Raw genomic sequence first — 114,639 nt, forward strand, 5'->3', positions numbered from 1 at the left:
GGTCTGCAGACAGGCGAACGCGTCCTGGCCCGGCGACCACAGCCGGCTCCTCGCGCTCGAAAGCACCGGTCATCTCCGACGGGTCGACCATTGCGAAGACTCGGAGGGTACGGTCGCCGTCTGGCAGATCACCCCGGCCGGACTGGTCCAGCTTCAGATGCTGACGTCGGGAGCTCACTGATGGCGTCCATCAAGATCCGTGCAACCGATGACGGGACCTTCGTGGTCTATCGGAATGGCGCGGTCGTGGCCTCTGGTCTGACCCGCTGGCAGGCCGAGCGCTGCGCCACAGTGCTCGGCTGGATCGCGCAGGGTCATTGAGGCCGCAGCCACAGCCCTTCGCCGCCCCCGCCTCTGCACGGATTCTGTCGGCCCGGGCGCCCTCCGCAATCGGCGAAATCTATTCCAAGCGAAATCGGCGCCTGATCCGGGCCTCCCCGCTGCAATGTCGTCGATGGCCTCGAACGCGCGCATCGCGTGCGGACGTTGACCGATCGGACATCTCCGTGCGGCCGTTCATCCGGGAGGCTCGGACGCCCATCGCTGGCCATGCTGCACGACGTCTTCAGACGAAACGATCGGCGCGCGACGGGCAAGATCGTCGGGAAGATCAGCGAATCGCGGAGTTCTTCGGGTAACGAATTTTTAATCCTCACGGCAGGATCATCCTGCCATGGCCCGGCACATGATCCAGGCCACGTCGATCGGGCGAGGCTCCGATGATCGTGTTGATTGCGGCGGCGATTGCCGGTGGACTCGCGACGGCGGCGATTCTCGCGCCGGTCAGCGGTCTGGCCGCGCTGATCCTCGTGCCCCTCGCGGCCAGTGCGTCGGCCATTTTCGCGGGCATCTCCATCGCGTGGCGCGGCGCTCACGAGGATACCGATCGTCACGGCGGCCGGGCACGGTCCGATGGGATGGCGGTCGCGCCGGTGCGTATCCATCGCTGACGGTCGACTTGATCGTCGCGCCGCTGCGGGGTCGCGCGCCGGGCCGCAGCCTGCCCGCGAGATCGGCACCATTGCCAGGATCGGGGACCAAAGCCCATTCTGCTCGGGATGAGGCCACCCGTCCCCCTCTCCGCGATCCGGATCTTTGAGGCCGCTGCCCGGCGACGCTCGTTCAAAGCCGCAGCCGGCGAATTGAACCTGTCCCCGAGCGCGGTCAGTCACGCCCTCCGCAAGATGGAAGAAGCCCTGGGCGTCGTTCTGTTCGAGCGCGTCGGGCAGGGCATCGTGCCGACGCCGGCCGGTGAGGCGTTGTGCGATCATGTCGGGCGCGCCTTCGCGGAGCTCAACCGCGGCTTCGACCTCGTGGCGAATCGCGGGCCGCAGCTGCTCAGGCTGCACTGCGCGCCGAGCTTCGCCGCGCAGTGGCTCGCCCCGCGCCTCGCCCGGTTCCTCAGCGCCCATCCGGGCTTCGAGGTCCGCCTCGCCGCCGGCATGGATTACGCCCGCTTCATCACCGACGAATTCGACGCCGACATCGTCTACGGACCGCCCCGCGGGGAAGGTCTGCTGCGCATGCCGCTGGGCCCGGAGACGGTGACGCCGCTCTGCGATCCCGCGCGGGCCGCCCGGATCCGCGAGCCGGCCGACCTCCTGGCTCAGACCCTGATCCAAAGCGACAACAAGCAGGTGCGCTGGACGCACTGGTTCGAGCGGAATCAGCTCGCCGCGCAGCCGAACGCGGGAATCCGCTTCGATCGGAGCTTCCTGGCCCTGGCTGCCGCCGCCGACGGGCTCGGTGTCGCCCTGGAATCCACCCGCCTCGCCGAGCGCGAGGTCGCGGCCGGCCGCCTCGTCGCGCCGCTGGCCGGACGGTCTCAGGACATCAGCTACGTCGGTCACCATTTCGTCTGCCCCGCCGATGTGCGCCGGCGCGCCCCGCTGCGGGTCTTCGCGCGGTGGCTGGCCGAGGAACTCGGGATCACGCTGAGTCCCGACCTCGCCTGACGCGGCGACAGGTGACTGGGATTCACCTGCGTGTGCAAATTCCGCGTTTGTCGCGGAGGCAGCGCGTCGGCACTCTCGTCGCAACAAAACAGGCGAGAGGAGACGACGCCGCAGGCCGCTCGATCCAAGGGCTCGGTCCCTGGAATCGCAGCCGCCGGCCGGACGCCCCTTCCGTCACGACGACAGGTCCGATCCCGCGCTGTCGCGGGTCGCCGGGAGGGATCCATGCTGTTGAACGACCGGGTGTGCATCATCACTGGGGCGGCCTCCGCCCGCGGCATCGGCAAAGCCACCGCGCGGCTCTTCGCAAGCCACGGCGCCCGCGTCGCCGTTCTCGACCTCGATGCGGGCCAGGCCGAGGCTGCCGCCCGCGACATCGGCCCGGGCCATATCGGCCTCGCCTGCAACGTCACCGACCGGGCGGCCTGCTCGACGGCAGCGGAGGAGATTATCGGCCGCCTCGGGCGCATCGACGTGCTGGTCAACAATGCCGGCATCACCCAGCCCCTGAAGATCATGGAGATCGGGCCGGAGAACTACGACGCGGTCACCGACGTGAACCTGCGCGGTACGCTCTACATGAGCCAGGCCGTGATCCCGGCGATGCGCGGCCAGGGCTCCGGCGCGATCGTGTGCATGTCGTCGGTCTCGGCCCAGCGGGGCGGCGGCATCTTCGGCGGCCCGCATTACAGCGCCGCCAAGGGCGGTGTGCTGGGCCTCGCCAAGGCCATGGCTCGGGAGCTGGGTCCGGACGGCGTGCGGGTGAACTCGGTAACCCCCGGCCTGATCAAGACCGACATCACCGGCGGCAAGCTCACGCCCGAGCTCAAGGTCGAGATCGCCAAGGGCATCCCGCTGGGGCGCCTCGGCGTGGCGGACGACGTCGCCAATGCCTGCCTGTTCCTCGCCTCCGACCTGTCCACGTACATCACCGGCGCGGTGATCGACGTGAACGGCGGCATGCTGATCCACTGAGGAGGTCGCCATGGCGATCGACGTCCCGACCGAGCGGCCGCGCGCCGGCTCCAACGTGCCGCTGAGCGAGCGCGCCTACCGCATCCGCCGCCACGCCCTGCGCATGGGCGAGGTCCAGGGCCAGGGCTACATCGCCCAGGCGCTCGGCATCGCCGACGTGCTGGCGGTGAGCTACTTCTACGCGCTGACCTACCGGCCCGAGGATCCCGAATGGGAAGGCCGCGACCGCTTCCTGCTGTCGATCGGCCACTACGCCATCGCCCTCTACGCCGCCCTGATCGAGGCGGAGATCCTCCCCGAGGACGAGCTGACGAGCTACGGCGGCGACGACAGCCGCCTGCCGATGTCCGGCATGGCCGCCTACACGCCCGGCATGGAGATCACCGGCGGGTCGCTGGGCCACGGGCTCGGCATCGCGGTCGGCATGGCGCTGGGGCTGAAGCGGAAGAACTCGAACAGCTTCATCTACAACCTGTTCTCCGACGGCGAACTCGACGAGGGCTCGACCTGGGAGGCGGCGATGTCGGCCGGCTCGTTCAAGCTCGACAACCTGATCGGCCTCGTCGACGTGAACGGCATGCAGGCGGACGGCGCCTCGCACGGGGTGCTCGATTTCGAGCCGCTGGCGCCGAAGTTCGAGGCCTTCAACTGGTTCGTGCAGCGGGTCGACGGCAACGACATCGACGCGCTGGTCCGGGCCTTCGACGCCGCGCGCCACCATCCGGGCCCGCAGCCCCGGATCATCATCTGCGACACCCGCATGGCGAAGGGCGTGCCGTTCCTCGAGGCGCGCGAGCGCAACCACTTCCTGCGGGTCGAGCCGGACGAGTGGCAGCGGGCCCTGGCGATCCTGGACGAAGGGAGGGTGCGGTGAGACGCTCCAAATACGAGAAGCCCGCCCCCCGCACCGGCGGCGGCGCCAAGACCTCGGCGATGATCGCCTCGCTCGCCGCCCCCGGACAGCGCACGAAGGCCGCGCCCTTCGGCCACGCCCTGGTCGAGCTCGCCAAGACCCGGCCCGACATCGTCGGCCTCTCGGCGGACCTGTCGAAATACACGGACCTGCACATCTTCGCGCAGGCCCATCCCGAGCGGTTCTACCAGATGGGGATGGCCGAGCAGCTCCTCATGAGCGCCGCCGCGGGCTTGGCTCGTGAGGGGTTCACGCCCTTCGCCACCACCTACGCGGTCTTCGCGGCGCGGCGCGCCTACGACTTCATCTGCCTCGCGATCGCGGAGGAGAATCTCGACGTCAAGATCGCCTGCGCCCTGCCCGGCCTGACCACCGGCTACGGCCCGAGCCACCAGGCGACGGAGGATCTCGCGATCTTCCGCGGGATGCCGAACCTCACGATCATCGACCCCTGCGACGCCCACGAGACCGAGCAGGTCGTCCCCGCCATGGCGGCCCATAAGGGGCCGGTCTACCTGCGGCTCCTGCGCGGGAACGTGCCCCTGGTGCTCGACGGGTACGGCTACCGGTTCGAGTTGGGGAAGGCCAAGACGATCCGCGACGGCCGCGACGTCCTGGTGATTGCGTCGGGCCTGATGACCATGCGCGCCCTGGAGGTCGCCGAGGCCCTGCGCGACGACCGGGTCGACGTTGCGGTGCTCCACGTGCCGACGATCAAGCCCCTCGACACGGCGACGATCCTGCACGAGGCCGGGCGCGGCGGCCGGCTCGTGGTGGTGGCCGAGAACCACAGCGTGATCGGCGGCCTCGGCGAGGCGGTGGCCGGTCTCCTGATGCGCAACGGCGTGATGCCGGGCCGCGGCTTCCGCCAGATCGGCCTGCCGGACGAATTCCTCGATGCCGGCGCCTTGCCGACGCTCCACGACCGCTACGGCATCTCGGCCGCCGCGATGGCGCGGAGCATCCGCGCATGGCTCTGACCCGCATCGCCCTCGTCGGCCTCGGCGCCATGGGCCTGCCGATGGCGACCAACCTGGTCGCGGCAGGTTTCGCGGTCCGCGGCTACGATCTGCGGCCCGAGAGCCGCGCGGCCTTCGCGGCGGCCGGCGGAGTTGCGGCCGAAAGGCCGGCCGCTGTCGCCCAGGGCAGCGACGCGCTCCTCCTCATGGTGGTGAACGCCGCGCAGGCCGAGGACGTGCTGTTCGCCCAGGGCGCCCTCGACGCAATGGAACCGGACGGCATCGTGGCCCTGATGGCCACCTGTCCGCCGAAAGCGGTGGAGCACCTCGCCGAGCGCGTGACGGCGACCGGCCGCCGCTTCGTCGACGCGCCGGTCTCGGGCGGCGTCGTCGGTGCGAAAGCCGGCACGCTCACGATCATGGCGGCGGCGCCCGCGGAGACGCTGGCCGTGCTGAGGCCGGTGCTGGAGGCCCTGGGCGACCGGATCTTCCATGTCGGCGAGCGGCCCGGACAGGGCGCCACCGTCAAGGCCGTCAATCAGCTCCTGTGCGGCGTGCATATCGCCGCCGCCGCCGAGGCGCTGGCCCTCGCCGGGCGCGTCGGCGTCGACCGCGACGTGGTCCTTGAGATCCTCACGGGCTCCTCCGCCGCGAGCTGGATGCTGCGGGACCGCGGCCCCCGGATGCTGGAGGACGAACCGCGGGTCACCAGCGCGGTCGACATCTTCGTGAAGGACCTCGGCATCGTGCTGGAGGCCGGCCGCGGCGCCGGGGCGGCGCTGCCGCTCGCGGCGCTCGCCCATCAGCTCTTCGTCTCGACCTCCGGGCGCGGCGACGGCGCCGCCGACGACAGCCAGGTGATCCGCGCCTACCGCCTGCTCAACGGCGACGGCGCCTGACGCGCCGCGCAGGGCGCGCGACGACGGCGCCGGGTCCGCACCCGCCGCCCCGGACAGCAATGCGGGTCGCACGCTCCACCGACGGTCAACGGCGGGGATCGGGCGGCCTGGACCACCCAGGGAGTGAAACCATGCGCGACACCCGTCTCAGTCGCCGCAGCCTGCTCGTGGGCGCGGCCGCATTACCGGCCTTCGGCATCCTCACCCGGCGCGGGCAGGCTGCCGAGTTCACCTACAAGCTCGCCAGCGGCCAGGACCCGACCCATCCGGTCAACATCCGGGCCCAGGAGGCCCTCGACCGGATCCGCGAGGCCACCAACGGCCGCCTGGAGATCAAGCTGTTCCCCGCCAACCAGCTCGGCTCGGACACCGACCTGCTGGCGCAGGTCCGCAACGGCAGCGTCGAGTTCTTCAACCTCGCGACCTCGATCCTCGCCACCTTCGTGCCCGCCGCGAGCCTGCCCAACACCGGCTTCGCGTTCAAGGATTACGACGCCGTCTGGTCGGCGATGGACGGAGGCCTCGGCACCTATGTCCGGTCCGAGATCGCCAAGACGCCGATCCTGACCGTGTCGAAGGTCTGGGATAACGGATTCCGGCAGATCACCTCCTCGACCCGCGAGATCCGGACGCCGGAGGATCTGAAGGGCTTCAAGATCCGCGTCCCGCCCGCGCCGATGCTCACCTCGCTGTTCAAGGCCTTCGACGCCGGCGCGGCGCCGATCAACTTCAACGAGCTGTACTCCTCGCTCCAGACCAGGGTGGTCGAGGGCCAAGAGAACCCGCTCGCCATCACGGCCACGACCCGGCTGTACGAGGTGCAGAAATCCTGCAGCCTGACCGGCCATGTCTGGGACGGCTACTGGATCCTCGGCAACAAGCGGGCGTGGCAGCGCCTGCCCGAGGATCTGCGCACCATCGTCTCGCGGGAACTCGACCGGTCGGCCGACGCCCAGCGGGCCGACGTCGCCAAGCTCAGCGTCTCCCTCCGGGAGAGCCTGGCCGCGAAGGGCATCACCTTCATCGACGTCGACCGCGCGCAATTCCGCGCGGCCCTGGGGCGGACGAGCTTCTACAAGGACTGGAAAACCAAGTACGGCGACGTGGCGTGGTCGCATCTTGAGGACGTGTCGGGCAAACTGACCTGACGCGCTTTCCGCCGGATCGGGTAACGGTATCGGAGAACGAAGGCGCGCCGAGACGCACCACAAGAAACACGCGAAGACGCACTCGGAGACGTTCCCGCCGGCAGCGGCATCGGGAGCGGTTCCGACGGGAGGGCGCCATGCAGATCGATATTGCGGCTGTCGAGACGACGGCAGGGGTAGAGTTGTCCGGTCCGCCCCTGCGCGCCGGAAGCTGGCTGCGTCGGCTCGATGCCGGGCTCGGCTATCTCGTGGAGATCCCCGCGGCGCTGCTCGTCCTGGCCGAGATCGCGGTGCTGCTCGGCGGCGTGGTGAGCCGCTATGTGTTCCGCGAACCCCTCGTCTGGTCGGACGAACTCGCCTCGATCCTGTTCCTGTGGCTCGCCATGCTGGGCGCCGTGGTCGCCTTCCGGCGCGCCGAGCACATGCGCATGACCGCCTTCGTGGCGATGAGCGGCCCGCGCCTGCGCGCCTTCCTGGAGACGGTGGCGCTGGTGGCCGGCCTGATCTTCGTGGCCCTGCTGCTGGAACCGGCCTTCGAGTTCGCCAGCGAGGAGACCTTCGTCCAGACGCCGGCGCTGGAGCTGAACAACGCTTGGCGCGCCGCCGCCCTGCCGATCGGCCTCGGCCTCATGCTCGTGGTCGCGGTGATCCGCCTCCTGGAATCCGCCGATTGGCGGCTGACCGCGGGGGCGCTCGTGCTGGGCGGCGGAGTCGCCGCCGGCCTCTTGGCGCTACAACCCTGGCTGAGGGACCTCGGCAATCTCAACCTGCTGCTGTTCTTCGTCCTCGGCGTCGGCGCCCTGGTCTTCTCGGGGGTGCCGATCGCCTTCGCGTTCGGCCTCTCGACCTTCGCCTACATCACGCTCACCACCGACGCGCCCTCCATGGTGGTGGTCGGCCGCATGGACGAGGGCATGAGCCACCTGATCCTGCTCGCGGTGCCGCTCTTCGTCTTCCTCGGCCTCCTGATCGAGATGACCGGCATGGCCCGCGCCATGGTGGGGTTCCTGGCCTCGCTGCTCGGCCACGTCCGCGGCGGCCTGCACTACGTGCTGGTCGGTGCGATGTACCTCGTCTCGGGCATCTCCGGTTCGAAGGCCGCCGACATGGCGGCGGTGGCGCCCGTGCTGTTCCCGGAGATGAAGGCCCGCGGCGCCAAGGAGGGTGACCTCGTGGCCCTTCTCGCCACCACGGGCGCACAGACCGAGACGATCCCGCCCTCGATCGTGCTGATCACCATCGGCTCGGTCACCGGCGTATCGATCACCGCCCTGTTCACCGGCGGCCTCCTGCCGGGCCTCGTCCTCGCCGTGACTTTGTGCGCGCTGGTCTGGTGGCGCTACCGCCGGGAGGACCTGAGCCACGTCGCCCGGCCGTCCGGGCGGATCATCGGTCGCGCCTTCCTGGTGGCGATCCCGGCCCTGGCGCTGCCCTTCGTGATCCGCTTCGCCGTGGTCGAGGGCATCGCCACCGCCACGGAGGTTTCGACCATCGGCATCGTCTACGCGGCGCTCGCGGGCCTGCTGATCTACCGCCAGTTCGACTGGCGGCGGCTCTACCCGATGCTGGTGACCACCGCGACCCTGTCGGGGGCGATCCTGCTGATCATCGGGGCGGCCACCGGCATGGCCTGGGCGCTGACGCAGTCGGGCTTCTCGCAAACGCTCGCCGAGGTGATGAAAAGTCTGCCCGGCGGAGCCCTCGGCTTCCTGTTCGTCTCGGCCGTCGCCTTCATCATCCTGGGCTCGGTGCTGGAGGGCATCCCGGCCATCGTCCTCTTCGGGCCGCTGCTGTTCCCGATCGCACGGGCGGTGGGCGTCCACGAGGTCCACTACGCCATGGTGGTGATCCTCGCGATGGGCATCGGCCTGTTCGCCCCGCCCTTCGGCGTCGGCTACTACGCGGCCTGCGCGATCAGCCGGATCCACCCCGACGCCGGGATGCGCCCGATCGTCGGCTACATCGTGGCCCTGCTGATCGGCCTCCTCGCCATCATCCTCGTCCCCTGGTTCTCGATCGGCTTCCTCTGAAGGCGCCTGCGCGAACCTGAAGGCTCTGCGCCCCGGCGGATGCCGGATCGGCGCGGGACGGCGGGTCAGAACACAGACCGAGATCCATCCCGGGCCGCCGCGGTGCCGCCCGGGCGGCCTTCGCGCGCCGAAAATTCGCACCGCCCGAGCCAGACCCATGCCCGACACGCCCGATGCCCTGCTCACGGCCCGGATGGCCGACGCGATCCGCTTCCTCGCCCTCGACGCCATCGAGCGGGTTGGGGACGGGCATCCCGGCGCGCCCCTCGGCTGCGCCGAGATCGCCGTGGCGCTGTTCACCCGCCATCTGCGCTGCAACCCCGCCGACCCGGTCTGGCCCGACCGCGACCGCTTCGTCCTCTCGAACGGCCACGGCTCCATGCTGCTCTACGCGGCCCTCCATCTCGCCGGCTATGAAGGCCTGCCGATGGAGCAGATCCGGCGGTTCCGCGAGCTCGGCGCCCACACCCACGGCCATCCGGAAATCGCCCCGGAACTCGGGATCGAGGCGACCACCGGCCCGCTCGGACAGGGCATCGCCAACGCCGTCGGCATGGCGGTGGCCGAGGCCAGGCTCGCGGCGACCTTCGGCTCCGATCTGGTGGATCACCGCACCTACGCCCTGGTTGGCGACGGCTGCCTGCAGGAAGGCATCGCCCACGAGGTGATCTCGCTGGCCGGCCATCTGCGCCTGGGAAAGCTCACCTTCCTGTGGGACGACAACCGCATCACCGACGACGGCGCCACCGACCTGTCCATCTCGGAGGACGTCCGCGCGCGCTTCCGCGCCGCCGACTGGCAGGTGATCGACGCCGACGGGCACGACGTCGTGGCGGTCTCGGCGGCGATCCGGCTCGCCCAGGGCGACCCGCGCCCGACCCTGATCGCCTGCCGCACCGTGATCGGGCGGGGCCTGCCGCGCCTCGAGGGCCAGCGCGGCGCCCATGGCGGGCGCGTGCTCGCCAGTGACTGCGCCGAGGCGCGGGCCGCCCGGGGGTGGGATCACCCGCCCTTCACCGTGCCCGACGATGTCGCCGCGGCGTGGCAGGCCGGCGTTTCCGGCCGCAACCGCGACGGCTACACCACCTGGACGAGGCGCCGGGACGCCCTGCCGGCCGAGGTGCGGGCGGAATTCGACCGAGTTTCCGACGCCCGCCTTCCTGAGGGCTGGCATGCGCCGCTCCGCGGGCTGCGCGACCGCTTCGCCGAGGCCGGGGCGGCGCGGCCCAGCATCGAGGTCTCCGCCGAGATCGTCGCCGCCGTGTCCGACGGCATGCCCGAACTGTTCTCGGGCGCCCCGGATCTGGAGGGGCCGACGAAGCACAAGGGCGCGCTCCACGCCTTCACGGCCCAGGACCGGTCGGGCCGCTACCTGCATTACGGCATCCGCGAGCACGCGATGGGCGCGATGATGAACGGCATCGCGGCCCATCGCGGGCTGGTGCCGGTGGGCGCGACCTATCTGGTCTTCTCCGACTATATGCGGCCGTCCCTGCGCATGGCGGCGCTGATGAACCTGCCGGTCATCACCGTCTACAGCCACGATTCGATCGCCATCGGCCGCAACGGACCGACCCATCAGCCGGTCGAGTACCTCGCGTCCCTGCGGGCCATCCCCAACATGCTGGTGCTGCGCCCGGCCGACGCGGTCGAGACCGCCGAATGCTGGGAGATGGCCCTGGCCAACCGGACCGGCCCGACATCGCTCGTCTGCTCGCGCCAGGCTCTGCCGGCACTCCGCGGGCCGGGCATCGAGGAGAACCGGAGCGCGCGGGGCGCCTACGTTCTGGCGGAGGCCTCGGGTCCCCGGCGGGTGACGCTGATCGGGACCGGCTCGGAGGTCGCGCTGGCGCTTACGGCCCGCGCGATGCTGCAGGCCGAGGGTGTGCCGACCGCCGTCGTCTCCATGCCCTCCTGGGAAGCCTTCGCCGCGCAGGATGCCGCGTATCGCGCGAGCGTCATTCCCCGCGATACCGTGCGGGTGGCAGTCGAAGCCGCTCTTCGCTTCGGCTGGGACCGCTGGATCGGCGAGGATGGCGGCTTCGTCGGCATGACCGGCTTCGGCGCCTCGGGAGCGCCGGAAGACCTGTTCCGCCATTTCGGCATCACCGCGGAGGCGGTGGCGGAGACTGCACGGGCGCGCCTGCGCTGAGACGCGCCTGAGGACTCAGATCATGCCGGCGCCGCCGGTGCGCACGATGCGGTCGCGCTGCTCGGCGTAGCGCCCGGCCGCGGCGCGGCGCATCGCGACGCCAAAGCGCCCGGCGATCTGCGCGAGGAGCGGCGCGCCGCTCTGGGTGCGGAAGCCGACGAGATTCGCGAGGGTGGTCATCGTACCCGATCCCGGTCATGCCCGGGCGGGGCGCCCGGCGTGTTGCGATGCAATATGAGCCGGTTTGCGAGCGCGTGTCAGAGGCTGCGCGTTCGGGCTGTCATGCAGCGAAAACATGCTTTCGGGATGGGACGTTAACAGACGCCGGAATCAGGACGGTGTGGCGATCTCGGCGACGTGTGCAGTGCGGTCTGCGCAGCCCGCTCAATGCGCAAGCTGCACTGTGGTGGGTCTGGACGTCTCCGCGGGCAGCGCAGCGATCCAGCGGTGCCACGGCCGCCGATCTCCCGCGACGCCGATCTGCGTCGCCGCGCGCGCGACGACGCCGTGAGAGCCGTCCGCCAGACGTCTACCGATCCGACGCCTGGGCCGGCTTTTCGAGGGGCAGATCACCGCGCGACTCGAGTTCCGCGCGGATCGCGCGCTTCGTTATCTTGCCGTAGCCGGATTTCGGAAGGGCTTCCCAGAAGAACACACGCCGGGGCAGCTTGTAGCGGGCGACCGCGGCGGACAGCCACGCGATCAATTCCCCCTCTTCCACCGACGCCCCGGGACGCGCGACGCAGACCGCAACACCGACTTCGCCCCAGGCGCGGTCGGGCACGCCCAGGATCGCGGCCTCGGAGATCGCCGGATGCGTCAGGAGCTTCTCCTCGATCTCGCGCGGATACACGTTCGAGCCGCCCGAGATGTACATGTCCGAGGCGCGGCCGGTGATGAACAGGAAGCCTTCCGCGTCGCAATGGCCGAGGTCCCCGGTCCGGAACCAGCCGTCGCGGAACGCCGCCGCGTTGGCCTCCGGGTTGTCGTAGTAGCCCGCGAAGACGGCCGGGCCGCAGACACAGATCTCGCCGGTCTCACCGGGCGGCAATTCGCGCCCCTCCGTGTCCTGGATCTGAACCTGCATGCCCGTGCGTTCGACGCCGCAGGTGCCGACTTTCACAGCGGGGCCGTCCTCGGCCGCGTGCAGGCGGGGCGGCAGCACGGTGATGTTGCCGGTCACCTCGCCGAGGCCGAAATATTGCACCAGCACCGGGCCGAGCACACGCAGCGCGTGCTGCTGATCCGCCCTGTACATCGGCGCGCCCGCGTAGATCACGTGCCGCAGGCTGGAATGATCGTGCGCCTCCACGGCCGGATGTTCGGTCAGCAGCTTCACGATGGTCGGCACGGTGAAGAGGTTCGCGATGCGCCAACGCTCAACGAGCGCCCAGACTTCTTCGGGATCCAGCCGCTCGCCGGCGGTGAGCACCGTCTTCGTACCGGCCGCGACCTGCGCGAGCTGGTGGATGCCGGCGCCGTGCGAGAGGGGGGCCACGACCAGGGACGCGTCGGCCTCGGTGGTGCCCGGCATCAGGTCGCAGAGGTGGTTGGTGACGACGAAGGCCATCTGGCCGTGTGTGAGCACCGCCGCCTTCGGCCGGCCGGTCGTGCCGGACGTGAAGAAGAACCAGCACGGATCGTCGTGCTCGACGCCGGAAACGGACGCGGCGCGGCCCAGATGTTCAGCGACCAGCGCGTCGTAATCCGCCCCGAAGGCCGTGCCGCCGATCTCGACGACGCGGTTCAGGTCCGGGCAGGCCGCGCGCACGGCGGCGGCATGGTCCGGAAAGCCGGCCCCGCAGATGAGCGCGGAGGCACCGCTGGCGCTCGCGAGATACGCGACCTCCGGCGGCGTCTGCCGGAAGTTGGTCGGCACCCAGACGGCGCCGAGCCGGAAGCAGACGAACATCGACTCGAAGAGCTGGTTGCTGTTGCGCGCCTGGACCAGGACGCGGTCGCCCTTGGTCACGCCGCGGGCGGCGAGCGCCGCCGCCATGGCGTCGACCCGGGCGTCGAGCTCGGCCCAGGTCCAACTGCGCGCGCCCCAGGCGAGCCCCACCGCATCCGGGAAGCGGCGCGCGGCCCGGCGCAGGAAGTGCGCGAGGTTCATCACCCGCCGGGAGCACGGCGCGACCCCGCCGCGCGGCGCCCCCGCGGCGCTCATCAGGTGAGCTTCCCGCAGGCCTTCTCCAGCAGCGACCAGCCCTCGTCGCCGTACCGCCCCTTCCACTCGGCGTAGAAGCCGGCCTTGCGCAGCTTGTCGCGGAAGGGCTCCGGATCGGGCTTGTTGAAGACCATGCCGTTCTTCGAGAGCTCCGCCTGCAGGTTGGCGTTGAGCTGGGCAACGTCGGCCCGCTCCTTCATCCCGGCGGCGTTGATGTGGCGGGCCACCGTCTCGCGCAGATCCGGCGGCAGCCGCTCCCAGGCGCGGCGGTTCGCCAGGAACCAGTACCCGTCCCACATGTGGTTGGTGAGCGAGCAGTACTTCTGCACCTCGTAGAACTTCGTCGTGGAGATGACCGCGAGCGGGTTCTCCTGGCCCTCAACGATCTTGGTCTGCAGGGCCGAGTAGGTCTCGTTGAGGTTGATCGAGGCGGGCGCGGCGTCGAAGGCTTTGAACATCGAGGTCCAGAGCGGCGAGACCGGGACGCGGATCCGGAAGCTCTTGAAATCGTCGGGCGTGGCGATCGGCCGGGTCGACGAAGTGGTCTGGCGGTAGCCGTTGTCCCAGATCTTCTCCATGGCGACGAGGCCGGACTTGGCGATCTGCTGGCGGACCCAGGCGCCGAGCTCGCCGTCCATGGCCGGCCAGACGGCGTCGTAGCTCGGGAAGGCGTAGCCGATGCCGTTGATCGACGCGTTCGGGACCAGGGTCGAGAGGATTAGCGGCGACATCGTGAAGAACTCGACGCTGCCCGAGCGCAGCTGGCTCAACGTGTCGGTGTCGGAGCCGAGCTGGCTCGTCGGGAAGATCTTGAGGTCGAACCGGCCGCCGGTCTCCGTGCGGAGCGCCTCCGCCATCTCGCGGGCGCGGATGTTCATCGGGTGCGTGTCGGGAAGGTTGTTGGCGTATTTGTAGGTGAACTCCGCCTTCTGCGCCCGCGCCACGTGCGGCGCCGCCACGGTGCCGGCGATGAGCGCCGTCGAGCCGGTGGCGAGGAATCGCCGGCGGGACAGGGGCGTGCGGGACAGGGACATGGCGGCCTTTCCGGTGCGGGCCCGCGGGCCCGGCGTTTCCTCGGGTCCGCGTTGGTGCGGACTCCATCGTTGCGGCCTCGATAGCCGCTGACCGGTGCCAGTCAACGGACTTTCGCGGCCCCACCCCCGGGATTGATTGCATCTGGGCGCCCCTGACACGCCGAGCGCCGCCAAAAGCGGTCCCGACCGCGCGAGACCGCCTGCGCGACGGAATCGCCGTCGTTTTGGCGCGCCACAGGCGCGGTCTGCGTCCGCCTTCAGTCCAGGCCGGGCAGATTTACCGGCCAGGGCTCGGCGAAGGTGTGTTCCTCGAGGTTCACGCCCGGGCCTCCGCGGTCGACCACGACGAAATCCTGTGGCTGACCGTAGGGCGTGAGCACCCCGTGCCACGTGTTGCGGGCGTAGCAGATTCCCTGGCGGGGCGCGGTGACGAAGGCCTGCGGCCGCCCGGGCCGGCCCTCTTCGTCCGGGCAGACCACGACCAGGAACGGCGCCGCGCTCAGCGGCAGGAACGCCTGCGCGCCGAGCGGATGCCGCTCCACCAGGCCGAGGCGCAGCGGCAGCGGATAGGGCTGCGCCTCCACCAAGCCGATCACCACGCGCGCGCCCTCCCCCACGACCTCGATCTCGGCGAGATCGTGGAAGCGGCGGGCCATCCCGGCATTCATCGGCCGCGGCGCCACGGCAGCCGCGTCGATGACCGTGCCGAACGGGGCGAAGGCCGCCGCGGTCAGAGGCTGGGCGACGATCCCGCGCGCGTCCGCGCTCAACGGCCGAGTCCGCGCGGCGCGAGCGCCGGATGGCGGTTGACGTCCTTGTAGAGGAGGTAGCGGAACGGGCCGGGCCCGCCCGCGTAGCAGGCCTGCGGGCAGAAGGCGCGCAGCCACATGAAGTCGCCCGCCGCGACCTCGACCCAGTCGCGGTTGAGTCGGTAGACCGCCTTGCCCTCCAGCACGAACAGCCCGTGCTCCATCACGTGGGTCTCCTCGAACGGAATCGAGGCGCCCGGCCGCAGGCTGACGATGTTCACGTGCATGTCGTGGCGCAGATCGTCGGAGCCCACGAAGCGGGTGGTCGCCCAGGCGCCGTCGGTGCCGACCATGCCGGTCGGCTCGACCGCCGATTCGTGCGTCACGAACGAGGGCGGCGCGTCCAGCCCCGCCGCCGGCTGGTAGGCCTTGCGGATCCAGTGGAAGCGCACGGGCCCGTCGCCGTCGTTGCGCAGGGACCACGCCGCGCCGGGGGAGAGATAGGCGTAGCTGCCCGGCCGCAGGGCGTGCCGGGCGCCGTCGAGGGTGAGGCTCGCCGTGCCCGCGACCACGAACAGCACGCCCTGCGCCTGAGCCTCCGGCTCGGGAGTCTCGCTGCCGCCGCCCGGGGCGACCTCCATGAGGTACTGGGCGAAGGTTTCGGCGAAGCCCGAGAGCGGCCGTGCCAGGATCCAGGCCCGGGTCCCCTCCCAGCCCGGCAGGAGGCTCGTGACGATGTCGCTCATCACCCCGTGGGGGATGACCGCGTAGGCCTCGGTGAACACGGCGCGGCCGGTCATCAGCGCCGTCTGGCCGGGCAGGCCGCCGCACGGGGGGTTGTAGGCTCCAGCGCTCATGGTCGGTCTCCGGGATTCGGCTTCAAGCTGTAATCGGCTGCCCCGGATCGGTCACGCGGTGTGCGGCTGCGCGACGGGGGCCTCGAGGATTGCCGCGGTGTCGGCCGTGTCCTCGCCGTTCAGGACCCGGTGAGCCTGGGCGCGATCGATATCGCCCTCCCAGGCTGCGATGACGACGGTCGCCACGCAATTGCCGATGAGGTTTCCGAGGGCACGGGCGATGCCGACGAACCAGTCGACCGACAGGACGAGGACCAGACCGATCACTGGGATCTCCGGGACCGCCGACAGCGTCGCGGCGAGGACCACGATCGCCGAGCCGGGCACGCCGTGGGCGCCCTTGGACGTCAGAAGGGCGATGCCGAGGATCAGCATCAGATGACCGAAGGACAGGTCGGTGTTGGTCGCCTGCGCGATGAACACCGTGGCCAGGGTCAGGTAGAGCGAGAAGGCATCCAGGTTGAAGGAGTAGCCGGTCGGGATCACGAGGCCGACGGTCGATTCCTTGATGCCGAGCCGCTCCATCTTGCGCATGACCTGCGGCAGCACGCAGTCGGAGGATGCGGTGCCGGCCACGACGGTCAGTTCCTCACGCAGATAGGCGAGCAGCTTGAAGATGCTGAAGCCCGCGAGCCGCATGATGCCGCCGAGCACGACGATCACGAAGGCCGCGACGCCCCCGTAGAACAGCACGACCAGCATGCTGAGCTGCTTCAGGGATCCGACGCCGTACTTGCCGACCGTGAACGCGACGGCGCCGAGCACGCCGAGCGGCGCGAGCCGCACGATGAAGCCGATGATCCGGAACAGGACTTCGGTGATGCGCTCCAGGCTGTCGGCCAGGGGCTTGCCGCGCTCGCCGAGGAGCGAGAGGCCGGACCCGAACAGGATCGCGAGAAGCAAAACCTGGAGGATGTCGCCCTTCGCGAAGGCGTCGACGAAGGTCGTCGGCACCAGCTTCATCAAGAAATCGACGGTTCCCGTGACCTGTCCGACCCGGTCGGTGTAGCTGGAGAGCGAATTGGCATCCAGCTTCGCCAGGTCGACGTTCATGCCCTGGCCGGGCGCGAAGACGTAGGCGAGGACCAGCCCGAGCGCGAGCGCGATGGTCGTCACCACCTCGAAGTAGATCAGGGATTTGAGGCCGACGCGCCCAACCTTCCGCAGATCGCCGGCGCCGACGATGCCATGCACCACGACACCGAACACCAGCGGCGCGACGACCATCTTGATGAGCTTGATGAAGACGTCGCCGAGGGGCTTCAGGCTGACTGCAAAGTCCGGCCACAGCCGCCCGACGAGGACGCCGAGGACCAGGGCCGCGACCACCTGCCCGAAAAGCGACCCGAACACGCGCTGCATCGCAATTCCCCTGGGCAGCCTCGGACTGGCGACCGAAGCCCGATGGCGGCGCGCGGGGCGATCGTGACGCGCAGCATCGTTTCGATTTGCCGAGCTGCAAAATCGTTCCGGCCGATCTAGACGTCAAATATCTTTTTCATTCCAATTGATAGGCGGGGCATATAGATGGCGGGATGGAACTCCGGCATCTCCGCTATTTCGTGGCTGTCGCCAAATATCTGAGCTTCACGGCCGCCGCAGAGAGCCTCGGCGTGGCGCAACCACCCCTCAGCCAGCAGATCCGCGACCTGGAGGATGAGGTCGGCACTGCCCTCTTCGAGCGGACCACGCGGCGGGTGACGCTGACCCGGGCCGGCCACGATTTCCACGTCCAGGCGCTCGCCATTCTGGAGCGGGCCGGCGAAGCGGTGGAACGGGCGCGTGCCATCGGCGCGGGCACCGCCGGCATCATCAACATCGGCCTGACCGGCTCGATGTTGGCCGGCCCGCTCGGCCCGGCGCTCTGGGACTTCGCCCGCACCTATCCGGCGGTCGATCTCCGCATCCACGAGATGTCGCCGGATCGGCAGATCGCGATGCTGAAGTCCGGTCAGACCGACCTGAGCTTCCTGCGGTGCCCCCCGGAGGATGCCGATCTAATCCGCGTCTGCGCGTGGACCGAGACCGTACGGGTCGTCCTGCCGAGGGGCCACCGCTTGGCGACGGGCGCGCTCCGCCTCTCCGACCTTCGCGACGAGCGATTCGTCTTCCTGCGGCTCTCGGATTCCCTGTTCGCCAACTACCTGTGGGATTGCTGCGCAGAGGCCGGGTTCGTCCCCTCCATCACCTATCAGGCCGTCGAGGCGGCCTCGTTGACGAGCTTGGTGGCATCGGGGCTCGGCATCGCCATCATCCCGGAATTCGTCGCCCGTCTGGCGCATGCGGATGTGGTCTACAGGCCCCTCGAAGGGCCGCCCATCCGCGCCGACGTCTTCGCGTTGTGGATGGCCCCGAAGGCTCCGCTGATCGCCAATTTCGTCGATCTGGTTCGCAGCGGCCCGGCGCCCGCCGATTAGGCAAATCGCCCGGGAATCCGCGACGGGTCGTGCGCCCGAGGCCCAAACGCGTGTCCATCGGGACGCGGCGAGCGGAAATGTGCCCGCGCTGAGCCGCAGCCGCGGCTTGTCGACAGGTCGATGCATTTTCGTGCAGGTAAGATCTTATATTCGCCTTCTTTTTTGCCGGACATATTCCCGAAACGAGTCTGATACGCTATTGCAACACTCGGTACGGAGCGCTCGCGGCCACAATGCCTTCCCAATTCATTCGCTCAGCGACCTGGGCGCCGACGATTGCTTTGTCGTGGTTCTGGGGGCTCGGATTTTTCTACGCGATCCACGTGACCCTCACGTATGGATGGCTCGGGTTTCTTGCCTTCGCTCTGCCGAATGCCACGGGCCTTGGCCTGTTCGGATGGCTACTCGGCGCTCCCCGGCGGCGCATCGACACGATTGTCGCGTCCGTGCAGGGTCCCTACGCCCTCCTGTTCCTCGGGGCCCAGTTCTTCGCCGTCGCCATCACGATCTTCGGCTTCGCCGCCTATGCGTGGCTTCCGCTGTTCGGCCGCGACTCCGTGGTCGGCCTGGTCGCCCTGATCCTCATCGCCTGCTCGATCGCGCATGCGGTTCCGCTGCGCGGCCTCCGGACGATCCACGGCGTCGCCCTGGTCCTCGGACTGTCGGCCTGCGCGCTGCTCTTGGTTGACCTGCCCCGGCATCCGGACGGCTGGACGGTCCCGGTCCACGCCTTCGACGAGCGCTTCTACGGTCTGGTCGTGCCCTCCCTGGTCGGCTTCCTGCTCGGCCCGTGGATGGACATCCAGCATTGGCAGCGCGCCCTCGAGATCCGGCGTTCGGGGGGATCCGTGCGGGTGGCCTATGTCACCGGCGCCGTCCTGTTCCTCGGACTGCTGACGCTCAATGCCCTACTCGCAGCGCGGGCGGGGCTCGGCGTGCCGGTCGTCTCGTCGGACGGGCTGCCGGGGGCCTATGCGGCCGTGGCGCAGGCGATCGGGCGGGAATCCGTGGCAGGTGCGACAGCCGCCTTCGTGGTCTGGACGGCGATCGCGGCCGCCACCACGATCGACAGCTTCTACAACGCCACGCGGTGGCTCGGGACCTCGGTCACGGCGCGCAGCAATTCGCCGCTTCTCGCCTTCGTGCCGGCGGGACTCGTGTCCTCACCGGTCTGGATCCTGGGCGCGGCGCTCGCCACGGCGGCGGCGGCGATCTGGGCGAATCTCTCGCTCCTCTACCTGATGATGCCGTTCGCCACGCTCCTCGTCGGCGCGGCGGCCTGTCTTGTCTGCGAGACGCTCGGCGCGACGCGGCGGTACGACTCGGTCCTCAACGCCATGATCGGGGCGACGGCGTGCCTGATCTTCGTCACCGGCTATCTGGCGCCGAGTTGGGCGCTCCTGGCCATCGCGCCGCTCATCGGGCTGATCGGTGCCCTGCCGATGATCGCACAGATCCTCGGATGGCGCGCAACGCAGCCGGCCGACCAGTTGATTCCGGCGGCGGAGCGGGCGCCGCGGGCGGCGCCGGTGCCCGTCGCGCTCGACCGGCCCGACACCGTCGCCTCCCACGGCTTCGACGGCCACTGGTTCGTCCTGCGCCTGATTCCGACCTATGACGATACGAATTCGGTCGGAAATGTCTATTTCGCCAATTACGTGCGCTGGGTCGGCAAGGCGCGCGAATTGTTCTTCAACGTCTGCATGCCGGATTTCGACCTGAAGTCGACGGACTTCTACATCCTGACGAAGTCCTTCCATCACGACTTCCGGCGGGAGGCCATGGAGTTCGAGCCGGTCACCGTCCGGATCTCCATCGCGAGCCACAACCGGAAATTCGTGACCTTGGCGCACGAGATCCACAGCGAGGTCAACGGCCTGCTCGGCCGCGGCGAGCAGTCGCTGATGTTCGTGGATACCGTCCACTACCGGCCCCTCGATATCCCGCGCACCATCGTCGAGGGCTTCCTGCCCTACTGGCCGAAGGTGTCGCCCCACGCGGTCACGGGCGAGCCCAGCCCGGCCGGCGTGGCGCCCCTCGGCGCCTGACGGCACCTCACGCCGCCTGGACGGCGGTCGGAAGCAACTTGCGGCTGCGCGCGAGAACCGCCGCCTGCTCGGCCGGCAGCGGCTTGCTGAAGAGATAGCCCTGGAATTCGTGGCATCCCTGGTCGAGGAGGCAGATCCGCTGCGCGTCCGTCTCGACCCCTTCCGCCGTGATCGTCATGTCGAGGCGCGTCGCCATGTCGATGATGGCCCGCACGATCGCGGCGGCGCTGCCCTCGTGCGGCAGGTCGCGGACGAAGCTCTGGTCGATCTTGATCTTGTCGAAGGCGATCCGGCGCAGATAGCTGAGACTCGAATAGCCGGTCCCGAAATCGTCCAGGGACAGGCGCACGCCCATCTCACGCAGCCTGGACAGGGTGGCGTTGATCGCCGGCGTCGCCTCCAGGAACACCGACTCGGTGACCTCCAGTTCCAGGCGGGCGGCGGCCAGTCCACTCGTCCGCAAGGCAGAGCGCACGAGGTGCGGCAGATCCGAATGCCGGAACTGGCGGGGGGAGAGGTTGACGGCGATCCGGACATCCTCCGGCCAGCCGGCGGCGATCCGGCAGGCCTCTCGGAGGATCCATTCCCCGAGGGGGATGATGACGCCGGTCTCCTCGGCGAGCGGAATGAAGTCGCCCGGCGAGACGAAGCCCCGTGCGGGATGCTTCCAACGCAGGAGCGCTTCGAAACCACCCACGCGGCACTCCTTGGCCGACACGATCGGCTGGAAGTAGAGGACGAACTCGTTCCGATCGAGCGCGCCCCGCAGATCGGACGTCAGGGCGCGCCGCGCCTCGATCCGCTCGTCCATCTCGGCTTCGTAGAACCGGTAACCGTTCCGCCCCTCGCTCTTCATGCGGTAGAGAGCGAGATCGGCCCGCCGCATGATCTCCTGGCATCCGTCCTGTGGCGCGATGGCGATCCCGATGCTGACACTGACGGTCAGCCGAATGCCGTCGACGGTGAATGGCGAGGCGAGCGCCTCGACGATGCCGCTCGCGAGGGACTCGATGGCGTGCAGGTCCCGGGCGCTCCGCCCGGCCGCGAGCACCGCGAACTCGTCACCCGCGAGGCGGGCGAGTTGCACGTCGGCGTTCTCGAAGCCCCGCAGCCGCTCGGCCACGGCTGTAAGGAGCTTGTCGCCGACGGCGTGGCCGAACGTGTCGTTGACGCTCTTGAACTCGTCGAGGTCGAGGGCGAGCACGGCGAACCGGTCGCCCTGCGCGAGTCGTGCCCGGGCCGTCTCCTGAAGCTGGTGGAACAGAACCCGGTTGGGGAGATCGGTCAGGGAATCGTGCAGGGCGAGATAGGACAGGCGCTCCTCGGAGCGCCGCTTCTCGGTCACATCGGAGCCGACGCCGCGATAGCCTGAGAACACGCCGGCCCGGTTGAACGTCGGCTTTCCGGAGAGGCACCAGGTCCGCCGCTCACCGGCGATGTCGAGTTGCAGGTGGAGATTCCGGAAAACGCGTCGCTCCGCGATGCAGCTCCAGAGAGCCGTGCTCGAATGGCTCTTGGGCGGCGCCAGCGGCGGGAGCAGAAGGCGTTCCAGCGGCAGGCCCATGAGCTGTCGCTCGGAGGAACCGGCGACCTCGATCAGGCGCGGCGAGACGTGCTGCAGCCGCAGGTCGGCATCCGTCTCCCAGAGCCAATCGCTGGCACTCTCCTCGAACTCGTTGAGCAGGAGATGGGTGAATTCCTGCTGCCGCTCCAGCTCGATCTGCGCGATGACGCGCATCGTGAGCAGGCGGCTGAGGTGCAGGATCGTGAAGCAGATGAAGCTCGCATAGAAGAACAGCAGAACGCCGACATAGATGTAGAAGGCCTCGCCCGTCGCCGCGAGGGCGATGAACGAACCGACGATGATCAGGCCGGCATATCCGATGGCGACTCGGGGCAGCACCGCCGCGCTCATCCCCGTCGCGATCAGGCCCGCCATGCTGGAGGCAATCAGGAGCCGCCCATTCGGATCGGCCCCGGCGAACAGCATGACCGGGATGGAGGCCAGGAGAAGGCCATAGATCTGCGCGGCGAGGACGAGCCGCTTGACGAAGGAGGATGGCACCTCGAGCGGCTTGGGCTGCGAGCGCCAGCGCCAGCACTGCCGGAGCGAGACGACCGCCAGCGGCAGGACGAGGGCCTCCAGGCCCGCGAGATAGGCGCGGTTCCCGGGTTGCCAGAACAGGTAGACGATGACCTGTACGACGCTCAGGCTCACGAGAATCGTGAAGGGCACCAGACGAAGGGCGACGTCGAGCTGCTCGATCCGCGCGCGTGCCCTGAGGTTCGCGTCGAGTGGATCAGCCTTGCGATCGGTATCGATCAGGAAAGAAATCAGCATCTCCCGCGACACAAATGCTCGTTGCAAAACCGTTACGATCAAGAACTCCGGATATCAGCGCTTAGATGCATACGAATTGGTTCGCCCGCACAAGTTCAACTTGCTCGATGGTGAACAATTCGTAAATTCCGGTCTGGAGTTCGGCAGCCGCCCCTCCGGTGATCACGGCGCCCAGGCGGCGGTGTCTGGGCCAGGCGACCGTCGTTGCGCCACTTGCCTGGGGCGGGACGGAGGGCCGTCCCTCGCATCGACCGGGCGACGGCGCTAAGAGGCCCCGATGCCTCGATCGCGGCCCATCCGGCGCCGTCCGCAGCTCCGAGCAGGATGAAGCAGACCATGCCCCAATCGCTGGGTCTCAACCGCATATTGGGCGGTGCCATCGGGATCATCGCGCTGGTCTCGGTCCTCAGCAGCGGTGCGGTCCTGGTTACGGGCGATCAATTGCGGGACGCGACCGACGCGCGAAGCCGGTCAAACCAGCTGGTCCGCGCCCTCGACAGCTTCCGCGCGGCCATGCTCAACCAGGAAACCGGGTTGCGCGGCTACCTGATCACGGGGCGCGACGGCAGCCTGGAACCGTACCGAACCGGCCGTCAGACGCTGGACGAGGCGATCGACCGGCTCAGGGGCCTCGTCGGTCAGGATGCGGAGCGGACACGCCTGCTCGCCGCCGCAGTGGCGGCGGCTCGCAGCTGGCAGACCGAGGTCGGCGAGGCGGCCCTCCGCATGGCGGCCGATCCGGCGAAACGGGCCGAGGCGGTCCGCATCGAAGCCGACGGTCAGGGCAAGCAGCTGTTCGACACCTTCCGCGAGAAGCTGTCGGCCATCGAAGGCCTCGAAGAGGTGGTACGGACGGCTCTGGCCGAGCGCGTGGCCCGGGGCGAGCGCAACGAGAGCATCGCCCTGTGGGGCGGAACGCTCATCACCCTCCTGATCTGCCTGGGGATCGGAATCGCCATCAACCGCCTCATCGTCCAGCCGCTGGTGCGCGTGATGGCCTTCGTCGGCCGCGTCGGCGAGGGCGACCTGTCCGGCCAGTTGGCTGTTCGCGCCGGTGGTGAAGTGGGCCGACTTTCAGCGACGCTGAACACGATGGTTGCGGGTCTGTCGGATCTGGCGCGGACCAACCGGGCGGCGACGGCGGACCTGAACGCGGCGGCGGCGGAGATCCGCGCCTCGGCGCAGGAGCAGGCGGCCTCGGTGGAGCAGCAATTCGCGGCGGTGCAGGAGACGGCGGCGACGGTCGACGAGATCACCCATTCGGGCGCGCAGATCAGCAAGCGGGCCACCGAGGTGATCGCCACCGCCCAGGCGACCGCGCAGACCTCCCGCCAGGGCCTGCGCGCCGTGTCCGACACCGCCAAGGCCATGGAGGCGATCCGCGAGCAGGCGGAGGCGGTGGCCGGCAACATCGTCAGCCTGTCGGAGAAGACCCAGACGATCGGCGACATCATCGAGACGGTCAACGACATCTCGGAGCGCACGCACCTGCTGGCGCTCAACGCCGCCATCGAGGCGGCGGCGGCCGGCGAGAGCGGGCGCAGCTTCGCGGTGGTCGCCTCCGAGATGAAGCTCCTGGCCGATCAGGCCAAGGCGGCCACCGGCCAGGTGCGGGGGATCCTGGGCGAGATCCAGCGGGGCATCAACACCTCGGTGATGCTCACCGAGGAGGCGGTCAAGCGCGCCGCCGCCGGCAAGACGCGCTCGGACACGACGCAGCGGACCATCGAGGAGATCACCGCCCGGGTGGAGGAGAACGTCCAGACCTTCCAGCAGATCGTCGCCTCGACCAACCAGCAGCAGCTCGGCATCGAGCAGGTGATGGGCGCGCTCCAGAACATCCGCCAGGCCAGCCAGCAGACCGCGGCCGGCACCCGGCAGGTCGAGGCCGCCTCCGCCAACCTCACCGAACTCGCCCAGGCCCTCATGGCCCTCGCCGAACGCTACCGGAACTGAGGCGGCGCGCCCCTTGGCCGGATCGTCCAGTCCCGGTTCTGCCGACCCGGCCCTTCGCTTCGTACGGACCGAGTGGGACCGAGTGTCAGGCCCGGGGCGGTTCAGCCGCGACGGGCGGAGCGATGGGCCGGACGGCGGGCGCCGGCATCCGCACGCCGGCGTGCGGCCCGGACGCGCTCGATGTCGGTTATCCCGACCGGACTGGGCGGCGCGTCGCGGGTGAACGGCATGCGACTGCGGACATCGCCGTAATAGTCCGACCCCCCCATTCCGAAACTGCCCGCAACCACGGCTCCGTCCAGGCGCGTATCGCCGGCTGCTGCGCCCGTGGCGATGAGGACGAGGACAGGGGCGGCGAGGAGGAGGCGCATGGAAGCATCTGGCCGCCAATCTGCGGCAGCTTTGCGACGGTTGCCGTCACGAGCGCGTCCCGGGCTGTCGGGCCGTCTTCGGTTCAGGCGTCCGGGTCGCCGTGGGGGGAGCGGGTCGGACGCGGGTGCGGCTTCTGCCAACCCGTCCGACCTTGCGCGAAGCCGACTTCAAGAAAGTGGATCAGCGGATTGACGCCTGCGGCGCGGACGTCGGCGTTGGCTTCGAGATAGCCGTCGGTGCTGAACTGTCCGCTCGGGTCTCGCCCCTCGCGCCATCCCAGATCGAGGTAGTGCCGCGCCAGCCCGTGGGGATACCGACACGTGTCGGCGTACCAGCTCCTGTAATATTCCTCATCGAAACCCGGGAGCGCGCTGTCCAGGTAGGGCTCGGATTTGAAGTGCGTCCGGACGTGGCTGGCGATGCGGGCGGCGACGGCCGTGTAATCCCGCAGGTAGGTGCCATCGACGAAGGCGTCATCCTCGGCCAAGCCGAAACGGGCGCCGCGCAATCCCGCAAACGGATCGAAGAACGAGACGCCGCGGCGCACGCAGACAGCGCGGAGGCAATCCGAATAGACTTCGACCGCGGCAGGGTCGCGTTCCGATGCCTTCGCGGCAGGGGTCGGGGGTAACGCCGCCACGAGCGTATCGAGGGTCCAGGCCTGGAGGCGATCGACGATCCGGTCTGTCTGCCCGAAGAAGTCGTCGGTCGCCGCCTTCGACAGCGCCGAGCGGGTACGGATGTCGTTCGTCCCGATGATCAGGACGGCGAGCAGAGCCGGCAGGGGCGCGCGCAACAGATCGAGGGCGCGGCCACAGGAGCGCGCCGTCGCTCCGGCGATGCCCGCGTTCAGGACCGGGCGCGGAACGATCGGTCGCGGCATGAGCGCCGCATGCGCGTCCCCGACCAGAACGATGCAGCCGCTCGGCGCAGCATCGAAGCCAGCCTGGAGGTGGCCGAGCCCGTGACGTCGGAGGGCGCCGGTGCGAAACGCCCTCAAGGCCCCCGAAAAGCGCATGCGAATCTTGAACACTGCCCCCGCGTCCCGCACCGTAGGAGGTTCAGTTTTCACAAGTCCAGTCTTTCTCCAGCCTGCCAGCGCCTTTTGACCTCGCCCCCCTTGTCATGGGAGGGAGATCCCCAGGACGTCCGGATGATGAATGATGGCTCGCGGCGGAACCGTCTTCGGCGGCGGGCTGTTGAGGAGCCCGCTCGGTCGTGCAATGGAGCGCGCGCCCATCGGCGCCGTCGACCGCCACAATCCTTTCGCGTGCTCAGGTCCTTGTCCGATCCTATGGTCCGCGGCTACTTATCGTTCACCCCATTCAAGTTGAGAGACCTTCATCCGGCACCGGTCGGGCGACGGCACGTTTTCTTCATTCACGGCTTCGACGCCCGCAGCGGGATCCGGTTTCCTGCGTTCTTCAAACGGGAACTCGGCCGGCATACGGCCCGGTTCGGAACCATGCCACGCGCGGTCTCGGAGATCCGGACCAGCGCCGACGGTCTCAGCCGGACCTGGACGGTCGGCCCGCCGGCCGATGGCGACGGCGCCGCCGTCTGTTGCGAGACCTTGATCTGGAGCGACATTGTCCACGCGGATCTCTCCCGGCCCGTGCTCCGCCAGCTGGCGCTGCTGGCAAGAAGCGTCGTTTCGGGGCTCGCACAGGGCTTGTTTTTCAAGACGGCGCGCTTCGGATGGCCCTACACCCTGCTCAGCGCTTTTCCGTTCTTCGTCGTCTTCGTCGTCCCGGCCCTGCTGATCTCGGCCGGCACGGCGCTCTTCGCCGTCCTGAAACCGTTATCGCCGATGGAAACGGTCGGGGCGGCGCTGATCTGCGCCGTGGCCGCGGGCGCGGGTCTCTACGCCATCCGCAAGGCGCTGGGCCGGCTGTTCTTCTGGCATATCCTGAGCATACGCATCTTCTTCTGGCAGCATGCCACGGGCCGGCGACCGGATTACGAGGCGCGAATCGCGCTCTTCAGCGAGCGAATCCTGACGGAACTGGCACAATGGCGTGCGCATCCGGCGGAGGCGCCCGATGAGGTCATGATCGTCGGTCATTCCCTCGGCGCTGCCATGGCCGTGGAGGTCGCTGCCCGGATCCTCGCGCGCCTCGGTACGGACGATCGGCCCCTACCCCGCCTGTCCCTGGTCACGCTGGGCTCGGGGCTTCCCTTCGTCGCGTTGCCGAAGGAAGCCGTGGGAATCCGCGATCGCATCGCGTCGCTCGTCTACAGCGACCGCATCGTCTGGTGCGACTATCAGGCGCCGCAGGATTGGCTCAACTGCTACGGGTTCAACCCCATTTTCGACATCGGTCTCGAGAGACCGGCCTTTCTCGCCCACAATCCATTGATACGATCGGCTGGGGTCAAGGACCGGATACCGGAATGTGACTACAAGCGCTTGCGTCTTCGGCCGTTCCACATGCACTTCCAGTTCCTGAAAGCCAATTTCAGGCCCGGAGAATACGATTTCTTCGAGATGATCCTGGGCCGGCAATCGCTCCTGGGTCGCGCCCTCCGTCCGAACTGCCGGCGCCCCGTCGCCCCTGCGCAGGATCCATAGGGTCGGCGTCGGTCGGATGCCGACCCACCCGCGATCCAGGCGTTCAGGCCGTCGGCTGCAGGGCCGCCTTATTCAGGTCGCCAGTCTCGGGACAGGTGCTCCGGCCGGCGTTGAAACGGACGGCGCGCATCGCGGGAGATCGTGAGAGTGAAGCCCGGTTCTGCCCTGCTCATCGGCGCCCTTTTCGGCCTGGTGCTGGCGTCGCTCGCCCTCCCGGCTCGGGTCGAGGCCGACTGGAAGGGACCGGACGCGCAGCCCCTCTTCGTCAACGAGGCGAATCCGGCCGGCTACAATTACGCGCCCAGCATCATCTCGGAGAACGGCGTCACCGATTTCTGGTGGTGCGGTCAGGGCCAGACCGATGTCATCTTCCATCGATCCTACGACCCGCAGACCGGCTTCTCGCCGGCCCGGATCGTGTTCAAGCCGACGCCCGGCTCCTGGAACCGCCAATACGTCTGTGATCCCAGCGTGATCCGGGGCCGCTTCGTCAACCCAGGGGACGGCCAGACCTACACCTATGCGATGTACTATTCGGGCGCGGACAACCAGCCTGGGAACAACAATCAGACCGGTCTCGCATTCTCGAACGACAAGGTGACGTGGGTCGACTATCCCGAACCGGTCATCAGGCCGCTCAACCCGGCGGTGGCGCAGGGCAATTACGGCACCGGTCAGCCGGCGTCGTTCACGGACGGCAAGTCCGGTCTCTTCGTCTTCACGACGGACCTCACCGGACCACAGGGCGTTGCCGGCTTCGGCGATCTCTACGTCCGTCACACCGCGGACGGCATCCATTTCGGGGCGCCGGTGCGGATCCCCAACGGGACGACCGATGGAGCGACCATCAATCCGAACTCCGATTTCGCGTACGATGCCAAGACGGGAGACGTCTACGTCATCACCGGGCTTCCGGGTCGCGTGTGCCATCAGGTCGCCTGCAAGGATCCGGCCCGCAACCCCGACCGCGAGACCTACCAGATGGGCCTGTTCAAGATGCCCTTGAAGGTCCTGTTGAGCGGGTCACCGGCACGTTGGACGCCGCTCGGCTATCTGAACTCCGACGTGACCGGCTTCTATCTCAATCACAGTCCGGGCTTCCGGCGGGACGGTACGGGGCGCCTCACGCCCTTCCTGCCGGACATCACCGTCTTCTTCTCGGGCGGCGACCCTTACCCGGGCACGTGGCGGATCGCCGAGGCGCGCGCGACCCGCGGTGCCGACCGTCTCCCCTTGCGGCGCGCCATTGGTCCCGCCGGACATTGGGTCACGACGGGCTATGTCGCGCCCGCCTACAGGGCCGAGGGCAGCGTCGGCAGCGTCTTGACGCTTTCGGCCCCCGGGACCGCAAGACTGATGAGTTGCGTGGCGGGACAGGATCACTTCCTCAGCCGGGACGTGCGCTGCGAGGGGCAGACCCCGCTCGGGCAGACCGGCTACGTCTACGAGGCCCCCAGGCCCGGCAGCCACCCCATCTACCGCTGCAATGCCGGCGGTCGCGATCACTTCGTATCGACCCTCGCGGGCTGTGAAGGGCATACGACCGAGGGCCTACTCGGCTACGCACTCGATTGACTTCCCTTCGCGCGGCTCGCCGTACCGGTCCGACCACTGAGATATCAGGCGGCATGAGCGACCGCGCGTGATCAAGTCTCCAATCGGCCGATACCGGCCTGTGCTGCAGCGGGCAGATGAGCCTAGCGCCGGCGCAGGGTTTCGGAAGGAGCGGCGGGGCGCTGAAAATACTCGCGCAGTTAATCCGTATTTAACCTTAAGCGGTATTCTTAAGCGATCCCCGAGAATCGGGTTGCTCCGGTTGGAAAGTTAGCGATCCATGTCTTCCATCACCCTGTCGGCCGCGACACGCCAGAACCTGCTCTCCCTGCAGGATACCGCCCAGCTGATGGCGACCACGCAGAACCGCCTCGCCACCGGCAAGACGGTCAACTCCGCCCTCGACAACCCAACCAACTTCTTCACCTCCCAGTCCCTCGACGCCCGGTCCTCGAACCTGAACACCCTGCTCGACGGCATCTCCAACGGCGTCCAGACGATCCAGGCCGCCAACCAGGGCATCACCTCGATCCAGAAGCTGGTCGATCAGGCCAAGTCCATCGCCAACCAGGCCCTCTCGACCCAGCTCTCCACCACCGGAACCGCCGCCAACGCCTACAGCGCCAGCACCGCCTCCCAGACGGTGCTCCTGACCATCAACGGCACCTCCGTGTCGGCCACCATCGCCGCCTCGTCGAGCATCAGCGCCACCGTCGCGGCCCTGAACGCCGCCGTCAGCTCGGCGTCGACCTCGTCCAGCGGCTCGTTCGGCGCGGGCGCGATCTTCTCGGCCGACAGCACCGGCACGAAGATCGTCCTGAACGCCCAGGCCGATGTGGAGTTTCAGAACTCCGGCAGCCAGACGGCGCTCGGCTTCACCGGATCGAGCACCACCGCCTCGACCTACGGCACCGCCGCCACCACCGTCGTCTCCAGCGACCTCTCGATCTCCGGCGTGTCGCAGCGCGCCTCTCTGGCGAGCCAGTACAACAACCTGCTCAACCAGATCACGCAGCTCGCCGGCGATGCCAGCTACAACGGCGTCAACCTCATTGCCGGCAAGGGCAATGACATGAACATCAAGTTCAACGACACCGGCAGCTCGAACCTGAACGTCGCCTCGGTGGATGCCACGTCCAGCGGCCTGGGCCTGTCGTCGATCACCAACTCGAACAGCACGTCCAGCCAGAACGGCCTCGGCAACTTCCTGTTGAACTCGGACGTCAACAAGACCCTGTCGACCCTGACGAGCGCCGGCAACACGCTGAACTCCGCGGCGAGCGCGCTCGGCTCGAACCTGTCGGTCGTGCAGAACCGCCAGGACTTTTCCAAACAGCTGATCAACGTGCTGCAGACCGGCTCGGCCAACCTGACCAACGCCGATCTGAACCAGGAAGCGGCCAACTCCCAGGCGCTGTCGACCCGGCAGTCGATGGGCATCTCCGCCCTGTCCCTGGCCAACTCCGCGCAGCAGGGCGTCCTCCAGCTCCTGCGCTAATCCTGCGCTAAGCCTTCGTCACATCATCGCCATGACGGCCGGAGCGACGCTCCGGCCGTTTGTATGAGGAGCGTCGGACAACGACGGATTCCCTTGAGCGCCGATGGCATCGCGGGCCGCAGCCGATACGGCGTGAGAGGCTGCGCCACGCCCCGAATACCGACGCGCTTCGGCAAGCGCGTCCTCGAAACCATTCGACAGCCCGCCAGCCTGGACCGGGGCGGATCCATGGGTGCGGTCCCCGAGGATGCGGGAACCGTGTCGATTACGCTTTCAGCGGCAGGGACCCGATCGTCTCCAAGATGCATTGCGGCTTAGAGATCGGACAACGCGACGGATTTCTCGTCTGTCGGCTCGCACGGCTTCGAACAAGCCCTGTGACTGGGGCGCAGAGAAGGGATTATCTTCCCTACGGCGGGCAGGCGAGGTCGCCGCCCGGCCACCTGATCTGCGCGGCCAAGTCCTGAAGACGCTGGCGCGTCAAAGCGATCTTGCATGCCCCGGAAAGCATCGGGGCGAGGCTGCCGTTGTTCCCGGGCGTCGTGGCGTCGGCTCACGGTTGGTCGGCGTCCGGGACCGCGCCGCGGGCGCGGAAGCCGTAATATCCGCGGTCGGCGTCGAACAGGACATCGAAACCGTTCAGGACGTGCAGCCCCGTATTGACGAAGGGTTGCGGGCGCGTGGTGTTCAGAACGATGCGCTCCGGTGCGAGTCCCGTGGCGTGGTCGCCGACGGTGACCGTGTAAGCGGCGGCGGCGCCGAAGCGAAAACGCAGTCGCGTTCCGGGAAGGAGCGCACTGTGACCGGTCGCGTCGGTCTGAAGGCTGGTGGCCACCTCCGAGGGCGGCAGGGTCAGGAACATGGCGGTGACGCCGGTGTCGAGCAGTGCCCGGCCGCAGGCGCCCGGCTCCTGACCGTCGACGGAAATGCACACGGGCACGCCCAGCCAGTCGCCCGGCACGCGCGGGTGGGGATCGAGCTTGACGAAGCGGTAGCGGCCTTGGGTGTTTGCGCGCGTCAGGCCGACATGGACGCCTCGGGCGGTGAGCACGTAGCCGCGCCGGATCGCACCGGGGCCGGACGGCTCCGCATTGAGCAGGGGATTGGTGTCGGGCGTGCTCTGGCTCTGGCTGTCGTCCTCGCGGCCGAATCCGATGCCCAGCATGGCCACGTGCTCCGGCGCCTCTTCCGGGGTGCAGTGGCGGGCCTGCGCGGTGCAGGCGATGCGGTCGACCGCGAGGACCGGGATCGGCCGCGTCGCCACGCTCTCGCCGTCGCGGCCCCACAGGTTTACCGGGACGCGTATCCAGCGACCGATCATGATGCGGCCGGAGCTCGTGTAGGTGATGCGCCCAGGCTGGCTGGGCAGCGTCGCGTTGTCGGGGATGCGGCTGGCCGAGACCACGATGCCGGTCGAGCCGGTATCCACCAACACGGGCCGGGCCGCGCCGCCGAAGGAGAGCCCGAGCCGCGGCGACTGCGCGATGGCGTCGCCGGGTTGCGGTGCATTCAGGAAAGGCAGGAACACGCCACGCCGGTCCTCCAAATAGCTCGGGCCGTCCTCGGCCTTCGCGAACTTAGCCTGTCCGAGAAGCCCGGCCACAGCGAAACCCGCACTCAGGACAGCCAAACCCGATCTTGCGCCGTGACCGCGCGCCTGAGCGTCGCCGCGGGGACGTTGCAAAGCCTGCCGCATGCCGGTCCTCCGCGGGACGATATCTGAGCGATCCCGCTCACATGCTCGGCCCTTCCGGGCAACGCTTCAATCCACGCGCCCTCGATGGGCGGCGAGCCCGCGCCGGCTGAACGGCAGCGCCGATCCGTGCATCCACGGTGTGACATTGTGTCCAGATCCCGCGGCGGATAATCCTGTCGTGCGCCCGAACTGGGTGCACCCCGTCTCGAGGATCATGAGCTCGGGCCGCGACCCGGGGCAGGAGGACGTTCTTGCCGAGAGCCGAACCGGGATCTGCCCGGACGTCCGCCGCTCGCACCGCGATCACTCCGTTCGGCTTGATCGGCCAGAATCGAAGACGACCAGCCCGGGCAGCACCCGATCCGGCGGCCTTGGCCGAGACCGCCCACGGCGCAGCCGTGATGATCGGCAAGAACAGCGTGAGGCAGACCACGACGGTCGGCGAAATCCTGACGCTGCCCGTCACGACCGGCGCGACGCCCCGTCACCGCCGCGGCCACGGGAACTCGCATGGGGCGCGACCGGTGCAGACGGGCATCGACCGGATCGCCCCCGCCCGCCGGCCGGACGATGCGCATTTCCGACCAATCCGCGCCCGCCCGAAGGAGGATGTCCGATGAACGCCCTCGAGACCAAATGGCCGGGCCGGTCCCGCCGGCGTCTGCGCGTGATCCTGATCCTGACGGTCGTCGCGTGGCTGCCGGCTTTGCCCTTCGCCGCCGGTGCCGCGCTGACCAGCCTCACCGGCTGCCAAGTCAACGAGGCAAACACGTATCCCTGCCCGGTCGCCGGTCACGATATCGGCGAGCTGCTGTACGGGCTGATGATGACGGGGTGGGTGTTGATCGCCTTCCTGCCGTTCATGGCCCTGACCCTGCTGCTCGCCGCCGTGCAGGGCTTGCTGATGCTGGTCGGAGCGTTGCGGCGGAGAGGAGAGACGCGTCACAAAACGCACGATCGGGCGCGCCATGATCTTCGTGGAGGATGAAGGCGTCAGCGCGATTGGTCGAGGCGTTGGCTTCGCGGAAGCCGCGGGTCTCCGACGTCGGCCCGGCCGCGCCGCCGCACATGGGGTTACGAGGTCGTCCGGCGGCCGAGCACGCGGGGCATCCGCCTCGGTGACGGCTCTCCCTGGGTTCCGGCCATCCGCAGGCTTCTCCCAATTCTAAACGCCCGGCTACGCCCAGGGTCCGTTGGCCTGAGGCCAGTCCAGGCCGTGCCACCGTCTCTCGGTCCAGACCGGACTGTGCGCGCGCGGGACCTCGGAGAGATCGGACGCGAGCAGGCCGCCTCCGAATCGCGCCCAGTCCTCTAGCGTACGCGTCCGGCCGGCCTGCGGACCGTGCCGCTCCCGCGTGATCTTCAGCGGGGATCCCACGCGCCCACAACGCCGATACCAGTTCCGCGCGCGCCGCACGGGCAGGCCCACCGCCAACTTCATGCCGTTCCCCCTGGCGCGACCATGCGGCGAGGCGCCCTCAGCCCCGTCGACCTAGGCTCCCAACCGCCAAGCTAAGCCAGGCCTTCAACGCAAGCATGTCGGGCCGACCCTGACACGCCTTCCGATCTCTCCGACTGCTGATCGGGCCAGCGGACCACAGATGGGACGGCGGGACAGTGGCGGGAGACTTCGATCTTCGTCCGCCGCCTTCGGGGCACGCCGCCGCATTCGACGGCGGCGAAGGCTCGGTTCCCCGTCCGACCGTGGCCGCACGGTCGTCCTTCCTCTTCCGTGGAGTTCAGCCCATGAAACGTCTTGCGATCACCCTGACGGCGCTCTCGAGCCTCGTTCTGTTTGCGCCGTCGAGCGAAGCGCGGCCCTACGGTCATGGCCCCGGCCTCAATCACGGGCACCACCATCTGGGCCATGGCGCCTGGAGAGGGCGACGCCACGGATTGCACCATCACCGACTCCACCGGCACCACATCCACCGGTTCCGTCCGCACCACAGGCGGTATCGCGGTTATCGGGGTGTGACCTTCCGCCCCTCCGCCTATGGCTACCGGCCGCACGCCTACGGCTACGGCGGTCCCCGTGGGTACCGCGGGCCGGGTTTCGCCACCGGCCTCGGCCTTGCGGCGGCGGGTGCCGGGCCGAACCTCTATCGGCCGGTCTACAGCCGTCCCTACGGCTACCGTTACGCGCCGGCCGGCTACGGCTGCGGCTTCTAGGAAGCCCCTCAGGATCCGGGAAGCCGACGTGCGGCAGCCTCCCGGATCCGTGGGCCATGAAGGCTGTCCGGGTGACCCCTGCGCAGGATCCGGCAAGGAACCGCGGACGTCCCGACAGGCGTCGACGCTCAACGACCGCATGATTTGCCGCTTGGGTGCCGCTTTCGCGCAATGGTCAACGGATGATCGTCTGCACAGCGTGTCGGGATAAACCCGACACGCGTCGGTGAGAGCAGCATCGCGACCTGAAACAGCTTGCTCGACCGTTCGAACTGCGCGCTTCTCACGGTGCGGGACATCATCCCGAGCAGCCGGAGAGATCAGCGCCCATGCTCATGGACATCGTCAAACAGGGGGCCCGCGCGCGTTCCGTCGGTCGGCCCCGCGATGCCTGTCCGTATCCCGGCGAGTCGCGCGAGCGCCGCGCGTGGTTCGAGGGCTATGACGGCTCCTCCTGGGCCGTTGCGACGCGGATGCCGCATCCGGCCCGGATGCTGCCCGGATCGGCGCTGTGCGACACCACCCTCGCTTCGGACGCGCTCCCGCCGGCTTGATCGCGGGGCGACTTTTCCGCGACAGAGCGCGTGGCACACGGGCCGGGACGGGGACTCGGGAGGCAGGTGGCGATGCGCTCGGGACGGCGAGACAGGAAGGCCGAGCCGCCTGAGCGATGGAGGTCTGATTCGCCTTGGCGCGCTGCGTGCCCGCGCCCGGGCCCATGAACATCCGACCCCGCGACGCCGCCATCCACGGGTCTCAGCCCCCGCTGAGCCGCGGCAGCCGCCGGACCTTCATCGCCCTCGCCCTCGCGGCGGCCATACCGGTCCTGTTGCTGAGCGGCTGGGTCGCCACGCTCATGGCGCAGCAGCAGCGCGACCTCGCCCGGAACGCTGCGGTCGCCAGCGCGACCCGTGTGGCCGAGCGGGTCGCCTCGGACATTGCAGCCCAGATCGCGGTTCTCGAAGCGGAGGCCGCCTCCGCCACCCTCGACCGACCGGATCTCGCGGCCTTCTACGCCGAGGCCGAGCGGCTGAGGCAGGCGCATCCGCTGTGGGAGACGGTGGAACTCGCCGGTCCGGACGGCGCTCAGATCGTCAACCTGCTCCGCTCCCTCGAAGAGGAACTGGGACCGACTTCGGACCGGCAGAGCTTCGACGCCGTGGTGCAGACGCGTCAGCCGGTGATCGGCGGCATCGGTCCGGCCGGCCTGATCTCCGGCAAGCGCCTCGTCGCCCTTCGCGTCCCGGTCATCCGCGACGGGATCCTGCGCTACGTGCTGTCGGTCCGGCTTGCCACCAACGCGGTGAGCTCGATCCTGCGGGATGCCGGTGCCCCCGAGGGCTGGGTCGGTACCATCGTGGATGCGGACGGGAACACCATCGCCCGGACCCGGGCCGAGGTCGAGGAACTCGGCCACCCTGCGAATCCCGCCTTGCAGGCGGCGATCCGGCACGCGCCCAACGGATTCTACACCGGCCCGACGCTGGAGGGCGCGAATGTCGAGGTGGTCTACCGGACGCTGAAGCACACCGGCGGCTGGTCGGTGCATTTCGGGATGCCGGTCGCCACACTCAATGCCCCGGTGTCACGGTCGTATGTCGTGCTGGGCGGCGGCAGCTTCGTCAGCATTGGCCTCGCCTTGGCGCTGGTCGGATTGGTGGGCCGCGACATGGCGCAGCGCCGTGCGGGCGAGCAGGCCCGGTTCTCCCTCGCCCTCCGGTCCAGCGAGGAGCAGGGCGCGGTCGCCGCCGAGGCCGCGGAACTCGGCACGTTGCGCTGGGACACCGTCGCGCGCCGGGTGACGGGTTCTGCGCGCGCGGCCGAGCTTCTGGGGTGGCGGGCGGCCGCGGAAGGGCGCGACAGCGCCGTGGACGCCGATACCGTCCTGCAGGCGGTCGAGCCGGAGGATCGCGGGCGCCTGAGCGAAGCCCTGCGCCGGAGCCTCGCGGAGGGTACGCCGCTCGACGTCGAGTTCCGCGTGAACCGGCTCGATCGGGAACCGCGCTGGGTCCGCGTGGCCGGTCGCGTGCCACAGCTTCACGAGGACACCCCGGATGGGCTGATCTACGGCGTGGTCTCGGATATCGAGCCGCGCAAGCGCGCCGAGGCCGAACGGTCCGCGCTGCTCCGCCGCCTCGGCGAGGCGCAGGAGAACGAGCAGCGCCGGATCGCGCGGGAACTCCACGATCAGGTCGGCCAGACGGTGACCGGCCTGTCGCTGGGCCTCAAGAGCATGGAGCGGCTCCTGGCCCGCGGTGCCACAGCCGAAGCCGGAAGGCAGATGGAGTGGCTGCAAGCGCTTGCCGGGGAGATCGGACGCGACATCCATCGGGCTGCCGTCGACCTGAGGCCGACCGCCCTCGACGATCTCGGCCTGCGCGAGGCGCTCGCGACCCTGCTGCGCGACTGGAGCCAGCGGCACGGGATCCGCGCCGATCTGGAATGCCTGAACGAGGCGACCCGTCTGCCGGCCGCCATCGAGACGGCCGTCTACCGGATCGTGCAGGAGGCCCTCACCAACGTACTCAAGCATGCCCGCGCCGCGAGCGTCAGCGTCTCGGTGGAGAAGCGCACCACCGAGATGCGGGTCGTCATCGAGGATGACGGCGTCGGCTTCAACGTCGAGGACCTCCGCGACCGTTCCGGCAGCGATGGACAGGCCAAGCTGCGGCTGGGACTGTCCGGGATCCGCGAGCGCCTGTCCCTTCTCGGCGGGACACTCACGCTGGAATCGTCCCCGGATGTCGGCACAACCCTGTTCGTGACCATTCCCGTACCGCACCATCCCGAACCCTGAGGAGAAGCGCCCGATGGATCGCATCCGCGTCGCCCTGGCCGACGACCACCCCATCGTCCTCGCCGGGATCCGGACGCTCCTGAACGCCGACCCCGAGATCGAGCTGGTGGGCGAGGCGACGAACGGCAGCGAGGCGCTGCCGATGATCCATGCGGCCGACCCCGACGTCGCCGTGGTCGATGTTTCGATGCCCGGTCTCAACGGGCTCGAGCTCACCGAGCGCGTGGCGGATGCGTGCCCGCGGACGCGCGTGCTGGTTCTGACGGTCCATGAGGATGCGGCCTACGTCCAGCCGCTGCTCAAGGCCGGCGCCCGGGGATACCTGCTCAAACGCTCGGCCGCGGAGGATCTGCTCCGCGCGGTCCGCGCCGTCGCCGCAGGCGGCGTCTATCTCGACCCTTCGGTGGCGAGCCATGCCCTGGCGCATCCTGCAGCAGACTCCCGGATCTCGGTGGCCGAGCCTGCCGCAGACGCGCTGAGCCCGCGCGAGACGGACGTCCTTCGCCTGATCGCCCAGGGCTTCAGCAACAAGGAGATCGCGCGCCGCTTCGATCTCAGCGTCAAGTCCGTGGAGACCTACAAGGCGCGGGCCGCCGAAAAGCTCGGCCTGCGCACGCGTGCGGAGATCATCCGTTACGCGGCCGCGCACGGATGGCTCGATGCCCTGGCCCTGCGCTAGGAGCCGCGATTCTTTGAGCGCGACGGATCAAATCGCGGCGCGGTTCGTCTGTCTGGCGGACCGAATACGGATGAGGGGAGACGTGTGAGCGTCGGATTGATTGCCCTGCTGGACGATGTCGCCTTCATGGTCAGGAGTGCGGCGGCGTCCCTCGACGACGTGGCAGGCCAGGCCGCGAAAGCCGGAACCAAAGCGGCCGGTGTCGTCATCGACGATGCGGCGGTCACGCCCCGCTACGTCGTCGGCTTCGCGGCAGAGCGCGAGCTGCCAATCGTTGGCAAGATCGCCGTCGGATCGCTCCGCAACAAGCTCCTGTTCCTGCTCCCGGGCGCCCTGGCGCTGAGCGCCTTCGCGCCTTGGGCGATCACGCCGCTCCTGATGCTGGGCGGTGCGTATCTCTGCTACGAAGGCACCGAGAAGGTCTACGAGGGCCTCTTTCCCCATCGCGCCCACGGCGACGCGGCGGACCACGCGGACGGCGCCGGTGGCGCTGCGGCCGGAGAAGAGCGCCGCGTGGCGAGCGCCATCAAGACCGACTTCATCCTCTCGGCCGAGATCATGGCCATCACCCTCGCGGCCTTGCCGGAGGGCAGCTTCTGGATGCGGGCGGCCGTCCTGGCCATCGTTGCTCTGGGCATCACCGTGGGCGTCTACGGCGTGGTCGCTGTGATCGTGAAGGCTGACGACGCGGGCTTGGCTCTGGCCCGCAGCACGGCCGGGCCGCCGCTCGGAAGCCTCGTCCGCGGGCTCGGCCGCGGCGTCGTCAAAGGCATGCCGATCCTGCTCGGTCTCCTGGCCGTCGTCGGTACGGCGGCCATGATCTGGGTCGGCGGCGGGATCCTGATGCACGGCCTGGAGACCTACGGCCTGGCATGGCCCGCGCACGCGGCCCACGACGCGGCGACGGCAGCGTCCGCGCGCCTGCCGTTCGCCAAGGGCTTCGTCGAATGGCTGGTCACCGCCCTCGCGTCGGGCCTGATCGGGCTGGTGGTCGGCGGCCTGCTGATTCCGCTCACGAGCTTCGTGCTTGCGCCGACGTGGCACGCCCTGTCGGCCCTGCGGAAGCAGACTGCCTGATCCGAGAAACGTCGAGGCCGAGCGGTACGGTGGTCCAGACGGTCACCGTATTGCTCGGCCTCCTCCGGAGCCCCGTGGCCCGGCGGCCGAGGATGCTTCTGCAGGACCCAGAAACGACAAAGGCCGCAGAGCTGCGGCCTTGTAAGTCGATCGTATGGTTGGGAAAACTGGAGCGGGCGAAGGGATTCGAACCCTCGACCCCAACCTTGGCAAGGTTGTGCTCTACCCCTGAGCTACACCCGCTCACTAGTGCCGCGCCGCCTGGACTTTCGTGCCGGCGGCCCCCGGCGCGGCTCTCTAAACACCATTCCGGCGGACGACGCAAGCGCCCTTTTCGCGAACCGTGACGATTTACCAATTCGGGTCCGGCGGGAGGCCTTCGTGGATCTCGCGGAGCCGGGCGCGGGTCCCCCGGGTGGTGCCCTCGGGCAATGCGTCCAGCGCGAAGAAGGCGCATTCGGCGACCTCCCGGTCCGGCGCCTTGGGACGCAGCACCGTGAAGGCCGGCAGGACGAACAATGCGACGTGATCGCGGGGGGCGGCCACCACATTCCGGTAGAGGGCATGCAGGCGCGGCTCCCCCTGGGGCACGATCTCGGCCTCCTCGCGGAATTCCCGCACCATCGCGTCGCGCACGGCCTCGCCGCGCTCCACACCGCCGCCGGGCAGGTGCCAGCCGCTGACATAGGTGTGGCGCACGAGGGCCACACGTCCCGCCCCGTCCAGGGCGACGCCGCGCACGCCGAGGGTCATGCCCCGGGACGCGAGAGCCCCGAGGTGGAACAGGCGCCGCAGGAGCGGCCGGTCGAGGAGCATGCGGGTGCGCGGCTCAGACGACGTCGAGGGTGATCTCGCCGAGCCCGGCGATCGCCGCGACCATGCGCTGACCGCGCTGGACCGGGCCGACGCCGGCGGGCGTGCCGGTGAAGATCAGGTCGCCCGGTTGCAGGGCGAAGTAACCCGACAGGTAGGCGATCTGCTCGGCGACGGACCAGATCATGTCGGCCAGGTCGCCCTTCTGACGAATCTCGCCGTCCACCGACAGCGTGATCGCGCCCCGCGCCGGATGGCCGAAAACGGAGACCGGATGCAGCGCGCCGATCGGGCCGGACCCGTCGGCCGCCTTGGCGGTGTCCCAGGGCCGCGACATCTTCTTGGCCTCGTCCTGGACGTCGCGCCGGGTCATGTCGAGGCCGACCGCGTAGCCGTAGACGTGGTCGAGGGCGGTCTCCGCCGGGATGTCGCTGCCGCCGCTGGCGAGGGCCGCCACCATCTCGACCTCGAAATGGTAGTTGCCGGTCTTCGGGGGGTAGGCGTGAGGCGTCGGCTCGGAACCGACGATCTGCAGGGCGTCCGCGGGCTTCATGAAGAAGAACGGCGGCTCCCGGTCGGGGTCCGCCCCCATCTCGCGGGCATGGGCGGCGTAGTTGCGGCCGACGCAGTAGACGCGGCGCACGGGAAACAGGTCGCTGCTGCCCACGATGGGGAGCGCGATGCGTTGCGGGTTCTGGATGACGGAGAGCATCTCTGCCTCTGCGGTGGATCGTCCGGACGGCCCGGCGCGACGACGCCCGGGCCCTACATCATCGTTGTAAGGTCCGCACCGGCGCGCGCCATACCGGAGCTTGCGTACCCCCGCCCCTGGCCTACAGAATCTTTGCGATGACCCCGACAGCCGCCCTCGACACCCTGCTGACCGCCCTGCGGGACGGGCTCGGCGCGCGGCACGTGCTGACCGATCCGGACGCCCTGGCGCCCTACCTGACCGAGAGCCGGCGACTGTTCACCGGATCGGCACTCGCCGTGCTGCGGCCCGGGAGCACCGAGGAGGTCGCCTTCGCGGTCCGCGCCTGCACGCAGGCCGACATCGCGGTCGTGCCGCTCGGCGGCAATACCGGCCTGACGGGCGCCGGGGTGCCGCAAGGAGGCGTGGTGCTGTCCCTGGAGCGCATGACCCGGCTGCGGGCGGTCGATCCGGTGGATGCCACCATCACGGTGGAGGCCGGGATGATCCTGCAGGACGTGCAGGACGCGGCCGAGGCGGCCGGCATGATGTTTCCGCTCTCCTATGCGTCCCGCGGTTCGGCCCGGATCGGCGGCGGCGTCAGCACCAATGCCGGCGGGATCGCGGTCCTCGCCTACGGCAACGCCCGCGACCTCGTCCTGGGGCTGGAGGTCGTGCTCGCGGACGGACGGGTCTGGAACGGGCTCAAGTCCCTGCGCAAGGACAATGCCGGCTACGACCTGAAGCAGCTCTTCATCGGCTCCGAAGGCACGCTGGGCATCGTCACCGCGGCCGTGCTGAAGCTGTTCCCGCGGCCGCGCTCCACGAGCGTCGCCTTCGTCGGGCTCGTTTCGGCCAGGGCCGCCCTCGACCTGTTCGTATTCCTGCGGGCGCGGATGGACCGCGACCTGACGGCCTTCGAATACCTCCCGCCCTTCGCCCTGGAGATCGTGCTGCGCCACATCCCGGGGACGGTGCAGCCGCTGCATGGCGCGCACGGCGCCTACGCGCTGATCGAGGTCGCGTCCGCGCGCCCGGATGCCGACACGCAGGCCGAGCTGGAATCCGCCCTCGGGCAGGCCCTGGCGGACGGGGTGATCGCGGATGCCACGATCGGCACCAGCGGCGCCCAGAACGCCGCGCTCTGGCGTCTGCGGGAGGGCGTTCCCGAGGCGCAGACCCGCGAAGGCGCGTCGATCAAGCACGACGTGTCGGTACCGCTGTCGCGGCTCCCCGCGTTCTTGGAGCAGGCAGGCGCGGCCTGCACGGCGGAGATGCCCGGCCTGCGACCCTGCGGATTCGGCCATTTCGGCGACGGCAACATCCATTTCAACCTGTCCCAGCCGTCCGGCATGGCGGCGGCGGAGTTCCTGGCCGAATGGGGCCGATTCAACCGGATCGTTCACGACATCGTGCACGACCTCGGCGGTTCCATCGCCGCCGAGCACGGGGTCGGCCTGATCAAGCGCGAGGAACTCGCCCGCTACGGCGATCCGGTCGGGCTCGACCTCATGCGGCGCCTGAAGGCCGCCCTCGACCCCGAGGACCTGCTCAACCCCGGCAAGGTCATCATCCGGGACGACCGCGACGCCTCGACGGCGCGCTGAGGAATTTTGTGCATCGCGCCATAATTCGGCGCGGAGCCGGGTGCAGGACAGCAACGCCGCGCCGTCATCCGCCGGGGTGGCCCGCTGCGTTAAGCCGCTGCTAACGCTTCGGACAGACCTTCACCGTAGACGACAAAGACGGGTCCTTCGGCGCCAGGCATGGCAATTGCTCAGAGGCCTTCCTATCTCGCAGATGCGAGATCGAGCGACGAACCGTCACCGACAGGCTGTTTTCATATCTCTTTGGAGACCGACGGAATGCCCACCTCTCAGGCCCGCGTGCAGACCAACGAGGCGAGCCGCTACCTGCAGCAGCTCTGCCGGCACTGGAGCCACAAGTTCAAGGTCGAGGCGACGCCCGTGCACGGCACCGTGCCGTTCGGCGAGGACCGCGTCTGCACCTTCGACGCCGAGCCCGACGCCCTGGTGATGCGCATCGACAGCTCCGACCCGGTGAACCTCACCCGGCTGGAGAACGTCGTGGCCGACCACCTCGCCCGCTTCGCCTTCCGCGAGAGCCTCGGCGACATCCGCTGGTCGCGCGCCGCCTGACGGCCCGCGCAGCGCAGTCACGTTCGACCCGTCCGGCCCCCGGCCCGGGCGGGGTCTCGCGATCCGGAACGGCCCGCAGCGGTGGCGCACCAGGTGGCGCACCACTTGCACGCGAGTCCGGCTTGCGGCCAGATCGGTCGCCGCCGAGACCGGGATCGATCCATGAAGCGACGCACCCTGCTGACAGGCGCCGGAGCGCTGGTGGCCGGGACGCTCGCCCGTCCGGCCCTGGTGCGGGCGGCCTCCGCGACGACGCTGCGCTTCGTGCCCTACGCGGATCTGGCGCTTCTCGACCCGATCATCACCACGAACTATGTCACGCGCACCCATGCGCTGATGGTGTTCGACACACTCTACAGCCTGGATGCCGCCTATCGGGCCCAGCCGCAGATGGTCGCGGGCCACGAAGTCACGGCCGACGGCCTCACCTGGCGCCTGACCCTGCGGGACGGCCTGCGCTTCCATGACGGCACGCCGGTCCTCGGCCGCGACGTTGTGGCGAGCCTCAAACGCTGGTCGCAGCGGGACGCCTACGGTGGGGCGCTGTTCGACACGGTGGACGACCTCTCGGCGCCCTCCGACACCATGGTGCAGTTCCGCCTGAAACGGCCCTTCCCGCTCCTGCCGGACGCCCTCGCCAAGCCGACCTCCTATGTCCCGGTGATCATGCCGGAGCGCCTGAGCGCGACGCCGGCGACGCAGGCGGTGCCGGAGATCGTCGGCAGCGGCCCGTATCGGTTCATTGCCGCCGAGCGGGTTCCGGGCTCGCTCAACGTCTACCGCCGGTTCGAGGAGTACCGACCCCGTCCGGACGGGACGGCGAGCTTCACCGCCGGACCGCGCATCGCGCATTTCGACCGCATCGAGTGGCGCACGATCCCCGACGGCGCGACCGCGGCCGGCGCCCTGCGCTCGGGCGAGATCGACTGGTGGGAGCAGCCCCTCGTCGATCTCGTGCCCGACCTGATGCGCCAGCCGGCCGTGCGGGTGGATCTGGTGGAGACCGCCGGGCTGATCGGACAGATCCGCCTCAACCACACCCTGCCGCCCTTCGACAATCCCGCGATCAGCCGCGCGCTGCTCTCGGCCGTCGACCAGACCGAGATGATGGACGCGGTCGCCGGCAGCGACCCGGCGATCCGCCGCGGGCCCGTCGGGATCTTCACCGCGGGTGGTCCGATGGCGTCATCGGCCGGCATGGCGGTGCTCACCGGCCCTCGCGACCTCGCCGCAGCGAAGCGGGCGCTCGCCGAGGCGGGCTACAAGGGCGAGCGGGTGGTGCTGCTGTCCGGGACCGACGTGCCGCGCATCAACGCGATCTGCGAGGTGATGGCCGATGCCTGCCGCAAGCTCGGGATGAACCTCGACGTCGTCGCCACCGATTGGGGGACCGTGAACCAGCGGATCCTGAACGCGAAGCCCCTGGACCAGGGCGGCTGGTCGATGTTCGGGATCTTCTCCGGCGGGCTGGACCATCTCTCGCCGGCCTACCATCTGGCCGCCCGCGGGAACGGCCGCGCGGGCGTCCCGAGCTGGCTCACGGACGCCCCCCTGGAGGAGATGCGCAGCGCGTGGTTCGCCGCGCCGGACCTCGCCGCCCAAAAGGCCCTCGCGGCGCGGATCCAGGCGCGCGCCCTGGAGGTCGGCGCCTATCTCCCCTGCGGCCAGTATTTCCAGCCGACCGCCTACCGGCGCGACCTCGAAGGCATGCTGACCGGGCTGCCGCTGTTCTGGAACCTGCGCCGGTCGGCCTGAGCGCGCAGCCGCCGGGTCACCCGACGCTCATCAGGCTGGCATTGCCGCCGGCCGCCGCGGTGTTGATCGCGGTGGAGATCTCTTCGACTAAGCCCGCCGGATCGTAGAGATCGCCGGCCGCCAGCGCCTCCGGCTCGCGGGCCTGGAGCGGCAGGATGGCTCCGTCGCGGGCCGCGATGGCGGCGTTGAGATCCCGCAGGGCCAGCGCATCGCCCGCGAACAGGACGCCCTGGACGTCGCCCGCGCGGTCGAGATCCGGAGCCCAGGCGATCCGGGCCGCGCACACCGCCGGCAGACCGTCCAGGGCCGCATCGCTGCCGCCGGCCGCGACGATGACCGCCGCGTTGCCGGTGCCGAGGATCGCCCCGAGCTGGAGCAGGAGCGCCGTCTCCGTCGCCGCGATGGCGGCGACGCGCCCGCGCGGACGCAGGGCGTACAGATTGCGCTCACCCACCGGTCCGGCCAGCGCGATCGGGGCGGATCCGGGATAGCGGACGGTCTCCAGCCTCTCCGCGAGGTCGTGGCGATGGCGCGACCGCAGCCACGCCACGTAGGGGCGCAGCGCCGCCTCGTCGGCGGGCAGCCCGTCGCGGGCGGCGGCGGGCGGTCTCCGCACCAGCCGGCCGAGGGCCAGCGGGCCCCCGGCCTTGGGGCCCGTCCCCGACAGGCCCGAGCCGCCGAAGGGCTGCACGCCCACCACCGCGCCGATGATGTTGTGGTTCACGTAACGGTTGCCGGCCCGCACGCGGCCGAGGACGTGGTCGATGGTCTCGTCGACGCGGCTGTGCAGCCCGAAGGTCAGCCCGTAGCCGGTGGCATCGATCGCCGCGAGGAGCCTGTCGAGGGTATCCCGACGGTAGCGCAGCACATGCAGCACCGGGCCGAACACCTCCTGCTCGACATCGGCGACCGCCCCGATCTCGATCAGCGTCGGCGGTACGAAGGTCCCGGCGCCGGCCTCGGGCGGCAGGGGCAACTGCTCCACGGGAAACCCCCGCGCGCGCAGGCTCGCCACATGATCGACGAGTCGGGCGGCGGCGTCGGCGGTGATGACCGGTCCGACATCGATGGCGAGGCGCCGCGGGTCGCCGACCTGCAGCTCCCGCAGGGCGCCCTTGAGCATGTGCAGCGTCCGGTCGGCGATCTCCTCCTGCAGGCACAGTATCCGCAGCGCCGAGCAGCGCTGGCCCGCGGAATCGAAGGCCGAGGCGATCACGTCGGCCACCACCTGCTCGGCAAGCGCGGAGGAATCGACCACGAGGGCGTTCTGGCCGCCGGTCTCGGCGACGAAGGGCACCGGCTCGCCGAAGCGGTTCAGCCGCCCCGCGAGTGCGCGCTGGATGGCCTTGGCCACCGCGGTCGAGCCGGTGAACATCACGCCCTGCACGCGCGGATCCGCCACCAGGGCGGCGCCGACACGGCCGTCCCCCGGCAGCAGGTTAAGGGCATCCGCCGGGATCCCGGCCGCGTGGAGCACGCGGATCGCCGCGGCGGCGATCAGGGGCGTCTCCTCCGCGGGCTTGGCCAGGACCGTGTTCCCCGCCGCGAGGGCGGCTGCGGCCTGTCCGACGAAGATCGCCAGGGGGAAATTCCACGGCGCGATGCAGGCGACCGGGCCGAGCGGCTCGTGCGCGTCGCCGAGGATTCGCTCAGCCTCGGCGGCGTCGTAGCGCAGGAAATCGACCGCCTCGCGGATCTCCGCCACGGCGTTCGCGTAGGTCTTGCCCGCCTCCCGCACGATGAGCCCGATCAGCGCCGGCATCTGCGCCTCGAAGGCGTCGGCGGCCCGCCGCAGGCAGGCGGCGCGCGCGGCCGCCGGCGTCGCCGCCCAGCCGGCGGCGGCCGCTTCCGCCCGGGCCAATGCGCCCGCGACAGCCGCAGCCGTCGCCGCCCGGCCGAAGCCGACGACGTCCCGGTGGTCGGCGGAATTGCGCACGGGCTCGTCGGCCGCCGCGTCGTCCTCGCCCGACGGCACCGCCCGCCAGACGGTGCGATCGCTCGTCAGCAACCCCTCCGAGAGATTGGCGAGGGCGGCCTCGTCGGCGAGGTCGAGACCGGCGGCGTTCGCGCGGTGCGAACCGTACAGGTCCCGGGGAGCCGCGATCCGCGGATGCGGCGCTCCGGGACTTGGCATGGCCTCCACGGCGGTGACGGGGTCGGCGATCAACGCCGCGATCGGCACGGCCGCGTCGGCGACTTGGTTGACGAAGGAGGTGTTCGCCCCGTTCTCCAGAAGCCGCCGGACGAGATAGGCGAGCAGGGTCTCGTGCGTGCCCACCGGCGCGTAGATCCGGCAGGGGCGGCGCAGGCGCTCTCCGGCGACCACGGCCTCGTAGAGCGGCTCGCCCATGCCGTGCAGGCACTGGAACTCGTACTGGCCGGGCCGAAAATCCGGGCCTCCCATCTCGACGATGCTCGCCAGGGTCTGGGCGTTGTGGGTGGCGAACTGCGGGAAGACCGCGTCCGGAGCCGCGAGGAGCCGACGCGCGCAGGCGAGATACGAGACGTCGGTGTGAAGCTTCCGGGTGAAGACCGGGAAGTCCGCCAGACCGTCCACCTGCGCCCGCTTGATCTCGCTGTCCCAATAGGCGCCCTTGACCAGACGCACCATCAGCCGCCGACGGCTTCGGCGGGCGAGATCGATCAGCACGTCGATGATGAAGGGACACCGCTTGCCGTAAGCCTGGACCACGAAGCCGAGCCCGTCCCAGCCAGCGAGGTCCGGATCGAGGGCGAGCCGCTCCAGGATATCGAGAGACAGGTCGAGGCGATCGGCCTCCTCGGCGTCGATGTTCAGGCCCATCCCGTAGCCCTTGGCGAGGCGGGCAAGGTCCCGCACACGAGGATAGAGTTCGGCCAGGACGCGGTCGCGCTGCGACCGCACGTAGCGGGGATGGAGCGCCGACAGCTTGATCGAGATGCCGGGTCCGAGGAGCACGCCGCGGCCGGCGGAGGCCGCCCCGATTGCCCGGATCGCCTCCGCGTAGGCGCGCCGGTAGCGTTCCGCATCCTCCGCGGTCACGGCAGCCTCGCCGAGCATGTCGTACGAGTAGGTGAAGCCCTTGGCCTCGCGCCGCCCGGCATGCCGCAGGGCCTCGGCGATCGTCCGCCCGGCCACGAATTGCTCGCCCATCATCCGCATGCAAAGATCGACGCCGGTGCGGATCACCGGCTCACCGCCGCGGGCGATCAGGCGGGTGAGCGCGGCGGACAGACCGGCCTCGTCCCGGGTCGCGGCGAGCTTGCCGGTGACGAGCAGGCCCCAGGTCGCCGCGTTCACGAAAGGCGACGGGCTGTGCCCGAGATGGGCTGCCCAGTCGCCGCCCGCGATCTTGTCGCGGATCAGCGCGTCCCGCGTCGCCGTGTCGGGGATTCGCAGCAGCGCCTCGGCGAGGCACATCAGCGCCACGCCCTCCTGGCTCGACAGCGCATATTCTTGGATCAGCCCCTCGACGCCGCCGCGGCGCCCCTGCCGACGCAGGGTTTCGACCAGGTGTCCCGCATGTTCGGCGACGCGCCGGGCGGCCTCGGGCGACAGGCGGGCCTGATCGAGGAGCGCCGCCACACACTCGCTCTCGGGCCGCCGACAGGCCGCGGTCACGGCCTGCCTCAGGGGCGACCGGTCCGGCAGGCCGGCGGCGAGCCGGCGGGAGGCAGCACTCGCCCCGACGGCCGCAGCTTCGACGACGCCGGTCCCGGACATGATCCGTCCCTCCGACACGGCACGATGCCGCGCCGTTGCGACCTCAGGCTACACAATCCGGGCGCCGCGTCGAAGCCGGGGTGCCGACGGAAAGGCTTGGACCGACCGGCCCGTCCCGGGCGGTCACGGTCACGCGGCCTCACCTTTCAGGAGCGAAGCCTGCGCCTGCGCGAGATCGGATCCCGTATGCAGGGATGCCCCGGCGATGAACTAGGTCAATCCATAGGCTTCCGCCCACATAAGGTCTTGTCGTATGTTTTGGCCGTCTATTGGTCCGCTAGCCGCGAGTTACATTAGACTATATTGAGATATATTAGGGCATTCAATCGTTTTGCACATTCGGATTGTCCGCCCTTGGTTGCGGACCGCTCAGGTCAGAGTCCCACGTCTCGATGAGGACGCCGCATGCCGCGTTTGGAGATCACCGGCACCGAACGACGCTACAACACGGTCGCAGCCATCGAAGACAACGGTGCGTGGCAGATGGTCATGCCCTTTCCGCGGGCTTCGATCCGCGCCGCCGCCCTTGTCGGCGATGAGAGGCTGATCTGCCTGTCCGAAGACGGGGAACTCTGCCTGATCGCGTGGCGCTCGCGCCGGGATGTCGTGCGGCGGCGCCTGCCGCGCGGGGATTCCTGTGCCCGTAGGCTGTTCGTCACGCGCGATGCCGAGCTGATCGCAGCCTATGTGAGCCATGTTCCGAGCGACGAGACCCAATACCTCCACCGCCTCGTCGTCCTGCGGGCGGCGGATCTCGAAATCCTGCTGGATGGGCGGGGGATCACCTGGCCGTCCGACGGTCCGATCGGACGTCTTTCCGCCGAGGAGGCTTATCCGCCGCGACCGGGTGGACCGGCCATCCTGACGATTCACGGCGATCTGTTCGAGGATCTGGAGGGAAGACTGGCCTTCATCGGCCTCCGATGTGGGCCGGGCGGGTCGTCCTACGGGCTTTGCCGCCTGGAGCGAACCGACGGGTCGGTGCGCTACGATCCGCTTCCAGAGGCGGTGAAGCCGTATTGGTTCAGCCCGAGCGGCCGCTACGCGGTCACGGTGCGCTCCGATCCTTCGCCCGGGCAACCCGGAGCGGCAGCGGATGCGGTGGGGGACGAGCCCCGACACCGCGCACAGGCCGTCGAACTCTGGACGACCGAACCCGTCGCCCACGTCGCGACCCTCGTCGCGCGCCCGGGCCCCGAGCCGCACCGCGTCATGACGGAGGTGGCCTGGGAACCGGACGAGCGGGCGCTCTGGGTCAAGTACGGGTTCTTCTGGGATCGGAACACGGAGTTCCAGCGCATCGGCCTGGACGGCGCCCGCTCGCCCGTTTTCGCGTTCGGCCGCTATGCGGGCGCCAAGGCCGTTTCCACATTCGGCGACGTGGCCGATGCCGAGAGGGTCGAGATCCGCTTCTACAGCGACGCAGTCTTCATTCCGCGACCCTGGTGCGCCGATTCGGGGCTCGCGCGGCTGATCGCGCAGGACGAGGACGGGTATCGCCCTCTGGCGTCGGCGGGGCCGAGCGCATCTGCGGTCGGGCGCTTCCTGGCGCGCTCGCTACCGGTGGTCACCGTGACGGATTTCTCGGCTGCGGCCATCGCCGAATCATTGGGCTGGCTCACAGGCCAGATCCGGGCGGATCTCGCCGCCCTTCTGCGGAGCGACGCCCTGGCGCTGACCTTCAGGGTCGGCGGGAAGGCACTGACGGAACCGGCCTTCTTCGCGCGGATCGCGCGCGAGCGCATCGCGGTGGCGCCCGTGCTGCGTGAGCTCCTGACAACCTATCTCGAAGTCCAGCCCGCACTCGTGGCCGCCAGGAACCTGTACCGGCAGATCTGGGGCCCCGAGGACGACCAGGGAGCGCTGGCGCCGGCAATGCAGGCGCTGCTCCATCTCGATCCGGCGGCCCACGACGTGTTTCGCGACTATCTCGCCCAGCGCGACGGGGAGCACGAGGACTACTCCACCACGGTGATGATGCAGACCTACATCGCCGCGACGGGCTGGCGGGACCGGGCCATGATCGGGTTCGGCGTCTATTTTGCGCTGATCCGGTACAGGGACGGCGTGATCAGCCTGGGCGGAGGCTTCCTCGAGGAACACGGTGTCCTCGATGCTGCCGAGGGGTTGCTGGATCCCGCCGACTTCGCCGTGCTCATCCGCGAAGAACTCGACGGGTTCGCCGCGCGGCCCGATCTCGATTGCCACCTCGGCCCGGACGCCCTGTCTCGCGAACTCCGAGCCAGCCTCGCGACCACCGCCTATGGCCGGCGGGTCCTGGCGGCGCTCGCGGACCGGCCGGCCGCACCGCCCGGCCCGACCTGAGGCCGCGGGACGCGAAACGGTCCGTCGCGCGATCCCGTCACTTCATGGCTTGGGCGTGGGCGGCCTCGATCGCCTCGGTGAGGAGGGGCTGGGCGCCCTTGCGGCGCAGGGTGGCGGTGGGGATCACCACCGGATCGGCGCAGGCCTGGACGACGTGCGCCAGGTCGAACTGCACCGCGAGGCCTCCGACCTTGGCGTCGAGCCACGCCATCATGGCCGGTGGCTGGCCGTCGTAGGTCTCGGTGACTGCCTCGCGGCATTCCTTGTCCGCATCGACGGACTTCGGATCGCCCGTCCTCGGCCGATAGCCCGCGAGGTAGAGTTCGTGCAGCGTCTTGGAGGCGAGCGTCACCATCTTGGTGCCGCCCGCGCCCTCGGCGAGGGCGAGCGTGCCGGTCAGGGATGCGGGCAGCAGGGTGGTCCAATCCACGGGGGCGCCGGTCGTGAGGTCGTAGACGATCGACATCGTGCTGGAGTTCGGATGCGCGCCTCCGCAATACATGCTGTCGGAGATCACGAAGCTCAGGAAACGCGGGCCGCGCATCGGGATCTCGACGGTCCGCTCCCAGGAGCCGTTCTTCCCATCCTGCGCCTTGCAGGCCCGCGCCGCCGCGAGGGCCTTCGTGTCGAGGCGCTTCACCGCCGCATTGATCCGCCGCTCGGCGTCGTCGGCCGGCGCAGCGATCTGCGGCATGGCCGCGAGGCCGGGAATCAGGTCGGCCGGCGCCTTCAGGTCCACGGGCCCGTCGGCGGCCCAGGCGGGTGTGGTCAAAGCCAGGAGGACCGCGGTCCAACCCGCAGCCCTGCCGCGAGCTCGCCATACGCTCGGCCGGACGGTTCGCTTGAACATGGTGCCGCTTCTCCCGATGGCGGCGGGTCCGACATCCGGGGCCGCCCGCCGTGTCGCGATTCGATGTGTCCGTCCCTACCATCGGCGAACGCCGTTCGGCGCGCGCTTTGACACCTGCGGAAGCGGTGGCAGAAGCCCCGCATGACCGCGATCCTGATCTACGGCGCCACCGGCTATACCGGCCAGCTCCTGGCCGCGCAGGCCGTCGGGCAGGGCCTGCATCCGATCCTGGCGGGGCGCGACGCGCACACGCTGCGGCCGCTTGCGTCCCGGCTCGGTCTGGAGATGCGGGTCGCACGCCTCGACGATGCCGACGGCCTGCGCGCCGCGCTCGCAGGTGTGGCGGCGGTGATCCACGCGGCCGGCCCGTTCTCGAAGACGGCGCGGCCGATGGTGGAGGCCTGCCTCGCCGCGGGCGCGCATTACGTCGACATCACCGGCGAGATCGCGGTGCTGGAGGCGCTCGCCGCGCAGGATGCGGCGGCGAAGGCGGCCGGCCTTGTCCTCCTGCCGGCCGCCGGCTTCGATGTGGTGCCGAGCGATTGCCTCGCCGCCCACGTGGCCGGGCGCCTGCCCGGCGCGACGCATCTGCGCATCTCCATCGGCGGGTTCGGCGGCTTCAGCCGCGGCACCGCCCGCACCATGGTGGAGGGCATCGCCTGGGGGACGCGGGTGCGCCGCGACGGACGCATCGTCGAGCTGCCGAGCCCGCCCCGCGGCACCGCCGATTTCGGCGCCGGCCCGCGCCGGACCGTGGGGCTCGGCTGGGGCGACGTGTCCAGCGCGTGGTACTCGACCGGGGTACCGAACATCGACGTCTACTTCGAGGCCTTCCCCGCCATGGCGGCGGTGGCCGGTCTGCCCGCCGGAATCCGGCGGATCATCGCAGGCGAAACCGCGCAGCGCCTGATCAACCGCGGCATCGACCGGCTGCCCGCCGGCCCGTCCGCCGCCGCGCGGGAAAAAGCCCGCAGCACCTTCCTGGCGGAAGCCTGGGACGGCGCCGGCCGCCGCGCGGCGAGCCGGATGGAGACCGCCGAGGGCTACACGCTGACGGTCTGGACCGCCCTGGAGATCGCCCGGCGCGTCGCCGCGGGACAGGTCGCGCCGGGCTTCCACACGCCCGTCACCGCCTTCGGCGCCGACTTCATCCTGGGCTTTCCGCATGTGACGCGGACGGATCTCTAACCGGCGCTTAGGACTGGCGCAGCGCTCGATCCGATGCGAGCGGCCCAGGGCTCACACGGTCGCGCCGATCTGCCAGGGGGCGAATTCCGAGGAGCCGAAATCGAACTGCTCGCTCTTCGTCCGCTCCCCGCTCGCGACCCGGAGGATCAGGTCGAAGATCCGGCGCCCGGCCTGCTCCACGCTCTCTTCGCCGTCGAGGATCGTGCCGCAATTGACGTCCATGTCCTCCTCGAGCCGCCGGTACATGGCCGAGTTCGTGGCGATCTTGATCGACGGCGACGGCTTGCAGCCGAATACGCTGCCGCGCCCGGTGGTGAAGCAGACGAGATTCGCCCCGCCCGCCACCTGCCCGGTGGCCGAGACCGGATCGTAGCCGGGCGTGTCCATGAACACGAAGCCCTTGGCGGTGACGGGATCGGCGTAGCGCAGCACGTCGACGAGGTTGGTGCTGCCGGCCTTCGCCATGGCGCCCAGCGACTTCTCCAGGATCGTGGTCAGGCCGCCGGCCTTGTTGCCCGGCGACGGGTTCGCGTCGATCTCCGATCCCTCCTTGCGGGTGTAGTCCTCCCACCAGTGCATCAGGTCGACGAGCTTCTGGCCCACCTCCGGGCTGACGGCACGGCGGGTGAACAGGTGCTCGGCCCCGTAGGTCTCGGTGGTCTCCGACAGGATCACCGTGCCGCCGTTCTGCACCACGAGGTCGCTGGCGATCCCCAGAGCCGGATTCGCCGAGACGCCGGAATACCCGTCCGAGCCGCCGCATTGCAGGGCGACGATCAGTTCGCTCGCCGGCACCGGCTCGCGGCGGACCACGTTCGCCTCGGCCAGGATCCCCTTCACGAAGTCGATGCCGGCCTCGACAGTCTTCCGCGTGCCCCCGAGGCTCTGGATGTTCATGCTGCGGATCCGGTCGCCGAGCCCCTGCTCCTCCAGGAACGCGCCGATCTGGTTCACCTCGCAGCCGAGCCCGATCATCACGATGTGCGAGAAGTTGACGTGCCGCGCGTAGCCCGCGAGCGTCCGCCGCAGGAGCCGCAGCGGCTCGCCCATCGCCATGCCGCAGCCGGTCTTGTGGGTCAGCGCCACGACGCCGTCGACGTTGGGATAGGGAGCGAGCGGGTCGAGGCCGAGGATCGGGTGGCGGCGGAACGCGTCGGCGATCAGGTCGGCCACGTGCGCGCTGCAATTCACCGAGGTGAGGATGCCGACGTAGTTGCGGGTGGCGACGCGCCCGTCGGGGCGGCGGATGCCCTGGAAGGTCGCCGCCGGCGTGACGAGCCGCGTCGGCTTGGCGTCGACGCCGAACGCGTAGTCCCGGGCGAACTCCCCCATCCCGAGATTGTGGACGTGGACGTGCCGGCCGGCCGCGATGTCCTCCTTCGCGAAGCCGATGATCTGGCCGTACTTGGTCACCGGCTCGCCGCTGCGGTGCTCCCTGACCGCGACCTTGTGGCCGGCCGGGATCCGCTCCGCGGCCGTCACGCCGTCGGCGACCGGGGTGCCCGGCTCGATGGCGCCGCGCGCCACGGCCACGCCGTCGGCCGGCCGGAGGGTGATCACGGGATAGGTGGACATCGGTCTCTCCTGGGATTCGGTGGGGCCGGTCGCCGTCACCGCGCCGCCTCGGGGCGCAGGGCCGGGACGCGGGAGTCGCGGACCGGAAGCGGCGCGATCTCGCCGACCACGAACAGGTAGATGAAGGCGCCCAGCAGGCAGAACCCGCCGGCGACGATGAGGGGGATCACGAACGAGCCCTGGGTGACGGTCAGCATGATGCCCGTGAAGGTCGTGGTCACGATCCCCGCGACGTTCGAGGCGAAGTTCTGGATGCCCCCGATCGAGGCCACGTGGGCCGGGGTCGGCGCCACGTCGCCGGGCAGCGCCCAGATCGACGCCGCCGTGAAGGCGAGGCTGCCATAGGCGACCGCGAAGCACAGCAGAGCCACGTAGACGTTCGGGGCGATGATCGACAGCGTGATCACCGACGACATCAGCATGCCGCCGACGAGGCAGGTCTTGCGGGCCGCAGTGAGGCTCCAGCCGCGGCGGTAGAGCGCGTCCGACGCGAAGCCACCGAGCCAGCCCGCGGGGATCGACGCCAGGGCCGGCAGGCTGCCCAGCGTGCCGAGTTCGGCCAGTGAGAAGCCGCGCGCCTTGACCAGATAGGTCGGAAACCACGTGATGAAGAAGTAGATCACGAAGTTCAGGCAGAAGAATCCTGCCATCATCCCCCAGACGGTGCGGTACCGGAACAGCGACAGCCACGGCACCTGATTCTGGGCGTCGGCGGCATCGACGGTCTTCGGCCGGTCCTGCGCGGCGCGGAGCCGGGCCAGTTCCTCCGGCGAGACCTTCGGGTGGTTCTCCGGCTCGCGGTAGAGCCACATCCAGAACACCGCCCAGACGAAGCCCAGCACGCCGGTGACGATGAAGGATTCCCGCCAGCCGAGCGTCGCGATCACCCAGGAGACCAGCGGGATCGCCAGCGCCGAGCCCACCCGGGAGCCGCTGTCGAAGATGCTGCTGGCGAAGCTGCGCTCGCCGCGGGGAAACCACGAGGCCGCGACCTTGGCGAAGGACGGATAGGCCCCGGCCTCGCCGATGCCGAGCAGCATGCGCAGGCCGAGCAGCGACAGGAAGCCCCGTCCGGCCGCGGTCAGCGCCGTGCAGGCCGACCACCAGACCACCGCGACCACCAGGGAGAGCCGCGCGCCGACCCGGTCGGCCACGTAGCCGAAGGGCAGCTGCATGATCGCGTAGGTCCAGAAGAAGCCCGACAGGATCAGGCCCATATCGGTGGCGTCGAGCCCCAGTTCCTTGGACATGGACGGCGCCGCGACCGCGAGATTGGCGCGGTCGATGTAATTGATGGCGTTGGCGGCCATGCAGAGGCCGATCATGAGCCAGCGCAAACGAGGCATCGCGTTCTCCTCCCGAATGCCGGGGATGGCGTCCCCGGGCCGTGCGGCGCCCCCGTTTTGGCCGGGGGTCGCCGCCGATCGTGGTGTGGCGCCGGGCCTTGTCCGGCTCAGTCGCGGTAGGCGTTCCCGTCGAGGCCGTGCGGCCGGCCGGCGGCCAGGAGGGTTTCCCAGACGGGCTCGGGCAGCGGCACGCCCTCGGCGAGGCGTTCGGCGCGCATCCGCCGCTCCGGCTCGCCCGGCAGCAGAACCTCGGCGCCGGGCATCGGCTTGGCGCTCTTGAAGAAATCGAGATAGGCCCGTGTCTCGGCGGCGAGCACATCCTCGGTGCCGAGGGCGGCGGGCGTGACGTAGATCGACAGCATGCCGTTGCAGATCCGCCGCTGCCCGGGGCCGGCGGTTCCGGAGCCGGTGAGCGCGCCGGCGAGCAGCTCGCACATCAGCGCGAGGCCGGATCCCTTGTGCTCGCCGAAGGCCCGGATCGCCCCGGCGCCGCGCTGGTTGTCGCGCTCGACGCCCTCCAGCGGTCCGAACAGCGTCGCCGGATCGGCGCTCAGGCGGCCGTCGGGCTCGATCAGCGCGCCCTCCGGCAGCGGCTTGCCGCCCCGGGACGCGACGAGCACCTTGCCCTCGGCCACCAGCGAGGTGGCGAAGTCGAGGATGATCGGCTCGGAATCCGGAACCGGGAAGCCGGCGGCGAACGGCGCTGTCGAGAACCGGCGCTCCACCGAGCCGAAAGGCGCCACGAGGAGGCTGCCCGCCACGTTGACGAAATGCACCGAGACGAGCCCCGCGGCCGCCGCCCGCTCGGCCCACTCGCCGATCCGGCCGATATGCCCGGCATGCCGCAGGGCAATGATCGCGACACCGTTCTCCCGCGCCTTGGCGATCCCGAGATCGACGGCGACGGGGCCGGCCGTCTGGCCGAATCCGTAATGGGCGTCCACGAGGGCGAAGTTCGGCGCGTCGGTGACGATCTCGGGCGTGCGGCCGGCCTCGACCTCGCCCGCGCGCAGCCATTCGACGTAGCGGGTCACCCGGACGACCCCGTGGCTGTCGTGGCCGGTGAGGTTGGCCGCCACCAGGAACCGGCCGATCCGTTCGGCCTCCGGCTCGGCGCAGCCCTCGCGCACGAAGATGTCCCGCACATAGGCGGACAGCCTGTCGGCCGAAATCCGCATTCCGTCCCTCCCTCGCCGCGCTTCACCGAGCGCGTGCGGGATGAACCTAGCGGTCTCGGACGTGCAGGGCGAGCACCCGGGGGTGACGGGAGACGCCACCTGTCGTCCCCGAGGGCTCGGTCAACGATCGGACGGGACCGGGCCGGGCGGATCGCCGTAGGGATAGAAGTGGGCCGCTTGCATCTGCGCGTAGGGGAGATGATCGAGCCGCACCGTCCCGAGGAACGGCTCCGGGGGCTCCACCAGCAGGATCGTGCGGGCGTAGCCGCTGTCGTCGAAGCCGCGCCGGAAATGCACCCGCGACTTGATCGCCACGACGTCGAAATCGGCCGGCTCCAGGCCGAGACGCCACAGCTCCTCCGGGTCGACGATCTGCGCGAGCTGCGGGCTCAGGACGAGCACGTTGCCGCCTCCGAAGGCGACGCAGATCCAGGTTCCGCCGCCACCGCCGCTGCCGGCGACACCGGGCTCCGGTGCCGCGACGACGCGCAGCACGGTTCCGGTGATCCGCACCGGATCGCCCGCGGACGGGTCGCCGCCGCCGCCGACCGGTGCGTCGAACGGGTCGCCCACCGCGATCTCCCGCGCCGCCGCCAGGACCGCGGGCGATGCGACGGTGGCGACCAGGGTGCGGGTGAGACCTTGCCGGAGGATCTCGCCCAGCAGCCAGGTCGCCCGGCCGGACCGGTCGCTGTGGTCGGCGAGGACGACCGGAACGGCGCCCTCCGCGACCGCCGCCCGGGCGAGGCGCACGCCGTCGGCGATCGTATGGATCCGCGTCGCCTCGAGCAGCGAACGCCGCTGCCGCCACGCGAAATCCGCGACGTCCCGCGCCGCGCGGTCGGCGAGGTCCGGATCGCCGTTGGTGATCGCCTGCACGGTCATCCCGCCATCCGGAGCATCGCCCCACGGGAAGCCGAAGAAGACGTTGACGAACACGTCCGGCTCGCGCGCCTCCCAGACGAGGGCGCGCTGCACGAGGTCGGCCCAGGGCGTGGCACCGGTCCATTGGACCACGGTGGGTGACAGGATCGGCACCTTGAGGGTCCGATGCGCCGGCCGGTAATCGCCGCGCACGGCGCGGACCAGCATCCGGGCGGCCCGCTGGCCCTGGAGGTGGCCGTCGTAATGCGGGAAATACTTCACCGCGAAGGCCAGGTCGGCATGGTCGAGGAAGGCCTGATCCTCGTTCCCGTGCAGATCGAAGGTCCCGACGAGAACCGCCGCGTCGCCCACCGCCGCGCGGACCTGCCGGGCGATGTCGGCCTCGGGCCGGGGAACGCCGCGCACCGCCATCGCGCCGTGCAGCGCGAGGTAGACGCCGTCGAACGGACCCGTCTCCCGCAACTCCGAGATCATCCGTCCGAGGAAATGCGCGTAGGCGTCCGCAGTGATCCAGCCGGAGGCGGTGCCGGTGCGCGGCCAGAGCGGCGAGGTGATGCCGACCAGCGCGACGCCGTCGTATTCCCGCGCCACCTGCACGAAGCCGCCCATGTAGCCCTTGGGATCGGTGGCGAGCAGCGCGTCTCCGGCCGCCGGCGAACCGGGATAAATGAAGTCGTCCCGGGTCGTGTCATTCGGCAGGAACGTCACGGTCTCGTGCGTGAACTGGAGGACGGCGAGGCGCATCGATGGTGGGTCCTCTGGGATCCGGGTGACGATCAGGCGATCTCGCGCACGAGCTTGGCGATGAGCGCGCGGCCGAAGGCCGCGAAGCTCTCGGCGGTCATCACGAAGGCGCCCTCGCCGCCGATGACGACGGCCCGGTAATACGCCGCCAGACCGCCCGACGGGTTGGTGTGTTCTTTTAGAAAGTCCGGCATCCCCTCGGGAGCGCTGAGGATCACGATGCCGTTCACCGTGATGCCGGATGCCACGGCGGCGTCCCGGGCCTCCGCGATGGAGCGCCCGGCATTGCCGGTGCCGTCGCCCGAGATGTCGATCACCCGCCGGTCGGCGCGGAACGGCGCCCGCGCCAGCAGATCGGTGGCGAAGGCGATCGCCGAGCCGATGGCGGTGCGGCCATAGAACGGGCGCGGTACGGTCAGCAGACGGGCGGCGAAGGCGGCCGCATCGCCGGCCGAGCCGATCACCATCCAGTCGACCGCCACCTGCTGCTCGCCGGGGCCGGCCCAGTCGAACAGGGCGACGCCGATGCGGCCGGTCGGGCCCTCGCCGATGGCGCGGAGCACGCGCGGATCCGCGAAGGCCTCCGCGTAGCCCCTGCGCTCGAGTTCGAACCGGGCCGCGCTGATGCTGAGCGACACGTCCGCCGCCAGGACGAGGAGGAGGTCCACCCCCGGATCGGCCGCATGGGCGCGGCGACCGGCCAGCGACAGGGCGGCAAGCATCCCGGACAGAAACGGGCGTCGCCGCATGGTCGACCCTCGATGGCAAGCGCCTGTGCGGAACGGCGGACGCTCACACCTCTGCAACGAGCCTGCCACCCCGCCGGTTCAGGCCGTCCGGCCGCACTGCGCAAATGGGGGCCGCGTCGCGGAAAAGTTCCGCCCCCGGCACGCGGATCTGCGCCGCTTTCCGCCGCATCACGCTCCCAACGCGCTGCCCTACCTGCCGCGGACCGAGGCGCTGATGGCGCCGCCTTTCCAGAGTCCGTCGACATGAAGCTTGTTCGCCGAATCGGTCGCGCCATCGAGAGCGGGATCGTCGGAGCCGTCACCGGTACCGTCGCGCTCGTCAGCCGGATGATCGACGGCGCGATCGGGCTGGTAGGCCGCCTGTCCGACCGGCTCGACGGCCGGCTCGCGGCGCTGGCGCGCGAGTCCCGGGCGCGCCACGAGCGCGAGGGCCGCCGACAGATCGACCCGATCTCGCTGAAATAGGCGTAGCCGGCACCCGGGCGCTACAGCCCGGGTCCCTTCGCGGCGCCGAAGATGCGGCCCGGCCTGCCATCGGCCGCGCCCTGCAGGAGGACGACCCAGCTGTCCGCGTCGGCGATGTGGGCCTGGGCATCGGGCACCTCGAAACTGATTGGCTGGCCCGTCCAGTGGCCGAGGCGCTGCATGCCCCGCACGACGTTCACGTAGGTCGCCGTCCGGCCGCCATTCTCCCCGGCCTGGATCGCGATGGCGCGGCTGCGCAGCACCGGCACGAGCCAGACATCGCCGCGGATCTCGGTCTTAGCCTCCGGGGCCGCCCCGACCTCCACCAGGATCCGGTCGCCCTTCATCTCCCCCCGCACCGGGACCGGCAACCCGCCGTGCTGGCAGGCCTCGCGGATCAGCCGGTCCAGGGCCGGCCGGTCGGAGCCCACGGCGAATCCGTTGCCGTCAACCACCACTTGCGGTGTGAAGACCTGCCGCGCCCCCCGGCCCCGGGCGTAGGCCCGCTGGCGTTCGGTCAACGGCCGCAGCGCCAGCGTGTCCTTCCAGCCGAGATAGTCCCAGTAGGTCACCGGCAGGGTCAGGGCGACGACGCCGGGCTTGCGGGCCAGATCGCGCAGAACCGGGTCCGCGGCCCGGCAGGCGCCGCATCCCTGGCTGGTGAACAATTCCACGACGGCGCGGACCGGCTCGGCCCGCGCCGGCATGGCGGCGAGCGCCGCGCAGGCCAACACGGCGGCGCGGAGCGCGCGGCGGTCGCGGATCGGGGCGCGGGGCCGGGGCGTCATCGATCCATCAGACCGTCTGGGAGGCCGAAGGTGAAATCACGTTGGCTTGAGAAGCCTATACCGTCGGTTGAGATAGTGCTGGGGTCACTCTTGCCCTCGGCAGCATGTCGGGCCGCCAGCGGCGATGCATCCACAGCCACTGCCCGGGATTTTCGCGCACCCAGCCCTCCACGACGGCTGTCATCGCCTGCATGGCGCCGGCCACGTCGATGGTCCCGTCGGCGGCCCGGGGCAGGTCGAGGGGCGGGGTCAGGTCGAGGCGGAAGCGGCCCTCCGGCAGGCGCACGACGCGCACGCCATGGACCGGGCAGTCGTAATGGCGGGCGAGCTTGGCGAGCAGCGGGTTGGCGAGGCAGGGCCGGCCGAGGAAATTCACCACGACGCCGCGGGTGAAATGCTGATCGATGAGCTGGCCCAGATGGCCGCCATTCTCGACCACGTCGCGCATGGCGAAGACGGCCCCCGGCGTAGATGCGGCCAAGCCGCCCATCGTCTTGCGCCGGACCTCCTGGACCAGGCGCGCCGCGGCCGGATTGTTGGGCGGGCGGAAGACCGCGGTGGCGTCCAGGCCGAACCGGGCCGCGCAGATCGCCGGCAGCTCCCAATTCGCCAGATGCGCCGAGAAGATGAGACCCGGCTCGCCGTCGTCGCGCAGGGCGTAGAAGTGCTCGATGCCCGACACCTCGGTCCGCATCGGCCCCGTCGCGGCGGGATCGTAATCGAACAGGGTGTCGAGATGGGCGTACTCGGCCCCCGTCCGCCCGAGATTGTCCCAGGCCTCCAGGGCGATCCGTCTCCGCTCCGCGTCCGGCATGTCGGGGAACGCCGCCCGCAGATTCGCCATCGCGGTGCGGTGCGCCGGCAGGAGCGGTCCGAGGGTGCGCAGCAGCAGCGCCGCGAACGCCGTGGACCGCACCGGCCCGAGGAGGCGCGCCAGAAGGACCAGGGCCCGGATCACCGGAACCATGGCGAAGCCCGCGAGGCGCGGGTACGATCGTTTCAGCAGGAGGGCGAGACGCAGCACAATCGATTCCAGGGATACGGTCCGGGCGGCCCCCCAGCGACCCGTACGGCGACGTTTACGCCAAGTCTCTCGCGGCGCGAAATGTTGATCGCGACACCCGGAGACATTGCAGCGCCCGACGGGCGCGCCGCCGTCGGCGCTACAGGCTGACGAGGATCTTGCCGAACACCCGGCGCGATTCGAGCCGCTCCAGACCCTGCGCGAAATCGGCGAGCGGGTACACCGTGTCGACGACCGGCCGGATGCCGGCTTCCATCTTCGCGAGCGACTGACCGATATTGGCGAGCGAGCAGCCGAAAGAGCCGGTGATGCGGTATTGCTGCTGAAACAGCTGCATCAGGTTCATGGTGGTCGAGACACCCGAGGTCGACCCGCAGGTCACGAGGCGGCCGCCGCGCTTCAGACAGAGCAGGGAGCCGTTCCAGGTGTCGGCGCCGACATGCTCGAACACCACGTCGACGCCCTTGCGCTTCGTCAGCCGGCGGACCTCGCCCTCGAAGCGCTCGGTGCGGTAGTTGATGACGTGGTCGGCGCCGAGTTCCGCGGCCTTGCGGCCTTTCTCGTCATCACCGACGGTCGTGTAGACGGTGCAGCCGATCGCCTTGGCCATGCGGATCGCCCCGGTGCCGATGCCCGAGCCGCCGGCATGGACCAGCACGCTCTCGCCGGGCTCCAGCCGGGCATTGTCGAACAGCATGTGCTGGACCGTGCCGAAGGCGATGCCCGCACAGGCGGCGTCGGTATCGCTGACCCCGTCCGGCACCTTCACGACGAGGCGGGCCGGCAGGGTGACCAACTCCCGGGCGAAGCCGTCGAGATGGAAGCCCATCACCCCGGACACGTCCTCGCAGAGGTTGTCACGCCCCTCGCGGCAGGCCCGGCATCGGCCGCAGGTCATGGCCCCGTAGGGCACGACCCGGTCCCCGGCCGCGAGGCCGGTGACCCCCGCTCCGACCGACTCGACGATCCCGGCCGCTTCCGCGCCGACGATCAGCGGCATCTTCCGCTTGGCGAAGGCCATGCCGCGGAAGCCCCAGACATCGATGAAATTGAGGCCGACGGCGCGGATGCGGATCCGGACCTCGTCGGCGCCCGGTGCGGGCGGCGGCTCGATCTCGGTCAGGCGCAGGTCGCGGTCGCCGAACAGCTGCAGGGCTTTCATCGTCTCTCTCATCACTCCGGCGCCAGATATCGCCGCCGCGCCCAGCCCAGGACCCGTCCGGCCTTCACCCGGCACCACGTGGTGCGGCTCGGCGTGTCGTTGGTGCAGCCGAAGACCAGGGCACGCGTGCGGATCTCGCCGATCTGCTCGGCGGACGGATCCGGCTCGGCGCGGATGCTGAGCGGCTCGCCCGGCGGCAGGCCGGAGATCCGGTAGACCTGCGGCTCCGCCCGGGCGTGGCCCGGGATCAGGACGGCCGCACAGCAGATGGCGGCGGATAGGGCGAAGCTGGCGCGCATCGTCAGGATGGTCCGGTTCGGCGGGGCCACCGGTCAGGACCGGTGGACACCCATCATGGCGGTCAGGCCGCCATCGACGGGCAGCACGGCCCCCGTGATGTAGGCGGCGCCCTCGCCCATCAGGAAGGCCGTCAGCGCCGCGACATCCTCGGGCCGCCCGAACCGGCCGGCGGGAATCTGGCGCTCCATCCCGTCCCGGTAGGCGGCGTAGCGCTCCATCATGGCGGTGTCGACGAAGCCCGGGGCGATCACGTTGACGGTCACACCGCGCTTGGCGGTTTCGATCGCCAGCGTGCGGCAATAGGCGATGAGCGCGCCCTTGGTGGCCGCGTAGGCCGCGTTGCCGGCATTCGCCCGCATGGCGGCGACGGACCCGATCGCCACGATGCGGCCCGACCGCGCCCGGGTCATCTCCCGGACGAGCGACTTGGCGAGCCGCGTCAACGAGAAGAAGTTGACCTGCATGGCCGCCTCGGCCCGCTCCTGATCGAGCATCGCCGCGAGGGCGTCACAGGACTGGCCGGCATTGTGGACGAGGCCGTAATAGCCCGCCGCTTCCGCGATCTCGCAGAACGCCTCCAGCGCCCCCCGATCGCCGAGATCGACGGAATGGGCCGCGAAGGCCCGGTCCGGATGCGCCGCACGCAGGTCGGCCAGCAAGGCCTGCGCGGCCTCGGCGGAGGCGCGATAGGTGAAGTCGACGCTCAGCCCGGCCTCGGCCAGGGCGCGGACGATCGCGGCGCCGATTCCGGACGCGCCGCCGGTCACGAGGACGCGGCTCTGGGCAGGTGCGGCGCTCACGCGGGCTCCGCGCCGAAGACCAGGCAGGTGTTCTGGCCGCCGAAGCCGAACGAGTTCGACAGCACCGTGCGCACCGGCAGGTCGCGGGCGGTCTCGACGATGTCGAGGGCGATGGTGGGGTCCGGCACCCGGTGGTTGATGGTCGGCGGGATACGGCCGTGGCGGATGGTCAGGAGCGAGACCGCGGCCTCGATGGCGCCCGCCGCCGTCAGGGTGTGGCCGATCATCGACTTGTTCGAGGTCACCGGCAGGCTGGCCGCGCGGGCGCCGAACACGGCCCCCAGGCCCAGGGCCTCCATCTTGTCGTTCTCCGGCGTCGAGGTGCCATGCGCGTTCACCGTGTCGATCGCCTCGGCCGCGACGCCGGCATCCTCAAGGCTGGCCCGGATCGCCGCGATGATCGGCGCGCCGTCGGGACTGGAGCGGGTGCGATGGAAGCCGTCGCCCTTCTCGCCGCAGCCAAGGACGTAGCCGAGGATCGCGGCGCCCCGGGCGATCGCGGCCTCGGCGTCCTCAAGAACCAGAGCGGCCGCGCCCTCGCCCATCACGAAGCCGTCCCGGTCCTTCGAGAACGGCTTCGAGGCCGCTTCCGGCGCATCGTTGCGGGTGGAGAGCGCCGAGAGCAGCGAGAAGCGGATCAGTGATTCCGGGTTCACCGACCCGTCGGTGCCGATGCAGAGCGCCGCCGCGGTCTCGCCGCGCCGGATCGCCTCGACGCCGAGCTGGATCGCCGTGGCCCCCGACGAGCAGGCGGTGGAGAGCGAGATCGGCGAGCCCTTGGTGCCGAAACGGTCGGCGATGCGGTCGGCGACCGTGCCGAAGATGAACAGGTCGTGCCAGGGATCGAAGCGGCGCGTCGCGGCAGCCCGCAGCAGGCCGGCATAGTCGACCGGACCGTCGCCGCCCGCGGCCTCGGCCAGCGCCTGCCGCTGGGGCCATTCCATCTCCACCGGCGGGACCGCGATGAACAGCGCGCCCGGGAAATCGCCGCTGGTGCCGATCCCGGCCTGCGCCACCGCTTCCTCGGCGGCGACGGCGGCGAACCGCTCCGACAGGAGCGGCGCGACGAGGGGATCGGTGTCGAGGAAGTCCACCGTCCCGGCGATGCGCGTGCGCAGACCGTCGGTGGGAAACCGCGCGATGGCATGGATGCCGGACCGGCCCTCGGTCATGGCCGTCCAGGTATCGGCCTGTCCCCGACCGAGGGAGGAAACGACGCCGATGCCGGTCACCGCGACGAGCGGCCGGCCCTTGGCGTCGCGGTAGGATCGCGCGCTCATGGAGCGGTCCTTACGGGATTTTCCGCCGCGGTACACCTCCGGACCGAGGGGCTTGCGGCCGCGCTGCCATCATTCCGAGGCGCCGGAGGCGAGCCCGGGACGATGGCAACGCGGTCTCGGATCGGCGACGTCCGAGGATCGGCGCGCCGCTTCTCCTGTGCGGCCGGAACCACCAGGCTGCAGGTTTCTAGGTGCGCGGGGCGTTGGCGAGACGGAGCACGGTCTGCAGCAGCACGTCGGCGCCGGCCGCGCAGTCGGCCTGTGTGGCGGATTCGGCCTCGTTGTGGCTGATCCCGTCCTTGCACGGCACGAAGATCATCGCGGCGGGCACCTTGGCGGCGAGGTTGCAGGCATCGTGGCCGGCGCCCGAAATGATCCGGCGCCGCGCATGCCCCAGGCTCTCGGCGGCCGCATCGATCGCCGCCACGATGGCGGGATCGAACGGCACCGGCTCCTTCCGCCAGATCCGCGTCAGCGCGATCTCCAGGCGACGGCGTCCGGCGATCTCGGCGGCCGCCTCGACCAGGGCCGCCTCCATGGCGTCGAGGGTCGCCGAGCGCGGGTCTCGCACATCCACCGTGAAGGCGACCCGGCCCGGCACGACGTTGCGGGACGGCGCCAGGATCGCAGCCTCGCCGATCGTGGCCACGGCAGAGGGCGCGTGCGCCAGGGCGATCCGCTCGGCCGCGAGGGCGAACTCGGAGAGGGCGAGCAGCGCGTCCCGGCGGCGCGGCATCGGCGTGGTGCCGGCATGGCTCTCGAAGCCGGTGATGACGCCGTCGAACCACATGATGCCCTGGCCGCCCTCGACCACGCCGATGGTCTTGCCCTCGGCTTCCAGGATCGGGCCCTGCTCGATATGCAATTCCACGAAAGCGCCGATCTCCCGCGTGCCGACGGCCTCGACCCCGCGATAGCCGATGGCGTCGAGGGCTTCCGCCACCGTCGTGTCGGCGGCGTCGCGCTTGGCCAGGATCTCGTCGGTGGTGAAGTCTCCCGCATAGGCCGCCGAGGCCATCATGGCGGGGGCGAAGCGCGAGCCTTCCTCATTGGTCCAGTTGACCACGAGGAGCGGCGCCTCGGTCTCGATCCCGGCATCGTTCAGGCTGCGCATCACCTCGAGGCCCGCCAGGACGCCGAGGACGCCGTCGAACTTGCCGCCGGTGGGCTGGGTGTCGAGGTGCGAGCCGAAGGCGATCGGCTTGCGGGCCATGTCCCGGCCCGGCCGCAGGGCGTATTGGGTGCCCAGCGCATCGACCGACACCGTCAGCCCGGCCGCCTCGCAGGCCTCCCGGAACCAGTCGCGGACCTGGCCGTCCTCGGCCGAGAGCGTCAGGCGGTTGATGCCGCCGGCCGGCGTGCCGCCGAACGCCGCGGTCTCCAGGATCGTCGCCCAGAGTCGCGCACCATCGGCGCGCAGGTTGTGGGTCTTGCTGAGGCTCATCTCGGCCATGCCGGTTCCTTTCACGGCGGGTCGCCGTGCGACGGGGTCTTTATAGGCGGGTGCGGCCGGCTGGGCAGCGCGTCCGCGCCGAGCAACCGCGATGCCAACCGGATCTGTCAGACCGGCGGGCGCCGGACCGGATTCGCGCGGAGCAGTCCGATCGCGTCGACCCGCAGGGCTACGGCGATCTCGCCGAGGGCGCTCGCCTCGATGTTGCTGATCCCGTCCTGATCGGCGACGTCCGCGGCGATCAGGAAGACGTTCTCGCGCTGGTTCGCGGGGCGCTCGGCGACCGCCGCCACATGGCGCAGATTCTCGGCCCGGCCGAGCCGGGTCCGCGCCCGGGCGATGCCCTCGTAGAGTTCGGTCTCCAGCATCAAAGCGTCGTAGCCCTTCATCAGGACCGGGTCGGCCTTCAGGCCGAGCAGAGCCGCGTCGAATTCCGGACCGGCGACCTCGCCGTCGGCGACGATGACGTTGGCCGCGGCCGAGACCGCCGCGAGCATCAGCGCCTTGTCACCGGCATAGGCCGTCACGGTACGGCCGACATGGCCGAAGAGATCGCGCAGAAGGCTCATTCGGGACTGTCGGCGGCAGGGTCGGACGTCGGGAGTGATCGGGAGGGATAGCAGACGGCGGCGCGGAGGAAACCCATCCCCGAAGGTCAGCCCATAAAAGGGGTCGGAACCCGAGACCAGACATCCTTCGGCAACATGGCCATGCGAGATTTTCGGTCGACCGCGTTCCAAAGCGCGGCCGGCGAAATGCGGCTTCAGCGATTCCCCCTCCGCGGAAGCCGTGCACGTCGTCACGCCGCCGGAACGAAGTTCGGGTGCCCCCCAGGCCCGCGCTTCGAGCCGGCGGCGGTCTCCCCCGGGCAATACTCCGCCGCTATCGACAGGGCCGCGGGCCGGCGGGCGCCGGATCTGTAACCCGCGCCGATAAACGCCCCGGGTCGGTCGGCGCTCCGTCCGTCAAAAAGCGCGTTCCGTGGCTCGGCGCGACGCGGATCGACCCGTTCGGCCTCCGGTACGGTTCGGGCGCTCGCCCCGTCGACGCGGGTTGCCGTTGCGGCGCCGGGCTCCCCCGACGGTCAGAGTTCTCGAAGATCCCGAAGCCGCGTCTCCGGATCAGACGTCCCCGGAGACGACGAGCCGCCGGGCGCGCAGGTCAGCATGGCCTGCGCGGCACCGCTCTCACGAGGGGCGCCGCGCAGACCCGGCTCCGGCCCACAGTGCGGCCCGGATCGCGTCAGCGCCAGAACGGCTTGACGTCGAGGAGGTCGGACCGGGCCTCCGCGGCGGCGTCGAGCAGCTTCTGAGCCCCGGGGTCGTCCGGTCCCGGCATCGGCGGGCCGGACAGGCTCTCGGTCATCGACCGGGCCGTCTCCAGATCGTTGAGTGCGCCGAGATGGTCCTGCAGGTCCGAGAGCGCGGCGCCGAACTTCTCCTGCCGGCGGACTGCTTTCTTCTTCCGGTAGAGATCGGCGAAGAACTCGGCGCCGTAGCGCAGCTTCTTGGCGGCGATCCGGGCCCGATGGCGGGTATGCGGGTCGAGGTGTCGGAGACCGCGCCCGCGCTTCTTCAGCCGCGACCGCGCCTTATCGAGCACCTGCGCCGCGAAGTGCCGCCCGTCGACGGCGGCGTCGGGCCCGTCGGCCCAGGACCCCGCCTCGACCCAGCCGGCCAGGTCGATGATGAGCGCGCGCCATCGCGGGCTTTCCAGGGTCGCCATCACGGCCTCGTAGGCGACGGCGCGCTCCGCTTCGGCCCGCTGGCGCAGCGCGTCGAGGCCGGGCTCGTCGGGCCGCTGCTTCGCGAGATCCGGAAGCGTGTCGCTGAGGAACACGTCGAGGTTGCGGGCGTGACCGAATGGCTCGGTGACCTGCTTGATCGAATCGTTGAAGCCCGCGCCCCGGGGATCGGCCTGCAGCATCGGACCGAACAGCGACAGCGCCGAGCGCAGGCGCCGCAGGGAGACGCGGATCTGGTGCAGGGCCTCGGGCGGGCGCCCCCCCTCCAGGAAGGCGGTCTCGTTGAGGCGCATGTGGCGCAGGCAGGCGCGCGCCACGTGACGGAAGACGTCCCCGGCACTCGCTCCCTCCGGCAGGTCCACCGGCTCGGCCTTCACCACCGCCGGGCCGCGCCCGTCGAGCAGGGCGTAGCCGACGGCGCTCTTCGCGCGCACGCCGAGGCGCAGCGGCACGGTCTCGGCGAGGGACTGGGCCAGGACGAACAGATCGGCCGGGTCGCCGTCCTGAAGTTCCAGCTCGACTTCGCAGAGCGGTGCATGGCCCCGCGCAGTCTCGACCTGGCCCTCGTCCAGCGTGACGAGAATCCGGGACGTGCCCTGCTCCACCGGGATCTCCCGGCGCATCACGACGGTGGAGAAGACCCGCTCCAGAGGGGCGTCGGCCTTGCGCAGGATCCGCTCCGCCGCCGTGTCGGCCCAGGCGGCCGGGTCCGGCGCTTCCCCGGCGATCTCGGTTTCCCACTCGGCCCGGTCGAACAGGCCGACGCCGCCGCTCCCGGCCTTCACGGTCTGGATGTGCCGGCCGCCCTTGGCGCGCACCCGGAGGGTCAAGCCGGCCTCGCGAAGCGCGCCGTCGGGGGTGTCGTAATAGGTGGTGACCAACCGTTCGGGCTCGGCTGTCGCCGCGTGCTTCAGCCGGGGGTGGGACGCGAGCGCCGTCAGGTCCGCACCGGCGCAGTCGAGCTTCAACTCGACCTCGCGGGGTTCCTCGGCGGCGTGGCTCTCGGTGTCGCTCATACGCTCCTCTTGATGACCTGCCTCGCCTAACGATGCACAGATGCCCCTGGGTTGCATCGGCCCCCGCGGCATCGGCATCGGGGCGTGACCGTCCGACGCACCCGATCCACCAAAGGCGGCGGGCCTCCCGGCGTCAAGCAGAGAGCGCGGCACTCCGGCACGGAAGCGCCATGCTGCACTGCGTTAAAAACGCGCTTTCCCGGAACGGCACGACGTGGCAAGACAAATTGTCCACAATCCATCTGCCGCGCACGCCCCCGCCCCGACCGTCCGGCGGCCAACGGCGCCGCAACGCGCCGGCGCGGCGGATTCTTCTTTCGCGCGAGCGGTGCGCCCCGGGTGGACGGCGGCACCGCGGAGATGGTCCGGTCGGTGACTGCATTGAAGACACTCCTCGTCGGCGTGATCGGGCACGTCGATCACGGCAAGACGGCCCTCGTCCGGGCGCTCACGGGCGTCGAGACCGACCGGCTGAAGGAGGAGCGCGCCCGCGGCGTATCCATCGTGCCGGGCTTCGCGCTGCTGGCGTCCGATCGCGGTGAGATCGACCTCGTGGATCTGCCGGGCCACGAGCGGTTCGTCCGCGCCATGATTTCCGGCGCCACCGGCATGCGGGCCGTCCTGCTGGCGGTGGACGCGCACGAGGGCATCAAGCCGCAGACGGTGGAGCATCTGGAGATCGCCCGCCTCATCGGCGTGCGCCGCGGCGTGCTGGCGCTGACCAAGGCGGACCTGGCGACGCCTGAGACCGTGGCGGCCCGCGCGGCCGAGATCGCCGCCGCCGCCGCCCGCGCGGGGATCGCGGCCGGTCCGGTCATCGCGACGTCGACCGTCACCGGCGCCGGCCTGCCGGAGCTGTCGGCCGCCCTGTCGGGGCTGCTGGACGAGACGGAGCCCGGCCGCGACGACGGCTTCCCGTATCTTCCGGTGGACCGGGTCTTCTCCCGGCCGGGATTCGGCACCGTCGTCACCGGGACGCTGCGGCGCGGACCGCTCGCCGTCGGCGACACGGTGGAGATCGCGCCCGGCGGCCGCACGGCGGTGGTGCGTGGCCTCCAGATTCACGGACGTGCGGTGGAGCGCGCCGAGCCCGGGCGCCGCACCGCGGTCGCCCTGCGCGGGATCGACCTCGACGAGGTCGCCCGCGGGCAGGCTTTGTCGCCGCCGGGCCTGCTCGCCCCGAGCGCGTGGCTCGATGTGACGATCACCGCGGCGGCCGGTGCGGACGCCCTGGCGGGGGGCTCGGCCTGTCGCCTTCTGTTCGGGACCACCGAGGTCGAGGCGCGGCTGCGCCTGCTCGACCGTGATGCCCTGGAGCCCGGCGCCAGCACCCAGGCCCAACTCCATCTCGGCGAACCGGTCGCCGTGCCGGCACGGGAGCCTTTCGTGCTGCGGCTCGACTCGCCCTCCGTCACGGTGGCGGGCGGGCGGATCCTCGATCCGGCGAGCCGCCGCCGTCGGCGCCACGACCCGCGGGTCATGGCGGACCTGGCCGCACTCGCGGCAGGCCATGCCGGAGAGGCGATCACGGTCCGCCTCGGTCAGCTGGGCGCGGCCGGGGCACCCCTCATCGAACTCGCCCGGATCGCCGGCATCGCGCCGGAGCGCGCCCGGCAGATTCTCTCCGAAGCGGGCGCCCGCGCGATCGGCGACCGCTACATCGGCGCCGCAGCCTTCGCGGCCCTGCGCAGCGGCACGCTGGCGGCCCTCGCCCACCATCACCGCGACAACCCGATGGATCACGGGATCGCCCTGGAGCGGCTCGCCCGTGCCCTGGCGCTGCCCGAGACGGTGACCGGTGCGGTGCTGCGCGACCTCGCGGCCGCGGGCGCTGTCGCCCAGGCGGGCGCCCTGTGGCGGCGAGCCGAGTTCGACCCGGCCCGCAACGAGAGCGAGGCCGCCCGCCGGCTGGAACAGGTCTTCCGCCGCGCGGGACTCAGCCCGCCCGACGAGGCGGAGGCCATCGGACGCGACGTGCGGCGGCGCGAAGCGCTCACCTACCTCGTGGGCGCCGGCACGGTGATCCGCGCCGTCGACCGGGTCCAGCGCCGCGCCGTCCTGTTCCACCGGGAGGCGGTCGCCACCGCCAAGACCCGCCTCGTGGAGGCCTTCCCCGAGGCCGGGACGCCCGACATGGGCTTCCTGGCCCGGGAAGCGGGCGCCACGCTGGGAATCTCGCGCAAGTTCTCGATCCCCCTGCTGGAGCACCTCGACGCGACGGGCTTCACCCGCCGGGCGGGGGATCGCCGGGTGATCGTGGCCCTCGAACCCGCGCGCGCCGCACCGGACGCGGGCTGACGGCCGCCGGGGCGCTCCAACGACGCCGCGGACCAGTAAGCGGACTAGTAGTCAGCGCCGAACCAGTCGCCGGCCCCCGGCTCGTAGCAGGTGTAGCCGATCAGGCAGTTCGGGTTGTCGCGGGTCGGACGGAAGGCGCGCTTGGCGATTTCGGTGGGCTCGCAGAACGACCGGTCGCGGACGAACCGGTCGTAGGTCATGCCGCCGGTCCCCAGGACCAGGGCGCCCCGGGCCTGAACGAGGCGGATCGTCTGCTGGCAGGTCATGGCCGTGCTGGACGGCCGCGTCTGCGCCGCCGCGGGTGACGCGGCCAGGACCAGGGCCGCCGCAATCCGGGTCATCATCGCCGACGCCTGTCCTCGTCCCATCGATCCTGCGGACAACACGCCGGGGACACGCACCCGTCCTGCGTCGCCTCGCCGCAAGGCCGCTCGTCGGGGACGGCGCTCCCGTCCCCCTGAGGTCCGAAGCCCCGCGGCCGGGCCGATCGAAGCCCGGCGTCAGACCTCGAAGGATTCGACGTACACGGTTCCCGGCGCCTGCCGGCGCGCGGTTTCCTCGATCCGGGCGAGCTGCGCCTCGGCGCGGCCGCAGGGAAACCCGTAGCGGGCGCGGACGCGCGCGCTGGCGATGCCCAGGGCAAGGCGGCTCAGGGCGACGAATTCCGCGACGGGATAGTCCTGCCCGACCGCGAGGTGCTCCTTGATCACCAACGAGGGCGCGTAGCAGGCCTCGCGGGTGCCGTCCGGCCAGCGGATATGGAAACGCATCTCAGGCATCGCGGGGGATCCGAAGGGTGTTCCAGGCCGCCGCCCCCGTCGCGGCCGGCAGCACCGGCGCGTCCCGGGGCGCCAGTTCCGCGTAGGTCGGCAGGTGGCGCGCGGCGCAGGCGTCCCAGACATGGGCCCGGGCGACCTCCCGGCCGGCATTGCGCAGGCGCCCCCGCCGGCCCGGTTCGAGACTCGCCTCCATGGCCGCCGCGATGGCGCCCGTGTCTTCCGGGTTCACCGACAGGGCCTCGCCGGGGGCGAGATACTCGGTGAAGGGCGGACGGGCGGAGACGATCACCGGCGTGCCGCAGGCCATGGCCTCCAGGACGCACAAGCCGTAGCCTTCCATGAGCGAGGGAAACACCAGGGTATCGGCGATCCGGTAGAGGCTCGGCATGTCTGCCTGGTCCACCGGGCCGGTGCGGATCACCGGACGGCCGGTGCCGACCGCGAGCCCCTCGCGCTCGAGGGCGGCGCAGCAGCGGGCCTCGTATCCCGCATGGTCGAGCAGCGAGGCGCCGCCGGCCACGACGAGCTGCGCGCCGGGATGGGCGCGACGCAGGGCCGCGAAGGCCTCGATCACCGCCAACGTGTTCTTGCGCGCCTCGAACCCGCCGACGCTGAGGAAGACCGGGCCGCCGCCGAGACCGAGGCTTCGACGGAGAGCCTCGTCCTCCGGTCCGGGATCGGGCGTGTAGGTCGCGCTATCCACGCCGGTGCCGACCACCTCGGCCCGGGCGCCGTATTCCACGGCCAGCGTCGCCGCCCAGGTCCGGCTGAGGCAGAGCAGGCGCCCGGCATCGAGGATCGCCCGCTCCTCCCACTGCGCAAGCTGCGCATCCGTAGACGCGTCGATGTGGTGGACGGTGCGCACGAAGCCCGGGATGAGGCGGCGGCGGGTCAACGTGGCGAGGGCGTTGCCGCTGATGCAGCATTGAGCGTGAAACACATCGAAGTCGCAGGCGGCGGGGGTGGAGAAATGGGCGAGGTAGTCGGCGATCCGGGCACCGACCAGCGCGGCAGCCGATCCGCCCACCGGCTTAGCCGCGACCGAGATCGCCGGACATCGCGCCGCGCGGAAGAAGCCGCGTCCGGTCGGATCGGGGGCGTGGACGACCGCCTCGTGGCCGAGCCGGCACAGGGCCTCTCCGAGAGCCAGAGCGTGGGCCACGCCGCCGCGCGGATGGGTCGAGTGCGTGAGGATCGCGATGCGCAAGCGGCCGACCGGGGGACGGTTCATGGAGGCCTCAAGCCGGTCGGGGATCGCGCCCGAAACCCTGACCACGCGCTCCGCCGCCCTCACGGAGATGCGCCCAGCACCGGTCGCATGGTTCATGCCGGATGCGGCAGCATCCTGCCGAAACGTCGCGTCGGCGCCGTTTCGGGGGCCGGCCGGTCGCCAGCCCCAAAAGCCGCCTAATTTTGCGTTACGAATTCAGTGTGTTTTCAAGGTCGGCACGGAACCGCTCTTTTCAGCACCGTGTGTCAGACTGTATCTAACGCTCACGTGAGCCGGAGCCGTCGGTCCCGTGTCCAAGTCGCTGAACACTGCCTTCCCCGCCCGCAAACTGCTGCGCCGTCTGGGCTTGCTCAGCGCCTTGCTGGTCCTGCCGACGGCGGTTCTGGCCTATGCGGACCTCCTGCCCGAATCGCTCGACATGCTGGGTCTCGACCTGCGTGAGAGTCCGGACCTGCCGCACGTCGCCCGTCAGATCGCCATCGGCGCACCGCTGAAGATCGTGGCCTTCGGCTCGTCCTCGACGCAGGGTATCGGCGCGTCGAGCCCGGCCAACGCCTACCCGGCCCGCCTCCAGATCGACCTCCGCAAGAAGCTGCACGGAATCGACGTCGCGGTCATCAATCGCGGGATCGGCGGCGAGCACGTCGACGACATGCTGGCGCGGCTCGACCGGGACGTCATCGCGGCCGAACCGCAGCTCGTGATCTGGCAGACGGGCAGCAACGATCCGCTGCGCGGGGTCTCGGTCGAACATTTCCGCGAGGCCACCGTGTCGGCCATCCGCCGGATCCGCGAGGCCGGGATCGACGTGGTGCTGATGGAACCGCAATGGTGCCCGAAGCTGGAAGCCACGCCGGGCGCCTCCCGCTTCCGTGACGCGGTCCGCAGCATCGGCGACGACCTCGACGTTCCGGTGATCCGCCGCGCCGATCTCATGCACGGCTGGGTGCGCGAGGGTAAGCTGACCACCAAGCAGCTCTTCGCCGCCGACGGGCTCCACATGGCCGATCGCGGCTACGCCCTCCTGGCCGAGGCCGCGGCGCAATCGATCCTGCAGGATGCGGGTCCTGTGCGGAGCTTCGAGCCTGTGGCCGAATAGAGGGCGCCCCACCGTCCCTTCCGGCTGGACTCGGCCGGCGAAGCTCCCCATCTCGGCGCGATCGAGAGCGGAGCCGAACCTTGAGCCAGGATGCATTCAGGTATGAAGACCGGGGCGCGGTGCCCCAGATGCACGCGACCACGATCCTGATGGTGCGCAAGGGCGGCCGTGTCGTCATCGGCGGCGACGGTCAGGTCAGCCTGGGCCAGACCATCGTGAAGGGGAATGCCCGCAAGGTCCGGCGCCTGGCCAAGGGCGCGGTGATCGGCGGCTTCGCCGGCGCCACGGCGGACGCCTTCACTCTGTTCGAACGCCTCGAAGCCAAGCTTGAGCAATATCCCGGTCAGCTGACGCGGGCCTGCGTCGAACTCACCAAGGATTGGCGGACGGATCGCTACCTCCGCCGCCTCGAGGCGATGATGCTGGTCGCCGACCGCGATGTCAGCCTGCTTCTGTCGGGCTCGGGCGACGTTCTGGAACCGGAAAGCGGCGTCATGGCTATCGGCTCGGGCGGCAATTACGCCCTGGCGGCCGCCCGCGCGCTGGAAGACGGAGACCTCGATGCAGAGGCGATCGTCCGGCGCGCCATGGGGATCGCCGCGGAGATCTGCGTCTACACGAACGGCAATCTGGTGATCGAGACCCTCGAAGCCTGACCTCCCGCGGCTGCGGCCTGAGCCGGCGTCGACACCGTACGATCGACGCCGCTTCTCGCACCGTGGCCGCCCGCATCCGGATCGTCGGGGCGCGCATGCGCCGCCGAGACGGGCTACGCGGCGCATCCTCATCGCGCACGCAGCGGACTTTGCGATGCGGGTCGTATTCGCGTGCAATGAGGAAAAGAAGCGGCTCCAGCCGACTTCAGGAGATCCTCTCAATCCTAAATTCTACAATGAAAATTCGACGATCAATCAATCGATTGATGTAAAAACGGTCAGATTAGCTAAATTTCGTGCGCTTCATCTACCGAGTACGAGAGCTTCCGGATCCATCACTGAAATTTGAGCGCCGGGCCCGCCATCTCGCGGCACAGCTCCAGCCGAGATTTACGACGACGACTGCATCGGTAAGGGAATTTTCACGCTGTAAAATGCATAGTCGGCCCATAATAAGCAAAATTCGTCGCGCAACATGCGCGCTGAGGGCTGAACTATGCGATCGATTAATGACGTCCGCATCGTGACGAAACTGACCGCCGCCTTCGGCAGCTTAGCGGCGGTAACGGTTGGGATCAGCGCGATCGGATACAGTCATCTAACGTCGATCGAGCGGGTCAATCATCTTACGGAGCATACCTACCAGGTCATCTCTGCGCTCGACGGCGTGACGCAGTCGATGCTGAACCAGGAAACGGGGCTCCGCGGCTATCTGCTCTCGGGCGACCCGAAATTTCTGGAGCCGTTCCGCAACGGCCAGAAGGCCTACAAGGCGGCGCTGGAGACCGCGCAGGCGCTCACGGTGGACAACGCAGCGCAGCAGGCGCGCCTGGCGGCCGTGAACAGCTTGGCCGCGACCTGGTCGAACGACATCGCCCGGAACGAGATCGCCCTCGTCGAGGCGGGCCAGCTCGACGCGGCGCGCCAGATCGAGGCGAGCGGGGCCGGGAAGGCGTCCATGGACGCCCTGCGCGCGAAGCTTGCCGACGCGGACCAGGCCGAGCGGGAGCTCCTCGGAGCCCGCAGCGACGAACAGGGGCGCTCGTTCAGCGCCGCCTATCTCGCCAGTCTTCTCGGCAGCGTGGCCAGCGTCGTCATCGCAGCGCTTCTGGCGTTCCTGGTCTTCGCGATGCTGACCCGCCCGCTTGGCCGGCTCGTCGCGGTGCTCCAGCGGATGGCCCGGGGTGAGATCGAGGCCGAGATCGCGGAGGCCCGACGCGGCGACGAGATCGGCGCGGTCGGGCGGGCCGTGGAGGGAATCAAGACCATGGTCGCCAGGAAGGCGGCCGAGGATGCCGAGATCAAGCGGATCGCCGACACGGCGGCGGCGGCCGAGCGGCGCCGGACCATGATCGAGCTGGCCGACAGCTTCGATCGCGCAGTGGGCGGGATCGTCGGGATGGTGTCGTCCTCGGCCACGGAACTGCAGGCGACCGCGCGGACCATGTCGGCGACCGCCTCCGAGACGTCGAGCCAGTCGACCACGGTGGCGGCGGCCGCCGAAGAGGCGGCCACCAATGTGAACACGGTGGCGGCGGCGGCCGAGCAGCTGGGCTCCTCGGTCCAGGAAATCGGCCGGCAGGTGGACGGTTCGGCCCATCTGGCGCAGCGCGCCGTCTCGGACGCCGACCAGACCGGCGCCCTGGTCCAGGAGCTGAGCAATTCCGTGTCGCGGATCGGCGACGTGGTCGGCCTGATCTCGAACATCGCCGGCCAGACCAACCTGCTTGCGCTGAACGCCACCATCGAGGCCGCCCGCGCCGGTGCCGCCGGCAAGGGCTTCGCCGTCGTCGCCGCCGAGGTGAAGGCGCTGGCCGAGCAGACCGCGAAGGCGACCCACGAGATTTCCGGCCAGATCGCGCAGATCCAGGCGGTGACCGGTCAGGCCGTGACGTCGATCGGCGGCATCACCGAGCGGATCCGGGAGATCAGTGGCGTCGCCACCTCGATCGCCGCCGCGGTCGAGCAACAGGGCGCGGCCACGCAGGAGATCGTCCGGAATGTCGCGCAGGCGGCGGTCGGCGCCGGCGAGGTGACGAGCAACATCTCGGGTGTCGCGGGCGCCGCCGAGGAGACCGGCATGGCGGCCGGCCAGGTGCTCGACGCGGCGTCCGAGCTTTCGCGGCAATCGGAGAAGCTGACCGCCGAGGTCGACCGGTTCCTCGTGAGCGTCCGCGCGGCGTGAGCGGTGCCGCGCAGCGGGCTTCCGGCGACGGAGGCCCGTTCGTCAAAACAAATAATGCCGACGGCGATTAGTTTACGCGGCTTTGACGAATAACCGGCATTTTAGCGCCAATCGAGCCTCTGCGGTTGGATCTCAATGAAAATCGGCGGAAAACTTCTGGGCTTCGTCGGCGCGTGCAGCCTGACGACGCTGATCGTGGCCGGGGTCAGCGTCACGACGCTGAGAAGCTTCGAGCACTCCCTCACGAGCGTCGAGAACGCCTCGATCCGGGCGCTCGACGCCGCCAACTTCAACCGCCTCGCCGCCGAAGTGACCATGGATTCGCGGGGCGTCTACGCCTCCGCCGACCGCACGGAGGCGGCCAAGTACACCGCCGGCATCCGCAAGGGTCTGGCCGAGATGGACGCGCTCCGGGCGGACTGGGCGCCGCGGGTGACCGAGGCCGAGCGCCCGCTCTTCGACGCCATGGTGCGCAATGCCGAGGCGTTCCGGACCCTGCGCAGCGCCCTCGCGGAGGCTGGCGACACGACCGGCCCCAAGGCGGCCGCCGAACTCGGCTTCAACGACGCCAATCGCGCCAACCGCAAGGTCTTCCAGGCGAGCATCGATGCCCTGGTGAAGCAGGGCCGGACCGAGATGGCGGCGATCAAGTCGGACACCCAGGCGCTGTTCCAGGCGCGGACGCTGCTCCTCCTCGGCCTCGCGCTGGCCGGAACCGCGATCTGCTGCGCCCTGGGCCTGCTCATCGGGCAGCGGCAGATCGCCCGGCCGCTGCGGGCGGTCTCGGAGGCGATCCAGCGCCTCTCGCGCGGCGACCTGACCCTGCCCGCGATCAAGCCGGGGCGCGACGAGATCGGGGCGATCTGGACCAGCATGCAGGTCTTCAGCGACACGATGCGCGAGGCCGAGACCCTCCGGCACGAGCACGAGCGGATGCGGGTCGATACGGCGGCGCGCAAGCGTTCCGAGATGGCCGGGCTCGCCGATCAGTTCCAAAGCAACCTCGGCGGGCTGGTCGATCACCTGGCCGGAGCGGCAGCCGGCTTGGAGCGCGCCGCCGCCACCATGGCGGGCAACGCCGATCACGCCGGCACGCAGTCCCAGGTCGTGACCCGCGCCGCCGAGACCACCGCCTACAACGTCGAGGCCGTCGCCGCCGCCACCGAGGAACTCGCCGCGACGGCGAGCGAGATCGGCGTTCAGGTCACGCAGACCTCCACCGCGGCCGAGGGGGCCGTCGAAGCGACGCGGCGGACCCGGACGAGCGTCCAGGCCCTCGCCCGCAGCGCCGAGGGCATCGGGCAGGTCGTCTCCCTCATCTCCACGATTGCCGGCCAGACCAACCTGCTGGCGCTCAACGCGACGATCGAGGCCGCCCGCGCCGGCGAGGCCGGACGCGGCTTCGCGGTCGTCGCCACAGAGGTCAAGGATCTGGCCACCCAGACCGCCAAGGCCACCGAAGAGATCGCCGGGCAGATCGCCGCCATGCGGGCGGCGACCCACGAGGCCGTCGCCGCGATCGAGGAGATCGGCGGCACGATCGAGCAGGTCCACGGCATCGCCCTCGGTGTGGCCGCGGCCGTCGAGGAGCAGCAATTGGCCACGCAGGAAATCGCCCGCAGCGTCTCGGAGGCCGCGAGCGGCACCCGCTCCGTCACCGAGACCATGGCGCTGGTCCTGGGTGCGGCCCGCGAGACCGGCGCGAGCGCCGCGGAGGTGCTGGCGGCCGCCGCCGACATCGCCCGCCGCTCCAACGGGCTGGGGAGCGAGGTGGCGGGCTTCGTGGCGCAGGTCCGGGCGGCCTGACGGTCCAGCCGCCGCGCGCGGATGTTGCATTGCAGCGCGCAGGCCCCTAGGGTCCGCGCATTCGCAAGGACCCGGTGAAAGCCCGGGTGGCTCTTCCGGCCGCCGATCCGCCGGACCACGCATTCGAGACGCGCCATGACCCGCCAGCGACGCGGGCACGCCGCTCGTGCGGAATCAAGCATGTCACTCAGCTCACCCGGACAGACTGGGTTTCTCCGGTCGTGGACATCCAACATCCGCGGCGACACCCTCTCGGGGATCGTCGTCGCCCTCGCGCTGATCCCCGAGGCCATCGGCTTTTCGGTCATCGCCGGCGTCGACCCGAAGGTCGGTCTCTACGCCTCCGTGGTCATCGCCTGCACCATCGCCTTCGCGGGCGGCCGCCCCGCCATGATCTCGGCCGCCACCGCCGCCACCGCCGTCGTGATGGTCGAGCTCGTGCGCGACCACGGGGTGCAGTACCTCTTCGCCGCCACCATCCTGATGGGCGTGATCCAGATCCTGGCCGGCCTCCTCCGGTTGGGCCGGCTGATGCGGTTCGTCTCGCAGTCGGTGATGACCGGCTTCGTCAACGCCCTGGCGATCCTGATCTTCCTGGCGCAGATGCCCGAACTGACCGGCGTCACGCCGGCGACCTACGGGCTCATCGCCCTGGGCTTGGCGATTATCTATGGCGTGCCGCGGATCACCCGCGCGATCCCCGCCCCGCTCATCGCCATCGCGGTGCTGACGGCGATCACCGCGATCTTCCACCTCGACGTCCGCACGGTCGCCCATCTCGGCGCCCTGCCCTCGGCGCTGCCGAGCTTCGCCCTGCCGGACGTGCCCCTCACCTTCGAGACCCTGCGGATCCTTCTGCCCTACGCGGCGACGTTGGCCGCGGTCGGCCTGCTGGAGAGCCTGCTCACCGCGCAGATCGTCGATGACCTGACCGACACGGGCAGCGACAAGAACCGTGAATGCATGGGCCAGGGCGTGGCCAACATGGCCTCCGCGGTGTTCGGCGGCATGGGCGGCTGCGCGATGATCGGCCAGTCGGTGATCAACGTCTCCTCGGGCGCCCGCGGCCGCCTCTCGACGCTGGTGGCCGGGGCCTTCCTGCTGCTGCTCCTCGTGGCGCTGCAGGATCTGCTCGCCGTGGTGCCCGTGGCGGCCCTGACCGCCGTGATGATCATGGTCTCGATCAACACCTTCTCCTGGCGTTCCCTGGCCCGCCTGCGGACCAACCCGCTGCCATCCTCCGCGGTGATGCTGGCCACCGTCCTGGTCGTCGTGGCCACGAAGGATCTCGCCATCGGCGTGCTGGTCGGCGTGCTGCTCTCGGGCGTGTTCTTCGCCGGCAAGGTCTCCCGTCTCAACCGGATCACCTCCAGCCTCTCGGCCGATGGCCGGACCCGCACCTACGCCATCACCGGGCAGGTGTTCTTCGCCTCCGCCGGCACGTTCTCCGAGGCGATCGACGTGCTGGAGCCGGTCGAGCGTCTCGTGATCGACGTCCACGCGGCGCATTTCTGGGACATCTCGGCGGTCGCAGCCCTCGACCGGGTGGTGCTGAAGGCCCGCGCCCGCGGGCGCCTCGTCGAGGTCGTCGGCCTCAACGCCGCCAGCTCGACCCTGGTCGAGCGGTTCGGCCAGCACGACAAGCCCGGCGTCGCAGCGGTGCCGGCAGCGCATTGAGGCGGCTATCGGCCCACGCGGCGCCCCCTTGCGCGGGGCCGCGTGGGACCCCATTCCCGGCGCGGGGCCGATTTCGGGCCGGGAACAGGGATGGCACAGCGGTGACGACGTTCTCTCCGCGCGAGATCGTGTCCGAACTCGATCGCTTCATCGTCGGGCAACACGACGCCAAGCGCGCCGTGGCGATCGCGCTGCGCAATCGCTGGCGACGCCAGCAGCTGATCGGTCCGCTCCGCGAGGAGGTCGCGCCCAAGAACATCCTGATGATCGGGCCGACCGGGTGCGGAAAGACCGAGATCGCCCGCCGCCTCGCCCGGCTCGCCAACGCCCCGTTCCTCAAGGTCGAGGCCACCAAGTTCACCGAGGTCGGCTATGTCGGCCGCGATGTCGAGCAGATCATCCGTGATCTCGTCGAAGTGGCGATCGGCCTGACCCGGCAGGTGAAGCGCGAGGGCGTGAAGGCCAAGGCCGAAGCCGCGGCCGAGAACCGCCTCCTCGACGCCCTCGTCGGGCCGACCGCCAGCCAGGCCACCCGTGACAGCTTCCGACGCAAGCTCCGCAACAGCGAGCTCGACGACAAGGAGGTGGAGCTGGAGCTGACCTCCGGCGCCCCCACGGGCATGCCGATGTTCGAGATTCCCGGTGTGCCGGGGGCCTCCATGGGCGCGATCAACATCGGCGACATGCTCGGCAAGGCACTCGGCGGCCAGCGCGGCAAGCCGCGCCGGATCCTGGTCCGGGACGCCTATGCGCCCCTGATGGCCGAGGAATCCGATAAGCTCGTCGACGACGAGGCGCTGGTCCGCGAGGCGATCGGCGAGGTCGAGAACAACGGCATCGTGTTCCTCGACGAGATCGACAAGATCTGTGCCCGCGAGGGCCGGTCCTCCGGCGACGTGTCCCGGGAGGGCGTACAGCGCGACCTTCTGCCGTTGATCGAAGGCACCACGATCGCCACCAAGCACGGCCCGGTGAAGACGGACCACGTCCTGTTCATCGCCTCGGGCGCCTTCCACGTCTCGAAGCCGTCCGACCTCCTGCCCGAGCTGCAGGGCCGCCTGCCGATCCGCGTGGAGTTGCAGCCGCTGACGGTGGACGACTTCAAGCAGATTCTCACCGCCACCGAGGCGAGCCTGATCAAGCAGACGGTCGCGCTGATGGAAACGGAGGGCGTGACCCTGTCCTTCACGGACGACGCGGTGGACGCGCTCGCCCGGGTCGCGGTCGAGGTGAATTCCTCGGTGGAGAACATTGGTGCCCGCCGGCTTCAGACGGTTCTCGAACGGGTGATCGACGAGATCTCCTTCACCGCCACAGACCGCTCCGGCGAGACGGTGCCGATCGACGCGGCCTATGTGCGCGAGCGGGTTCAGGACCTGGCGTCTAACGCCGATCTGAGTCGGTTCATCCTCTAGGACCTGGACGTCATCCGCGCTCCGGTTTGCGGCCAGGCCGTCATTCCGGAGCGCCGCGCCGGAGCGCCACGCCGGAGCGCCAGAGGCGAGCCCGGGCTTCGCGACGCGGTCCCGGAACCTCCAGTCATGATTGAGGGTGGCGTGAGCCATGCGGCCTGGCGCGGCCCTTGGCGGCCGCCGCGTCTGCTAGGCCCGCGCCGGGGCGCGGTGCTGGGGAATGTCGACGCGTGTCACGCATAAGATTCGGCCTCGGCGACACGATGCTCTCGGTCGCCGCGCTCGTGACCGGCATGGTCTCCCTCCAGAGCGGAGCGACCTTCGCCAAGAGCCTGTTTCCGGCGGTCGGTGCATCCGGGACGTCCGCCCTGCGGGTCGGCTTCTCGGCACTGATCCTCGTTGCCGTCTGGCGGCCGTGGCGGCGCAGCCTCCCGGCGCGCGAGGCCGGCTGGATCGCCCTCTACGGGACGGCCCTCGGGCTGATGAACCTCCTGTTCTATCTCGCCCTGGCACGGCTGCCCCTCGGACCGGCCGTGGCCATCGAGTTCGTCGGGCCGCTGGCCGTCGCTCTGATCGCGTCACGCCGCCGGTCGGATTTCCTGTGGATCGGCGTGGCGGTCACCGGACTCGCGCTGCTCCTGCCGATCTCCGGTCAGGACGGACTCGATCCGATCGGGATCCTACTCGATCTCGGCGCGGCCCTGTGCTGGGCGCTCTACATCCTTTTCGGACAGCGCGCGGGGCGGATCGACGGCGGCCAGGCCGTGTCCCTCGGCATGTTCACGGCGGCCATCGTGGTGGCGCCCTTCGGCCTGTCGGAGGCCGGACCGGCCCTGCTCACCCCCGGCATCCTGGCCGCAGGCCTTGGCGTGGCAGTGATGTCGAGTGCCCTGCCCTATTCCCTGGAGATGTTCGCCCTGCGCCGGCTCGACCGGAAGAGCTTCGGCGTCCTGATGAGCCTGGAACCCGCCGTGGCGGCCTGCGCCGGCCTCGTTCTCCTGGGGGAGCGAATCAGTCCCATCCAATGGCTGGCGATCGGATTGGTGATCGCGGCCTCCGTGGGAATCACCGTGAGCACGCGGCGGACGACCCCGACCGCGGCCGTACTGGAAGCCTGATCGTGAAGACTACTTCCCCGCCAGAACCCGCGAGGCGACGTTTATGTATTTGCGGCCCGCTTCCTGGGCGTGAAGCACGGCGTCGCCGAGCTTCTCCTCGTCGCGGACGCTGGCCAGCTTGATCAGCATCGGCAGGTTGATGCCCGCCACGACCTCCACCGAGCCGCCGTTCATGCAGGACAGGGCGAGGTTCGACGGCGTGCCGCCGAACATGTCGGTGAGCACGACCACGCCCTCACCGGTATTCACCCGACAGACCGCGGACATGATGTCCCGCCGTCGCAATTCCATATCGTCTTCCGGCCCGATCGTGATCGTCTCGATCTGATCCTGCGGGCCGACCACGTGCTCCAGAGCGGCCTTGAACTCGGTCGCCAGTAGCCCGTGAGTTACGAGCACCATGCCAATCATCGACACGTGTTCCAACGTCCTGTGAATGCCGCCATGTTGTGCATCGCACAGCCCCCCACAAGGCGAACGCGACTTTTTTGCCCGGACATTTCCGCGATCATGCCACGGCCGCAGCGGCTGCGCCATGGGGGTATACCAGTCTTAGGCGAATCGAACCGCCTGTGCGGCTGCGAAGTCACGGCCGATGCTTTCGCAGTGCCGCACGGATGAGCAGCGGCGCGAGGCCGGCGGCGCGCACGCCCCGGTCGAGCACGAGGCGCGGCAGGGTCAGGCCGAGGAGCGCCGCCGCCTCGGGGGGCTCCGGCAGGCGCGGTGCCGTCTCCACGAGATCGACGGCGAGATCCAGGACCACATCCGGGCGGAACGGGATGCCGAGCTCGGCCACGGGCAGGATCCCCTGCCCTCGGATCTCGACCTGTCCGGCGAGGCTCGGATGTGGACATGCCACGAGTCGCCCTTCGCGCACCGTACAGACGACGCGGTCGTCGGCCACGAAGGCCCCGTCGGCCGCGGCGGCGAGCAGGAGCGCGAGACTGGATTTGCCGGCGCCCGACGGGCCGCGAATCAGGATCCCGGTCTCGCACAGCGCGATACAGGCGCCGTGAAGGGTGACCATCAGGCGTGGAGTTGCCGCGGGGCCGCCGGCAGGCGGACCACGAAGCGGGCGCCGCGCACGGTGGGCTCGCCATCCTCATCCGGGGCGCCGGGCCGGTTCTCGGCGCGGATCGTGCCGCGATGGGCCTGGACGATCTGGCGGGAGATCGACAGGCCGAGCCCTGAATTCTGGCCGAAGCCCTGCTCGGGCCGGTCGGTGTAGAAGCGCTCGAAGATCCGCTCCAGGGCATGCTCCGGGATGCCCGGACCCTCGTCCTCGCAGATCATCTCCACCTCACCACGGACCCGGCGCAGCACCACCCGGACCTTCGCGTCGCTCGGCGAGAACGAACGGGCGTTGTCGAGGAGGTTGTTGACCACCTGGCCGAGCCGGCTGTCGTGGCCGATGATCGTGAACGGCGCATCCTGCTCCGATCCGATCGATTCGACGTCGAGCTGGATCAGGCAGTCCTTCGGGCGCCGCCGCTCGTTGGCCACGGAGACGACGGTGGTGAGAAGCCGCCGGAGATCCACGCGCCGGGCTTCGGCGCGCGCGAGTTCCGCATCGAGCCGCGAGGCGTCCGCGATGTCGCTGATCAGCCGGTCGAGGCGCTTCACGTCGTGCTGGATGATCGCCATCAGGCGGCCGCGGGATTCGTCGGTCTTGGCGAGCGGCAGGGTTTCCACCGCGCTGCGCAGCGACGTGAGCGGATTTTTCAGCTCGTGGCTGACATCGGCCGCGAAGCTCTCGATGGCGTCGATCCGCCGGTAGAGCGCCTGGGTCATGTCGCGCAGGGCGCCGGACAGATGGCCGATCTCGTCGGTCCGCTCGGTGAAATCGGGGATCTCCTCGCGGGTCTTGATGCCCATCCGGACCTTCTCGGCGGCCTCGGCCAGGCGGCGCACCGGCCCCGCGATGGCGCCGGCCAGCAGGAACGACAGCACCACCATCACCGCCGAGGCGACGAGGAAGACCTGGAGCAGGCCGAACCGCTCCGAGGCGATGACCCGGTCGATGGCGTCGCCCTGGGTCGAGATCAGCAGGGCGCCGCGGACCGAGCCGGCCCGGTGGATCGGCACCGCCACCGACACGGTGGTCTCGCCGAGCTTGTTGCGGCGCACGAGGCTGCCGCGGTTGCCGCCGAGCGCCGCCTGGACCTCCCGGAGGGAGTGGCCGTTCACCGGCCCGGTCTCCTCGGCGGTCTCGGTCCGGCTGCGGAACAGGCCGCCGAGCTTCGCCTGGATCGTCTCGAAGGCGGATTCGAGCATCCCGGGCTTGTGGGGCTTGGGCTCCAGCGGATCGGGCCGGCTGGCGTCGCCGCGCTTGAACAGGGTGCGGGTGTCGAACAGGAGGCCGCCCTCCTGATCGTAGACCCGGGCGCGGTTGCCCGTCGGCGTCACGAGGCGCGACAGGAGCGGCGCCACCTTCTCGGGGTTGAGCGAGAAGGCGAGCGGCTGTGATTCCTCCTCCGCCGCCTCGCCGGCCTGCTGCTGGAGCAGCTTGTCGGGATCGATGCGGATCGTGTCGGTGTCCACCGACGCCGAGGCAGCGATCGCCCCCGCGATGATCTCGCCCTGAATGGCGAGGCTCTGGATCCGGGCCTGGATCAGGCCCTGGCGGAACTGGTTCAGGTAGAGGAACCCGACGAGCAGCGCGATCAGCCCGACGAGGTTGAGGACGACGATGCGGCGCGTCAGGCTCGACGAGGCGCGCTGGCCGATCGCGTCCCACACGGCGCGGGGCAGGCCGAGCGGTCGGAACAGAATCTGGGCCAGGGAGGCGCGGGGCGGGGCATCCTCGGTCTGGGGCTGGGTGGTCCGGGCGGTCACGGGGCGGATCCTGGAGATCACGCCTCCTTGAAGCGGTAGCCGACGCCGTAGAGCGTCTCGATCATGTCGAAGCTCTGGTCGGTGACCTTGAACTTCTTGCGCAGCCGCTTGATGTGGCTGTCGATGGTCCGGTCATCAACATAGACCTGATCGTCGTAGGCCGCGTCCATCAGGGCGTTGCGGCTCTTCACCACGCCGGGGCGCTGCGCGAGCGCCTGCAGAATCAGGAACTCCGTGACCGTCAGGGTCACCGGCTCGCCCTTCCACGTGCAGGTGTGGCGCTCGGGATCCATCATCAGCGCGCCGCGCTCCAGCGACCGGGCCGCCACCTCGGCCTCGCCCCGGGGCGTGCTGCCGGGGGCCTCCTTGGCGAAGCGCCGGAGCACCGCCTTGACCCGCTCCACGAGGAGCCGCTGCGAGAACGGCTTATGGATGAAGTCGTCCGCGCCCATCTTGAGGCCGAACAGCTCGTCGATCTCCTCGTCCTTCGAGGTCAGGAAGATCACGGGAAGGTCGGATTTCTGCCGCAGGCGTCGGAGAAGCTCCATCCCGTCCATGCGCGGCATCTTGATGTCGAAGATCGCGAGATCGGGCGGCGAATGGCGCAGACCGTCCAGCGCGGAGGCGCCGTCCGTGTAGGTCTGGATGCGGTAACCTTCGGTCTCCAGCGCGATCGACACAGAGGTGAGGATGTTCCGGTCGTCGTCGACGAGGGCGATGGTCGGCATGCGCGGTCCCTGACTGAACGGGCTCAGGCGCGGTCCCGGCTCTACGCACAGGCCGCGCCGCATCCCGGCCCACGAGGGGCAGACGAAAACGCGAACCGGGCAGTTTCGGCGCAGCCCGGCACACGCAAAGGGACAGGTGCTTTAGTACGACCGATCGGAAAAAGCGAGCGGCGGTCATAGCTTGGCCGTAACAGCGGCACGCCGCGGCCCATCTGACGCGGTTCGGACGCCTCGCGCGCGCTGCAGCAGATCGCTAACATGGCGGCGGAATGCGGCGGCAATTCGGACCGGGGAGGAATCGCGGATGGGCGAGACGATGGACACGGGTCCGGGTCCCGGCGGACCGGCCCGTCCGCTGCCCGCCGAAGCGGCGCCGTTCGACGCGATCGGCCTGTCGCGGATGCTCCTGCGCAGCATCCGTTCGGGTGCCCTCGCGACCCTGGATCCGGACGGCACGCCCTTCGCGTCCCTCGTCACCATCGCCACCGACATGGACGGCACGCCGCTGATGCTGCTGTCGCGGCTGTCGGCCCATACCCGCAACCTGCTCGCCGAGCCGCGCTGCTCGCTGCTGTTCGCGCAGGGCGGCAAGGGCGATCCCCTCGCCCATCCCCGGCTGACGGTGGTCGGCCGCGCCGTCCAGACACCTGAGGCGCGGGCGCGCGAGCGGTTCCTGGCCCGCCACCCGAAGGCCAAGCTCTACGCCGATTTCCCCGATTTCGGCTTCTTCGCCCTCGCGCCGGACGCCGGCCATCTCAACGGCGGCTTCGCCAAGGCCGCGACGCTGACCCGGGACCAGCTCCTCCTCGATCTCTCGGACGTGCAGCCGATCGTGGCCGGCGAGCGCGGCGCCGTGGAGCATATGAACGCCGACCATGCGGACGCGTTGGCGCTCTACGCCGCGGGCGCGGGCGGCGAGGCCGGGCTGCCCTGGCGGCTCACCGGCCTCGACCCCGAGGGCATGGACCTGATGGCGGGCGATCGCACCGTCCGGGCCCCCTATCCGGAGCGCGTCACCGACATGGGTGCGCTGCGCAAAAGCCTCGTTGCCATGGCCGCGCGGGCGCGCGCGACCGGTGCGGACGCGTGAACGCGCAAGGACTTCACGATCAGGCATGGCGAAAAGTCGCTGCGTGCCCCATATCGGGGCGATGAGCGATACCCAGACTGATACCTACCCCTTCAGCCTCGATGTGGAGCCGGTCGGCGAGAGCGGCTCCCTGTTCCAGTGGAGCATCCGCAAGCACGGCAAGCTGCACCAGCGCTCGGACCGGAAACATCCGACCGAGGCCAAGGCGCGCTCCCATGGCGAGGCCGAGATCGAGCGCCTGATCCGCGACCGCGGTCGCTGATCGGACGGACGATCGTCGGCGACAGTCCCGTCGTTCACCCGGGGGCCGGCACGTTCCGGCCCCCGTCGTTTGTCCGTGGATCGGACGACCGGGTCCATGCCCTCCGTCATCCCGGGACCGCGACGCGCAGCCCGCGATCGGGACACGCGGCGGCATCCGAGGGCGCCAGCCGGTGCGGTTCCGGTATTCGGGCCCTTCTGCGCCCGCCCGGAATGACGGGACGGGACCCTCATCGCGACGGCGCCGGTCCTCAGGCGCTTAGGCCGCGCTTGGCGCCTTCCCGCGGCGCTGCTATCTCGCGCGGGAGCCGATCTTTTCGAATACGTCCCGACGTCAGAGGGTGCGCGCCGGCGTGCGCCCGAACGGAATGCCGATGACAGCCCCGATCGAATCCATCCGCAATTTCTCGATCGTCGCACATATCGACCACGGCAAATCGACCTTGGCCGACCGGCTGATCCAGGCCACCGGCACCGTCGCGCTCCGCGACATGAGCGAGCAGATGCTCGACTCGATGGATATCGAGAAGGAGCGCGGCATCACCATCAAGGCGCAGACCGTGCGCCTGGAATACAAGGCGCAGGACGGCAAGGATTACGTCCTGAACCTGATGGACACGCCCGGCCACGTGGACTTCGCCTACGAGGTGTCGCGCTCGCTCGCCGCCTGCGAGGGGTCCCTCCTCGTGGTCGACGCCTCGCAGGGCGTGGAGGCGCAGACCCTCGCCAACGTCTATCAGGCGCTCGACGCCAACCACGAGATTGTGCCCGTCCTCAACAAGGTCGACCTGCCGGCGGCCGAGCCGGAGCGGGTGAAGGAACAGATCGAGGAGGTGATCGGCCTCGATGCCTCCGACGCGGTGCCGATCTCGGCCAAGACCGGGCTGAACATCGAGGCGGTGCTGGAGGCGATCGTCACCCGCCTGCCGCCGCCGAAGGGCAGGAGCGACGCGCCGCTGAAGGCGCTCCTCGTGGACAGCTGGTACGACGCCTATCTCGGCGTCGTGGTGCTGGTGCGAATCATCGACGGCACACTCAAGAAGGGCATGACCATCCGCATGATGGGCGCCGACGCCGTGTACGGCGTCGACCGGATCGGCGTGTTCCGGCCGAAGATGGCCGATATCGACGCCCTCGGCCCGGGCGAGGTCGGCTTCTTCACCGGCTCGATCAAGGAAGTGGCCGACACCCGCGTCGGCGACACCATCACCGAGGACAAGCGCCAGACCACCGAGATGCTGCCGGGCTTCAAGGAAGTCCAGGCGGTGGTGTTCTGCGGCCTGTTCCCGGTGGACGCGGCCGAGTTCGAGAATCTCCGCTCGGCCATGGGCCGGCTGCGGCTCAACGACGCCTCCTTCTCCTACGAGATGGAGTCTTCGGCCGCCCTCGGCTTCGGCTTCCGCTGCGGCTTCCTCGGCCTCCTGCACCTGGAGATCATCCAGGAGCGGCTTGAGCGCGAGTTCAACCTCGACCTGATCTCGACCGCGCCCTCGGTGGTCTACCGCCTGAAGATGCGCGACGGGGAGGTGAAGGAACTCCACAACCCGGCCGACATGCCGGACATCATGAAGATCGAATCGATCGAGGAGCCCTGGATCCGCGCCACGATCCTGACGCCCGACGAGTATCTCGGCGGCGTTCTGAAGCTCTGCCAGGACCGCCGGGGCGTCCAGATCGACCTCAACTACGTCGGCAAGCGCGCCATGGTGGTCTATGACCTGCCGCTGAACGAGGTGGTGTTCGATTTCTACGACCGGCTGAAGTCGATTTCGAAGGGCTATGCCTCCTTCGATTACCACGTCTCGGATTACCGCGAGGGCGACCTCGTGAAGATGTCGATCCTGGTGAATGCCGAGCCGGTGGACGCCCTGTCGATGCTGGTCCACCGCACCCGCGCCGAATCGCGCGGCCGGGCCATGTGCGAGAAGCTCAAGGACCTGATTCCCCGCCACCTGTTCCAGATCCCCGTCCAGGCGGCGATCGGCGGCAAGATCATCGCCCGCGAGACGATCAAGGCTCTGTCCAAGGACGTCACCGCCAAGTGCTACGGCGGCGACATCTCGCGCAAGCGCAAGCTTCTGGACAAGCAGAAGGAAGGCAAGAAGAAGATGCGCCAGTTCGGGCGCGTCGAGATTCCGCAGGAAGCGTTCATCGCGGCGCTGAAGATGGACGATTGAGGCGCCGCGTTGGTGAGGCGCTTTCCGTCATCTGTCACGAGGAAGACGCGAGAGCCGATCTTGCTTTTGCGTTCGAACGTGATGGCCGGTTCTGAAATGGGAACCGGCCTTTTCCGTCGTTGCGAGCGCAGCGGCGCTGCGGGGCGCAAAAAGAGCGTCTACCCCGGCGGCAGCACGTCGATCTGGATCCCCGCATAATACGCCGCCAGATTGGCGATATCCGCGTCCGACAGCTCCTTCGCGACCACGTTCATGATCTCGTTCTGCCGCTTGCCGTCGCGGTACTCGGTGAGCGCCTTCACGAGGTAGGGCTCGACCTGACCCGCGAGGTTCGGCGCCTCCGGCAGCTTCGAGAGCCCGTCCATCCCGTGGCAGGTCTGGCAGGCGGTCGCGCGCTTCTTGCCCGCAGCGGCGTCGCCGGCCTCGGCCGAGAGCGGGACGAGCGTGGCGGCAAGGAGGAGAAGCAAGCGGATCATCGGGGCGGGCTCGAACTCTCGGACCGGTGGAAACTGGCACCCGCGCTTCCGGACGGGGCGCGGGTCCCCTCTCCCGTGCGGGAGAGGGACAGGGTGAGGGATCGGATCTTTCCGGAGACGGCGCACCCCTCACCCCGACCCTCTCCCGGACGGGAGAGGGGGTGCGTCGCGCCCGTTCGCGACGGGTCGCCCCTCTCGGTGAGGGGCGCCCCGTCACAAGACACTACTTCTCGTAGGAGATCCGATAGATCGCCCCGGCGGAATCGTCCGAGACCAGCAGCGAGCCGTCGAGCATCACCGCCACGTCCACCGGGCGGCCGAGATACTCGCCGTCGCCGGTGAGCCAGCCCTCGGCGAAGGGCTTCACCGATTCCACCTTCCCGTCGGCGCCGAGCTTGGCGAACATCACCCGGGCGCCCACCGGCTCGGTGCGGTTCCAGGACCCGTGCTCGGCGATGAAGATCCCGCCCTTGTAGGAGGCCGGGAACTGCTTGCCGTTGTAGAAGGTCATGCCGAGATCGGCCGCGTGCGGGGGCAGCTCGGCCTGCGGCGCGACGGCGTCAGCCGGCGGGGTCTGGTCCTTGTACTCCACCGTGCGGACCGCACCGCCGCCGAACCACGGGAACCCGAAATTCTCGCCGGCCTTGGTGGCGCGGTTCAGCTCGCCCGGCGGCTTGTCGTCGCCCATGCCGTCCACTTGGTTGTCGGTGAACCAGAGGGACTTGTCGGTGTTGAAGTCCATCCCCACCGAATTGCGGATGCCGGTGGCGTAGACCTCGCGGTTCTTGCCGTCGGCGTCGATGCGGATGATGCCGCCGATGCCGGTCTTCTTGTAGAGATCCATCTTCTCGGGCGGCGGCACGTTGTAGGGCTGGCCCAGCGCGATGTAGGTCTTGCCGTCCGGCCCGACCCGGCAGACCCGGGCGGTGTGGTTGAAGCTCTCCTCGGAGGCCGGGATCAGCGCGCCCTGCTTGACCAGCACGCCGGCGGCGACGTCCGGATTCTCGTAGAAGAACTCGGCGGCCGGGAAGGCAAGGACGCGGTTCTGCTCCACCACGGTGAGCACGCCGTCCTTCGAGAAGCAGACGCCGTTGGGGATCTTGAACGCGATGCCCGGCGCGAAGGGCCGGACCTCGTCGGCGACCCGGTCCTTGTCGCGGTCGGTGACCGTGAAGATCTTGCTCTTGCGCGTGCCGACGAACAGCACACCGGCATTCGGGCCGACCGCGATGGCGCGGGCATCCGGCACCACGGCATAGAGATCGATCTTGAAGCCGTCCGGCAGCTTGATCTTCGACAGGTTCTTGCGGATCGCGTCGGCGCGCCGGCCGGTCTGCGGGATTTCGGCGGCGGCCTGCGTGTCCGTGCTGTGGAAGCCCTCGAGCTTCTCCAGATCGTCGGTCTTGGCCTTGGTCTCGGCAGGGGCGGCGCCCTGCGCCAGGGCGGGCAGAACCGCCGCCGGCATGGCCACGCCCGCGACGAGCGCGGCGAGAAGCAGAGATCGCATCGAAACAAATCCTCCCGGCGGCCCTCGGTTCAGGGCATTACCGGAAGGGAACGATAGGGGCGCGGGAGAGACCGGCAAGCCGCTTCGGTGACGCGGGCCCGGTGCTGTTGCGCGTCAGGCGACCTTCCGCGGCACGAGACGCTCGCTGCCCAGCGCCGCCTCGGCCCCCGACACGCCAGCCTCGGTGTACTCGGCATCCTCGTTGACCCGCCAGACGTCGTGCCGGCGCCGGCCGCAGAGGATGTTCTCCACGGTCAGCATCGCGGTCATCATCGCATGGTCCTGGTTGTTGTACTTGTGCATGCCGTTGCGGCCGACGAGGTGCAGGGTCGGGAAATCCCGCTCCAGCTCCCGCCGCACGGTGACGACGTGGCCGGCATACTCCTCGTCGTAGACCGGGTAGGCCTTCGGCTGGCGGACCACGCAGGCATCGACCACGTCGGCCGGGTCGATCAGGCCGATCTGACCGATCTCGCGCTTGGCGAGCTCCACCAGCTCGGCATCGTCGGCGTTCCACAGGCCGTCGCCCTCGAAGCAGAAATATTCGAGGCCCAGGCAGGTATGATCCGCGTCCGGCACCATCTCGGGGGACCAGGAGCGGAAGTTCTGCACCCGGCCGACCTTCACCGACGGGTCGTGGATGTAGATCCAGTTGTCCGGGAAGTTCTTGTCGGACTTGGCGATCAGCGCCACCGTCAGGAAATCGCGGTACTTCAGCGCCCGGGCGTTGAAGGTGCTGAGCGGCCGCGGGCGGATCGCGTCGACCAGCTCACGGACCGGCGCGGACGAGATGACGTTGCGGGCCGTGAAGGTCTCGCGGCTGCCGTCGGCGCGGCGGGCCGCCACCGTCCAGATGCCGGTCCCGGCATCGTAGCTTAGGGAATCGACGCTGCGGTCGAGGCGCAGGTGGCCGCCCTGGGCCTCGATCTTGGCGGCGGCGGCCTCCCACATCATGCCGGGTCCCCGGCGCGGATAGCGGAACGACTCGATCAGCGTCTTGATGACGGGTCCGCCGGCCGGGGCCCGCTTGCGCAGGCCCAGGGAGCGCTTGATGCCGTCGCGGATCGCCGCGCCGAGGTCGAGCCCCTTGATGCGCTGCGCCGCCCAGTCGGCCGAGATCGCGTCGCAGGACATGCCCCACACCTTCTCGGTGTAGGTCTTGAAGAAGATCGCGAACAGGCGCTCGCCGAACTGGTTGCGCACCCAGGCGTGGAAGGTCTTCGGCTCCTCGATCGGCCGCAGGCGGGCATAGAGGTAGGAGGCGACGCAGGCCGCACTGGTGAAGACGCCGAGGTTGCGGAGCGCCTCGAAGGCCTTGAGCGGGTAGGCGTAGTACCGGCCGCGGTAGTAGATCCGGGACAGGCGCGGCCGCTCGATGAAGTCGTTGGGAAGGATCTCGTCCCAGAGATCGACCACGGCCTGCGACTTCGAGAAGAAGCGGTGGCCGCCGATATCGAACAGGTAGCCGTTGTGGGAAACGGTTCGCGAGATCCCGCCGACCTGCGCCGGATCCCGCTCCAGGACGGTGACGGAGCGCCCCTTCTTCGACAGCAGGTAGGCGGCGGTCAGACCCGCGGGCCCCGCGCCGATCACCAGCGTCTCGGTGTGGTGGCTCATCCCATGCTCCGGCGATTGGTGCGGCGCGCGACGCGCAGGACGCCGACCGGACGGCAGGATGCCGGGTCGTGGTTAAGGAATCGCTGGCGCGGCGGCGGGAACGCGCGGCCGATGTCCCTTGACCGCGCGTTAAGCCGAACCGCGCCAGCATGACGGCGAGGGCATCGACCGCCCGCCCGGGTGATCCAACCATGCCGGCTCCGGCGCCCCTGCCCTCCCGACCGCGCCGGCGGATCGAGACCCGCACGCTCCTGTGGGTGCTCGCTGCCCTCTGCATCGCGACGATGAACGCGCCCCACGCGGTGTGGGAGACGATCCGGCACCTGCGGGTTCCGGATACCGACGACGCCATGCGCCTCGTGGAAGTCCGCGACCTGCTGGCCGGACAGGGCTGGTTCGACAACGTCCAGTACCGGTTCCTGGCCCCGGCCGGCACGCCCAGCCACTGGTCGCGCCTCGTGGACGCACCCATCGCGGCGATGATCCTGGGACTCACGCCCCTGGCAGGTCGCGCGCTGGCGGAAGGCCTCACAGCCGCCTTCTGGCCCATGGTGCTGTTCGGGCTCTACGGCTGGGTTCTGTATCGCGGCGTCCGGCACAGCTTCGGGAGCCGGGCCGCGCTCCTGGCCCTGGTGGCGGCGACGCAGACCTTCGGTGTCACGATCCAGTTCCAGGCAGGCCGGGTCGATCATCACAATCTGCAGATCATCGCGATCCTCGGCCTCGCCTTCTGCATGATCGGCGGCGATCTGAAGCGGGGCGTGATCGGTGGGATTCTGGCCGCCGTCTCCCTGGCGATCGGGCTTGAGGGGCTGCCCTTCGTGGCGCTGGCCGCCCTGTATCTCACGGGTGACTGGTGCCTGCGCGGAGCGCCCGCCCGTGCCCCGCTGGCGGGCTTTGGCCTCGGGCTCGGGGCCGCCGCGCCCGCATTGTTCGCCGTGCAGACAGCGCCTTCCCTCTGGGGTGTCTCGCATTGCGACGCGCTCTCGCCACCGTGGCTCTGGCTGACCGTGGGCGGCCTCGTCTTCGCCACCGGAGTCGCCGTCGCGGGAGAGCGCCTCGCGACGATCCGCACCCGGCTCGCCCTCGCAGGCTTGGCCGGATGCGTCCTTCTGGTCGGGTTCGTCGCCGCCTTCCCGGCCTGTCTCGGCGGCCCCTTCCCGGACATGCCGCCTCTCGTGCGGATCCATTGGCTGCTGACCGTCAACGAGATGGCGCCACTGACGAAATTCGTGGCGCGCGGCCAGTGGGAGGCGCTGGTCTTCTATCCCGTCGTGATCCTCGCGACCTTCACCGCAACCGGGATGGCCTGGCGCATGCCGGAGCGTCGGGCTTGGTCGGTGATGGCGCTGTTCCTGTGGCCCGGGCTGATCCTCGGCATCATTCAGTTCCGCGGCCTCTACATCGCCTCCGGCTTCGTGCCGCTGGTGGCGGGCATCATCCTCGATCGGGCGCTGGCGCGCGCCGCAGGCCCGCCTGCCGATGGCCCACGCTGGCAGATCGCGCTCCTCGGCGCCGGAATGATCAGTTGCCTCTGGATGATCCCGGCGCTCCTGTTGGGAGCGTTGGCGCCGGACCTGCGCACCGCGCCGGATGCGGCCGAGGTCACAGCCTGCCTCAGCGATGCCGCCGTGCGCCCCCTCGCGGCCCTGCCGGAGGGCACCGTGCTGGCGCCGATCGTCCTGGGACCGTCGATCCTGTTGCGGACACCGCATAAGATCGTGGCCGCGCCGTATCACCGGGCGATTCCCGGACTCACGGCCGCAATCGAAGGGCTGGGCGGTACCGAGGCCGACCTCGACCGGGTGCTGACGAAGCTCGGCGTTCAATACCTCGTCGCCTGCCCGGCCCGGCCGGCCGACGATCTTCAGGCCGAGACGGCCTTCGCCACGCGACTCGCCCAGGGCAAGGTCCGGAGCGCCCGCCTGATGCCGCTGGACCTGCCCGGCCCTCTCAAGGCGTGGCGCGTGATGCCCTGAGCGTCAGAACAGGCGACGATCGAGACGGATGATCCGGCAAAGATCGCCGGCGGTCGCGGCCGGCGCGTGCGGCGCGCGGATCAGCAGGGCCTCAGAGCGTCCGAGAACGCCCAGCATGGAGGAATCCTGGCGCTGCTCGGCGGTCGCGATGGGCAGCTGGCCAGGTTCCACGGTGAGGCTCGCGCGCATGTAGTCGGCGCGGCCGTCATTCGCCGAAAGGTCGCGGCCGAGCCTCGCCGGCTCGCTGCGGTCGGCGCCCGCCTGCGGATCCCCCTGGAGCGCACGGATGGCCGGGACCACGAACAGCAGCCCGCAGACGATCGACGAGACCGGATTGCCCGGCAATCCGATCACCAGCATATCGCCGAGGCGGCCGTGCATCAGCGGCTTGCCCGGACGGAGGGCGACCCGCCAGAACCCGAGTTCCAGTCCCTCCTTGGCGAGCGCGCTCTGAACCAGGTCGTGGTCGCCGACGGAGGCGCCCCCGAGGGTCACGAGCAGGTCGGCCCGCGCCTCGCGGGCCCGACGGAACGCATCCGCCAGGGCGGCGTGGTCGTCGGCCGCGATGCCGAGATCGATGATGTCGGCACCCGCCTCCGCCGCGAGGGCCGCCAGCGCGAGGCTGTTCGAAGCGACGATCTGGTCCCAGCCGGGCGTCGCCCCGGGCTCCACCAACTCATCACCGGTGGCGAGGATCGCAACCCGCGGCCTCCGCCGCACGGAGAGGCGCGGATGGCCAGCCGCCGCGGCCAGCGCCAAGCGCCGGGCGTCGAGGCTCATGCCGGCCGGGATAAGGGTTTCGCCCGCGGTGAAATCGAGGCCCGCCCGACGGATGAACCGCATCGGCTCGACCGGCTCGAGGACGCGCACCGTCCCATCCTCCGCGGACGCATTCTCCTGGATCAGAATCGCATCCGCACCCTCCGGAACCGGCGCGCCGGTGAAGATCCGCACCGTCTCGCCTGCGCCAATGCGTCCCGAGAAGCCGTGTCCGGCCGCACTGGTGCCGATCATCCGCAGAGATGCCCCCACCTCTGAGGCGTCGGCGCTGCGCACGGCGTAGCCGTCCATGGCCGAGGCCGGGAACGGCGGCTGTGTGCGGGAGGCGCCGACATCCGCGGCGAGCGTCCGGCCGGCAGCCTGCGCCAGCGGCACGGTTTCGGGTTCGACCGGACCGGCGACGCTCGCGAGAACGCGCGCCAGCGCCTCGGCGACCGGGATCAGGTCGCTCATTCCTGCGGGGCCCGATACGCGCCCGAGCGACCGCCGTCCTTTGCGATGAGGCGTATGCCCTCGATGCGCATGCCGCGATCGACCGCTTTCACCATGTCGTAGACCGTCAGGCAGGCCACCGAGACCGCGGTCAGGGCCTCCATCTCGACACCCGTCGGACCCTGCACCCGGACTTCCGCGGCGATGCGCAGGCCCGGCAGCGCCGCGTCGGGCTCGCACTCGACCCGGACCTTCGACAGCAGCAGCGGGTGACAGAGGGGGATCAACTCGTGGGTGCGCTTGGCCGCCATGATGCCGGCGAGTCGCGCCGTGCCGATCACGTCCCCCTTCTTGGCGTCGCCCTCGCGGATCAGCGCCAGGGTCTCGGGCCTCATCACGATCTGGCCTTCCGCCCGGGCGGTCCGGTCGGTGGCGGGCTTGTCGGTGACGTCGACCATGTTGGCCGCGCCGCTGGTGTCGAGATGGGTCAGCGTCGAGCCCGGCTCCATCGCTTAAGCCTTCTTCCGCGGCTTGCCGCCCTTGGTCTCCGCATCGCCGAACAGCAGGGTACGGGCCGCCTTCGCGACGTCCGGCTGCCGCATCAGGCTCTCGCCGACCAGCACCACGCCGAGGCCGTTGTCCCGGAGACGCACCACGTCGGCATGGTCGCCGATCCCGCTCTCGGCCACGGCGATGCGATCGGCCGGTATGCCCGGCGCGAGCCCGATCGCGGTCTCGAACGACACCTCGAAGGTCTTGAGATTGCGGTTGTTGATGCCGATCAGGGCCGTACCGAGGGGGATCGCCCGGGTCAGCTCAGCCGCGTCATGCACCTCGACCAGGACATCCATGCCGAGGAGATTCGCCGTCTCAACCAGGGCCACGGCCTCGTCGTCGTCGAGGCAGGCCATGATGACCAGAATGCAGTCGGCGCCCCAGGCCCGCGCTTCGTAGACCTGATAGGGCTCGAACAGGAAGTCCTTGCGCAGCACCGGCAGCCCGCAGGCTTCGCGCGCCGCCGTCAGGTATTCGGGCCGGCCCTGGAACGAGGGCTCGTCGGTGAGCACCGACAGGCAGGTCGCGCCGCCGGCCTCGTAGGCGGCGGCCAGGGTGGCCGGATCGAAATCGGCGCGGATCAGGCCCTTGGAAGGCGAGGCCTTCTTCACCTCGGCGATGAGCGCCGGGCGGTCCTCGGCGAGGTGGGCGCGGATCGCCGCCGCGAAACCGCGCACCGGCTCCGCCTGCGCGACCCGGCGTTCCAGCTTGGCGAGCGGAACGCGCAGCTTCGCTTCGGCGATCTCGCGGCGCTTGTAGGCCTCGATCCGCGCGAGGACGTTCGGCCGCTCGGGCGGCGCCTCGGCGCCGGTCTGCTGGGTCGCGTCGTGCGTCAGCGAGCTCATCGGCCCTCCTCCCCGTTGGAGTGGTCGTTCGAAGCCCGGACAAGGCGGGCGAGCGTCGCCCGGGCCGCCCCGGAATCGACGGCATCCTGCGCCCGCGCGACGCCGTCCGCCAGGGCCTGCGCGGCACCCGCGACGACGAGGGCAGCCCCCGCATTGAGAACCGCGATATCCCGGTAGGCGTTCTGGGCGCCGGCCAGGACGGCCTCAAGCGCCCGGGCATTGTCGGCCGGATCGCCGCCGCGCAGTTCCTCGGGGGCGCGCAGCGCCAGCCCGAATTCCCGCGGGTCGATGGTGAAGCGAGACAGCCTGCCTTGATCGAGGGCCACCACCCGCGTCGGACCCGTGACGGTGATCTCGTCGAGCCCGTCGGACCCGTGGACGGTCCAGACCCGGCGGCTGCCGAGTTCCGAAAGGACGCGCGTCAGCGGTTCGGCCAGCGCCTCCTGGGCGACGCCGAAGAGCTGATAGCCGACGCCGGCCGGGTTGCTGAGCGGGCCCAGCAGATTGAAGATCGTCCGGACAGGCAGTTCGGAGCGAACCGCCGCCACGTGTCGCATCGCCGGGTGATGGGCCTGGGCGAACAGGAAGCAAAGGCCGGCCTCGTCGAGGCAGCGCACCTGCCCGGCCGGATCGAGGCCCAGACGGACGCCCAAAGCCGCGAGCACGTCGGCCGCGCCCGACCGGGAGGTCGCGGCGCGATTCCCGTGCTTGGCCACCGGCACGCCGCAAGCGGCCACCAGGATGGCGGCCAGCGTCGAGACGTTGACGCTGCCGGAATGGTCGCCGCCGGTGCCGACGACGTCGATGGCGTTCGCGGGCGCCGCGACGCGCGTCATGCGTTGCCGCATGGCCTCGGCGGCGCCGACGATCTCGTCGACGGTCTCGCCGCGCACCTTGAGGGCGGTGAGGAAGGCGCCGGCCTGGACCGGCGTCACCTCGCCCGACAACAGGTCGTCGAAGGCGGCACGGGCCTCGGCACGGTCGAGGGCGAGGCCCCCGGCGACCTTCGCGAGATGGGGTCTGAAACGATCCATGGCTTCTGACGGAGGGCCGCCCCGGCCTCCCGGCGTCAATGCACGTCGGCACGCGTCCTGTCACGCGCCGTATTCCAGGCCGTGGCAAGATCGAGGAAGTTCTTCACGATCTCCGTGCCGTGCTGCGACCGGATGCTCTCGGGATGGAACTGGACGCCATGGAGCGGTCGCTCGGCATGCTCGAGCCCCATGATCAGGCCGTCCGCCTCCGCGGTGACCCGCAACGCGGCCGGGCAGGTCGCACGATCAACCACGAGGGAGTGGTAGCGGGTCGCCTCGAAGCTGTCGTTCAGGCCGCGGAACAGGCCGCGGGCGCCGTGCCGGATCGTCGATACCTTGCCGTGGAGCGGCAGGGGCGCCCGCACGACATCGCCGCCGAACGCTTGTCCGATGGCCTGGAGACCCAGGCACACGCCGAAAATCGGGATCTCCTCGGACAGATCACGGACCACGTCGAGGCAGATACCCGCCTCCGTGGGCGTGCATGGCCCGGGCGACAGCACGATCGCGTCCGGCGCCCTGGCGCGGATGTCGGGGATCGTGAGCGCGTCGTTGCGCACGACATCGACGGTCCCGCAGAGCGGACCGATCAGGTGCACGAGATTCCAGGTGAAGGAATCGTAGTTGTCGATGACGAGGACGTTGGGCATCGCGGCGGCACGCTCGGGCATGCAGGCGATGTGACCGCTCGCATCGGCGCGGTCAACCATCCCCGTCGTTCGGCAATCGGGTCGGGCGCGGAACCGGTTTGCGGCCCCGCCTACTGCCCCCGTTTCGCCTGCGCGGCGAACCGCACCGCCTCCTCGGCGGCGCGGAACAGCGCCTTGGCCTTGTTGACGCATTCCTGCTGCTCGGAGGCAGGATCCGAATCGTACACGATCCCTGCCCCGGCCTGGACGTGCATCTGACCATCCTTCACCACCGCGGTGCGCAGGACGATGCAGGTGTCCATCTCGCCCCGGGCGCCGAAATAGCCGATGCAGCCCGCATACGGCCCGCGCTTCTCGCGCTCCAGCTCGTCGATGATTTCCATGGCCCGCACCTTCGGCGCCCCCGAGACCGTCCCGGCCGGGAAGCCCGCCGCCAGCGCGTCGAGGGGATCGTGGCGTGGATCGAGGTCGCCCTCGACATTCGACACGATGTGCATGACCTGGCTGTAGCGCTCGATGAAGAACGAGTCGGTTACCCGGACGCTGCCGATCCGCGAAACCCGGCCGGCATCGTTGCGGCCGAGATCGAGCAGCATGAGGTGCTCGGCCCGCTCCTTCGGATCGGCAAGGAGTTCCTCGGCGAGCGCGGCATCCTCGGCCGGGGTTGCGCCGCGGCGGCGGGTTCCGGCGATCGGGCGAACCGTGACGGTCCCCTCGCGCACCCGGACGAGGATCTCCGGCGACGAGCAGACGATCTGGAACGTCTCGAAATCGAGATAGCACAGGAACGGCGCCGGATTCGTGCGCCGGAGGGAGCGGTACAGGCTGAAGGCCGGCAGGGTGAACGGCGCCGAGAAGCGCTGGGACAGCACCACCTGGAACACGTCGCCCGCGACGATGTACTCCTTGGCGCGCGCCACCATGGCGGCGAACGCGTCCGGCGACGTGTTGGAGACCGGCTCGGGATGGGCGACCGCCGACAGGTCCACCCGCGCCTCGATCGGCAAGGGACCTTCCAGGGCGGCGGCGACCCGGTCGAGACGCTGAAGCGCCTCCTCATAGGCGGCCCGGGCCGTCGTCCCGGCCGTGGGCCTCACCGGCGACACGACGGTGATCAGGTCGCGGATGGAATCGAAAACCACCATGACCCGGGGGCGCATCAGGATGGCGTCCGGCACGCCGAGGGGATCCGGGTTCGGCTCCGGCAGCCGCTCCATGGCGCGGACCATGTCGTAGCCGAGATAGCCGAATAGACCGGCCGCCATCGGCGGCAGATCCTGGCCGTCGGCTTCTTCGCCGATGGCGCTCTCGGCGATCAGCGCCCGCAGGCTCGCCAGCGGTGCCCGGTCATCCGGCTCAAACCGGGTGAGGTCGGCACCGCGCGCGATCGCGGGCGCGCCATCCCGGCAGCGCCAGATCAGGTCCGGGTCGAGGCCGATCATGGAGTATCGGCCGCGCACGGCACCACCCTCGACCGATTCGAGGAGGAAGGCCGGACCGGAATGGCCGGCGCGCAGCTTGAGGAACGCCGCGACCGGCGTCTCCAGATCCGCGACGAGGCTGACCGCGACGAGGCTCGGCTGCCTGGCCTCGTAGCGCGCCGCGAAGGCCGCATAATCGGGCGCTTCGGCCATGCCTCAATACTCGCCGCCGATGGCGCGGCGCAGGGCCGCCGGATCGACCTTGACGCCCGCGTTCTTCTGAACCTCGCTGATGTACTGAGACAGGACGTCGTCGGCGAGGGCGGCCTGGAAGCTCTGCGTGATCTGCTTGTCGCTGGGGCTGTCGGCAACGAAGGCCGGAACCGTCGCCGCCGTGACCTTGAACACCGCGCGCGAATCTCCGGCCGCCGCCGTACCGGCCTTGCCGACCGGGGTCGCGAAGATCAGGTTCACGTCATCCGGCTTGAGCATGTCCTTGGCTTGATTGCGTGCGAGATCCTGGGCCTCCTGCAGGTTGACGCCGACCTCCTGCGCTGCGGCCTCCATGGTCTCGCCCTTGTTGATCTTCTCGACCAGCTCGCGGCCCTTGGCCTGAAGGCGCTTGGCGATCTCGGTCGCGGTCCAGCCGGCCTTCACGCCGTCCTTGACCTCGTCGAGGGGCTTGTCGTGGGCGGCATCGATTCCGGTGACGTCGTACCAGACATAGCCGCCGGTCTTAGTGCGCAGAGGCTCGTTGTCGCCGCCGATCTCGGCGCGGAACAGGGCCGGCACAGTGGTGTCCGGATCGGGGATGTCGGCGACCCGTTGCCCGTCCGGTCCCTTGCCGTTCAAGTCAACGGCCTTGACGCTGACGATCTTGAGGCCGCGCTCCGCCGCGATGTCGGCGAGGGGCTTTGCACCGGCCCGCTGATCCTCGATCGCGTCGCGGGTGGTCTCCATCGCGTCGCGGGCGCGGGCCAGGGCGAGGCCCTTGCGGATCTCACCCTCCACGGCCTCGAAGGGCTTCACCGTCCCGGGTTCGATCTTGGTGACACGCAGCAACACCGTGCCGAAGCGGCCCTGGACGGGCTGGCTCACACCGCCCTCCGGCAGCGCGAAGGCCGCGTCGGCCACCGCCTTGTCGAACAGCTCGCTCTTCGTCAGCGTTCCGAGGGTCAGGTCCTTGTCGTCGGTGCCGCGCTCCGTCGCCACCGCCTCGAACGTCTTGGCGCCGTCGGTGATCGCCTTGCGGGCCGCCTCGGCGGCGGCCGGATCGGGGAAGACGATCTGCTGGATGGTGCGTTTCTCGGGTGCGCCGTAACGATCCTTGTTGAGCGCGTAGGCGGCGCGGGCGTCGGCCTCGGTGATCGCGTCCGGCTTCGCCATCGCCTCGGGTTCGACCACAAGGAGGTTGACCGCGCGGAATTCCGGCGCCCGGAAACCGGACTTGTTGGCCTCGTACCAGGTCTTCAACTCGTCGTCGGTCGGCTCGGGGATCTGCCCGGCGACCGAGGGCGTCAGCATCAGGTAGGCGGCGGCACGGCGCTCGGTGGTGTAGCGGTGGACCGCCTCCCGCATGGCGACCGGCACATGCAGGTCCGACGACACCGCCTCGGCGAGTTGCAGACGGGCGATCACGGAGCGCTGCTCGCGCACGAACATGCCCTCGTTGAGACCCGCCCGCTGCAGGGTCTGGTAGAAGAGCTGCGGCTCGAACTGGCCCTGCGCGTTCTGGAAGCTCTTCTCCTCGTGGATCGCCTTGATCACCGCGGAATCCGGCACGACGAGGCCGAGATCGTGGGTCTTCTGATCGAGGGCGGCCTCGGTGATCAGCTGGGACATCACCTGCCGGTCGAGGCCGAGCATCCGCGCCTGATCGGGCGTGAGGGGACGCTTCAACTGCGTCTGATAGCGCTGCAGCTGGTTCTGATAGGCTTGGCGCACCTGCTCGGCGGTGATCGGCGTGCTGCCAACGGTCGCCACCTTGTTGCTCGCGCCGCCGCGGAAGAACTCCTCGACGCCGAAGATCCCGACGCCGGCGATCAGCAGCGTGAAGATGATCGTCAAGACGATCTTGCCGAGCCAGTGCTGGCTGGCGTTGCGGATGCCCTGAAGCATGGTCTGTGATCGAGTACCTTCGGCAGCCGTCCCGTCGCCGGGCCGGCGCTGTTCCTGAGAGCCGACCGCGATAGACCATTCGCGTCCACAGGCAAAGACTCAGGCGCTTCGGCGCGTTTGCGCGCTCAAGCTCGCTCTGGTAGGCCCCGGCAACTTCGGGAAACGCCGCGGCGGAGCGAGGGCAGGAATGACGCAATCGGGGCGCAGGCCGCTTGTCGCCGGCAACTGGAAGATGAACGGGACCCGGGCATCCATCCAGGTGGTCGAAGCGATTCGCGACGGGCTCTCGCCCGACCTCGCGGCCCGCATCGACGTGCTGATCTGCCCGCCCGCGACGCTGATCGGCTCCTGCGTGGCGGCCGCCGCCGGCTCGCCCATCGCCATCGGCGGCCAGAACCTCCATGCCCGCCCCAGCGGCGCCTTCACCGGCTCGATCTCGGCCGAGATGCTCGCCGATCTCGGCGCGCAATACGTGATCGTCGGTCATTCCGAGCGTCGGGCCTACCACCACGAGACCGATGACGGCGTCCACGCCAAGGCGCTGGGTGCCCGGCGTGCCGGCTTGTGCGGCATCATCTGCGTTGGCGAGACCATCGAGGAGCGCGAGCAGGGCCGCGCCCTCGACATCGTCCGGGCGCAGCTCGCCATTGGCCTGCCGAAGGGCGCCACGGCGGCCGACACGGTGATCGCCTACGAGCCGGTCTGGGCGATCGGCTCGGGCCGGACACCGACTCCGCGCGACATCGCTGAAGTCCACGCATCCCTGCGCGAGATGCTCGACAAGCTCGTGGGCGACGAGGCGCACAAGATCCGCATCCTCTATGGCGGCTCGGTGAAGCCAGGAAATGCCCGCGAACTTCTGTCGGTGGACAACGTCGACGGCGCCTTGGTGGGCGGCGCGAGTCTCGTGGCCGCGGATTTCCTGGGGATCTGCGCCGCCTACGCTTGAGCGCGCCTCTGACGGTTCGATGCGCTCGTGGCGCTTGCCGTCGTCACGCGTTGCAAAGAGCCTTCAGTCTTTGCAGGGCCTGAGTGCGGCGGCACCGGACTGCTCCGCCGGCGCGGGCGGAGCGGCGATCGCACGGAGGCGCTGTCAGATCTTGAAGGCCTGACGCGCGAGCAGCCGCCAGCGGCCGTGATCCCGGTGCCAGACCTGCATCACGCCGATATGCACCGGCGCCGTCTTGCCGCCCGAGACGACTTCGCCCGTGAAAACATGTCGGGCGACGGCGTCGTCGCCGACCACCGAGACGGAGCGGTCCGACAGGGTGATGCTCGGGAAGGCCGAGCGCTTGCTGGTGAGCGTTTCGACGAACGCCGTCTTGTCCTGCACCTGACCGCTGGAATGTCCGTAGCTCAGACCGTCGAGGACCAGGGCGTCGAGGGCAGGCCCGTCCGCGGCCAGCAAGGCTTGGGTCAGAGCGTCGACGGCCTGCTCCACGGCGGCGGCGTCGGGCCCGGCGGCCGTGCCGGGGACGGCGCGGATCAGAACGGGCGCGGCGATGGCGGCAACGAGCGCCACCCGGCGTGACACGGACATGGTTGGCCTCCCGGACGGGGCGGCGCGTTCGATCGGCCGCTCTCTCCCGTCCAGAAACCACGCGGCGCGGCCGAAGGCGAGGGGCGCCGCCGACAGCCGGCCGCGCGCGTCAGGTTGGCGGCGGGCGGCCGGTGGTGTATGCCGTCGCCCAATTCCGGCCGGTCAGCCCGCAAAGTCGCCCACGAGGCTTCCGCTGCACGCATGCGTGCCGGGGAGCACCGGAAGCGACGGCGGGCTCCGGCCCTCGTGCGTTCGTCTCCCGGTGCCCGCTGCCGGCGCGCGGCGCTGAAGAAGATCCCGGAACACCGATGCAGACCGTCCTGATCGTCGTCCACCTCATCATCGTCCTCGCGCTGATCGGCGTCGTGCTGCTTCAGCGCTCCGAGGGCGGCCTCGGGCTCGGCGGCGGAGGCGGCGGCGGCGTCGCGGGGTTCATGACCGGCCGTGGCCAGGCCAACGCCCTGACCCGGGCCACGGCGATCCTGGCGGCCCTGTTCTTCACCACCAGCCTGGCGCTCGCCATCCTGTCGCATCGCTCCGCGGCGCCGAAATCGATCCTCGATACCGGCGCGCCGCAGACGTCGGGCCAGCCCGCCAAGCAGCCGACCGGCGCCGACAACCTGCTCGACACGCTCCGCCAGCAACAGGACCGGGTGCCCGCCACGGCGCCGGCCCAGCCGGCCGCGCCCGCCCAGCCGGCGGTCCCGGACGCGCCGCAATCCCGCTGACGGGCTGCGCCCGGAACGGCGCAGCGTCTCATTCCATCTCCGACGGGCCGGCACTCAGCCGGTCCGTGCCATGCGTTCCATGATCCCCAGCCCATGCGCGGGCCGGGGCACGGGTCGTTTGGCAAACGGCAGCAGCTTCTTTATGGACCGAGGCCCATGACGCGGTACGTTTTCATCACCGGCGGCGTGGTCTCCTCCCTCGGCAAGGGGCTCGCCTCCGCAGCCCTGGCGGCGGTGCTGCAGGCCCGCGGCTACCGGGTCCGGATGCGCAAGCTCGACCCCTATCTGAACGTCGATCCGGGCACGATGAGCCCGACTCAGCACGGCGAGGTGTTCGTCACCGACGACGGCGCCGAGACCGATCTCGACCTCGGGCATTACGAGCGCTTCACCGGAGTCCCGGCGAGCCGGGCCGACAACATCACCACGGGCCGGATCTACCAGGACATCATCGCCAAGGAACGCCGCGGCGACTATCTCGGCGCCACGATCCAGGTGATTCCGCACGTCACCAACGCGATCAAGGACTTCGTCCTCGACGGCAACGACGCGTTCGATTTCGTGCTCGTCGAGATCGGCGGCACCGTGGGCGACATCGAAGGGCTGCCGTTCTTCGAGGCGATCCGCCAGCTCGGCCAGGAACTGCCCCGCGGCACCTGCTGCTACGTCCACCTGACGCTCTTGCCCTACATCCCGTCCGCGGGCGAACTGAAGACCAAGCCGACGCAGCATTCCGTGAAGGAGCTGCGCTCCATCGGCATCCAGCCCGACATCCTGCTCTGCCGCTGCGACCGGGACATCCCGGTCGATGAGCGCCGCAAGCTCGCGCTGTTCTGCAACGTCCGCGAGACCGCGGTGATCGAGGCGCGGGACGTGGCGTCGATCTACGAGGTGCCGCTCTCCTACCGGACAGCCGGCCTCGACCGCGAGGTGCTCGGCCATTTCGGCCTGGAGCACGGCGAGGAGCCGGATCTCGGCCGCTGGCGGACGATCTCCGAGCGCGTGCGCAACCCCGAGGGCGAGGTCTCCATCGCCATCGTTGGCAAGTACACGGGGCTCAAGGACGCCTACAAGTCGCTGACCGAGGCGCTGACCCACGGTGGCATCAGCCATCGGGTCAAGGTCAACCTCGAATGGATCGAGGCCGAGGTGTTCGAGCGCGAGGATCCCGCGCCGTTCCTGGAGGGCCTGAACGGGATCCTGGTGCCGGGCGGGTTCGGCCAGCGCGGCGCCGAGGGCAAGATCCGCGCGGCCCGCTACGCTCGCGAGAAGCGCATCCCCTATCTCGGGATCTGCTTCGGGATGCAGATGGCCGTCATCGAGGCCGCCCGCTCGCTCGCGGGAATGCCGGACGCCAATTCCACGGAGTTCGGCGAGACGTCCGAGCCGGTGGTCGGCCTGCTCACCGAGTGGCTGCGCGGTAACGAGCTGGAGCGGCGGGCTGCGGCCGGCGATCTCGGCGGCACGATGCGGCTCGGTGCCTATGAGGCGAAGCTCGATCCCACATCCAAGATCGCCCAGATCTACGGGTCCGAGCAGATCTCGGAGCGCCACCGCCACCGCTACGAGGTCAACATGGCCTATCGCGAGCGGCTGGAGGCCAAGGGCCTGCGCTTCTCCGGCGTCTCCCCCGACGGCCTCCTGCCCGAGACCGTGGAGCATGTCGGGCACCCGTGGTTCATCGGCGTGCAGTTCCACCCGGAGCTGAAGTCGCGCCCCTTCGAGCCGCACCCGCTGTTCAAGGGCTTCGTCGGCGCCGCGATCGAACAGAGCCGGCTGGTCTGAGCCGCGGCGGCGCGCCGCTGCTCGCGCGGCGGGCCGGAGCCCTATATCCTCGGCATCGTGACCGAGATCCTCTTCTACCATATGCAGCGGCAGCCCCTGGAACGGGTGCTGCCGAGCCTCGTCGAGCGCTCGCTGGACCGCGGCTGGCAGGCCGCGATCCAGGCCGCCAGCGAAGAGCGCCTGCAGGCGCTGGACGACCACCTCTGGACCTATTCCGACGAGAGCTTCCTGCCGCACGGGACCGATCGCGAGCCCGACGCGGCGAGCCAGCCGGTGGTGCTGACACTTCGGGACGTGAACCCGAACGCGGCTTCGATCCGCTTCCTCGTCGAGGGCGCCGACCTGCCGCCCGATGCCGGCACGTATGAGCGGATCTGTATCCTGTTCGACGGGACCGATCAGGACGCCCTCCTGAGGGCGCGTGAGCAGTGGAAGCAGGCCAAGGAGGCGGGCCACACGGTCGCCTACTGGCAGCAGGACGATTCCGGACGCTGGAACAAGAAGGCGTGATGGTGGCCCTTAACAGACGTCTCGCGCGCGCCGCGCTCGCCTTCGGCATGCTCATCGCCCTGCCCTCCGCCGGCTGGGCAGAGGAAGCGCCGCACGGACATCCGCCCGCGGAGAGCAAGCCGGCACCGCGCGGGCCGGACGGACGACGCCTGCCGCCGGATTCCGTCACGAAGCAGAGCGTCACGCTGCCTGACGGCAGGGTCCTCGACTTCACCGCCACGGCCGGCAGCCTGCCGCTCGTCGACGAGGCCGGCAAGCTGCAGGCCGAGATCGCCTTCGTGGCCTACACGGTGGCGTCCAAGGACGGCCAGGAGCGCCCGGTGACCTTCGCGGTCAATGGCGGCCCGGGCGCCGCGTCGGCCTACCTCAACATCGGGGCCATCGGCCCCTGGCGGCTGCCCGTCGGCGGCGACAGCATCAGCCCGTCGCAGCCGGTCACGCTCACGCCCAACGACGGGACGTGGCTCGGCTTCACCGATCTCGTCTTCATCGACCCCGTCGGTACCGGCTACAGCCGGGCCGCGGACGGCAACGGCAAGGCCTACTGGTCGATCGAGTCCGACGCCGCGACCCTCTCGGCAGCCATCGCCCGCTACCTGCGCAACAACGATCGTCTAGCGAGCCCGAAGTTCTTCGTCGGCGAGAGCTATGGCGGGTTCCGCGGCCCGCTGATCACGGAGAAACTCCAGGAAGAGATCGGCGTCGGCCTGTCGGGCATGGTGCTGCTCTCGCCGGTGCTCGACTTCGGGTGGCTGGAGACCCCGCGGGCCAATCCCTGGGGCTACGTGCTGAAGTTGCCGTCGCTGGCGGCCGGCGCGCTGGAGCGGGCCGGGACGGTACCCACGCCGGCCTTGCTGGGGGATGCCGAGGCTTACGCATCCGGTGCCTATCTGGCGGATCTCCTGAAGGGGCCGAGCGATTCCGCAGCAGTCGCGCGGATGACCGAGAAGGTCGCCCCGCTCGTCGGGCTCGATCCCGCCCTGGTTCGCGCGCAGGCGGCGCGCCTCTCGACCCGGAGCGTCCAGCGAGAGATCGATCGCGCCGAAGGTCGCGTGACGAGCGCCTACGACACCGGCATCACCGGCTGGGACCCGAATCCGGCCGCCGCGCAATCGAGCTTCGAGGATCCGCAGCTCACCGCGCTCCAGGCGCCGCTGACCAGCGCGATGCTCGATCTCTACGCGCGCACGCTGAAATGGCCCGTGGCCAACATGCGCTACGAGCTCCTGAACAATGCGGTCAATCGGGGCTGGAGCTGGGGCTCGGGACGACAGGCACCGGAAGTGCTGTCGAATCTTCAGGGAACCCTGGCCCTCGACGGGCACCTGCGTGTCCTCGTGGCGCACGGATTCACCGATCTCGTAACCCCGTATTTCGCCTCGAAGCTCCTGCTGGCGCAGGTCCCGGCCTACAGTGCCGGTCGCCTGAGCCTCGCAGTCTATCCCGGCGGCCACATGTTCTACACGCGGCCGGATTCCCGCGCCGCCTTCAAGGCGGATGTCGAACGGATGTACACGGACGCCCTGAAGGTCCGCGATGGCGGCTCGGCGCGTTCGGCCGGCGCACCCGCGGAACGTCTCAGGACCGCACCGTGACGTGTTCGGCCAAGATGCAGGCAGCGGGGTCGTCGCCGGTCGGATCGTGACCGGCGCGACCGATCAGACATCGTCGAAGGCGAGAGCTTCGGCCGGGTACTCCACCATGCTCCGGCGCTGAGCGTCGGTATTCTGCCACTCGCCGACCTTCATGTACCGGCCTTCGCGATCGCGAACCTCGACCACTTTCCCGATCGTGGGAATCGACTGGAAGCCCTGCGGCCAATTGGACGCGAAGTAGAACACCTGCTCGACGCGCTCCGAGAGGTGGCAGATCGCCGGCCCGAAGGTTCCGAGCCCGAAGACGAGGTAGCGGCCGTTCACCAGAGCGGCGACGTCAGAGATCAGCGATTCGCTCTGGATCTCTACGGGCAGGCCGCGCTGCGCCGCATAGGCTTCCACTTCTGCAATGACCGGGTTCAGCCGGTTCTCGAAGACGAGCTTGACGGAACGGATGCGGCCCTCGGCCTGCAGCCGGTCGATGACCATCCGGTAGAAGGCGAAGGGCGGCTGCGGATAGTGCGGGTCGACCCAGGTGCTGAAGATGTCGCCCGACCGGATATGGATCAGGAGCTGATCGTCGGGCTTGGCCGCAAATGTCCGCGGCAGGCCGTTGAACAGGGGCCGGATCACATCCTGAACGATCGCGCGCGAGTCGATCGGGCCCTGCAGCGCCGTCACCCGCTCGAACTGCGTCGGATCGAAATACAAGCCGGACAGGAAGTAGCCGTCCGGCGGAAGCGGCTCGTCCGGCGGAATGAACGTGATGCCGTCGCAGGTCAGCCTCTGGGTCAGAAAGATCACCTTGCTGCGGTCGACCTTCGGGACCTTGATGTATTTCAGGTTGAGCGCCTTCGCGATCGAGACCGCGATGATGTACTGCACGAGGCAGTTGCCGAAGGCGCCGTTCTCGAACAGCGACAGGCCGACGAGGTTGCGGCTAGCGCGGCCAGGCGCGGCTTCGAGATTGTAGGTGACGTAGACGTTAGCGCCGGGCTTCTCGTTCAGGAGCGTGATGTCGAGCCCGAGCAGCGCCCGCAGGGCGATGAGGTCGATGGCGGCTTCATCGGCGCGGATGTCGACGCCTGCGACGAGCGCCGGATCCGGCACCGCGATCCGCACGAGACGCGCCCAGGCCCGCTCGTCGGCGCCGATGGCGGCCACGAGGGCGCCCGGCTTGGCGGTCCAGCCGACGATGTCGGGCGCGGACCACGTGACGCCGTCCTGCGAGACCTCGACGGCCACATCGCCGACCTCGGGCGCGACAGCATCCTGTACGGGTCGCAGCGCGATGGCGCGGATCGGAAAGCGACCGTCCAGATCGATCTCGAGCCAGGCGGTGCCTTCGTCCTGTACGATCCGGGGGGCGCGGCCGGTGGCGAGATCGACGAGGACCGGGCTCGGATCGTCTGCGAGGGCCATCGGGTCTCCGAGAACTGAGCGGAGGCGCCCATGCCGGGCCGGCCGGGCATCCGGTGCGGCGGTGCCCGCATCGGGGCGCGGACGTCAAGCCCGGCCACCTGCGAAGGGACGCACGGGAATCCGAACGGATCTGGCGCCGCTCCGTTGTGTCGTCGCCGGCATGCGTCTACAACGTGCCGGTGACGGTGCCCCGGCAACGGGGTGAAAAGGGAATGCGGTGAGGGGTTTCGCCCCGATTCCGCGGCTGCCCCCGCAACTGTGAGCGGCGAGCGCCTGCCAAGCGCCACCGGAGCGATCCGGGAAGGCGGTGGGCGCGCCGAGCCGCGAGCCAGGAGACCTGCCGTCGCAACAGGATCCCGCAATGCCGCCGGTGGGGCGGCTGGAGACACTCGACGATGACCGCTCAGACCCTCGCCCCCGTCGCCGCCGGTACCCGCTCGTCGGAGCGTCCGGTCGCCGTCGCGCTCGCGGCCATGCTGGGCCTCGGCCTGCTGTTCATGGCGGGTTTCTCGCCGGCGATCGCGTTCCACAACGCGGCGCACGACTTCCGCCATACCCAGAACTTCCCCTGTCACTGACGCCCTCGGCGCAGGGATGATCATTCGGCTTCTGTCGGCGGCCCTGGCCGCCGGCTTCTTCGCGGCTGCCGTTGTGACGGGCCTCGAACTCACGCTGACCTCGCCGCTGATCGTCGCGGCCGAGCGCTACGAGCAGCAGGAACCCTCGCATCAGGCCGCGAAGGCCCTTCCGATCGTGCTCGCCCATGCCGGGCATGACCACGCCGCACCCGCCGCGGCACCGGAATGGCAGCCCGGCCCCGGACTGCCGCGGATGGCCTTCACCGGTCTTGCGACCCTCGTCGGCGGCGTCGGCTACGCCCTGCTGCTCGGCGCGGTGATGATCGCCTGCGGCCGCGAGCCGACGCCGCAGGTCGGTCTCGCCTTCGCGGTGGCGGGCTTCGCCAGCGTCGCCCTCGCGCCGGGCCTCGGCCTGCCGCCGGAACTGCCCGGCAGCGCCGCTGCACCGCTGGCCGCGCGGCAGGCTTGGTGGGTGATGACCGCGGCGGCGACCGGAATGGGGCTCTACCTGATCACGATCCGCCGTGCTCTGATCACGATCCTGGGTGGCCTCGTCCTGATCATAACCCCCCACGTCGTCGGCGCCCCGCAGGCACCGGAGGCCGCGTCGGAGCTTCCGGCCGCGCTGGCCGCACAGTTCGCCGCCCGGTCGCTGGCGATCAGCTTCGTCTTCTGGATCCTGATCGGGTTGGGGCTCGGCTGGGCGTGGCAGGCGTTTTCCCGCGACACGCAACGGGGAACGGCCCGTGCCTGAGACCGTCCTGTACGTCTGCATGACCTGCCGCCGTCCGGATGACGATCCGGATGGACCGCGCGCCGGAGCACGCCTTCTGGAGGCGCTGCAGGCCCGGAGCGCCGGCACCCCGGACCTGCGGGTCGAGGCGGTGGAATGCCTGTCGGTCTGCAAGCGGCCCTGCACCGTGGCGGTCGCCTCGGCCGACCGCTGGACCTACGTCTACGGCGACATGGATCCGGCCGCCTCGGCGGAGACCATCCTCGCCGGGCTCGCGGCCTATGCGGCGACCTCGGACGGCATCGTGCCCTGGCGCGAGCGTCCGGAGGCCTTCCGCAAGGGCGTGATCGCCCGCATCCCCCCGTTCCCTGAACCCCGCCCGCTCCCCGCCGGCACCCTGGAGGCCGCGGAATGACCATCGTGAACAAAATCCCCTGCACCATCGTCACGGGCTTCCTCGGAGCCGGCAAGACGACACTGGTCCGCCACGTGGTCGAGAACGCCAGGGGGCGCCGCCTCGCCATCCTGGTCAACGAGTTCGGCGACGTCGGCTTCGACAAGTCCTTCCTCGCCGCCTGCGGGGTCGAAGGCTGCACCGAAGAGGCTATCGTCGAGCTGCCGAATGGCTGCATCTGCTGCACGGTCGCGGACGATTTCGTTCCGGCGCTGGAGACTCTCCTCGGCCGCGCCGAGCCGCCGGAGCACATCCTGATCGAGACCTCGGGCCTCGCGCTGCCGAAGCCGTTGGTTCAGGCGTTCCAGTGGCCGGCGATCCGCTCGCGGGTCACCGTCGACGGGGTCGTCGCAGTGGTCGACGGCCCGGCCGTCGCCGCCGGCGTCTTCGCGGACGATCCGGAGGCACTGGCCGCCCAGCGGGCCGCGGACCAATCGGTCGATCACGACAATCCGCTGGAAGAGGTCTTCGAGGACCAACTCCTCTGCGCCGACCTCGTGGTCCTCAACAAGGCCGACCTCATCGATGCCCCGACCCGCGCTCGGGTGCGTGCCGAGGTGGAAGGCCACCTGCCCCGGGCCGTGAAGGTGGTGGAGACCGAGAACGGCGTCATCGACCCGCGGGTGCTGCTCGGTCTCGCGGCGGCCGCCGAGGACGATCTCGATTCCCGTCCGTCGCATCACGGCGAGGGCGAGGATCACGACCACGACGACTTCGAGACCGTGGCGCTGCCCGTCCGCCCCGCGATCACGGCGGGCGATCTGGCGGCCCGGGTCGAGAAGGCAGCCGAGATCCCGGGCGTCCTGCGGATCAAGGGTTTCGCCGAGGTCGAGGGCAAGGCGATGCGCCTCGTGGTGCAGGGGGTCGGCCGGCGCGTGGCCCACCATTTCGACCGGCCGTGGAAGTCCGGGGAGGCCCGGGACGGCAACCTCGTGGTGATCGGCCTCAAGGGGTTCGACCAGCGCGCCGTCGCTGCGGCCCTCGCGGGATGACGGCCGCCGCGCGCGCCTGCGCGGCTGACGGCGGCGCGCCGGTGCGCGCGGCCGCGGTTTAGGGGCCGTCGATGCATCTCGTGCGCATCGATACCGTCTCGCTCGACGAGGGTGAGGCGGCGGTGGATCTCGGGCAGGAGCCCGGCGATCTGGTTGTGCTGTCGTTCACCGACAGCGACCTCGCGGCGGTCGGTCAGGCCCACGCCGCAGAGCCCGGTCTGCCGAGTCTCCGGCTCGCGAAGCTCGCCAAACTGCGGCATCCGCTGTCGGTCGACCTCTACGTCGAACGCGTCGTGGCGCACGCCAAGGTCGTGGTGATCCGTTGTCTGGGCGGACTGGATTACTGGCGCTACGGGATCGAGCGCTGCGCCGAAACCGCGCGGGCGCACGGCGTCGTGCTCGCGGTCCTGCCGGGCGACGACCGGCCGGACCCCCGTCTCGCGCCGTTCTCCACCGATCCCGCCCTCGCCGGGGAACTCGACGCCTATTTCCGTGCCGGCGGTCCCGGCAATCTCCGGCGCATGCT

General features: G+C 70.0%; 98 protein-coding genes, 1 tRNA gene, 1 riboswitch and 1 other annotated feature (1 of these 101 cut by a window edge). Of the genes, 51 read left to right on the forward strand and 48 right to left on the reverse strand.

Annotated elements, in window-relative coordinates; all coding sequences use genetic code 11:
• Positions 1-180: 180 nt before the first annotated feature.
• The 10 genes from MCBMB27_RS30215 to tkt all read left to right on the forward strand — a co-directional run bounded on the left by MCBMB27_RS30215 (position 181) and on the right by tkt (position 11,031).
• The gene (locus MCBMB27_RS30215) at positions 181-321 is read left to right on the forward strand and encodes a hypothetical protein (protein ID WP_164706378.1); all 141 of its coding nucleotides are present in this window, start codon (positions 181-183) and stop codon (positions 319-321) included.
• A gap of 398 nt (positions 322-719) precedes the next feature.
• Entirely contained in the window at positions 720-950 is a 231-nt protein-coding gene (locus tag MCBMB27_RS11690; RefSeq protein WP_043353056.1) for a hypothetical protein, read from the forward strand.
• A 108-nt stretch (positions 951-1,058) separates the two neighbouring features.
• Positions 1,059-1,955 (forward strand): LysR substrate-binding domain-containing protein, encoded by an 897-nt coding sequence (locus tag MCBMB27_RS11695; protein ID WP_043353059.1) that lies wholly within the window; start codon positions 1,059-1,061, stop codon positions 1,953-1,955.
• A gap of 225 nt (positions 1,956-2,180) precedes the next feature.
• Entirely contained in the window at positions 2,181-2,930 is a 750-nt protein-coding gene (locus MCBMB27_RS11700) for an SDR family NAD(P)-dependent oxidoreductase (protein ID WP_075380475.1), read from the forward strand.
• 10 nt (positions 2,931-2,940) lie between these two features.
• Positions 2,941-3,804, forward strand: coding sequence for a transketolase (locus tag MCBMB27_RS11705; protein ID WP_051976264.1), 864 nt, complete (start codon positions 2,941-2,943; stop codon positions 3,802-3,804).
• Positions 3,801-4,823: a transketolase family protein gene (locus MCBMB27_RS11710; protein WP_075380476.1), complete on the forward strand. Its 1,023-nt coding sequence runs from the start codon at positions 3,801-3,803 to the stop codon at positions 4,821-4,823. The genes MCBMB27_RS11705 and MCBMB27_RS11710 overlap by 4 nt, the downstream gene beginning before the upstream one ends.
• The gene (locus MCBMB27_RS11715) at positions 4,814-5,701 is read left to right on the forward strand and encodes an NAD(P)-dependent oxidoreductase (protein WP_075380477.1); all 888 of its coding nucleotides are present in this window, start codon (positions 4,814-4,816) and stop codon (positions 5,699-5,701) included. The genes MCBMB27_RS11710 and MCBMB27_RS11715 overlap by 10 nt, the downstream gene beginning before the upstream one ends.
• 131 nt (positions 5,702-5,832) lie before the next feature.
• Positions 5,833-6,849, forward strand: a complete 1,017-nt coding sequence (locus MCBMB27_RS11720; RefSeq protein WP_053610833.1) for a TRAP transporter substrate-binding protein — start codon at positions 5,833-5,835, stop codon at positions 6,847-6,849.
• Between the two features lie 137 nt (positions 6,850-6,986).
• Entirely contained in the window at positions 6,987-8,879 is a 1,893-nt protein-coding gene (locus MCBMB27_RS11725; RefSeq protein ID WP_043353068.1) for a TRAP transporter large permease, read from the forward strand.
• 157 nt (positions 8,880-9,036) lie between these two features.
• Positions 9,037-11,031, forward strand: coding sequence for a transketolase (tkt, locus tag MCBMB27_RS11730; RefSeq protein ID WP_075380478.1), 1,995 nt, complete (start codon positions 9,037-9,039; stop codon positions 11,029-11,031).
• Between the two features lie 15 nt (positions 11,032-11,046).
• Here the strand turns inward: tkt and MCBMB27_RS30220 are convergent, their stop codons facing one another.
• The 6 genes from MCBMB27_RS30220 to MCBMB27_RS11755 form a co-directional block, all read right to left on the reverse strand.
• Complete coding sequence (locus MCBMB27_RS30220; protein WP_167337807.1) at positions 11,047-11,211, reverse strand: hypothetical protein; 165 nt, start codon at positions 11,209-11,211, stop codon at positions 11,047-11,049.
• Between the two features lie 349 nt (positions 11,212-11,560).
• Positions 11,561-13,198 (reverse strand): acyl-CoA synthetase, encoded by a 1,638-nt coding sequence (locus MCBMB27_RS11735; protein ID WP_075380479.1) that lies wholly within the window; start codon positions 13,196-13,198, stop codon positions 11,561-11,563.
• Positions 13,198-14,232 carry a TRAP transporter substrate-binding protein gene (locus MCBMB27_RS11740; RefSeq protein WP_043758226.1) on the reverse strand — a complete coding sequence of 345 codons (1,035 nt, stop codon included), beginning with the start codon at positions 14,230-14,232 and terminating at the stop codon, positions 13,198-13,200. Before MCBMB27_RS11740 ends, MCBMB27_RS11735 begins: the two co-directional genes overlap by 1 nt.
• Before the next feature lie 257 nt (positions 14,233-14,489).
• Positions 14,490-15,002 (reverse strand): ureidoglycolate lyase, encoded by a 513-nt coding sequence (locus MCBMB27_RS11745; protein ID WP_075380480.1) that lies wholly within the window; start codon positions 15,000-15,002, stop codon positions 14,490-14,492.
• The gene (locus MCBMB27_RS11750) at positions 14,999-15,838 is read right to left on the reverse strand and encodes a bifunctional allantoicase/(S)-ureidoglycine aminohydrolase (RefSeq protein ID WP_075380481.1); all 840 of its coding nucleotides are present in this window, start codon (positions 15,836-15,838) and stop codon (positions 14,999-15,001) included. The genes MCBMB27_RS11745 and MCBMB27_RS11750 overlap by 4 nt, the downstream gene beginning before the upstream one ends.
• Positions 15,839-15,889: 51 nt before the next feature.
• The gene (locus MCBMB27_RS11755; protein ID WP_043758232.1) at positions 15,890-17,200 is read right to left on the reverse strand and encodes a dicarboxylate/amino acid:cation symporter; all 1,311 of its coding nucleotides are present in this window, start codon (positions 17,198-17,200) and stop codon (positions 15,890-15,892) included.
• A gap of 173 nt (positions 17,201-17,373) precedes the next feature.
• Between MCBMB27_RS11755 and MCBMB27_RS11760 the strand changes: the two genes are divergently transcribed.
• The gene (locus tag MCBMB27_RS11760; RefSeq protein ID WP_075380482.1) at positions 17,374-18,255 is read left to right on the forward strand and encodes a LysR family transcriptional regulator; all 882 of its coding nucleotides are present in this window, start codon (positions 17,374-17,376) and stop codon (positions 18,253-18,255) included.
• A gap of 281 nt (positions 18,256-18,536) precedes the next feature.
• Positions 18,537-20,303 carry an acyl-CoA thioesterase gene (locus MCBMB27_RS11765; protein WP_335633087.1) on the forward strand — a complete coding sequence of 589 codons (1,767 nt, stop codon included), beginning with the start codon at positions 18,537-18,539 and terminating at the stop codon, positions 20,301-20,303.
• A 7-nt stretch (positions 20,304-20,310) separates the two neighbouring features.
• On the opposite strand, the gene MCBMB27_RS11770 is transcribed toward MCBMB27_RS11765, so the two are convergent.
• On the reverse strand, positions 20,311-22,644 hold the full coding sequence (locus MCBMB27_RS11770) for a putative bifunctional diguanylate cyclase/phosphodiesterase (protein ID WP_075381938.1): 2,334 nt from the start codon (positions 22,642-22,644) through the stop codon (positions 20,311-20,313).
• A gap of 336 nt (positions 22,645-22,980) precedes the next feature.
• Between MCBMB27_RS11770 and MCBMB27_RS11775 the strand changes: the two genes are divergently transcribed.
• On the forward strand, positions 22,981-24,600 hold the full coding sequence (locus MCBMB27_RS11775) for a methyl-accepting chemotaxis protein (RefSeq protein ID WP_075381939.1): 1,620 nt from the start codon (positions 22,981-22,983) through the stop codon (positions 24,598-24,600).
• 101 nt (positions 24,601-24,701) lie between these two features.
• Here the strand turns inward: MCBMB27_RS11775 and MCBMB27_RS11780 are convergent, their stop codons facing one another.
• Entirely contained in the window at positions 24,702-24,971 is a 270-nt protein-coding gene (locus tag MCBMB27_RS11780) for a hypothetical protein (RefSeq protein ID WP_043346497.1), read from the reverse strand.
• A gap of 83 nt (positions 24,972-25,054) precedes the next feature.
• Entirely contained in the window at positions 25,055-26,005 is a 951-nt protein-coding gene (locus MCBMB27_RS11785) for an SGNH/GDSL hydrolase family protein (protein ID WP_236952955.1), read from the reverse strand.
• Positions 26,006-26,266: 261 nt separating this feature from the next.
• Between MCBMB27_RS11785 and MCBMB27_RS11790 the strand changes: the two genes are divergently transcribed.
• The 3 genes from MCBMB27_RS11790 (at position 26,267) to MCBMB27_RS11800 (ending at position 30,596) form a co-directional block, all read left to right on the forward strand.
• Positions 26,267-27,544 (forward strand): lipase family protein, encoded by a 1,278-nt coding sequence (locus MCBMB27_RS11790; protein WP_075380485.1) that lies wholly within the window; start codon positions 26,267-26,269, stop codon positions 27,542-27,544.
• A gap of 147 nt (positions 27,545-27,691) precedes the next feature.
• Complete coding sequence (locus MCBMB27_RS11795; RefSeq protein ID WP_091955485.1) at positions 27,692-29,119, forward strand: hypothetical protein; 1,428 nt, start codon at positions 27,692-27,694, stop codon at positions 29,117-29,119.
• A gap of 259 nt (positions 29,120-29,378) precedes the next feature.
• A complete protein-coding gene (locus MCBMB27_RS11800; RefSeq protein ID WP_043346491.1) occupies positions 29,379-30,596 on the forward strand; it encodes a flagellin N-terminal helical domain-containing protein in 1,218 nt (405 codons plus the stop codon).
• Between the two features lie 553 nt (positions 30,597-31,149).
• Here the strand turns inward: MCBMB27_RS11800 and MCBMB27_RS28820 are convergent.
• Positions 31,150-32,226 carry a hypothetical protein gene (locus MCBMB27_RS28820; RefSeq protein ID WP_083683481.1) on the reverse strand — a complete coding sequence of 359 codons (1,077 nt, stop codon included), beginning with the start codon at positions 32,224-32,226 and terminating at the stop codon, positions 31,150-31,152.
• A gap of 437 nt (positions 32,227-32,663) precedes the next feature.
• Between MCBMB27_RS28820 and MCBMB27_RS11810 the strand changes: the two genes are divergently transcribed.
• The 7 genes from MCBMB27_RS11810 to MCBMB27_RS11840 all read left to right on the forward strand — a co-directional run bounded on the left by MCBMB27_RS11810 (position 32,664) and on the right by MCBMB27_RS11840 (position 39,017).
• The gene (locus MCBMB27_RS11810; protein ID WP_075380487.1) at positions 32,664-32,912 is read left to right on the forward strand and encodes a hypothetical protein; all 249 of its coding nucleotides are present in this window, start codon (positions 32,664-32,666) and stop codon (positions 32,910-32,912) included.
• Positions 32,909-33,280, forward strand: coding sequence for a hypothetical protein (locus tag MCBMB27_RS11815; RefSeq protein ID WP_075380488.1), 372 nt, complete (start codon positions 32,909-32,911; stop codon positions 33,278-33,280). Before MCBMB27_RS11810 ends, MCBMB27_RS11815 begins: the two co-directional genes overlap by 4 nt.
• Positions 33,281-34,038: 758 nt before the next feature.
• A complete protein-coding gene (locus MCBMB27_RS11820) occupies positions 34,039-34,464 on the forward strand; it encodes a hypothetical protein (RefSeq protein WP_075380489.1) in 426 nt (141 codons plus the stop codon).
• Positions 34,465-34,793: 329 nt separating this feature from the next.
• Positions 34,794-35,018 (forward strand): ribosome modulation factor, encoded by a 225-nt coding sequence (locus MCBMB27_RS11825; RefSeq protein ID WP_043346489.1) that lies wholly within the window; start codon positions 34,794-34,796, stop codon positions 35,016-35,018.
• Positions 35,019-35,182: 164 nt separating this feature from the next.
• Complete coding sequence (locus MCBMB27_RS11830; RefSeq protein ID WP_083683484.1) at positions 35,183-37,261, forward strand: sensor histidine kinase; 2,079 nt, start codon at positions 35,183-35,185, stop codon at positions 37,259-37,261.
• Positions 37,262-37,274: 13 nt separating this feature from the next.
• On the forward strand, positions 37,275-37,940 hold the full coding sequence (locus MCBMB27_RS11835) for a response regulator (RefSeq protein WP_043346486.1): 666 nt from the start codon (positions 37,275-37,277) through the stop codon (positions 37,938-37,940).
• A gap of 84 nt (positions 37,941-38,024) precedes the next feature.
• Positions 38,025-39,017 carry a DUF808 domain-containing protein gene (locus MCBMB27_RS11840; protein WP_043388102.1) on the forward strand — a complete coding sequence of 331 codons (993 nt, stop codon included), beginning with the start codon at positions 38,025-38,027 and terminating at the stop codon, positions 39,015-39,017.
• Positions 39,018-39,185: 168 nt separating this feature from the next.
• On the opposite strand, the gene MCBMB27_RS11845 is transcribed toward MCBMB27_RS11840, so the two are convergent.
• From MCBMB27_RS11845 to MCBMB27_RS11855, 3 genes are all read right to left on the reverse strand, one after another.
• Positions 39,186-39,260 (reverse strand) — tRNA-Gly (locus MCBMB27_RS11845).
• Positions 39,261-39,368: 108 nt separating this feature from the next.
• The gene (locus MCBMB27_RS11850) at positions 39,369-39,833 is read right to left on the reverse strand and encodes an NUDIX domain-containing protein (RefSeq protein WP_043378448.1); all 465 of its coding nucleotides are present in this window, start codon (positions 39,831-39,833) and stop codon (positions 39,369-39,371) included.
• A 13-nt stretch (positions 39,834-39,846) separates the two neighbouring features.
• Positions 39,847-40,542, reverse strand: a complete 696-nt coding sequence (locus MCBMB27_RS11855; RefSeq protein ID WP_043758285.1) for a fumarylacetoacetate hydrolase family protein — start codon at positions 40,540-40,542, stop codon at positions 39,847-39,849.
• A gap of 137 nt (positions 40,543-40,679) precedes the next feature.
• Between MCBMB27_RS11855 and MCBMB27_RS11860 the strand changes: the two genes are divergently transcribed.
• The 3 genes from MCBMB27_RS11860 (at position 40,680) to MCBMB27_RS11870 (ending at position 44,435) form a co-directional block, all read left to right on the forward strand.
• Positions 40,680-42,128 (forward strand): FAD-binding oxidoreductase, encoded by a 1,449-nt coding sequence (locus MCBMB27_RS11860; RefSeq protein ID WP_075380490.1) that lies wholly within the window; start codon positions 40,680-40,682, stop codon positions 42,126-42,128.
• Between the two features lie 258 nt (positions 42,129-42,386).
• Complete coding sequence (locus MCBMB27_RS11865) at positions 42,387-42,680, forward strand: DUF2218 domain-containing protein (protein WP_043352813.1); 294 nt, start codon at positions 42,387-42,389, stop codon at positions 42,678-42,680.
• Positions 42,681-42,842: 162 nt separating this feature from the next.
• Entirely contained in the window at positions 42,843-44,435 is a 1,593-nt protein-coding gene (locus MCBMB27_RS11870; protein WP_075380491.1) for an ABC transporter substrate-binding protein, read from the forward strand.
• A 16-nt stretch (positions 44,436-44,451) separates the two neighbouring features.
• Here MCBMB27_RS11870 and putA read toward each other — a convergent pair whose 3' ends face one another.
• Positions 44,452-48,138, reverse strand: a complete 3,687-nt coding sequence (gene putA / locus MCBMB27_RS11875; RefSeq protein ID WP_075380492.1) for a trifunctional transcriptional regulator/proline dehydrogenase/L-glutamate gamma-semialdehyde dehydrogenase — start codon at positions 48,136-48,138, stop codon at positions 44,452-44,454.
• A 405-nt stretch (positions 48,139-48,543) separates the two neighbouring features.
• Here putA and MCBMB27_RS11880 point away from each other — a divergent pair, with 405 nt between their 5' ends.
• Positions 48,544-50,463, forward strand: coding sequence for a hypothetical protein (locus MCBMB27_RS11880; RefSeq protein ID WP_236952956.1), 1,920 nt, complete (start codon positions 48,544-48,546; stop codon positions 50,461-50,463).
• A gap of 37 nt (positions 50,464-50,500) precedes the next feature.
• Here the strand turns inward: MCBMB27_RS11880 and MCBMB27_RS11885 are convergent, their stop codons facing one another.
• Complete coding sequence (locus MCBMB27_RS11885; RefSeq protein ID WP_075380493.1) at positions 50,501-51,313, reverse strand: polysaccharide deacetylase family protein; 813 nt, start codon at positions 51,311-51,313, stop codon at positions 50,501-50,503.
• 141 nt (positions 51,314-51,454) lie between these two features.
• On the opposite strand from MCBMB27_RS11885, the gene MCBMB27_RS11890 reads away from it, so the two are divergent.
• Positions 51,455-52,501, forward strand: a complete 1,047-nt coding sequence (locus MCBMB27_RS11890; protein ID WP_075380494.1) for a saccharopine dehydrogenase family protein — start codon at positions 51,455-51,457, stop codon at positions 52,499-52,501.
• A gap of 51 nt (positions 52,502-52,552) precedes the next feature.
• Here the strand turns inward: MCBMB27_RS11890 and MCBMB27_RS11895 are convergent, their stop codons facing one another.
• The 5 genes from MCBMB27_RS11895 to MCBMB27_RS11915 form a co-directional block, all read right to left on the reverse strand.
• Positions 52,553-54,076, reverse strand: a complete 1,524-nt coding sequence (locus MCBMB27_RS11895) for a UxaA family hydrolase (protein WP_075380495.1) — start codon at positions 54,074-54,076, stop codon at positions 52,553-52,555.
• Between the two features lie 35 nt (positions 54,077-54,111).
• Positions 54,112-55,422, reverse strand: coding sequence for an MFS transporter (locus MCBMB27_RS11900; RefSeq protein WP_043352792.1), 1,311 nt, complete (start codon positions 55,420-55,422; stop codon positions 54,112-54,114).
• 107 nt (positions 55,423-55,529) lie between these two features.
• The gene (locus tag MCBMB27_RS11905; protein ID WP_043758305.1) at positions 55,530-56,600 is read right to left on the reverse strand and encodes a malate/lactate/ureidoglycolate dehydrogenase; all 1,071 of its coding nucleotides are present in this window, start codon (positions 56,598-56,600) and stop codon (positions 55,530-55,532) included.
• A gap of 120 nt (positions 56,601-56,720) precedes the next feature.
• Entirely contained in the window at positions 56,721-58,229 is a 1,509-nt protein-coding gene (locus MCBMB27_RS11910) for a M81 family metallopeptidase (protein ID WP_075380496.1), read from the reverse strand.
• A 32-nt stretch (positions 58,230-58,261) separates the two neighbouring features.
• Positions 58,262-58,978: a DUF1194 domain-containing protein gene (locus MCBMB27_RS11915; protein WP_075380497.1), complete on the reverse strand. Its 717-nt coding sequence runs from the start codon at positions 58,976-58,978 to the stop codon at positions 58,262-58,264.
• 243 nt (positions 58,979-59,221) lie between these two features.
• Here MCBMB27_RS11915 and MCBMB27_RS11920 point away from each other — a divergent pair, with 243 nt between their 5' ends.
• On the forward strand, positions 59,222-59,443 hold the full coding sequence (locus MCBMB27_RS11920) for a hypothetical protein (RefSeq protein WP_075380498.1): 222 nt from the start codon (positions 59,222-59,224) through the stop codon (positions 59,441-59,443).
• Between the two features lie 20 nt (positions 59,444-59,463).
• Here the strand turns inward: MCBMB27_RS11920 and MCBMB27_RS11925 are convergent, their stop codons facing one another.
• From MCBMB27_RS11925 to MCBMB27_RS11965, 9 genes are all read right to left on the reverse strand, one after another.
• Positions 59,464-60,231, reverse strand: a complete 768-nt coding sequence (locus tag MCBMB27_RS11925; RefSeq protein WP_051975901.1) for a DUF1223 domain-containing protein — start codon at positions 60,229-60,231, stop codon at positions 59,464-59,466.
• A gap of 55 nt (positions 60,232-60,286) precedes the next feature.
• Positions 60,287-61,255: a lipid A biosynthesis lauroyl acyltransferase gene (locus MCBMB27_RS11930; RefSeq protein WP_075380499.1), complete on the reverse strand. Its 969-nt coding sequence runs from the start codon at positions 61,253-61,255 to the stop codon at positions 60,287-60,289.
• Between the two features lie 139 nt (positions 61,256-61,394).
• Positions 61,395-62,417 (reverse strand): zinc-binding dehydrogenase, encoded by a 1,023-nt coding sequence (locus tag MCBMB27_RS11935; RefSeq protein WP_043352778.1) that lies wholly within the window; start codon positions 62,415-62,417, stop codon positions 61,395-61,397.
• Between the two features lie 11 nt (positions 62,418-62,428).
• On the reverse strand, positions 62,429-62,746 hold the full coding sequence (locus tag MCBMB27_RS11940) for an SH3 domain-containing protein (RefSeq protein ID WP_083683486.1): 318 nt from the start codon (positions 62,744-62,746) through the stop codon (positions 62,429-62,431).
• Positions 62,747-62,749: 3 nt separating this feature from the next.
• Positions 62,750-63,517: an SDR family oxidoreductase gene (locus MCBMB27_RS11945; protein ID WP_075380500.1), complete on the reverse strand. Its 768-nt coding sequence runs from the start codon at positions 63,515-63,517 to the stop codon at positions 62,750-62,752.
• Positions 63,514-64,797 carry a beta-ketoacyl-ACP synthase gene (locus MCBMB27_RS11950; RefSeq protein WP_043378480.1) on the reverse strand — a complete coding sequence of 428 codons (1,284 nt, stop codon included), beginning with the start codon at positions 64,795-64,797 and terminating at the stop codon, positions 63,514-63,516. The genes MCBMB27_RS11945 and MCBMB27_RS11950 overlap by 4 nt, the downstream gene beginning before the upstream one ends.
• 187 nt (positions 64,798-64,984) lie before the next feature.
• A complete protein-coding gene (locus MCBMB27_RS11955) occupies positions 64,985-66,250 on the reverse strand; it encodes a Zn-dependent hydrolase (RefSeq protein WP_091955143.1) in 1,266 nt (421 codons plus the stop codon).
• Positions 66,251-66,357: 107 nt separating this feature from the next.
• The gene (locus tag MCBMB27_RS11960; protein ID WP_043351693.1) at positions 66,358-66,819 is read right to left on the reverse strand and encodes a tellurite resistance TerB family protein; all 462 of its coding nucleotides are present in this window, start codon (positions 66,817-66,819) and stop codon (positions 66,358-66,360) included.
• A gap of 673 nt (positions 66,820-67,492) precedes the next feature.
• The gene (locus MCBMB27_RS11965; RefSeq protein ID WP_075380501.1) at positions 67,493-69,010 is read right to left on the reverse strand and encodes a CYTH and CHAD domain-containing protein; all 1,518 of its coding nucleotides are present in this window, start codon (positions 69,008-69,010) and stop codon (positions 67,493-67,495) included.
• Positions 69,011-69,370: 360 nt separating this feature from the next.
• Between MCBMB27_RS11965 and selB the strand changes: the two genes are divergently transcribed.
• Positions 69,371-71,308, forward strand: a complete 1,938-nt coding sequence (gene selB / locus MCBMB27_RS11970; RefSeq protein ID WP_051044814.1) for a selenocysteine-specific translation elongation factor — start codon at positions 69,371-69,373, stop codon at positions 71,306-71,308.
• 44 nt (positions 71,309-71,352) lie between these two features.
• Here the strand turns inward: selB and MCBMB27_RS11975 are convergent, their stop codons facing one another.
• The 3 genes from MCBMB27_RS11975 to MCBMB27_RS11985 form a co-directional block, all read right to left on the reverse strand.
• Complete coding sequence (locus MCBMB27_RS11975) at positions 71,353-71,652, reverse strand: hypothetical protein (RefSeq protein WP_078947409.1); 300 nt, start codon at positions 71,650-71,652, stop codon at positions 71,353-71,355.
• Positions 71,653-71,808: 156 nt separating this feature from the next.
• The gene (locus MCBMB27_RS11980) at positions 71,809-72,087 is read right to left on the reverse strand and encodes an MSMEG_0570 family nitrogen starvation response protein (RefSeq protein ID WP_043758334.1); all 279 of its coding nucleotides are present in this window, start codon (positions 72,085-72,087) and stop codon (positions 71,809-71,811) included.
• A complete protein-coding gene (locus MCBMB27_RS11985; protein WP_043351689.1) occupies positions 72,080-73,318 on the reverse strand; it encodes an MSMEG_0565 family glycosyltransferase in 1,239 nt (412 codons plus the stop codon). Before MCBMB27_RS11985 ends, MCBMB27_RS11980 begins: the two co-directional genes overlap by 8 nt.
• Positions 73,319-73,607: 289 nt before the next feature.
• On the opposite strand from MCBMB27_RS11985, the gene MCBMB27_RS11990 reads away from it, so the two are divergent.
• From MCBMB27_RS11990 to MCBMB27_RS12020, 7 genes are all read left to right on the forward strand, one after another.
• Positions 73,608-74,417, forward strand: a complete 810-nt coding sequence (locus MCBMB27_RS11990) for an SGNH/GDSL hydrolase family protein (RefSeq protein ID WP_043378491.1) — start codon at positions 73,608-73,610, stop codon at positions 74,415-74,417.
• Positions 74,418-74,545: 128 nt separating this feature from the next.
• Positions 74,546-75,073 carry an ATP-dependent protease subunit HslV gene (hslV, locus tag MCBMB27_RS11995; protein WP_043351688.1) on the forward strand — a complete coding sequence of 176 codons (528 nt, stop codon included), beginning with the start codon at positions 74,546-74,548 and terminating at the stop codon, positions 75,071-75,073.
• 496 nt (positions 75,074-75,569) lie between these two features.
• Positions 75,570-77,258, forward strand: coding sequence for a methyl-accepting chemotaxis protein (locus MCBMB27_RS12000; protein ID WP_075380502.1), 1,689 nt, complete (start codon positions 75,570-75,572; stop codon positions 77,256-77,258).
• A 135-nt stretch (positions 77,259-77,393) separates the two neighbouring features.
• Positions 77,394-79,064 (forward strand): methyl-accepting chemotaxis protein, encoded by a 1,671-nt coding sequence (locus MCBMB27_RS12005; RefSeq protein WP_075380503.1) that lies wholly within the window; start codon positions 77,394-77,396, stop codon positions 79,062-79,064.
• 64 nt (positions 79,065-79,128) lie between these two features.
• Positions 79,129-79,184, forward strand: a sequence feature (sul1 is cis-regulatory element that is thought to sense ions involved in sulfur or methionine metabolism; They are found in Alphaproteobacteria).
• Between the two features lie 60 nt (positions 79,185-79,244).
• A complete protein-coding gene (locus MCBMB27_RS12010; protein ID WP_075380504.1) occupies positions 79,245-80,741 on the forward strand; it encodes a SulP family inorganic anion transporter in 1,497 nt (498 codons plus the stop codon).
• Positions 80,742-80,842: 101 nt separating this feature from the next.
• A complete protein-coding gene (gene hslU / locus MCBMB27_RS12015; RefSeq protein ID WP_075380505.1) occupies positions 80,843-82,156 on the forward strand; it encodes an ATP-dependent protease ATPase subunit HslU in 1,314 nt (437 codons plus the stop codon).
• Between the two features lie 227 nt (positions 82,157-82,383).
• Entirely contained in the window at positions 82,384-83,271 is an 888-nt protein-coding gene (locus MCBMB27_RS12020) for an EamA family transporter (RefSeq protein ID WP_083683489.1), read from the forward strand.
• A gap of 9 nt (positions 83,272-83,280) precedes the next feature.
• Here the strand turns inward: MCBMB27_RS12020 and MCBMB27_RS12025 are convergent, their stop codons facing one another.
• The 4 genes from MCBMB27_RS12025 to MCBMB27_RS12040 form a co-directional block, all read right to left on the reverse strand.
• Positions 83,281-83,682, reverse strand: a complete 402-nt coding sequence (locus MCBMB27_RS12025; protein ID WP_043351658.1) for a PTS sugar transporter subunit IIA — start codon at positions 83,680-83,682, stop codon at positions 83,281-83,283.
• A 175-nt stretch (positions 83,683-83,857) separates the two neighbouring features.
• Complete coding sequence (locus tag MCBMB27_RS12030; RefSeq protein WP_075380507.1) at positions 83,858-84,298, reverse strand: HPr kinase/phosphorylase; 441 nt, start codon at positions 84,296-84,298, stop codon at positions 83,858-83,860.
• Complete coding sequence (locus tag MCBMB27_RS12035) at positions 84,298-86,052, reverse strand: sensor histidine kinase (protein ID WP_075381945.1); 1,755 nt, start codon at positions 86,050-86,052, stop codon at positions 84,298-84,300. The genes MCBMB27_RS12030 and MCBMB27_RS12035 overlap by 1 nt, the downstream gene beginning before the upstream one ends.
• 71 nt (positions 86,053-86,123) lie before the next feature.
• Positions 86,124-86,834, reverse strand: a complete 711-nt coding sequence (locus MCBMB27_RS12040; RefSeq protein ID WP_020094607.1) for a response regulator transcription factor — start codon at positions 86,832-86,834, stop codon at positions 86,124-86,126.
• Between the two features lie 304 nt (positions 86,835-87,138).
• On the opposite strand from MCBMB27_RS12040, the gene MCBMB27_RS12045 reads away from it, so the two are divergent.
• The 3 genes from MCBMB27_RS12045 (at position 87,139) to lepA (ending at position 90,362) form a co-directional block, all read left to right on the forward strand.
• Entirely contained in the window at positions 87,139-87,924 is a 786-nt protein-coding gene (locus MCBMB27_RS12045; RefSeq protein WP_075380508.1) for a HugZ family pyridoxamine 5'-phosphate oxidase, read from the forward strand.
• A 25-nt stretch (positions 87,925-87,949) separates the two neighbouring features.
• The gene (locus tag MCBMB27_RS12050) at positions 87,950-88,186 is read left to right on the forward strand and encodes a hypothetical protein (RefSeq protein WP_236952957.1); all 237 of its coding nucleotides are present in this window, start codon (positions 87,950-87,952) and stop codon (positions 88,184-88,186) included.
• A gap of 373 nt (positions 88,187-88,559) precedes the next feature.
• The gene (lepA, locus tag MCBMB27_RS12055; RefSeq protein WP_075381946.1) at positions 88,560-90,362 is read left to right on the forward strand and encodes a translation elongation factor 4; all 1,803 of its coding nucleotides are present in this window, start codon (positions 88,560-88,562) and stop codon (positions 90,360-90,362) included.
• A 158-nt stretch (positions 90,363-90,520) separates the two neighbouring features.
• On the opposite strand, the gene MCBMB27_RS12060 is transcribed toward lepA, so the two are convergent.
• From MCBMB27_RS12060 to MCBMB27_RS12070, 3 genes are all read right to left on the reverse strand, one after another.
• Positions 90,521-90,838, reverse strand: a complete 318-nt coding sequence (locus tag MCBMB27_RS12060; protein ID WP_043351655.1) for a c-type cytochrome — start codon at positions 90,836-90,838, stop codon at positions 90,521-90,523.
• Between the two features lie 223 nt (positions 90,839-91,061).
• Entirely contained in the window at positions 91,062-92,345 is a 1,284-nt protein-coding gene (locus MCBMB27_RS12065; protein ID WP_043351653.1) for a PQQ-dependent sugar dehydrogenase, read from the reverse strand.
• Positions 92,346-92,459: 114 nt separating this feature from the next.
• The gene (locus MCBMB27_RS12070; protein WP_043758350.1) at positions 92,460-93,962 is read right to left on the reverse strand and encodes an NAD(P)/FAD-dependent oxidoreductase; all 1,503 of its coding nucleotides are present in this window, start codon (positions 93,960-93,962) and stop codon (positions 92,460-92,462) included.
• A 191-nt stretch (positions 93,963-94,153) separates the two neighbouring features.
• On the opposite strand from MCBMB27_RS12070, the gene MCBMB27_RS12075 reads away from it, so the two are divergent.
• A complete protein-coding gene (locus MCBMB27_RS12075) occupies positions 94,154-95,941 on the forward strand; it encodes a hypothetical protein (RefSeq protein WP_075380509.1) in 1,788 nt (595 codons plus the stop codon).
• Positions 95,942-95,944: 3 nt separating this feature from the next.
• Here the strand turns inward: MCBMB27_RS12075 and MCBMB27_RS12080 are convergent, their stop codons facing one another.
• The 7 genes from MCBMB27_RS12080 to MCBMB27_RS12110 form a co-directional block, all read right to left on the reverse strand.
• A complete protein-coding gene (locus tag MCBMB27_RS12080) occupies positions 95,945-97,174 on the reverse strand; it encodes a molybdopterin molybdotransferase MoeA (RefSeq protein ID WP_075380510.1) in 1,230 nt (409 codons plus the stop codon).
• On the reverse strand, positions 97,171-97,662 hold the full coding sequence (gene moaC, locus MCBMB27_RS12085; protein WP_043351646.1) for a cyclic pyranopterin monophosphate synthase MoaC: 492 nt from the start codon (positions 97,660-97,662) through the stop codon (positions 97,171-97,173). The genes MCBMB27_RS12080 and moaC overlap by 4 nt, the downstream gene beginning before the upstream one ends.
• A gap of 3 nt (positions 97,663-97,665) precedes the next feature.
• Positions 97,666-98,553, reverse strand: a complete 888-nt coding sequence (trpC, locus tag MCBMB27_RS12090) for an indole-3-glycerol phosphate synthase TrpC (RefSeq protein WP_043378522.1) — start codon at positions 98,551-98,553, stop codon at positions 97,666-97,668.
• Positions 98,550-99,587: an anthranilate phosphoribosyltransferase gene (gene trpD, locus MCBMB27_RS12095; RefSeq protein WP_075380511.1), complete on the reverse strand. Its 1,038-nt coding sequence runs from the start codon at positions 99,585-99,587 to the stop codon at positions 98,550-98,552. Before trpD ends, trpC begins: the two co-directional genes overlap by 4 nt.
• Before the next feature lie 35 nt (positions 99,588-99,622).
• Positions 99,623-100,237 (reverse strand): anthranilate synthase component II, encoded by a 615-nt coding sequence (locus tag MCBMB27_RS12100; RefSeq protein ID WP_043761266.1) that lies wholly within the window; start codon positions 100,235-100,237, stop codon positions 99,623-99,625.
• Between the two features lie 110 nt (positions 100,238-100,347).
• On the reverse strand, positions 100,348-101,871 hold the full coding sequence (trpE, locus tag MCBMB27_RS12105; RefSeq protein WP_043758359.1) for an anthranilate synthase component I: 1,524 nt from the start codon (positions 101,869-101,871) through the stop codon (positions 100,348-100,350).
• A 3-nt stretch (positions 101,872-101,874) separates the two neighbouring features.
• Positions 101,875-103,776 carry a peptidylprolyl isomerase gene (locus MCBMB27_RS12110; protein WP_075380512.1) on the reverse strand — a complete coding sequence of 634 codons (1,902 nt, stop codon included), beginning with the start codon at positions 103,774-103,776 and terminating at the stop codon, positions 101,875-101,877.
• A gap of 187 nt (positions 103,777-103,963) precedes the next feature.
• On the opposite strand from MCBMB27_RS12110, the gene tpiA reads away from it, so the two are divergent.
• Entirely contained in the window at positions 103,964-104,725 is a 762-nt protein-coding gene (gene tpiA / locus MCBMB27_RS12115) for a triose-phosphate isomerase (RefSeq protein WP_043348827.1), read from the forward strand.
• A 144-nt stretch (positions 104,726-104,869) separates the two neighbouring features.
• Here the strand turns inward: tpiA and MCBMB27_RS12120 are convergent, their stop codons facing one another.
• Positions 104,870-105,316, reverse strand: a complete 447-nt coding sequence (locus MCBMB27_RS12120; RefSeq protein ID WP_043758365.1) for a nuclear transport factor 2 family protein — start codon at positions 105,314-105,316, stop codon at positions 104,870-104,872.
• Positions 105,317-105,624: 308 nt separating this feature from the next.
• Here MCBMB27_RS12120 and secG point away from each other — a divergent pair, with 308 nt between their 5' ends.
• The 4 genes from secG (at position 105,625) to MCBMB27_RS12140 (ending at position 109,934) form a co-directional block, all read left to right on the forward strand.
• Entirely contained in the window at positions 105,625-106,044 is a 420-nt protein-coding gene (gene secG / locus MCBMB27_RS12125) for a preprotein translocase subunit SecG (RefSeq protein ID WP_043348833.1), read from the forward strand.
• A 156-nt stretch (positions 106,045-106,200) separates the two neighbouring features.
• Positions 106,201-107,829, forward strand: coding sequence for a CTP synthase (locus MCBMB27_RS12130; RefSeq protein WP_043348836.1), 1,629 nt, complete (start codon positions 106,201-106,203; stop codon positions 107,827-107,829).
• Between the two features lie 57 nt (positions 107,830-107,886).
• Positions 107,887-108,339, forward strand: a complete 453-nt coding sequence (locus tag MCBMB27_RS12135) for a DNA polymerase III subunit chi (RefSeq protein ID WP_043348839.1) — start codon at positions 107,887-107,889, stop codon at positions 108,337-108,339.
• Positions 108,339-109,934: a S10 family peptidase gene (locus tag MCBMB27_RS12140; RefSeq protein ID WP_210274614.1), complete on the forward strand. Its 1,596-nt coding sequence runs from the start codon at positions 108,339-108,341 to the stop codon at positions 109,932-109,934. The genes MCBMB27_RS12135 and MCBMB27_RS12140 overlap by 1 nt, the downstream gene beginning before the upstream one ends.
• A 63-nt stretch (positions 109,935-109,997) precedes the next feature.
• Here the strand turns inward: MCBMB27_RS12140 and MCBMB27_RS12145 are convergent, their stop codons facing one another.
• On the reverse strand, positions 109,998-111,356 hold the full coding sequence (locus tag MCBMB27_RS12145; RefSeq protein ID WP_075380513.1) for a discoidin domain-containing protein: 1,359 nt from the start codon (positions 111,354-111,356) through the stop codon (positions 109,998-110,000).
• A gap of 166 nt (positions 111,357-111,522) precedes the next feature.
• A riboswitch (cobalamin riboswitch) is annotated at positions 111,523-111,715 on the forward strand.
• Between the two features lie 36 nt (positions 111,716-111,751).
• Here MCBMB27_RS12145 and MCBMB27_RS12150 point away from each other — a divergent pair.
• From MCBMB27_RS12150 to cobN, 5 genes are all read left to right on the forward strand, one after another.
• Entirely contained in the window at positions 111,752-111,934 is a 183-nt protein-coding gene (locus MCBMB27_RS12150) for a CbtB domain-containing protein (RefSeq protein ID WP_043348844.1), read from the forward strand.
• Positions 111,935-111,950: 16 nt separating this feature from the next.
• Positions 111,951-112,688: a CbtA family protein gene (locus MCBMB27_RS12155; protein ID WP_075380514.1), complete on the forward strand. Its 738-nt coding sequence runs from the start codon at positions 111,951-111,953 to the stop codon at positions 112,686-112,688.
• On the forward strand, positions 112,681-113,082 hold the full coding sequence (locus tag MCBMB27_RS12160; protein WP_075380515.1) for a DUF1636 domain-containing protein: 402 nt from the start codon (positions 112,681-112,683) through the stop codon (positions 113,080-113,082). The genes MCBMB27_RS12155 and MCBMB27_RS12160 overlap by 8 nt, the downstream gene beginning before the upstream one ends.
• Positions 113,079-114,113, forward strand: coding sequence for a cobalamin biosynthesis protein CobW (gene cobW / locus MCBMB27_RS12165; protein WP_043758374.1), 1,035 nt, complete (start codon positions 113,079-113,081; stop codon positions 114,111-114,113). Before MCBMB27_RS12160 ends, cobW begins: the two co-directional genes overlap by 4 nt.
• Before the next feature lie 71 nt (positions 114,114-114,184).
• On the forward strand, positions 114,185-114,639 hold the beginning of the coding sequence (cobN, locus tag MCBMB27_RS12170; protein WP_075380516.1) for a cobaltochelatase subunit CobN. 2,938 nt of this gene lie beyond the right edge of the window; 455 of the gene's 3,393 nt are visible here — the first part of the coding sequence; it begins with the start codon at positions 114,185-114,187; its stop codon lies beyond the right edge, outside the window.

Source organism: Methylobacterium phyllosphaerae (genome assembly GCF_001936175.1).
Classification (GTDB): domain Bacteria; phylum Pseudomonadota; class Alphaproteobacteria; order Rhizobiales; family Beijerinckiaceae; genus Methylobacterium; species Methylobacterium fujisawaense.

Coding starts and splice junctions, on each gene's coding strand:
- trpD (WP_075380511.1), bottom strand. CDS start 99,587: ATGGATCGTTTCAGACCCCATCTCGCGAAGGTCGCCGGGGGCCTCGCC.
- MCBMB27_RS12100 (WP_043761266.1), bottom strand. CDS start 100,237: ATGCCCAACGTCCTCGTCATCGACAACTACGATTCCTTCACCTGGAAT.
- MCBMB27_RS12130 (WP_043348836.1), top strand. CDS start 106,201: ATGACGCGGTACGTTTTCATCACCGGCGGCGTGGTCTCCTCCCTCGGC.
- selB (WP_051044814.1), top strand. CDS start 69,371: ATGGTCCGGTCGGTGACTGCATTGAAGACACTCCTCGTCGGCGTGATC.
- MCBMB27_RS11950 (WP_043378480.1), bottom strand. CDS start 64,797: ATGAGCGCGCGATCCTACCGCGACGCCAAGGGCCGGCCGCTCGTCGCG.
- MCBMB27_RS11895 (WP_075380495.1), bottom strand. CDS start 54,076: ATGTCCACCTATCCCGTGATCACCCTCCGGCCGGCCGACGGCGTGGCC.
- MCBMB27_RS11830 (WP_083683484.1), top strand. CDS start 35,183: ATGAACATCCGACCCCGCGACGCCGCCATCCACGGGTCTCAGCCCCCG.
- MCBMB27_RS11910 (WP_075380496.1), bottom strand. CDS start 58,229: ATGCGCCTCGCCGTCCTCCAGTTCACGCACGAGACCGTGACGTTCCTG.
- trpC (WP_043378522.1), bottom strand. CDS start 98,553: ATGAGCTCGCTGACGCACGACGCGACCCAGCAGACCGGCGCCGAGGCG.
- MCBMB27_RS30220 (WP_167337807.1), bottom strand. CDS start 11,211: ATGACCACCCTCGCGAATCTCGTCGGCTTCCGCACCCAGAGCGGCGCG.
- MCBMB27_RS11790 (WP_075380485.1), top strand. CDS start 26,267: ATGGTCCGCGGCTACTTATCGTTCACCCCATTCAAGTTGAGAGACCTT.
- MCBMB27_RS12145 (WP_075380513.1), bottom strand. CDS start 111,356: ATGGCCCTCGCAGACGATCCGAGCCCGGTCCTCGTCGATCTCGCCACC.
- MCBMB27_RS12120 (WP_043758365.1), bottom strand. CDS start 105,316: ATGTCCGTGTCACGCCGGGTGGCGCTCGTTGCCGCCATCGCCGCGCCC.
- MCBMB27_RS12155 (WP_075380514.1), top strand. CDS start 111,951: ATGATCATTCGGCTTCTGTCGGCGGCCCTGGCCGCCGGCTTCTTCGCG.
- MCBMB27_RS11890 (WP_075380494.1), top strand. CDS start 51,455: ATGACCGCGATCCTGATCTACGGCGCCACCGGCTATACCGGCCAGCTC.
- tkt (WP_075380478.1), top strand. CDS start 9,037: ATGCCCGACACGCCCGATGCCCTGCTCACGGCCCGGATGGCCGACGCG.
- MCBMB27_RS11880 (WP_236952956.1), top strand. CDS start 48,544: ATGCCGCGTTTGGAGATCACCGGCACCGAACGACGCTACAACACGGTC.
- MCBMB27_RS11735 (WP_075380479.1), bottom strand. CDS start 13,198: ATGAGCGCCGCGGGGGCGCCGCGCGGCGGGGTCGCGCCGTGCTCCCGG.
- MCBMB27_RS12045 (WP_075380508.1), top strand. CDS start 87,139: ATGGGCGAGACGATGGACACGGGTCCGGGTCCCGGCGGACCGGCCCGT.
- MCBMB27_RS12005 (WP_075380503.1), top strand. CDS start 77,394: ATGAAAATCGGCGGAAAACTTCTGGGCTTCGTCGGCGCGTGCAGCCTG.
- MCBMB27_RS11865 (WP_043352813.1), top strand. CDS start 42,387: ATGCCCACCTCTCAGGCCCGCGTGCAGACCAACGAGGCGAGCCGCTAC.
- MCBMB27_RS11780 (WP_043346497.1), bottom strand. CDS start 24,971: ATGCGCCTCCTCCTCGCCGCCCCTGTCCTCGTCCTCATCGCCACGGGC.
- tpiA (WP_043348827.1), top strand. CDS start 103,964: ATGACGCAATCGGGGCGCAGGCCGCTTGTCGCCGGCAACTGGAAGATG.
- hslV (WP_043351688.1), top strand. CDS start 74,546: ATGCACGCGACCACGATCCTGATGGTGCGCAAGGGCGGCCGTGTCGTC.
- MCBMB27_RS11975 (WP_078947409.1), bottom strand. CDS start 71,652: ATGATGACCCGGATTGCGGCGGCCCTGGTCCTGGCCGCGTCACCCGCG.
- secG (WP_043348833.1), top strand. CDS start 105,625: ATGCAGACCGTCCTGATCGTCGTCCACCTCATCATCGTCCTCGCGCTG.
- MCBMB27_RS11700 (WP_075380475.1), top strand. CDS start 2,181: ATGCTGTTGAACGACCGGGTGTGCATCATCACTGGGGCGGCCTCCGCC.
- MCBMB27_RS11815 (WP_075380488.1), top strand. CDS start 32,909: ATGAACGCCCTCGAGACCAAATGGCCGGGCCGGTCCCGCCGGCGTCTG.
- MCBMB27_RS11870 (WP_075380491.1), top strand. CDS start 42,843: ATGAAGCGACGCACCCTGCTGACAGGCGCCGGAGCGCTGGTGGCCGGG.
- MCBMB27_RS12080 (WP_075380510.1), bottom strand. CDS start 97,174: ATGAGCGACCTGATCCCGGTCGCCGAGGCGCTGGCGCGCGTTCTCGCG.
- MCBMB27_RS12000 (WP_075380502.1), top strand. CDS start 75,570: ATGCGATCGATTAATGACGTCCGCATCGTGACGAAACTGACCGCCGCC.
- MCBMB27_RS11690 (WP_043353056.1), top strand. CDS start 720: ATGATCGTGTTGATTGCGGCGGCGATTGCCGGTGGACTCGCGACGGCG.
- MCBMB27_RS12150 (WP_043348844.1), top strand. CDS start 111,752: ATGACCGCTCAGACCCTCGCCCCCGTCGCCGCCGGTACCCGCTCGTCG.
- MCBMB27_RS11720 (WP_053610833.1), top strand. CDS start 5,833: ATGCGCGACACCCGTCTCAGTCGCCGCAGCCTGCTCGTGGGCGCGGCC.
- MCBMB27_RS11885 (WP_075380493.1), bottom strand. CDS start 51,313: ATGTTCAAGCGAACCGTCCGGCCGAGCGTATGGCGAGCTCGCGGCAGG.
- MCBMB27_RS11705 (WP_051976264.1), top strand. CDS start 2,941: ATGGCGATCGACGTCCCGACCGAGCGGCCGCGCGCCGGCTCCAACGTG.
- MCBMB27_RS12070 (WP_043758350.1), bottom strand. CDS start 93,962: ATGAGCCACCACACCGAGACGCTGGTGATCGGCGCGGGGCCCGCGGGT.
- cobW (WP_043758374.1), top strand. CDS start 113,079: ATGACCATCGTGAACAAAATCCCCTGCACCATCGTCACGGGCTTCCTC.
- MCBMB27_RS12060 (WP_043351655.1), bottom strand. CDS start 90,838: ATGATCCGCTTGCTTCTCCTCCTTGCCGCCACGCTCGTCCCGCTCTCG.
- MCBMB27_RS11935 (WP_043352778.1), bottom strand. CDS start 62,417: ATGAAAGCCCTGCAGCTGTTCGGCGACCGCGACCTGCGCCTGACCGAG.
- MCBMB27_RS11740 (WP_043758226.1), bottom strand. CDS start 14,232: ATGTCCCTGTCCCGCACGCCCCTGTCCCGCCGGCGATTCCTCGCCACC.
- MCBMB27_RS11920 (WP_075380498.1), top strand. CDS start 59,222: ATGAAGCTTGTTCGCCGAATCGGTCGCGCCATCGAGAGCGGGATCGTC.
- MCBMB27_RS11695 (WP_043353059.1), top strand. CDS start 1,059: ATGAGGCCACCCGTCCCCCTCTCCGCGATCCGGATCTTTGAGGCCGCT.
- putA (WP_075380492.1), bottom strand. CDS start 48,138: ATGTCCGGGACCGGCGTCGTCGAAGCTGCGGCCGTCGGGGCGAGTGCT.
- MCBMB27_RS12030 (WP_075380507.1), bottom strand. CDS start 84,298: ATGGTCACCCTTCACGGCGCCTGTATCGCGCTGTGCGAGACCGGGATC.
- MCBMB27_RS11725 (WP_043353068.1), top strand. CDS start 6,987: ATGCAGATCGATATTGCGGCTGTCGAGACGACGGCAGGGGTAGAGTTG.
- MCBMB27_RS11955 (WP_091955143.1), bottom strand. CDS start 66,250: ATGGCCGAGATGAGCCTCAGCAAGACCCACAACCTGCGCGCCGATGGT.
- MCBMB27_RS12050 (WP_236952957.1), top strand. CDS start 87,950: ATGGCGAAAAGTCGCTGCGTGCCCCATATCGGGGCGATGAGCGATACC.
- MCBMB27_RS12025 (WP_043351658.1), bottom strand. CDS start 83,682: ATGATTGGCATGGTGCTCGTAACTCACGGGCTACTGGCGACCGAGTTC.
- MCBMB27_RS11715 (WP_075380477.1), top strand. CDS start 4,814: ATGGCTCTGACCCGCATCGCCCTCGTCGGCCTCGGCGCCATGGGCCTG.
- lepA (WP_075381946.1), top strand. CDS start 88,560: ATGACAGCCCCGATCGAATCCATCCGCAATTTCTCGATCGTCGCACAT.
- MCBMB27_RS11755 (WP_043758232.1), bottom strand. CDS start 17,200: ATGCAGCGCGTGTTCGGGTCGCTTTTCGGGCAGGTGGTCGCGGCCCTG.
- moaC (WP_043351646.1), bottom strand. CDS start 97,662: ATGGAGCCGGGCTCGACGCTGACCCATCTCGACACCAGCGGCGCGGCC.
- MCBMB27_RS12040 (WP_020094607.1), bottom strand. CDS start 86,834: ATGCCGACCATCGCCCTCGTCGACGACGACCGGAACATCCTCACCTCT.
- MCBMB27_RS11825 (WP_043346489.1), top strand. CDS start 34,794: ATGCTCATGGACATCGTCAAACAGGGGGCCCGCGCGCGTTCCGTCGGT.
- MCBMB27_RS11760 (WP_075380482.1), top strand. CDS start 17,374: ATGGAACTCCGGCATCTCCGCTATTTCGTGGCTGTCGCCAAATATCTG.
- MCBMB27_RS12065 (WP_043351653.1), bottom strand. CDS start 92,345: ATGCGATCTCTGCTTCTCGCCGCGCTCGTCGCGGGCGTGGCCATGCCG.
- MCBMB27_RS11915 (WP_075380497.1), bottom strand. CDS start 58,978: ATGCGGCGACGCCCGTTTCTGTCCGGGATGCTTGCCGCCCTGTCGCTG.
- MCBMB27_RS11800 (WP_043346491.1), top strand. CDS start 29,379: ATGTCTTCCATCACCCTGTCGGCCGCGACACGCCAGAACCTGCTCTCC.
- MCBMB27_RS11835 (WP_043346486.1), top strand. CDS start 37,275: ATGGATCGCATCCGCGTCGCCCTGGCCGACGACCACCCCATCGTCCTC.
- MCBMB27_RS11925 (WP_051975901.1), bottom strand. CDS start 60,231: ATGACGCCCCGGCCCCGCGCCCCGATCCGCGACCGCCGCGCGCTCCGC.
- MCBMB27_RS30215 (WP_164706378.1), top strand. CDS start 181: ATGGCGTCCATCAAGATCCGTGCAACCGATGACGGGACCTTCGTGGTC.
- MCBMB27_RS11905 (WP_043758305.1), bottom strand. CDS start 56,600: ATGCGGATTTCGGCCGACAGGCTGTCCGCCTATGTGCGGGACATCTTC.
- MCBMB27_RS11980 (WP_043758334.1), bottom strand. CDS start 72,087: ATGCCTGAGATGCGTTTCCATATCCGCTGGCCGGACGGCACCCGCGAG.
- MCBMB27_RS11750 (WP_075380481.1), bottom strand. CDS start 15,838: ATGAGCGCTGGAGCCTACAACCCCCCGTGCGGCGGCCTGCCCGGCCAG.
- MCBMB27_RS12140 (WP_210274614.1), top strand. CDS start 108,339: ATGGTGGCCCTTAACAGACGTCTCGCGCGCGCCGCGCTCGCCTTCGGC.
- MCBMB27_RS11960 (WP_043351693.1), bottom strand. CDS start 66,819: ATGAGCCTTCTGCGCGATCTCTTCGGCCATGTCGGCCGTACCGTGACG.
- MCBMB27_RS12010 (WP_075380504.1), top strand. CDS start 79,245: ATGTCACTCAGCTCACCCGGACAGACTGGGTTTCTCCGGTCGTGGACA.
- MCBMB27_RS11860 (WP_075380490.1), top strand. CDS start 40,680: ATGACCCCGACAGCCGCCCTCGACACCCTGCTGACCGCCCTGCGGGAC.
- MCBMB27_RS12075 (WP_075380509.1), top strand. CDS start 94,154: ATGCCGGCTCCGGCGCCCCTGCCCTCCCGACCGCGCCGGCGGATCGAG.
- MCBMB27_RS11965 (WP_075380501.1), bottom strand. CDS start 69,010: ATGAGCGACACCGAGAGCCACGCCGCCGAGGAACCCCGCGAGGTCGAG.
- MCBMB27_RS11850 (WP_043378448.1), bottom strand. CDS start 39,833: ATGCTCCTCGACCGGCCGCTCCTGCGGCGCCTGTTCCACCTCGGGGCT.
- MCBMB27_RS11900 (WP_043352792.1), bottom strand. CDS start 55,422: ATGCCTCGTTTGCGCTGGCTCATGATCGGCCTCTGCATGGCCGCCAAC.
- MCBMB27_RS12110 (WP_075380512.1), bottom strand. CDS start 103,776: ATGCTTCAGGGCATCCGCAACGCCAGCCAGCACTGGCTCGGCAAGATC.
- MCBMB27_RS11985 (WP_043351689.1), bottom strand. CDS start 73,318: ATGAACCGTCCCCCGGTCGGCCGCTTGCGCATCGCGATCCTCACGCAC.
- trpE (WP_043758359.1), bottom strand. CDS start 101,871: ATGGCCGAAGCGCCCGATTATGCGGCCTTCGCGGCGCGCTACGAGGCC.
- MCBMB27_RS11855 (WP_043758285.1), bottom strand. CDS start 40,542: ATGCTCTCCGTCATCCAGAACCCGCAACGCATCGCGCTCCCCATCGTG.
- MCBMB27_RS11770 (WP_075381938.1), bottom strand. CDS start 22,644: ATGCTGATTTCTTTCCTGATCGATACCGATCGCAAGGCTGATCCACTC.
- MCBMB27_RS11775 (WP_075381939.1), top strand. CDS start 22,981: ATGCCCCAATCGCTGGGTCTCAACCGCATATTGGGCGGTGCCATCGGG.
- MCBMB27_RS11820 (WP_075380489.1), top strand. CDS start 34,039: ATGAAACGTCTTGCGATCACCCTGACGGCGCTCTCGAGCCTCGTTCTG.